General features: G+C 65.6%; 109 protein-coding genes and 1 riboswitch (2 of these 110 running past the window's edge). Of the genes, 56 read left to right on the top strand and 53 right to left on the bottom strand.

What is annotated here, in order from left to right; all coding sequences use genetic code 11:
- The 3 genes from ACYQ6W_RS09715 to ACYQ6W_RS09705 form a co-directional block, all read right to left on the bottom strand.
- Positions 1-350: the beginning of a DUF1989 domain-containing protein gene (locus ACYQ6W_RS09715; RefSeq protein ID WP_459675014.1), read on the bottom strand. It extends 1,906 nt beyond the left edge of the window; 350 of the gene's 2,256 nt are visible here — the first part of the coding sequence; it begins with the start codon at positions 348-350; the stop codon falls past the left edge of the window.
- 6 nt (positions 351-356) lie between these two features.
- Positions 357-1,706, bottom strand: coding sequence for an NAD(P)-binding domain-containing protein (locus ACYQ6W_RS09710; RefSeq protein WP_459675013.1), 1,350 nt, complete (start codon positions 1,704-1,706; stop codon positions 357-359).
- 96 nt (positions 1,707-1,802) lie between these two features.
- The gene (locus ACYQ6W_RS09705) at positions 1,803-3,521 is read right to left on the bottom strand and encodes an APC family permease (protein ID WP_459675012.1); all 1,719 of its coding nucleotides are present in this window, start codon (positions 3,519-3,521) and stop codon (positions 1,803-1,805) included.
- On the opposite strand from ACYQ6W_RS09705, the gene ACYQ6W_RS09700 reads away from it, so the two are divergent.
- From ACYQ6W_RS09700 to ACYQ6W_RS09680, 5 genes are all read left to right on the top strand, one after another.
- Positions 3,502-3,732, top strand: a complete 231-nt coding sequence (locus ACYQ6W_RS09700) for a hypothetical protein (protein WP_459675011.1) — start codon at positions 3,502-3,504, stop codon at positions 3,730-3,732. The two genes, ACYQ6W_RS09705 and ACYQ6W_RS09700, sit on opposite strands and share 20 nt — an antisense overlap.
- Before the next feature lie 75 nt (positions 3,733-3,807).
- On the top strand, positions 3,808-4,944 hold the full coding sequence (locus ACYQ6W_RS09695; protein WP_459675010.1) for an aminomethyltransferase family protein: 1,137 nt from the start codon (positions 3,808-3,810) through the stop codon (positions 4,942-4,944).
- 26 nt (positions 4,945-4,970) lie between these two features.
- On the top strand, positions 4,971-5,552 hold the full coding sequence (locus ACYQ6W_RS09690) for a dimethylamine monooxygenase subunit DmmA family protein (protein ID WP_459675009.1): 582 nt from the start codon (positions 4,971-4,973) through the stop codon (positions 5,550-5,552).
- Positions 5,549-6,514, top strand: a complete 966-nt coding sequence (locus tag ACYQ6W_RS09685) for a PDR/VanB family oxidoreductase (RefSeq protein WP_459675008.1) — start codon at positions 5,549-5,551, stop codon at positions 6,512-6,514. Before ACYQ6W_RS09690 ends, ACYQ6W_RS09685 begins: the two co-directional genes overlap by 4 nt.
- A 23-nt stretch (positions 6,515-6,537) precedes the next feature.
- Positions 6,538-7,578: a heme-dependent oxidative N-demethylase family protein gene (locus tag ACYQ6W_RS09680; protein ID WP_459675007.1), complete on the top strand. Its 1,041-nt coding sequence runs from the start codon at positions 6,538-6,540 to the stop codon at positions 7,576-7,578.
- Between the two features lie 69 nt (positions 7,579-7,647).
- Here the strand turns inward: ACYQ6W_RS09680 and purU are convergent, their stop codons facing one another.
- The 5 genes from purU to ACYQ6W_RS09655 are packed head-to-tail and all read right to left on the bottom strand — an operon-like array spanning position 7,648 to position 12,842.
- On the bottom strand, positions 7,648-8,502 hold the full coding sequence (gene purU, locus ACYQ6W_RS09675; RefSeq protein WP_459675006.1) for a formyltetrahydrofolate deformylase: 855 nt from the start codon (positions 8,500-8,502) through the stop codon (positions 7,648-7,650).
- A 7-nt stretch (positions 8,503-8,509) separates the two neighbouring features.
- Positions 8,510-9,817 (bottom strand): type III glutamate--ammonia ligase, encoded by a 1,308-nt coding sequence (gene glnT / locus ACYQ6W_RS09670; RefSeq protein ID WP_459675005.1) that lies wholly within the window; start codon positions 9,815-9,817, stop codon positions 8,510-8,512.
- 51 nt (positions 9,818-9,868) lie between these two features.
- Entirely contained in the window at positions 9,869-11,197 is a 1,329-nt protein-coding gene (locus ACYQ6W_RS09665; RefSeq protein WP_459675004.1) for an FMN-binding glutamate synthase family protein, read from the bottom strand.
- Positions 11,198-11,256: 59 nt separating this feature from the next.
- Positions 11,257-11,946, bottom strand: a complete 690-nt coding sequence (locus tag ACYQ6W_RS09660; RefSeq protein WP_459675002.1) for a protein glxC — start codon at positions 11,944-11,946, stop codon at positions 11,257-11,259.
- Positions 11,947-11,948: 2 nt separating this feature from the next.
- On the bottom strand, positions 11,949-12,842 hold the full coding sequence (locus tag ACYQ6W_RS09655; protein ID WP_459675001.1) for a class II glutamine amidotransferase: 894 nt from the start codon (positions 12,840-12,842) through the stop codon (positions 11,949-11,951).
- Between the two features lie 144 nt (positions 12,843-12,986).
- Here ACYQ6W_RS09655 and ACYQ6W_RS09650 point away from each other — a divergent pair, with 144 nt between their 5' ends.
- From ACYQ6W_RS09650 to ACYQ6W_RS09625, 6 genes are all read left to right on the top strand, one after another.
- Positions 12,987-14,228, top strand: coding sequence for an FAD-dependent oxidoreductase (locus tag ACYQ6W_RS09650; RefSeq protein ID WP_459675000.1), 1,242 nt, complete (start codon positions 12,987-12,989; stop codon positions 14,226-14,228).
- Positions 14,229-14,236: 8 nt separating this feature from the next.
- Entirely contained in the window at positions 14,237-14,509 is a 273-nt protein-coding gene (locus ACYQ6W_RS09645; RefSeq protein ID WP_459674999.1) for a sarcosine oxidase subunit delta, read from the top strand.
- The gene (locus ACYQ6W_RS09640; protein ID WP_459674998.1) at positions 14,506-17,364 is read left to right on the top strand and encodes a 2Fe-2S iron-sulfur cluster-binding protein; all 2,859 of its coding nucleotides are present in this window, start codon (positions 14,506-14,508) and stop codon (positions 17,362-17,364) included. The genes ACYQ6W_RS09645 and ACYQ6W_RS09640 overlap by 4 nt, the downstream gene beginning before the upstream one ends.
- A gap of 3 nt (positions 17,365-17,367) precedes the next feature.
- Positions 17,368-17,958: a hypothetical protein gene (locus ACYQ6W_RS09635; RefSeq protein ID WP_459674997.1), complete on the top strand. Its 591-nt coding sequence runs from the start codon at positions 17,368-17,370 to the stop codon at positions 17,956-17,958.
- A 136-nt stretch (positions 17,959-18,094) separates the two neighbouring features.
- The gene (locus ACYQ6W_RS09630) at positions 18,095-18,688 is read left to right on the top strand and encodes a helix-turn-helix domain-containing protein (RefSeq protein WP_459674996.1); all 594 of its coding nucleotides are present in this window, start codon (positions 18,095-18,097) and stop codon (positions 18,686-18,688) included.
- 2 nt (positions 18,689-18,690) lie between these two features.
- Positions 18,691-19,410: a type 1 glutamine amidotransferase gene (locus tag ACYQ6W_RS09625; protein ID WP_459674995.1), complete on the top strand. Its 720-nt coding sequence runs from the start codon at positions 18,691-18,693 to the stop codon at positions 19,408-19,410.
- A gap of 15 nt (positions 19,411-19,425) precedes the next feature.
- Here the strand turns inward: ACYQ6W_RS09625 and ACYQ6W_RS09620 are convergent, their stop codons facing one another.
- From ACYQ6W_RS09620 to ACYQ6W_RS09610, 3 genes are read right to left on the bottom strand one after another with little or no spacing between them, the layout of a single operon-like run.
- Positions 19,426-20,244, bottom strand: coding sequence for a carbohydrate ABC transporter permease (locus tag ACYQ6W_RS09620; RefSeq protein WP_459674994.1), 819 nt, complete (start codon positions 20,242-20,244; stop codon positions 19,426-19,428).
- Positions 20,244-21,200, bottom strand: a complete 957-nt coding sequence (locus ACYQ6W_RS09615) for a carbohydrate ABC transporter permease (protein ID WP_459674993.1) — start codon at positions 21,198-21,200, stop codon at positions 20,244-20,246. Before ACYQ6W_RS09615 ends, ACYQ6W_RS09620 begins: the two co-directional genes overlap by 1 nt.
- Positions 21,197-22,537 (bottom strand): extracellular solute-binding protein, encoded by a 1,341-nt coding sequence (locus ACYQ6W_RS09610; RefSeq protein WP_459674992.1) that lies wholly within the window; start codon positions 22,535-22,537, stop codon positions 21,197-21,199. The genes ACYQ6W_RS09615 and ACYQ6W_RS09610 overlap by 4 nt, the downstream gene beginning before the upstream one ends.
- Before the next feature lie 142 nt (positions 22,538-22,679).
- On the opposite strand from ACYQ6W_RS09610, the gene ACYQ6W_RS09605 reads away from it, so the two are divergent.
- The 4 genes from ACYQ6W_RS09605 (at position 22,680) to ACYQ6W_RS09590 (ending at position 26,374) form a co-directional block, all read left to right on the top strand.
- Entirely contained in the window at positions 22,680-23,297 is a 618-nt protein-coding gene (locus ACYQ6W_RS09605; protein WP_459674991.1) for a GNAT family N-acetyltransferase, read from the top strand.
- Positions 23,294-24,442 (top strand): Gfo/Idh/MocA family protein, encoded by a 1,149-nt coding sequence (locus tag ACYQ6W_RS09600; protein ID WP_459674990.1) that lies wholly within the window; start codon positions 23,294-23,296, stop codon positions 24,440-24,442. Before ACYQ6W_RS09605 ends, ACYQ6W_RS09600 begins: the two co-directional genes overlap by 4 nt.
- Positions 24,443-24,449: 7 nt before the next feature.
- Positions 24,450-25,553, top strand: a complete 1,104-nt coding sequence (locus ACYQ6W_RS09595; protein WP_459674989.1) for an ROK family protein — start codon at positions 24,450-24,452, stop codon at positions 25,551-25,553.
- Between the two features lie 110 nt (positions 25,554-25,663).
- Positions 25,664-26,374 (top strand): cytochrome b561 domain-containing protein, encoded by a 711-nt coding sequence (locus ACYQ6W_RS09590; RefSeq protein ID WP_459674988.1) that lies wholly within the window; start codon positions 25,664-25,666, stop codon positions 26,372-26,374.
- 22 nt (positions 26,375-26,396) lie between these two features.
- Here ACYQ6W_RS09590 and ACYQ6W_RS09585 read toward each other — a convergent pair whose 3' ends face one another.
- From ACYQ6W_RS09585 to ACYQ6W_RS09575, 3 genes are all read right to left on the bottom strand, one after another.
- Positions 26,397-27,314: an alpha/beta fold hydrolase gene (locus ACYQ6W_RS09585; protein WP_459674987.1), complete on the bottom strand. Its 918-nt coding sequence runs from the start codon at positions 27,312-27,314 to the stop codon at positions 26,397-26,399.
- 128 nt (positions 27,315-27,442) lie between these two features.
- Entirely contained in the window at positions 27,443-28,213 is a 771-nt protein-coding gene (locus tag ACYQ6W_RS09580) for an enoyl-CoA hydratase/isomerase family protein (protein WP_459674986.1), read from the bottom strand.
- Positions 28,214-28,312: 99 nt separating this feature from the next.
- Positions 28,313-29,209, bottom strand: coding sequence for a LysR family transcriptional regulator (locus tag ACYQ6W_RS09575; RefSeq protein WP_459674985.1), 897 nt, complete (start codon positions 29,207-29,209; stop codon positions 28,313-28,315).
- A 157-nt stretch (positions 29,210-29,366) separates the two neighbouring features.
- Here ACYQ6W_RS09575 and ACYQ6W_RS09570 point away from each other — a divergent pair, with 157 nt between their 5' ends.
- From ACYQ6W_RS09570 to ACYQ6W_RS09520, 11 genes are all read left to right on the top strand, one after another.
- Positions 29,367-29,987: a glutathione S-transferase family protein gene (locus tag ACYQ6W_RS09570; protein WP_459674984.1), complete on the top strand. Its 621-nt coding sequence runs from the start codon at positions 29,367-29,369 to the stop codon at positions 29,985-29,987.
- Between the two features lie 26 nt (positions 29,988-30,013).
- Positions 30,014-30,688 (top strand): peroxiredoxin-like family protein, encoded by a 675-nt coding sequence (locus ACYQ6W_RS09565; protein ID WP_459674983.1) that lies wholly within the window; start codon positions 30,014-30,016, stop codon positions 30,686-30,688.
- Between the two features lie 50 nt (positions 30,689-30,738).
- The gene (locus ACYQ6W_RS09560) at positions 30,739-31,455 is read left to right on the top strand and encodes an SDR family oxidoreductase (RefSeq protein ID WP_459674982.1); all 717 of its coding nucleotides are present in this window, start codon (positions 30,739-30,741) and stop codon (positions 31,453-31,455) included.
- A gap of 29 nt (positions 31,456-31,484) precedes the next feature.
- Positions 31,485-32,171, top strand: coding sequence for an SDR family NAD(P)-dependent oxidoreductase (locus tag ACYQ6W_RS09555; RefSeq protein WP_459674981.1), 687 nt, complete (start codon positions 31,485-31,487; stop codon positions 32,169-32,171).
- Between the two features lie 97 nt (positions 32,172-32,268).
- Entirely contained in the window at positions 32,269-32,901 is a 633-nt protein-coding gene (locus tag ACYQ6W_RS09550; protein ID WP_459674980.1) for a cytochrome b/b6 domain-containing protein, read from the top strand.
- Positions 32,898-33,674: a molybdopterin-dependent oxidoreductase gene (locus ACYQ6W_RS09545; protein WP_459674979.1), complete on the top strand. Its 777-nt coding sequence runs from the start codon at positions 32,898-32,900 to the stop codon at positions 33,672-33,674. The genes ACYQ6W_RS09550 and ACYQ6W_RS09545 overlap by 4 nt, the downstream gene beginning before the upstream one ends.
- A 5-nt stretch (positions 33,675-33,679) precedes the next feature.
- On the top strand, positions 33,680-34,141 hold the full coding sequence (locus ACYQ6W_RS09540; RefSeq protein ID WP_459674978.1) for a hypothetical protein: 462 nt from the start codon (positions 33,680-33,682) through the stop codon (positions 34,139-34,141).
- Positions 34,142-34,221: 80 nt separating this feature from the next.
- Entirely contained in the window at positions 34,222-34,974 is a 753-nt protein-coding gene (locus tag ACYQ6W_RS09535; protein WP_459674977.1) for a TIGR04282 family arsenosugar biosynthesis glycosyltransferase, read from the top strand.
- A complete protein-coding gene (locus tag ACYQ6W_RS09530; RefSeq protein ID WP_459674976.1) occupies positions 34,971-36,332 on the top strand; it encodes a hypothetical protein in 1,362 nt (453 codons plus the stop codon). Before ACYQ6W_RS09535 ends, ACYQ6W_RS09530 begins: the two co-directional genes overlap by 4 nt.
- Positions 36,311-37,363: a radical SAM protein gene (locus tag ACYQ6W_RS09525; protein ID WP_459674975.1), complete on the top strand. Its 1,053-nt coding sequence runs from the start codon at positions 36,311-36,313 to the stop codon at positions 37,361-37,363. Before ACYQ6W_RS09530 ends, ACYQ6W_RS09525 begins: the two co-directional genes overlap by 22 nt.
- Positions 37,351-38,040: a glycosyltransferase family 2 protein gene (locus ACYQ6W_RS09520; protein ID WP_459674974.1), complete on the top strand. Its 690-nt coding sequence runs from the start codon at positions 37,351-37,353 to the stop codon at positions 38,038-38,040. Before ACYQ6W_RS09525 ends, ACYQ6W_RS09520 begins: the two co-directional genes overlap by 13 nt.
- Positions 38,041-38,055: 15 nt before the next feature.
- Here ACYQ6W_RS09520 and ACYQ6W_RS09515 read toward each other — a convergent pair whose 3' ends face one another.
- From ACYQ6W_RS09515 to ACYQ6W_RS09505, 3 genes are read right to left on the bottom strand one after another with little or no spacing between them, the layout of a single operon-like run.
- Positions 38,056-38,451 (bottom strand): VOC family protein, encoded by a 396-nt coding sequence (locus ACYQ6W_RS09515; protein WP_459674973.1) that lies wholly within the window; start codon positions 38,449-38,451, stop codon positions 38,056-38,058.
- A gap of 21 nt (positions 38,452-38,472) precedes the next feature.
- On the bottom strand, positions 38,473-39,594 hold the full coding sequence (locus tag ACYQ6W_RS09510; RefSeq protein WP_459674971.1) for a WD40 repeat domain-containing protein: 1,122 nt from the start codon (positions 39,592-39,594) through the stop codon (positions 38,473-38,475).
- Positions 39,591-40,064: a hypothetical protein gene (locus tag ACYQ6W_RS09505; RefSeq protein WP_459674970.1), complete on the bottom strand. Its 474-nt coding sequence runs from the start codon at positions 40,062-40,064 to the stop codon at positions 39,591-39,593. The genes ACYQ6W_RS09510 and ACYQ6W_RS09505 overlap by 4 nt, the downstream gene beginning before the upstream one ends.
- A gap of 186 nt (positions 40,065-40,250) precedes the next feature.
- Here ACYQ6W_RS09505 and ACYQ6W_RS09500 point away from each other — a divergent pair, with 186 nt between their 5' ends.
- The 9 genes from ACYQ6W_RS09500 (at position 40,251) to ACYQ6W_RS09460 (ending at position 49,492) form a co-directional block, all read left to right on the top strand.
- Positions 40,251-40,412: a hypothetical protein gene (locus ACYQ6W_RS09500; protein ID WP_459674969.1), complete on the top strand. Its 162-nt coding sequence runs from the start codon at positions 40,251-40,253 to the stop codon at positions 40,410-40,412.
- Positions 40,413-40,510: 98 nt separating this feature from the next.
- Positions 40,511-42,175: an aromatic/alkene/methane monooxygenase hydroxylase/oxygenase subunit alpha gene (locus ACYQ6W_RS09495; RefSeq protein ID WP_459674968.1), complete on the top strand. Its 1,665-nt coding sequence runs from the start codon at positions 40,511-40,513 to the stop codon at positions 42,173-42,175.
- 64 nt (positions 42,176-42,239) lie between these two features.
- Positions 42,240-43,346 carry a 2Fe-2S iron-sulfur cluster-binding protein gene (locus ACYQ6W_RS09490; RefSeq protein WP_459674967.1) on the top strand — a complete coding sequence of 369 codons (1,107 nt, stop codon included), beginning with the start codon at positions 42,240-42,242 and terminating at the stop codon, positions 43,344-43,346.
- A 36-nt stretch (positions 43,347-43,382) separates the two neighbouring features.
- Entirely contained in the window at positions 43,383-44,441 is a 1,059-nt protein-coding gene (locus ACYQ6W_RS09485; RefSeq protein ID WP_459674966.1) for an aromatic/alkene monooxygenase hydroxylase subunit beta, read from the top strand.
- Positions 44,442-44,458: 17 nt separating this feature from the next.
- Positions 44,459-44,827 carry an MmoB/DmpM family protein gene (locus tag ACYQ6W_RS09480; RefSeq protein ID WP_459674965.1) on the top strand — a complete coding sequence of 123 codons (369 nt, stop codon included), beginning with the start codon at positions 44,459-44,461 and terminating at the stop codon, positions 44,825-44,827.
- Positions 44,828-44,905: 78 nt separating this feature from the next.
- The gene (locus ACYQ6W_RS09475; RefSeq protein ID WP_459674963.1) at positions 44,906-45,928 is read left to right on the top strand and encodes an amidohydrolase family protein; all 1,023 of its coding nucleotides are present in this window, start codon (positions 44,906-44,908) and stop codon (positions 45,926-45,928) included.
- A 4-nt stretch (positions 45,929-45,932) separates the two neighbouring features.
- Positions 45,933-46,739, top strand: a complete 807-nt coding sequence (locus ACYQ6W_RS09470; RefSeq protein ID WP_459674962.1) for an iron-sulfur cluster assembly protein — start codon at positions 45,933-45,935, stop codon at positions 46,737-46,739.
- 55 nt (positions 46,740-46,794) lie between these two features.
- A complete protein-coding gene (groEL, locus tag ACYQ6W_RS09465; protein ID WP_459674960.1) occupies positions 46,795-48,426 on the top strand; it encodes a chaperonin GroEL in 1,632 nt (543 codons plus the stop codon).
- A gap of 22 nt (positions 48,427-48,448) precedes the next feature.
- Positions 48,449-49,492: an NAD(P)-dependent alcohol dehydrogenase gene (locus ACYQ6W_RS09460; protein ID WP_459674959.1), complete on the top strand. Its 1,044-nt coding sequence runs from the start codon at positions 48,449-48,451 to the stop codon at positions 49,490-49,492.
- Between the two features lie 44 nt (positions 49,493-49,536).
- On the opposite strand, the gene ACYQ6W_RS09455 is transcribed toward ACYQ6W_RS09460, so the two are convergent.
- Both ACYQ6W_RS09455 and ACYQ6W_RS09450 read right to left on the bottom strand, forming a co-directional pair.
- On the bottom strand, positions 49,537-51,585 hold the full coding sequence (locus ACYQ6W_RS09455; protein WP_459674957.1) for a sigma-54-dependent Fis family transcriptional regulator: 2,049 nt from the start codon (positions 51,583-51,585) through the stop codon (positions 49,537-49,539).
- On the bottom strand, positions 51,572-52,045 hold the full coding sequence (locus ACYQ6W_RS09450; protein ID WP_459674955.1) for a hypothetical protein: 474 nt from the start codon (positions 52,043-52,045) through the stop codon (positions 51,572-51,574). Before ACYQ6W_RS09450 ends, ACYQ6W_RS09455 begins: the two co-directional genes overlap by 14 nt.
- Before the next feature lie 200 nt (positions 52,046-52,245).
- Between ACYQ6W_RS09450 and ACYQ6W_RS09445 the strand changes: the two genes are divergently transcribed.
- Positions 52,246-52,566 (top strand): ribbon-helix-helix domain-containing protein, encoded by a 321-nt coding sequence (locus tag ACYQ6W_RS09445; protein ID WP_459674953.1) that lies wholly within the window; start codon positions 52,246-52,248, stop codon positions 52,564-52,566.
- On the opposite strand, the gene ACYQ6W_RS09440 is transcribed toward ACYQ6W_RS09445, so the two are convergent.
- A complete protein-coding gene (locus tag ACYQ6W_RS09440) occupies positions 52,551-54,455 on the bottom strand; it encodes a potassium transporter Kup (protein ID WP_459674952.1) in 1,905 nt (634 codons plus the stop codon). The genes ACYQ6W_RS09445 and ACYQ6W_RS09440 overlap by 16 nt on opposite strands.
- 728 nt (positions 54,456-55,183) lie before the next feature.
- Entirely contained in the window at positions 55,184-55,642 is a 459-nt protein-coding gene (locus ACYQ6W_RS09435; RefSeq protein WP_459674951.1) for an Lrp/AsnC family transcriptional regulator, read from the bottom strand.
- Between the two features lie 133 nt (positions 55,643-55,775).
- Between ACYQ6W_RS09435 and ACYQ6W_RS09430 the strand changes: the two genes are divergently transcribed.
- Together ACYQ6W_RS09430 and ACYQ6W_RS09425 are read left to right on the top strand one after the other, a co-directional pair.
- Positions 55,776-56,462 (top strand): AzlC family ABC transporter permease, encoded by a 687-nt coding sequence (locus tag ACYQ6W_RS09430; RefSeq protein WP_459674949.1) that lies wholly within the window; start codon positions 55,776-55,778, stop codon positions 56,460-56,462.
- The gene (locus ACYQ6W_RS09425; RefSeq protein ID WP_459674948.1) at positions 56,459-56,758 is read left to right on the top strand and encodes an AzlD family protein; all 300 of its coding nucleotides are present in this window, start codon (positions 56,459-56,461) and stop codon (positions 56,756-56,758) included. The genes ACYQ6W_RS09430 and ACYQ6W_RS09425 overlap by 4 nt, the downstream gene beginning before the upstream one ends.
- 26 nt (positions 56,759-56,784) lie before the next feature.
- Here ACYQ6W_RS09425 and ACYQ6W_RS09420 read toward each other — a convergent pair whose 3' ends face one another.
- On the bottom strand, positions 56,785-58,212 hold the full coding sequence (locus ACYQ6W_RS09420; protein WP_459674946.1) for a short-chain fatty acid transporter: 1,428 nt from the start codon (positions 58,210-58,212) through the stop codon (positions 56,785-56,787).
- 184 nt (positions 58,213-58,396) lie between these two features.
- Between ACYQ6W_RS09420 and ACYQ6W_RS09415 the strand changes: the two genes are divergently transcribed.
- The 3 genes from ACYQ6W_RS09415 (at position 58,397) to ACYQ6W_RS09405 (ending at position 61,191) form a co-directional block, all read left to right on the top strand.
- Complete coding sequence (locus ACYQ6W_RS09415) at positions 58,397-59,026, top strand: TetR/AcrR family transcriptional regulator (protein ID WP_459674945.1); 630 nt, start codon at positions 58,397-58,399, stop codon at positions 59,024-59,026.
- 80 nt (positions 59,027-59,106) lie between these two features.
- Positions 59,107-59,601, top strand: coding sequence for a DUF2852 domain-containing protein (locus ACYQ6W_RS09410; protein WP_459674943.1), 495 nt, complete (start codon positions 59,107-59,109; stop codon positions 59,599-59,601).
- Positions 59,602-59,763: 162 nt separating this feature from the next.
- On the top strand, positions 59,764-61,191 hold the full coding sequence (locus tag ACYQ6W_RS09405; RefSeq protein WP_459674942.1) for an aldehyde dehydrogenase family protein: 1,428 nt from the start codon (positions 59,764-59,766) through the stop codon (positions 61,189-61,191).
- A gap of 44 nt (positions 61,192-61,235) precedes the next feature.
- Here the strand turns inward: ACYQ6W_RS09405 and ACYQ6W_RS09400 are convergent, their stop codons facing one another.
- From ACYQ6W_RS09400 to ACYQ6W_RS09385, 4 genes are read right to left on the bottom strand one after another with little or no spacing between them, the layout of a single operon-like run.
- Positions 61,236-62,363: an ABC transporter ATP-binding protein gene (locus ACYQ6W_RS09400; RefSeq protein ID WP_459674940.1), complete on the bottom strand. Its 1,128-nt coding sequence runs from the start codon at positions 62,361-62,363 to the stop codon at positions 61,236-61,238.
- Complete coding sequence (locus tag ACYQ6W_RS09395; protein ID WP_459674939.1) at positions 62,356-63,435, bottom strand: extracellular solute-binding protein; 1,080 nt, start codon at positions 63,433-63,435, stop codon at positions 62,356-62,358. Before ACYQ6W_RS09395 ends, ACYQ6W_RS09400 begins: the two co-directional genes overlap by 8 nt.
- A gap of 27 nt (positions 63,436-63,462) precedes the next feature.
- Complete coding sequence (locus ACYQ6W_RS09390; RefSeq protein WP_459674938.1) at positions 63,463-64,233, bottom strand: ABC transporter permease; 771 nt, start codon at positions 64,231-64,233, stop codon at positions 63,463-63,465.
- 17 nt (positions 64,234-64,250) lie between these two features.
- Complete coding sequence (locus ACYQ6W_RS09385; protein WP_459674937.1) at positions 64,251-65,102, bottom strand: ABC transporter permease; 852 nt, start codon at positions 65,100-65,102, stop codon at positions 64,251-64,253.
- 162 nt (positions 65,103-65,264) lie between these two features.
- Between ACYQ6W_RS09385 and ACYQ6W_RS09380 the strand changes: the two genes are divergently transcribed.
- Positions 65,265-65,879, top strand: coding sequence for a cupin domain-containing protein (locus ACYQ6W_RS09380; RefSeq protein WP_459674936.1), 615 nt, complete (start codon positions 65,265-65,267; stop codon positions 65,877-65,879).
- A gap of 14 nt (positions 65,880-65,893) precedes the next feature.
- On the opposite strand, the gene ACYQ6W_RS09375 is transcribed toward ACYQ6W_RS09380, so the two are convergent.
- The 6 genes from ACYQ6W_RS09375 to ACYQ6W_RS09350 form a co-directional block, all read right to left on the bottom strand.
- Complete coding sequence (locus ACYQ6W_RS09375; protein ID WP_459674935.1) at positions 65,894-66,661, bottom strand: SDR family NAD(P)-dependent oxidoreductase; 768 nt, start codon at positions 66,659-66,661, stop codon at positions 65,894-65,896.
- Between the two features lie 8 nt (positions 66,662-66,669).
- The gene (locus ACYQ6W_RS09370) at positions 66,670-67,443 is read right to left on the bottom strand and encodes an SDR family NAD(P)-dependent oxidoreductase (protein ID WP_459674934.1); all 774 of its coding nucleotides are present in this window, start codon (positions 67,441-67,443) and stop codon (positions 66,670-66,672) included.
- Between the two features lie 14 nt (positions 67,444-67,457).
- A complete protein-coding gene (locus ACYQ6W_RS09365) occupies positions 67,458-68,444 on the bottom strand; it encodes an ABC transporter permease (RefSeq protein WP_459674933.1) in 987 nt (328 codons plus the stop codon).
- A 25-nt stretch (positions 68,445-68,469) separates the two neighbouring features.
- Positions 68,470-69,957, bottom strand: a complete 1,488-nt coding sequence (locus ACYQ6W_RS09360; RefSeq protein ID WP_459674932.1) for a sugar ABC transporter ATP-binding protein — start codon at positions 69,955-69,957, stop codon at positions 68,470-68,472.
- Positions 69,958-70,034: 77 nt separating this feature from the next.
- On the bottom strand, positions 70,035-71,051 hold the full coding sequence (locus tag ACYQ6W_RS09355; protein ID WP_459674931.1) for a sugar ABC transporter substrate-binding protein: 1,017 nt from the start codon (positions 71,049-71,051) through the stop codon (positions 70,035-70,037).
- A 70-nt stretch (positions 71,052-71,121) separates the two neighbouring features.
- Positions 71,122-72,126 carry an SMP-30/gluconolactonase/LRE family protein gene (locus ACYQ6W_RS09350; RefSeq protein ID WP_459674930.1) on the bottom strand — a complete coding sequence of 335 codons (1,005 nt, stop codon included), beginning with the start codon at positions 72,124-72,126 and terminating at the stop codon, positions 71,122-71,124.
- A 265-nt stretch (positions 72,127-72,391) separates the two neighbouring features.
- Here ACYQ6W_RS09350 and ACYQ6W_RS09345 point away from each other — a divergent pair, with 265 nt between their 5' ends.
- Positions 72,392-73,177 (top strand): FadR/GntR family transcriptional regulator, encoded by a 786-nt coding sequence (locus tag ACYQ6W_RS09345; RefSeq protein ID WP_459674929.1) that lies wholly within the window; start codon positions 72,392-72,394, stop codon positions 73,175-73,177.
- Between the two features lie 10 nt (positions 73,178-73,187).
- Here the strand turns inward: ACYQ6W_RS09345 and ACYQ6W_RS09340 are convergent, their stop codons facing one another.
- Positions 73,188-74,072 (bottom strand): NAD(P)-dependent oxidoreductase, encoded by an 885-nt coding sequence (locus ACYQ6W_RS09340; protein ID WP_459674928.1) that lies wholly within the window; start codon positions 74,070-74,072, stop codon positions 73,188-73,190.
- A gap of 214 nt (positions 74,073-74,286) precedes the next feature.
- Between ACYQ6W_RS09340 and ACYQ6W_RS09335 the strand changes: the two genes are divergently transcribed.
- The gene (locus tag ACYQ6W_RS09335) at positions 74,287-75,738 is read left to right on the top strand and encodes an aldehyde dehydrogenase family protein (protein ID WP_459674927.1); all 1,452 of its coding nucleotides are present in this window, start codon (positions 74,287-74,289) and stop codon (positions 75,736-75,738) included.
- A gap of 71 nt (positions 75,739-75,809) precedes the next feature.
- On the opposite strand, the gene katG is transcribed toward ACYQ6W_RS09335, so the two are convergent.
- Positions 75,810-78,008: a catalase/peroxidase HPI gene (gene katG, locus ACYQ6W_RS09330; protein WP_459674926.1), complete on the bottom strand. Its 2,199-nt coding sequence runs from the start codon at positions 78,006-78,008 to the stop codon at positions 75,810-75,812.
- A 142-nt stretch (positions 78,009-78,150) separates the two neighbouring features.
- On the opposite strand from katG, the gene ACYQ6W_RS09325 reads away from it, so the two are divergent.
- Complete coding sequence (locus tag ACYQ6W_RS09325) at positions 78,151-79,095, top strand: hydrogen peroxide-inducible genes activator (RefSeq protein WP_459674925.1); 945 nt, start codon at positions 78,151-78,153, stop codon at positions 79,093-79,095.
- On the opposite strand, the gene ACYQ6W_RS09320 is transcribed toward ACYQ6W_RS09325, so the two are convergent.
- A complete protein-coding gene (locus tag ACYQ6W_RS09320; RefSeq protein ID WP_459674924.1) occupies positions 79,082-79,303 on the bottom strand; it encodes a hypothetical protein in 222 nt (73 codons plus the stop codon). The genes ACYQ6W_RS09325 and ACYQ6W_RS09320 overlap by 14 nt on opposite strands.
- 286 nt (positions 79,304-79,589) lie before the next feature.
- Positions 79,590-79,729: riboswitch (guanidine-I (ykkC/yxkD leader) on the top strand.
- 89 nt (positions 79,730-79,818) lie between these two features.
- On the opposite strand from ACYQ6W_RS09320, the gene ACYQ6W_RS09315 reads away from it, so the two are divergent.
- From ACYQ6W_RS09315 to ACYQ6W_RS09290, 6 genes are read left to right on the top strand one after another with little or no spacing between them, the layout of a single operon-like run.
- Entirely contained in the window at positions 79,819-80,895 is a 1,077-nt protein-coding gene (locus ACYQ6W_RS09315; protein WP_459674923.1) for a putative urea ABC transporter substrate-binding protein, read from the top strand.
- Between the two features lie 9 nt (positions 80,896-80,904).
- Entirely contained in the window at positions 80,905-81,723 is an 819-nt protein-coding gene (locus tag ACYQ6W_RS09310; protein WP_459674922.1) for an ABC transporter permease, read from the top strand.
- Positions 81,724-81,731: 8 nt separating this feature from the next.
- Positions 81,732-82,520 (top strand): ABC transporter ATP-binding protein, encoded by a 789-nt coding sequence (locus tag ACYQ6W_RS09305; RefSeq protein ID WP_459674921.1) that lies wholly within the window; start codon positions 81,732-81,734, stop codon positions 82,518-82,520.
- 10 nt (positions 82,521-82,530) lie between these two features.
- Positions 82,531-83,301: an urea amidolyase associated protein UAAP1 gene (locus ACYQ6W_RS09300; protein WP_459674920.1), complete on the top strand. Its 771-nt coding sequence runs from the start codon at positions 82,531-82,533 to the stop codon at positions 83,299-83,301.
- Between the two features lie 8 nt (positions 83,302-83,309).
- On the top strand, positions 83,310-83,942 hold the full coding sequence (locus tag ACYQ6W_RS09295; RefSeq protein WP_459674919.1) for an urea amidolyase associated protein UAAP2: 633 nt from the start codon (positions 83,310-83,312) through the stop codon (positions 83,940-83,942).
- Positions 83,942-87,403, top strand: coding sequence for a 5-oxoprolinase/urea amidolyase family protein (locus tag ACYQ6W_RS09290; RefSeq protein WP_459674918.1), 3,462 nt, complete (start codon positions 83,942-83,944; stop codon positions 87,401-87,403). Before ACYQ6W_RS09295 ends, ACYQ6W_RS09290 begins: the two co-directional genes overlap by 1 nt.
- Before the next feature lie 45 nt (positions 87,404-87,448).
- Here ACYQ6W_RS09290 and ACYQ6W_RS09285 read toward each other — a convergent pair whose 3' ends face one another.
- The 11 genes from ACYQ6W_RS09285 to ACYQ6W_RS09235 all read right to left on the bottom strand — a co-directional run bounded on the left by ACYQ6W_RS09285 (position 87,449) and on the right by ACYQ6W_RS09235 (position 99,620).
- Positions 87,449-88,543 carry a zinc-binding dehydrogenase gene (locus ACYQ6W_RS09285; protein WP_459674917.1) on the bottom strand — a complete coding sequence of 365 codons (1,095 nt, stop codon included), beginning with the start codon at positions 88,541-88,543 and terminating at the stop codon, positions 87,449-87,451.
- Entirely contained in the window at positions 88,540-89,649 is a 1,110-nt protein-coding gene (locus ACYQ6W_RS09280) for an ABC transporter ATP-binding protein (RefSeq protein ID WP_459674916.1), read from the bottom strand. The genes ACYQ6W_RS09285 and ACYQ6W_RS09280 overlap by 4 nt, the downstream gene beginning before the upstream one ends.
- Positions 89,649-90,767 (bottom strand): ABC transporter ATP-binding protein, encoded by a 1,119-nt coding sequence (locus ACYQ6W_RS09275; protein ID WP_459674915.1) that lies wholly within the window; start codon positions 90,765-90,767, stop codon positions 89,649-89,651. Before ACYQ6W_RS09275 ends, ACYQ6W_RS09280 begins: the two co-directional genes overlap by 1 nt.
- Before the next feature lie 5 nt (positions 90,768-90,772).
- On the bottom strand, positions 90,773-91,630 hold the full coding sequence (locus tag ACYQ6W_RS09270) for a carbohydrate ABC transporter permease (protein ID WP_459674914.1): 858 nt from the start codon (positions 91,628-91,630) through the stop codon (positions 90,773-90,775).
- Positions 91,617-92,540 (bottom strand): carbohydrate ABC transporter permease, encoded by a 924-nt coding sequence (locus ACYQ6W_RS09265; RefSeq protein ID WP_459674913.1) that lies wholly within the window; start codon positions 92,538-92,540, stop codon positions 91,617-91,619. The genes ACYQ6W_RS09270 and ACYQ6W_RS09265 overlap by 14 nt, the downstream gene beginning before the upstream one ends.
- A 52-nt stretch (positions 92,541-92,592) precedes the next feature.
- Positions 92,593-94,035 (bottom strand): ABC transporter substrate-binding protein, encoded by a 1,443-nt coding sequence (locus ACYQ6W_RS09260; protein ID WP_459674912.1) that lies wholly within the window; start codon positions 94,033-94,035, stop codon positions 92,593-92,595.
- 23 nt (positions 94,036-94,058) lie between these two features.
- A complete protein-coding gene (locus ACYQ6W_RS09255; protein WP_459674911.1) occupies positions 94,059-95,012 on the bottom strand; it encodes a helix-turn-helix domain-containing protein in 954 nt (317 codons plus the stop codon).
- A gap of 171 nt (positions 95,013-95,183) precedes the next feature.
- Entirely contained in the window at positions 95,184-96,134 is a 951-nt protein-coding gene (locus ACYQ6W_RS09250; RefSeq protein ID WP_459674910.1) for an ABC transporter permease, read from the bottom strand.
- The gene (locus ACYQ6W_RS09245; protein WP_459674909.1) at positions 96,131-97,105 is read right to left on the bottom strand and encodes an ABC transporter permease; all 975 of its coding nucleotides are present in this window, start codon (positions 97,103-97,105) and stop codon (positions 96,131-96,133) included. The genes ACYQ6W_RS09250 and ACYQ6W_RS09245 overlap by 4 nt, the downstream gene beginning before the upstream one ends.
- Position 97,106: 1 nt before the next feature.
- Positions 97,107-98,579 (bottom strand): sugar ABC transporter ATP-binding protein, encoded by a 1,473-nt coding sequence (locus tag ACYQ6W_RS09240; protein WP_459674908.1) that lies wholly within the window; start codon positions 98,577-98,579, stop codon positions 97,107-97,109.
- 21 nt (positions 98,580-98,600) lie between these two features.
- On the bottom strand, positions 98,601-99,620 hold the full coding sequence (locus tag ACYQ6W_RS09235) for a substrate-binding domain-containing protein (RefSeq protein WP_459674907.1): 1,020 nt from the start codon (positions 99,618-99,620) through the stop codon (positions 98,601-98,603).
- Positions 99,621-99,932: 312 nt separating this feature from the next.
- Between ACYQ6W_RS09235 and ACYQ6W_RS09230 the strand changes: the two genes are divergently transcribed.
- Both ACYQ6W_RS09230 and ACYQ6W_RS09225 read left to right on the top strand, forming a co-directional pair.
- A complete protein-coding gene (locus ACYQ6W_RS09230) occupies positions 99,933-102,236 on the top strand; it encodes an AsmA family protein (protein ID WP_459674906.1) in 2,304 nt (767 codons plus the stop codon).
- Between the two features lie 20 nt (positions 102,237-102,256).
- A complete protein-coding gene (locus ACYQ6W_RS09225; RefSeq protein WP_459674905.1) occupies positions 102,257-103,186 on the top strand; it encodes a DMT family transporter in 930 nt (309 codons plus the stop codon).
- A 2-nt stretch (positions 103,187-103,188) separates the two neighbouring features.
- Here ACYQ6W_RS09225 and ACYQ6W_RS09220 read toward each other — a convergent pair whose 3' ends face one another.
- Complete coding sequence (locus tag ACYQ6W_RS09220) at positions 103,189-104,580, bottom strand: MFS transporter (RefSeq protein WP_459674904.1); 1,392 nt, start codon at positions 104,578-104,580, stop codon at positions 103,189-103,191.
- A gap of 248 nt (positions 104,581-104,828) precedes the next feature.
- Entirely contained in the window at positions 104,829-105,404 is a 576-nt protein-coding gene (locus ACYQ6W_RS09215) for a fasciclin domain-containing protein (RefSeq protein ID WP_459674903.1), read from the bottom strand.
- A gap of 175 nt (positions 105,405-105,579) precedes the next feature.
- Here ACYQ6W_RS09215 and ACYQ6W_RS09210 point away from each other — a divergent pair, with 175 nt between their 5' ends.
- The gene (locus ACYQ6W_RS09210) at positions 105,580-106,233 is read left to right on the top strand and encodes a sigma-70 family RNA polymerase sigma factor (RefSeq protein ID WP_459674902.1); all 654 of its coding nucleotides are present in this window, start codon (positions 105,580-105,582) and stop codon (positions 106,231-106,233) included.
- The gene (locus ACYQ6W_RS09205; protein ID WP_459674901.1) at positions 106,230-106,934 is read left to right on the top strand and encodes an anti-sigma factor; all 705 of its coding nucleotides are present in this window, start codon (positions 106,230-106,232) and stop codon (positions 106,932-106,934) included. The genes ACYQ6W_RS09210 and ACYQ6W_RS09205 overlap by 4 nt, the downstream gene beginning before the upstream one ends.
- Positions 106,935-106,943: 9 nt before the next feature.
- On the opposite strand, the gene ACYQ6W_RS09200 is transcribed toward ACYQ6W_RS09205, so the two are convergent.
- From ACYQ6W_RS09200 to ACYQ6W_RS09180, 5 genes are all read right to left on the bottom strand, one after another.
- Positions 106,944-107,654, bottom strand: a complete 711-nt coding sequence (locus ACYQ6W_RS09200; protein WP_459674900.1) for an ABC transporter ATP-binding protein — start codon at positions 107,652-107,654, stop codon at positions 106,944-106,946.
- On the bottom strand, positions 107,651-108,415 hold the full coding sequence (locus ACYQ6W_RS09195) for an ABC transporter ATP-binding protein (protein ID WP_459674899.1): 765 nt from the start codon (positions 108,413-108,415) through the stop codon (positions 107,651-107,653). The genes ACYQ6W_RS09200 and ACYQ6W_RS09195 overlap by 4 nt, the downstream gene beginning before the upstream one ends.
- Positions 108,412-109,398, bottom strand: a complete 987-nt coding sequence (locus ACYQ6W_RS09190) for a branched-chain amino acid ABC transporter permease (protein WP_459674898.1) — start codon at positions 109,396-109,398, stop codon at positions 108,412-108,414. The genes ACYQ6W_RS09195 and ACYQ6W_RS09190 overlap by 4 nt, the downstream gene beginning before the upstream one ends.
- On the bottom strand, positions 109,395-110,255 hold the full coding sequence (locus ACYQ6W_RS09185; protein WP_459675189.1) for a branched-chain amino acid ABC transporter permease: 861 nt from the start codon (positions 110,253-110,255) through the stop codon (positions 109,395-109,397). The genes ACYQ6W_RS09190 and ACYQ6W_RS09185 overlap by 4 nt, the downstream gene beginning before the upstream one ends.
- Positions 110,256-110,327: 72 nt before the next feature.
- Positions 110,328-111,572, bottom strand: coding sequence for an ABC transporter substrate-binding protein (locus ACYQ6W_RS09180; protein WP_459674897.1), 1,245 nt, complete (start codon positions 111,570-111,572; stop codon positions 110,328-110,330).
- Between the two features lie 287 nt (positions 111,573-111,859).
- Between ACYQ6W_RS09180 and ACYQ6W_RS09175 the strand changes: the two genes are divergently transcribed.
- A protein-coding gene (locus ACYQ6W_RS09175; protein ID WP_459674896.1) for a DsbA family oxidoreductase crosses the window boundary here: on the top strand, positions 111,860-111,937 show its beginning. Its footprint extends 741 nt past the window's final position; 78 of the gene's 819 nt are visible here — the first part of the coding sequence; its start codon is at positions 111,860-111,862; its stop codon lies off the right edge, out of view.

Here is a 111,937-nt window from a genome sequence, read left to right as displayed (position 1 = left end):
GGTGCGGCGACGACGACCTGGAGCGCCTGGGGTGCCACGTAGCGGAAGCCAGTGCCGGCCGCCCCCGTGCCATCCAGCACCTGCCAGCCGCGGGCGCTGCGGCCATCAGGTAGGCCATCCAGCAGAGCCGTGCTTCCCCCGGCGCCCGGCAGCCTCGTCTCGCCCAGCCGCGTGCCGAGCGTCGTCTCCGTCTCGAACGCGGGCGCGGGCAGGACGGGCGCATCCGGGCCGAGCAGGAAGAGTTCGGCGCGCTGCAAGCCTTCGACATCGATGATCCGCAGCGCATCGCCAGCTGCGAGCGCGAAGGCGGCTGCGCTGCCGCCGAAGACGGTGCTGCGCTGCGTGCGCATGGGCGGCTACTCAGCGGCCTTCGGCACGGCGAGGAAGGCTTCGAGGGAATCATCCAGGGCCTGCATCCAGACCGTGTGATGCTTGGGGGCCATGGTACCGGTGAGGGTGGAGGGATAGCTTTGATCCCGATAGGTCAAGATGCCTTCCACCTTGTGATGCTCCCATTCCTTGAAGAGCTTGGCGACGTGATCGACGTCGAGCGCCGGGTAATCCGTGGCGCTCAGCAGATCCCGCACATACTCCGTCTGGAAGTCAATCGCCTCGAAGGGATCGGCGACCGTCTCTTCCCGAGCGCGCCAGGCCTGGATGTCCGCGGCAATGGCCGGGGCATCGGGCAGGGTGATGCGGCCCATGATCACGTCGCGCGCCAACCAGGCTTGGGCATCGAACATGTTGAAGGTGTAGTACTGGTCCTGCATGCCGAGATAGATGAGCTTCGGATTGTCCTGCCAGATCACGCCTTTGTAGAGGTGCAACGGATAGAGGCGGTTGTTGGTCGAAAGCCGCAGGCCGTCCGGCAGGAACGGGAAGTAGTGCTTGTAGCCGGTGCAGAGGACGATGGCGTCCACCTCTCGGCTCGTGCCGTCCTTGAAGGTCACGGTCCGGCCGCTGACCTTGGTGAGCAGCGGGACTTCGGCGAAGCCTTCCGGCCAGTCGAAGCCCATGGGCTTGGTGCGGTAGCTGAAGGTGATGGATCTGGCGCCGTATTTGTAGCACTGCACGCCGATGTCCTCGGCCGAGTAGCTGCTGCCGACAAGCAGGAGATCCTTGCCCTTGAATTCGTCCGCGCTGCGGAAATCATGCGCATGCAGGACGCGGCCGGGGAAGGTTTCGATGCCGTCGAAGGCGGGCACGTTCGGGGTGGAGAAATGCCCTGACGCCACCACCACGTAATCGAACCGGCTGCTCGAGGTGGTGTCAGCCAAGAGATCATGCACCGTGACGGTGAACTGGCCGCTCTCTACATCAAACTGCACATCGCGCACGGTGTGACAGAACTTGATGTATTTCCGCACGCCGCTGCGCTCCACGCGGCCTGCGATGTAATCATGCAGCACGGCGCGGGGCGGGTAGGAGGGGATGGGGCGGCCGAAATGCTCTTCGAAGGAGTAGTCGGCGAATTCCAGGCATTCCTTCGGGCCGTTGGACCAAAGATAGCGATACATGCTGCTGTGGACCGGCTCGCCATTAGCATCGAGGCCGGTGCGCCAGGTGTAGTTCCACTGGCCGCCCCAATTGTCCTGCCGCTCGTAGCAGACGAGCTCCGGGATCTCGGCCCCGGCGCGACGCGCCGATTCGAAGGCGCGTAGCTGGGCCAATCCGCTCGGGCCGGCACCGATGATGGCAATCCGCATAGCCTGTTCCTCAAGTCCAGAAATCGACGACGGAAGGGAGAGCGCTCTTCATGGCAAGGCGTGCCGGCAGGTGCCCCTGCCGGCGGAGGCGGGTGGTCAGCCGTGGAAGATCCAGTTGGCGAGGAGCATCACCACGATACCGGCGGCAAGCGTGAGATAGGGCAGGATGCCGGCCTTCCGGCGGGTGAGATCCTGCGCGTTCATGCCGAGATCCTCCAGCATATGGTCCGGGAAGCGACCCTTGTCCTGAACGTAGTGGCGGAAGCAGAAGACCGGCAGGATGAGGGCTGCGGCGATCAAGCCGGCCCAAAGCGCCATGGTGTTCCAGGTTTTTGCACCCGCGCCCATGAAGACGACGTTGACGAAGGAGAGCAGGGCGCCAGCGCCGATGAGCCAGGTGGGGGCTTTCCACGGCCGCTTGATGTGGCCGTTGTCGATCCGGTGGATCCAGCCCGCATTGAGGTTGAAGAAGTTGAAGATAATGTAGCCGACGTTCGACATCGCCAGGATGAAGAAGAAGCTGGTGGCATCGGCCGACGCAATGGCGAGTACGCAGAGATTGAAGCAGAGGTCGGTCCACATCGCCCGCGTCGGCGCGCCGTGCTCGTTCACATGGGTGAGGTAGCGCGGCAGCCAGCCATCCACCGAGCCCTGATAGAGCGTGCGGGAGGAGCCTGCCATGGCCGTCATGATGCTGAGGATCAGCGCCAGGATCATCAGCATGACCATGACGCTGTGCACGAGAGCGCCGCCGCCCACCATGCCGGCCAGCGCACTCGCGACGCCGGAGCCATCGACGATGGGGCCGGCGAGCATGCCATCGAGCCCGAGCACGCCCTGGAAGGTGAAGGGGACGAGGATGTAGAGCACCAGGCAGAGCAGGCCGGAGTAGAAGATCGCCTTGAAGGTGTCGGTGCCGGGGTTCTTGAATTCGCTCGTGTAGCAGACGGCGGTTTCGAACCCGTAGGTTGACCAGGCGGCGATGAACATGGCGCCGAGAATGAGCGTCCAGCTCGCGATGTTCCAATGCCCGGGCGCTGCGGCGCCGGCGCTCGCGAGCGGCACCAGATCACTGAAATTGGCGGTGTGCACCTGGCCTGTCAGAAGCGGGACGATGCCCACGATGAGCATCGGGATGATGACGAGGAGCCCGATGTATTTCTGCACGTTGGCGGTGCCGAGGATGCCGCGATGCTGGATGGCGAAGGTCACCAGCATGATGACGACGCCGATGAAGAAGGTGGCGTTGAGGGAGAAGCTGACCGGCCCGAGGGTATGGGTGAAGAGGGTCCAGTTGCGGATGGCGGGGGTGCCGGCGGCCGTCAGCGCTGCGATGGCGTCGGCCGCCGCCTTACCGGGATGGGCGCCGAGCCAGCTCACCACCTCGGGCGAGGTCGGGGTGAAGACCGGAATGGGCGCGAAGGCGTTGAGGATGTAGGCCGCCGCGATGGAGCAGCCGAGCGACAGGACCGGTGACCAGGCAATCCAGTTGCACCAGACCGACAGCGGAGCGATGAACTTGGAATAGGGAAGCCAGGCGGTTGCACCATAGACGGAGGCGCCACCCGACTTGTTGGGGAAAAGTCCGGCGATCTCGGCATAGGTGAAGGACTGGACGAAGCCCATGAACATGGACACCGCCCACACCAGGAAGGCGAGCTTTCCCGCCATCCCCGCGATTCCCCCGATGGAGAAGAGCACGAGGGCGGGCACGCCGCTCGCCACCCAGAAGGCACCGCGCCAGTCGATGCCGCGTTTGAGCTGAGGTGCCGGTGCCTGCAGGAGGGCATCCGATGTGGTCGTCGTCGCGGTCATAAAAGCTCCCCTCTGGAAAATCCAGCAATCGCAACGGCTTGGAAAAGGTGATTTCGAAGAAAGAAAATTTCTCCTGAGTGAAATGCAAAAAATATTCATGGCAGTCAACAGAAAGCCGCATGAGTCGCCTAATTTTTTCGCAACCGTCACGCTTGCTCAAAAAATGGGCGATCGGGAGATGTTTCCTACTAGACAAAAAACTTTCTTCTGACGAACATTGGCCATCCCTCTCCGGGCCGCTGGCGTTCCGGAGAGCTGCCCGTGCTGCGTTCTGAGGAGGTTCTCGATGACGGTGATGTCCTGGCGACGGTCGCCCCTGGCGGAGCGCCACCGCGCCCTTGGTTCGGCCCTCGAAGACTGGAACGGCATGGAGACGGCCTGGACCTACAGCACCAGCAGTCTGCCGGACCAGCATGAGGCGATCCGCACCCGCGCCGGCATCATGGACGTGTCCGGCTTGCGCAAGGTTCATCTGGTGGGGCCGCATTCGCATCACGTGCTGCAGCGGGCGACGACGCGCGACGTGCGCAAGATCTATCCGGGGCGTTCGGTCTACGCCTGCATGCTCAACGAGGCAGGAAAGTTCACGGACGACTGCATTCTGTATCGCACCGGCCCGAATTCCTGGCTTGTCGTTATCGGTTCGGGCACCGGCTACGAAGAGCTGTGCAAGGACATCATGGGCAAGAATGCTGCCCTGCTCTTCGATGATGACTTGCAGGACCTTTCCCTGCAGGGGCCCTTGGCGGTGGATTACCTCGCGCGCCACGTGCCGGGCATCCGCGAGCTGAAGTATTTCCACCACATGCAGACGACGCTCTTCGGCTGCGACGTGATGATTTCCCGCACCGGCTACACCGGCGAGCGCGGCTACGAGATTTTCTGCCGGGCGCAGGACGCCGTGGCGATCTGGGACCAGATCGTGGCCGAGGGGAAGGAGATGGGCATCATTCCCGTCTGCTTCACCACGCTCGACTGGCTGCGCGTCGAGAGCTATCTGCTGTTCTATCCGTACGACAATTCGCAGATGTATCCTTTCGCGGACGAGGCGCCGGGCGATACGCTGTGGGAGCTCGGTCTCGACTTCACCGTCTCCCCCGGCAAGACCGGTTTCCGCGGCGCGGAGGAGCATTACCGGCTGAAGGGCCGCGAGCGGTTCAAAATCTACGGCGTTCTGGCCGAGACCGATCAGGTCCTGGATGCCGGCGACGCGCTCTATGCGAACGGCGAAAAGGTAGGTGTCGTTACCTGCGGGATGTATTCGCGCTTGACGAAGCGCTCCATGGCGATCGCGCGCATGAGCGTCGCCGCCGCACGCGAAGGCACGCCGCTGGAGGTGCGTGGACAATCCGTCAGCTGTCCGGCGATTGCCCATCCTATCAATTTCGACGACCCGAAGAAGACCAAGCGCACCGCGCCCTGAGGACGGTTGCGATGCTGACGGGAACGATGAAGAGTCGGCCGGTCTATGGCACCTTGACCCCGCGGCCGGGCAATGCCCATCTGCTGGTCGCCGATGCCGAGGGGGCGGCCGCCATTCTCGACATGGCGCCGCGCGCGCCGGCTGGGTTCTTCGACAAGGCCCATATCATCTTCGTGCGAGGCCCTCGCGCCGATTTCCTCGCGCCGCTCGCAGCCCTGCGGCCTCACATCCTGTATGAAGGGGCGAGCGTCTCCGCCGTACTGCCGCGCCTGGCCCAGTCTCTCGCCACCGCACGCATGGGGCTGCAGCTGTATCTGGCCGGGACCGAAGGGCTGATCGGCCAGGCCATGAAAGTGGCGATGGAGCATGGCATCGATCACCATGCGATCGAGACCGAGCATCGCGGTTCGGCGGCGCGCCGCGTGCAATGCGTGCATTGCAAAGGCATCACCGAGGATGTCCGTACCCAGCCGGTGCGCTGTTCTCATTGTGGGGTCATGCTCTTCGTCCGCGATCACTACTCCCGCCGTATCGCCGCCTTTCAGGGCGTCTGCATCGATGCCGAGGAGCCGGGCGCCATCCCGCCGGTGCAGGAGGCCTTCCCATGAGCCTGCGCGCGCCGCTCATTCCCGTGCAGGTCACGGAGATTCTCAGCGTCACGCCGCTGGTCAAGCAGTTCCGGCTGGTGCGGCCGGATGGCCGGGATCTGCCGCGCTTTTCGGGTGGCGCGCATATCGTGGTGGCGATGCAGCACGAGGGCCGCACGCATCGCAACGCCTATTCCCTGATGAGCGACCCGCGGGAGACCGGCACCTATCGGGTGAGCGTGCGGCGTGAAGCCGAAGGCCGCGGCGGCTCGCGCTACCTGCACGATCATCTGAGGGAGGGCATGACCCTCCAGATCAGTCATCCGGTCAATCTCTTTCCGCTGGCGAAGCGCGCCGCGCGGCATCTCTTCATCGCCGGCGGGATCGGCATCACACCCTTTCTGGCCATGATGGCGGAACTGGAGGCAGGGGGGCCGCCCTTCGCCCTGCATTACGCCGCGCGCTCGCGGACGCTTGCGGCCTATGGCGCCGCCCTCGTGGCGCGATATGGCACACGCGTCCACCTCTATCATTCGGACGAGGGCGAAAGGCTTGACCTGCCTGGGGTGTTGTCTCATCAGCCGCTCGGCACCCATCTCTATGTCTGTGGGCCGCAGCGCATGATCGATGCCGTTCTGGCGGAGGCCCGTGCGTGCGGCTGGCCCGAGACGCAGCTGCACCGCGAGCACTTCCTCTCGCCGCCGAGCGGCGAGGCCTATCGCGTGGAACTCGCGCGCTCTGGGAAGGTGGTGGAGGTCGGGCCGCTCGAGAGCATGCTGGAAGCGCTGGAGGCAGCCGGGGTCGATGCGCCATCGCTCTGCCGTGGCGGCGCCTGCGGCCAGTGCGAGACCCGCGTGGTGCAGTGTGACGGCCATCTGCTGCATGCCGACAATTTCCTCAGCGCGGCCGACAAGGCGGCGGGTGCCAAGGTGATGCCGTGCGTGTCCCGTTTCACGGGTCAGCGCCTGGTTCTGGACCTTTAACGGACGGTGGAGACGCGACGACCATGGGCATCCAGTTTCGCCAAGAGACGTTCCGGGATGACTTCAGCTTTCGCAACTCGCCGACCGGGATCCGGCGCTTTCCCTTCCCCTTCGATCGTGACGACTACATGTATGCGGTCAACATCGAGCCGCATGTGAAGGGGCGGCCGGGTTCGGCCTTCGAGAATCTCATCGACGTCGACGAGCACTACATCGCGGAGATGGAAGACCGGGCGATCGTGCTGCGGGAAGATCCACTGCGCTGCCAATCGCTGCCGCATATGGAGACGGCCGGATGGGACTTGCTGGAACTGCTGATGGAGCAGATGGCGGAGGGCTACCCGGAGCATTTCACCCTCCATCGGGAGGGCGACCGTTGGCATTGGATCAACCGGCCTCTCGGCATCGAGGACCGGTTCACCTTCGGGGACGCCGCGACGCTGCCCTATGGCCCGATGGAATACATCACCCGCCAGTCCCAGGGCGATTTCGCGCTCCTCGATCAGCGGGACGACAATCTGTGGATGGATGCCGGGATCGTCACCACCCAGGCGGACTGGTCTCTCGACTTCGACATCGGCATGAACTTCATGGAATGGCATGCCCCCGTGCCGCGCGCGCATGAGATGGGCGTGTTCGACCGCGCCTTGAAGTTCATGCTGGCGCTGCGGCAAGGCCAGCCGATGCGCCGCTTCAACTGGACGATGACGATCAATCCCAGGCTGGATACGAGCCCGGAGAACTACCACAAATGGGGCATCGACCGGGCGAGCGTGACGCCGGAGAATGTCGGCAACAAGGTGCATCTGCGCGTCGAGCTGCAGAGCTTCTGGCGCCTGCCACGGTCCAACGCGATCGTCTTTCCCATCCGCTGCTATCTGCTCAAGCTCGAGGAGCTGGTGACCGTCCCGAAATGGGCGCGGCGCATGCACCGCGTCTTGCGCGATCTTCCGAGCGATCTTGCGGATTACAAGGGGCTTACGCGCTGGCGGCCCACCGCCGTCGCCTATCTCAGCCAGTTCGATGATGGGGCACCCACCAGCCCGGGCACTGCGCCGGACTAGCCGGCAGGGCCGGTGGCCACCAGAGCTGAGGTATCCGGCCAATCCGCTGGCCGGATACCAGTTCTGGGCTCAGTAGAAGACGACGGTCTTGAGACCGTTCAGAAGCACGCGCCGCTCCACGTGGTATTTGACGGCGCGGGAGAGGACGCGGGATTCCGTATCACGCCCGATCGCCACCAGATCATTCGCCGACAGAGCATGGGTAACGCGCTGCGTCTCCTGCTCGATGATCGGCCCCTCATCGAGATCCGGCGTCGCGTAATGCGCGGTGGCGCCGATCAGCTTCACCCCGCGCTCATGCGCCTGGTGATAGGGCTTGGCGCCCTTGAAGCTCGGTAGGAAGGAGTGGTGGATGTTGATCACATGACCATAGAGCTTGCTGGCCAGATCGTTCGACAGGATCTGCATGTAGCGGGCAAGTACGACGAGATCGGCCTTGCTCTCGATATAGAGCTCGTAGAGCTTCTGCTCCTGCTCCGCCTTGTTCTCCTTCGTCACCGGCCAAAGGTAGAAGGGGATGCCGAGCGCTTCAGCCGTGGCGCGTGAATCGTCATGATTGGAGACGATGGCAGCGACCTCGGCCTGCAGCCAGCCCAGCTTGATGTCGTAGAGCAGCTGCTGCAGGCAATGGTCGAACTTCGACACCATGATGATGAGGCGGGGTTTCCGCCCCGCATCGGTCAACACCGGCGTCATCTCGAAACGGGTGAAGACGGGGCTGAGGACGGTTTCCACCGTCGTCCGGTCGACGCTCTCCGGCGTCACGAAGGCAATGCGCATGAAGAAGCGGTTGGTCGACCGATCCCAGAATTGCGCGCTCTCTCCGATGTTGCCGCCGATATCGGCAATCGCCGTCGTCACCGTGGCCACGATGCGGGGCCGATCCTGGCAGTAGAGGGTCAGAACCCAGTTTGTCTCGCTCATCTTCGGCTCAGATGTCCAAGGTGGTGTCGCGTTCCCATTGCGTGAAATGGGCGGTGTAGCTGTTCCATTCCTGCATCTTCATCTTCGCGTAGGCCGTAGAGAAGGCGCAACCCAGGGCCGCCCGCAGGCTCTCGTCGGCCTCGAAGGCGCGTAGCGCATCGAGCAGGTTGAGCGGCAGTTTCGGCGCATCGGTGACCGTATGGCCGAGTTGATACATGTCGATGTCGTAGCGCTTGCCCGGATCGGCCTTGGAGGCGATGCCCTCGAGCCCGACGGCGATGATGACCGCTTGCAGCAGATAGGGATTGGCCGCGCCATCCGGCAGCCGCAGTTCGAAGCGGCCGCGGCCCGGCACGCGCACCATATGGGTGCGGTTGTTGCCCGTCCAGGTCACGGTGTTCGGAGACCAGGTGGCGCCGGAGACGGTCCGTGGTGCGTTGATTCGCTTGTAGCTGTTGACGGTGGGGTTGGTGATGGCGGCGAGCGCTTCGGCGTGCTTCATGATGCCGCCGAGGAAATGATAGCCCTGCGACGACAGGCCCATCTCGTCACTATCGTCGAAGAACATGTTGGTGGTACCGTCCATGTCCCAGACCGACATGTGGACGTGGCAGCCATTGCCCGTGAGGGTGGGGAAGGGCTTCGGCATGAAGGTTGCCCGCAGGCCGTGCTTCTCGGCCACCGAGCGCACCATGAACTTGAAAAAGGAGTGGCGGTCCGCGGTCACCAGGGCATCGTCGAAGGCCCAGTTCATCTCGAACTGGCCATTGGCGTCCTCATGGTCGTTCTGATAGGGCTGCCAGCCGAGTTCCAGCATGTAGTCGCAGATCTCGGAAATCACGTCGTAGCGTCGCATCAGGGCCTGCTGATCGTAGCAGGGCTTCGTTGCATTGTCCTTCAGGTCGGAAATTGCGAGGCCGTCTGCGTCGATCAGGAAGAACTCCGCTTCGACCCCGGTCTTGACACGCAGGCCGAGCGCCGCGGCATCACCGACCAGCTTCTTCAGCACCACGCGCGGCGCCTGCGGCACGGGTGCGTCGTCCATGACGCAGTCCGCCGCGACCCAGGCGACGTCCTTGCGCCAGGGCAGCTGGATGCAGGCGGCGGCATCGGGGAGGGCGAAGAGATCGGGATGTGCTGGCGTCATGTCCAGCCAGGTCGCGAAGCCTGCGAATCCGGCGCCGTCCTTCTGCATCTCGGCAATGGCGGAGGCTGGCACCAGCTTCGCCCGCTGCGCGCCGAACAAATCCGTATAGGAGATCATGAAGTAGCGGATACCGCGCTCTTTTGCGAAGCTGGCGAGATCAGTGGACACGGAAGCTCCTCTTTGGGGACGGGAAGGGGTGGGAAGCGGCAGCGGCAGGCGTCAGTATTGCGTCTGACCCGGAATCCAATCGGTGCCGGCGAGCGGCACGCGTGCCATCGCCGCGGCTTCGACGGTGAGCGCGCAAAGATCTTCGGGTTCCAGATTGTGCACGTGGTTCTTGCCGCAGGCGCGCGCGATGGTTTGCGCCTCCAGCGTCATCACCTTGAGATAATTGGCGAGCCGCCGCCCAGCCAGGACGGGATCCAGCCGCTTCATCAATTCCGGATCCTGGGTGGTGATGCCCGCGGGGTCGCGCCCCTCGTGCCAATCGTCATAGGCACCGGCAGTGCTGCCGAGCTTCTGGTATTCCTCTTCCCAGGTCGGATCGTTGTCACCGAGGGCCACGAGCGCTGCCGTGCCGATGGAGACGGCATCCGCGCCGAGCGCCAGCGCCTTGGCGACGTCCGCGCCATTGCGGATGCCACCTGAGACGATCAGCTGCACCTTCCTGTGCATGCCGAGATCCTGCAGGGCCTTCACCGCCGGGCGAATGCAGGCGAGCGTCGGCATGCCGACGTTTTCGATGAAGACTTCCTGCGTCGCGGCGGTGCCGCCCTGCATGCCGTCCACGACGACGACATCGGCGCCTGCCTTCACCGCGAGGGCGACGTCGTAGTACGGCCGGGCGCCCCCGACCTTCACGTAGATCGGTGTCTGCCAGTCGGTGATCTCGCGCAGCTCGATGATCTTGATTTCGAGATCATCGGGACCGGTCCAATCCGGATGGCGGGAGGGCGACCGCTGGTCGATGCCTTTGGGCAGCGTCCGCATGGCGGCGACGCGATCGGTGATCTTCTGGCCGAGCAGCATGCCACCGCCGCCGGGCTTGGCGCCCTGGCCGACGACGATTTCGATCGCATCCGCCTTCAGCAGATCTTCCGGATTCATGCCGTAACGGGACGGGAGATACTGATAGACCAGGGTCTGGGACTGGCTGCGCTCCTCCGTGGACATGCCACCGTCGCCGGTGGTGGTGGAGGTGCCGGCGGCGGTGGCGCCACGCCCGAGCGCTTCCTTGGCATTGGCGGAGAGGGACCCGAAACTCATGCCCGCGATGGTGATGGGAATCTTGAGGTGCAGCGGCTTCTTGGCGAAGCGATCACCGAGCACGACGTCGGTGCCGCAACGCTCGCGATATCCCTCCAACGGATAGCGGGACATCGAGGCGCCCAGAAACAGCAGATCATCAAAATGCGGCAGCTTGCGCTTCGCGCCGCCGCCGCGAATGTCGTAGATGCCGGTCGTCGCGGCGCGGCGGATCTCAGAGAGCGTGTAGTCGTCAAACGTCGCGGATTTGCGCGGTACGGTCGTCGGGTTTTTGAACGTCATGGGATCACAACTGCCTGTTTGACCGGGAGAGGAAGGGAGCAAGGTCCGCGTCAGCGCCGTCAGCCATAGGCATCCGCATGGTCAATGCTGAAGTTGTAGAGCTTGCGGGCCGATCCGTAGCGCGTGAATTCCTCCGGCCGCACGTCGGTGATGCCCGCCTTGGCCAGAAGCTCCTCCAGAAGGGTCAGATGCTCGGGCCGCATCTCCTTCGCGATACAGTCCGCGCCGAGGCTTTTGACGGCGCCCCGGACGAAGAGCCGGGCTTCGTAGATCGAATCGCCGAGGGCATCCCCCGCGTCGCCGCACACGACGAGATTGCCGGCCTGCGCCATGAAGGCAGACATGTGGCCGATATTGCCACGCACCACGATGTCGATCCCCTTCATCGAGATGCCGCAGCGCGAGGAGGCATTGCCTTCGATCACCAGGAGGCCGCCCTTGCCGGTGGCCCCGGCATATTGGCTGGCGTCGCCTTTGACGATGACGGCGCCCGACATCATGTTTTCGGCGACGCCCGGCCCCACGGATCCGTTGACGGTGATGCGCGCCTGCCGGTTCATGCCGGCGCAGTAATAGCCAACACTCCCTTGAACCGTGATGTCGACGGGCGCGTTCACCCCGACGGCGACCGCATGCGCCCCGCGCGGGTTGATGATCTCCCAATCGGTGTCGTTGCTGCCTGGCGCGATTGCGTGCAGCGCCTGGTTGAGGCTGCGCAGCCCGGTTTCGGCGAGGTCGACGATTGGCATGCTCAGCGCTCCCAGAAGTAGACGGTGGCGGGTTCCGGCTCCCACACACGGGCTTGCGCGATTTGGGGCAGGCCCGCGAGGGCGCGATATTCCGACCCGAAGGCGACGTAATCCTCGGTTTCGGCCAGCACGGCGGGCTTGCAGGCGATCGGGTCTCGCAACACGCCGAAGCCGTTCTTCGTGCCGACGACGAAGGTGTAGAACCCATCGAGATCGCCGAGGCTCCGCTCGAGCGCGCCACCGAGGCTCATGCCGCGATCCATCTGATGGGTGAGGTAGGCGGCGGCGACCTCCGTGTCGTTCGCGGTCTCGAAGCGCAGGCCTTCGCGCACCAGCTCCCGGCGCAGATTGGCGTGGTTGGACAAGGAGCCGTTGTGCACAAGGCACTGGTCGGCACCGGTGGAGAAAGGATGCGCGCCCATCGTGGTGACGGCGGATTCGGTTGCCATGCGCGTATGGCCGATGCCGTGGCTGCCCGTCATCTCGGAGAGCGCAAAGCGCCGCGCGACCTCGGTGGGGTAGCCGACTTCCTTGTAAATCTCGATACGTTCGCCGGCACCCATGACACGCAGCGTGGGGTAGCGGGTGTGCAGAACCTCCCGCGCGCGCGGCACCACTGTGCTCGCCATCTGCAGCACGGCATGGGTGTCCCGCATGCGCAGTTGCACCGGCGTGCCGAGCGCGCTGCTCAGGGCGTCAGCGAGGCCGTGAAAGACGGATGGATCGTCCGATTGCACGGTAACCTTGGTGAGGCCTGATTCACCCGCGCCATAGATCGCGAAGCCCGCACTGTCGGGGCCTCGGTCGCACATCGTCGCCAGCATGTCGGACAGAAGATGGCCAAGCTCGGGTTCCAAATCCCTGTCCTTGAGGAAGAGGCCGACGATTCCGCACATGGTTCACCCTTCGCACTGCAGCACGATGCCTCGAACCCGTAACACGGTGCCGGCGCGGTTTCAACATGAAGAAAGAAAAATTCCTATTGAGAAAGATGGCGGCCTGTAGCACCTTGGCGACCTCCTTCTCGGCTGTCGGATCTCATGCCTCTGGCTCTTCTGAAATTCGGGCTCAATCCCCGGCATCGCGATGCCCCGCATTTCCGCTGGCAGAGCGAGCTCAAGCCTCGCTACGACGTCGTCATCATCGGCGCGGGTGGCCACGGCCTGGCGACCGCCTATTACCTCGCCGCGCGGCACGGCATTCGCGATATCGCCGTGCTGGATCGGGCATGGCTTGCCGGCGGCAATACGGCGCGCAACACCACGATCATCCGGGCGAATTATCTGACGCCCGAAGGCGTCGCCTTCTACAAGGAATCGGTCGAGCTGTTCCGCGGCCTCTCCAGCGAACTCGACATCAACATCATGTATTCCGAGCGCGGGCATTTCACCCTGGCTCACACCGATGCCGCGATGCGCACGGCGCGCTGGCGGGCGGAGGTGAACAAACATCTCGGTGTCCATTCGGAAGTGATCGATGCGGCCGAGGTTGGGCGGCTTTGTCCGGTCATGAACATGTCCGACCAGGTGCGCTACCCGATCCTGGGCGCGCTCTACCATCCGCCGGGCGCCATCGCCCGGCACGATGCGGTGGCCTGGGGCTATGCGAAGGAGGCGATGCGGCGCGGCGTCGAGGTCCATCCGGCGACCGAGGTGACGGGCATCCTCACCGAAGGCGGCCGCGCCATTGGCGTGGAGACGAGCCGCGGCACCATTCATGCCGGCCGCGTGGTGCAGGCGGTGGCCGGCGCCTCCTCCCGCGTCGCGCGGCTCGCCGGGCTGAGGCTGCCGATCAAGACCATTCCGCTTCAGGCCTGTGTCTCAGAGCCTGTCAAACCGATCCTCGATCAGATCGTCGTCTCGGGATCACTCCATGTCTATATTTCGCAGAGTGCGCGTGGCGAGATGGTGATGGGGGGTGCGACAGACCCTTATGGTCTCTATTCCACGCGCTCTACGCTCGACTTCAAGGAAGGGTTGATGAGCCACATGCTCGAACTCTTTCCCTTCATGGCGGAGCTGAGAGTGCTGCGCCAATGGGCCGGGATGGCGGACATGACCCCCGATTTCTCCCCAGTGATGGGGCTCACGCCGCTCGAAAACTACTACATCGATTCCGGCTGGGGCACCTGGGGCTTCAAGGCCACGCCCGTCTGTGGCTTCCGCATGGCGGAATGCATTGCAACAGGCCGCCAACCCGATCTGCTCAAACCCTTCGCCCTCGATCGGTTCAAGACCTTCGATCTCGTGGGAGAGAAGGGCGCGGCCTCGGTCGGCCACTGAGACACATCATGAAGCTGATGACCTGCCCGCTCAACGGCCCGCGCAACATCTCGGAATTCGTCTGCGCCGGCGATGTCAAATCCATTCCGGATCCGGCGACGTGCGGCGACGATGCTTGGGTGGATTACCTCTTCCTCGAAGACAACATCGCCGGTGAGGTCGACGAGTGGTGGTTGCACGTGCCAAGCACAAATTGGTTCATCGCGCGGCGCAATACGGTGACCGACGAAATCCTATGGACCAAGACGGTGGGCGCCTATTTCGCGGAGAAGGCGCCATGAGCGGCGCGGCACGGCTGGGTGCCGGATGGGGGCTGCTGATCGACCAGCAGCGCCCGCTCTCCTTTTCCTTCGATGGCGAGACCTATCAAGCCTATGAGGGAGATGTCATTGCGTCCGCCCTCTGGGCTGCCGGCCGTTCCGTGATCTCCCGCTCCTTCAAATATCACCGCCCTCGCGGGCCGCTGACCATGGCCGGCCATGACGTCAACAGTCTCGTCCAAGTCGGGGTGGAGCCGAATGTGCGGGGCGACCGCCATCGCGTTTCCGCCCATATGGCGGTGAGGTCGATCAACCGGCTCGGGCGGCTCGATCATGATCTGCTGGCTGCGATCGGGCTCTTTTCGCGCTTCCTGCCGGTTGGCTTCTACTACAAAACTTTCTTCCGACCGCGCGGCGCCTGGGCCTTCTTCGAAAAGCCGATTCGCGCGCTTGCCGGTCTCGGCCGGCTCGATCCGAAGGCGCCGCATGGCTATTTCGACAAGGCCTATCTCTTCTGCGACGTGCTGGTGGTGGGCGGCGGTCCGGCGGGGTTGCATGCGGCCATCGCCGCGGCTGAAACAGGTGCCGATACGCTGCTGATCGAGGAATGGCCGGAAGCCGGTGGCTCGCTGCTCTTCGGCCGCGTCAATGGCAGCCGGGCGGAAGCGGAGGCGCGCCGTGCGCGCTTGCTGAAGCGCGCGGCGGCCTTGCCCAATCTCCGTTTGATGAAGGAGACGGTGGTGAGCGGGCTTTTCGCCGATCATTGGGCGGCGGCTTTGCGCGGCAACCGGCTCTACAAAATTCGCGCCGAACGCACGGTGCTCGCGACCGGCGCCTATGACCAGCCGCTGGTTTTCAAGAACAACGATCTGCCCGGGATCATCTTCGCCGATGCCGCGCAGCGGTTGATGCGGCTCTATGGCGTGCGACCAGGGACAAGAGCCGTGGTGGCGACTGCCAATCGCTTCGGTATCGATGCTGCGCTCGACCTACTCGATGCCGGGGTGGAGGTGGCGGCAGTCATCGATCTCCGCCCTGCGGCGCCGCCCGAGGAAACGGCCCCGCTCGCCGGGCGGGGCGTGCGCATCGTCGCGGGCGCGAGCCTGAAGGCCGCGCGGGGCAAGGCGCGGGTGCAGGCGGTGGCCGTGCAGCATGCGGTTGGCCGCACGGAATGGATTGCGTGCGATACGGTGGTGATGAGCGTGGGTTATACGCCGGCGCTCAATCTCGCCTGTCATGTCGGCGCACGCGCGGTCTATGATGACGCAACTGCCATGCACCGGGCGGTGGGGCTGCCGGCTGGGCTTGCCCTTGCCGGGTCCGTCGCCGGCATCTGGGCCGATGATCTCATCGCGGCGCAGGCAGACGCCGTCGGCCGGGGCAACGACGCGCCGACGCCCGCAAACCCAGGGCAGACCGTCACCCACGCCTGGCCGATCGCCGAGGCCGCCGAGCATCACGGCAAGGCCTTCGTCGATTTCGACGAGGATCTCGTGGTGGGAGACATCACTGGTTCGGTCGCCGATGGGTACGACGATATCCAGCTCGTCAAACGTTATTCGACCGTGGGCCTCGGTTCCAGCCAGGGGCGGCACGCCAATCTCAACACCATCCGGCTGGTCGCGCGTGCCACCGGCCGCAGCCTGGAAGCGGTCGGCACCACAACCTTCCGACCACCGCTGGTGCCCGAGAAGTTCGGCCATCTCGCGGGACGCAGCTTTGAGCCGACGCGGCTGACGCCGATGCATGCGCGGCATGTCGAAGCCGGCGCGCAGATGATGCCGGCCGGGCTTTGGCTGCGTCCGGCATATTATGGCGCGCGTGCCGATGCAGCCATGGCGATTGCGGCTGAGGTGCGCGCGGTGCGCGAGGCGGCCGGCATGATCGATGTCTCGACATTGGGTGGTCTCGAGATCAGGGGACCGGATGCCGCGGCCTTTCTCGACCGGGTCTACACCTTCTCTTTCGCCAAGCAGCCTGTCGGACGGGCGCGCTATGCGCTGATGGTGGATGAGACGGGCGTCATGATCGATGACGGTGTCGCCTGCCGGCTGCACGAGCGCCATTTCTACGTCACGGCCACCACCAGCGCGGTCGATCAGGTCTATCGGCTGATGACCTTGTGGAATCAGCGCTGGCGGTTGGACGTCGACATCGCCAACGTCACCTCTGCCTATGCCGGGCTCAACATCGCCGGCCCGCAATCCCGCGCGGTGCTGCAAAGCCTGGAGGCGGACATCGATCTTTCGGCTGCGGCTTTCCCCTTCATGGGCGTGCGCACCGGCCATGTCGCGGGCATTCCGGTGCGGGTGCTGCGCGTGGGCTTCGTCGGTGAACTGGGCTTCGAGATCCATTGCCCGGCCCGGTTCGGCCTCGCCCTCTGGGACAGGCTGGCAGAGGCTGGCAAGCCTTTCGGCCTCAAACCCTTCGGCGTGGAGGCGCAGCGTGTCCTGCGACTGGAAAAGGGACATATCATCATCGGCCAGGATACGGACGGGCTGACCAATCCGCTCGAGGCCGACATGGGCTGGGCCTTGTCCAAGACCAAGCCCTTCTATCTCGGCAAGCGCTCGATCGAGATGCAGGCGGCGAAGGGCATCACCCGCAAGCTCGTGGGCTTTGCGCTGGTGGACCCTGCGGCGCCCATGCCCAAGGAATGCCATCTCGTCATCGCAGGAGGCGAGATCGCCGGGAGAGTCACCTCCGTCACCCGTTCGGCAGCCTTGGGCAAGGTGATTGGTCTCGCCTATGTGCCGGCGGCGACCAGCAGCCCCGGCACGCGGTTCGAGATTCGGACCGACGGCGGCCACATGGTCATCGCCGAGATCGTTCCCCTGCCTTTCTACGACCCAGCGAACACGCGGCAGGAGATGTGACGCATGGCGGGTGAGCTGGCCATTGTCGATCTTTCTTCGTTGCCGCGGCTGGGTTTCAAAGGGCGGGACACGATCACCGCCATGCAGGCGCGGGGTGTGGCCGTGGAGCCGCAGCCCAACCACGCCTTCCGGCAAGCCGATGGCAGCCTCTGCCTCGTCCTCGGCGCCGGGGACGTCTTCCTGCTCGGGGCGCTTGCGGAAGAGAATGCGGTCCTCGCCGATCTGGAAGCGGGCTGGAGCATGGAGGATGAGACGCGGTGCTATCCGCTGCCGCGCCGAGATAGCCATGCCTGGTTCGCGATCGAGGGCGCGGCCGCGCCGGACGTCCTCGCGAAGCTATGCGCGGTGGATTGCCGGCTGCACCGCTTTGCCGATCTCACCATCGCCCAGACCTCGGTTGCCCGCCTCAGCACCGTCGTCTTGCGGGCCGACCGCGAGGGCCGGCCTTGCTTCCACCTCCTGTCCGATAGCAGTGCGGCTGCGTACATGCTAACCTGCCTGCTCGATGCGGCGGAGGAATTCGGAGGAGGCCTGGCTGGGTTTCAAACGCTCTTCCGCCCGGCTTCCCCGGGAGAGCGCGACGGCTATGGCTAGACAGAGAAAAACCGACAACGAGGCCTCTCTGGCGGATGCGCCCGCCCCGCCAATCCCCTCTGCGCATTCAACCGGCGTTTCAGCTCCGCTCAACCCCACCCTCGGCAAATTCAGTGGCCAGGACCCGCATGGGCTGGTGGGCGCCCGCGATGCGATCCTGGAAGTCGCGATTGGCCGGGAGGTGCGGGCCTGCCGGACACGGCTCGGCATCACGGTCGCCGACCTAGCGGCGGCGGCGGGACTGTCCTTGGGCATGTTGTCAAAGATCGAGAACGGCATGACCTCGCCGTCGCTCACCACGCTGCAGGCCCTGTCCAAAGCCCTGGGCGTTCCCATCACCTCCTTCTTCAAGCGCTATGAAGAACAGCGAGAGGTTATCTTCGTCAAAGCAGGCGAAGGGCTAGCGATCGAACGGCGCGGCACGCGCAACGGCCACCAATACCATCTGCTGGGCTATACAGGTGACCAGACGTCGGGCGTGGTTGTGGAACCTTATCTCATCACGCTCACCACCGAGTCGGACGTATTCCCGCTCTTCCAGCATGCCGGGAAGGAGTTCCTCTACATGCTGGAGGGTGAGGTGGTGTACCGCCATGCCGACAAGCGCTACACCATGACGCCGGGCGACAGCCTGTTCTTCGATGCGGATGCACCGCACGGTCCGGAGGAGATGGTGAAATTGCCGATCCGCTTTCTCTCCATCATCTCCTATCCGCGTGGCGAGGAGTAGCCGTGCGCATCCTCGTCTTTCAGCATCTGGACGTCGAGACACCGGGGGTCTTCGGTGAATTTTGGCGGGATGCCGGCCACGAGGTGAAGGTCGTTGCCCTCGATGCCGGCGAGCCCATCCCGGATCTGGCGCCCTTCGACATGATGGCGGTGATGGGCGGCCCGCAGGATGTCTGGCAGGAAGACATCTATCCCTGGCTCGGATCAGAGAAGGCGGCGATCCGGCAGTGGGTGCGCGCGATGGCGCGGCCCTATTTCGGAATCTGCCTGGGCCACCAACTTCTGGGCGCGGCGCTCGGCGGCCGCGTCGGCCCTATGGCGGAACCGGAGGTCGGGCTGGTTCCGGTGACACTGTCGCCGGACGGGGAGACGGATGCGGCCCTCGCGGGCTTTCCCGCGCGCTTCGACAGCCTGCAGTGGCATGGGGCGGAGGTCACGCAGTTGCCGGAGGGGGCTGCGGTGCTCGCCTCCAGCGGAGGCTGTGCGGTTCAGGCCATGCGCTGGGGCCGCCACGCCTATGGCATTCAGTATCACTGCGAGATTCTCGATCAGACGATCGCAGACTGGCAGCGTATTCCCGCCTACAAGGCGAGTCTGGAGCATGCCCTCGGTGCTGCCGGCGCGCGCGACCTCGCGACGCAGGTCGTTCCCAGACTGCCCGCGTTCCGGCGCATGGCGTGCCAGCTCAACGACAACCTCATGCGCCTGATTATGGCCGCCTGACGGCGTGCCGGCGGGTCACTTGACCGCGCCTGCCGTCAATCCGGTGATGAGCCGTCGCTGGAACAGGAAATAGACCAGCACGATGGGAACCAAGGTGATGACCGCACCGGCCGTCAGTACCGGGATGTTCACCGTATAGCGGCTCTGGAAGAAGAGCAGGCCCGTCGGCAGGGTGCGCACGGAATCATCCGTGACCAGCACCAGCGCCATCAGAAACTCGTTCCAGGTCCAGATGAAGAGGAAGAGCGCCAAGGTGGAGGCCGCGGGCATGACGAGCGGCACCAGCACGCGCCACAGCACGTCCCGCCGCTCCGCACCATCGAGCAGGGACGCTTCAACGAGCTCCAGCGGCACCTGGCGGAAGGCGCTTGCCATGAACAGAGTGCCGAAGGGAATGGATTGCGCAATCTGGGGAATGATCAAGGCCCAGTAGGTGTTGAGCAGATCAAGGGCGCGCAACTCGTACCACAGGGGGATGATGAAGGCTTCCGTCGGCAGAACCATGCCGAGGAGGAGGATGATCGTCAGGCCGCGGCGGGCCGGAACGCGCAGATAGGCGAAGGCGAAGCCGGACAGGATTGAGAGCAGCATGCTGGGCAGCAGAACGCCCACCACGACGATGAGGGAGTTGACGAAGTAGGTCGAAAACCGGCCCTGCTCCCAGGCTGTCACGTAGTTCTCGAAATGCAGATGAGCCGGAAAGGCGAAGGGGCCTGCGAAGACATCGGCCTCGCTCTTGAGCGAGGTCATGATGACGAGGGCGAAAGGCCCGATGGTGAGCAGCGCGAAAATCCCGAGCAGGAGCCGGGGGGTCAAAGCAGGACGTCGGGTCATCAGCGGTCTCGGAGCAGGACGAGGATGCCCTGGTTGACGATCAGCACCAGCACGGTGCCGATGACCGCGACGGCCGCGGAATAACCGAAGGCGCCGAGACGGAAGCCGTTCTCGTACATGTAGATGCTGGTGACCAGGGTGCTGGTGCCCGGGCCGCCGCGAGTCATGACGAAGATGAGATCGAAGGCCTTGATGCTGGCGATGACCGTGAGCAGCAGCGTGATGCGGATTTCCGGCACGAGGCCAGGCAAGGTGATGTAGCGCAAAACCCCGAGGCGCGTTGCGCCATCAAGCTCCGCCGCCTCGGCCAGGTGCGGGTCGAGGCGCTGCACGCCGGAGAGAAGCAGCACCATGCAGAAGCCGCAGAAGGACCAGGTCGCGACGAAGCCCACCGCCGGCAGCGCCGCATCGAAGCTACCCAGGAAGGGGATGGCCCAAGACCCGAGGCCGACTTGGCGCAGGCTTTGCGCGATCGGCCCGAAGGCAGGGTTGTAGAGCCACTGCCAGACGATCCCGACCAGCGCCATGGGAAGCACGTAGGGGAGGAACAGCAGGAAGCGGAAGGCCGTGCGCTCGGGCGGGGTGACGGCGCCGATCGCGGCCGTCAGCAGCAAGCCGAAGGCGAGCGGCAGGACGGCGTAGAACAGAACGAACACGGCATTGTTCTTCAGCGCGCTCCAGAACTGCGGGTCTTCGGCCAGACGCAGGTAATTGCCGAGTCCCACGAAATGCGGCCAGGACAAGCCATCCCAATTCGCGAGGCTGAGAAGGAGGGAGGCGAGGATCGGCAGGAAAATGAACAGGCCATAGATGAGCGCCGATGGCAGGATATAGGCGGCGCCGATACCGGTGGAGCCGCTCAGCAAGCGGATCGCTGCTTGATGCGTCTCGGTCGCCTCGCCTTTCCCCGGCCGGCGCTGGCGCCGACCGGGCGTCACGGATGCGGCCGAGGTCACTTCTTGGCCGTCTTCGCGAGATAGGCTTGGTAATCCGCATCGGCCCGATCGACGAAGGCGGCGGGGGTGATGCGGCCCGCGAGCACTTCAGGAAGTCCCTGGCTCAAGGTGTTGAACATGGTGGGCGTCGCCCAATCGAGATAATGCCCGAGGGCGTTGTCGCGGTTCAGTTGCCCCCAGGCCGCAAAGATGTCCGTCAGCAGGGGGTTGAGCTTCACTCGCTCGGGGTGGTCGAGCGGCTTGTCCGGCAGGAAGCCGGCATTCGCCCAGGTCTCTGCCGCCTGCTCCGACAGCATGAAGTCGATATATTTGGCAGCGAGATCCATCTCCGCTTGGGTTTTCGCGATGCTGGTGATGCTGTAGGCGAGATCGGTGCCGCCTTCGACCAGCGGGGTGGGCACGGCGGCGAGGTGCGGCACCTCGACGAAGCCGATGTCCGGATTGCCTTTGAGGAGACCGGCGTACCAGCTGCCGGAGATCATGAAGGCGGCCTGGCCCTGAAGGAACAGGGTTGCCGCATCATCGCGGGAAATGCCCTGATAGCCGGGGAAGAAGTAGCCCTTGTTCTGCCAGTCTAGCAGGGTATTGGCGGCCCAGAGGAAGCTCGGCCCCTTGAAGCTGCCGCGGCGGCCGTAGATGAGGTCATCCTCGACCATCCGATCGGAGGCCGGCACGTTGAGCTGCTGCAGGATGGCGAAGATCTGCATGGCGCCGACGCCATCGCCATCGCCGATCATGATGGGCACGAGGCCCTTCGCCTTCAGCTTTGCGAGATCGGCCGTGAACTCGTCATAGGTCTTGGGGACGGTCAGGCCGGCGTCCTTCAAAATCTTCGCATTGTAGTACAGCCCGACCAACTCGCCGAGCGGGGCGATGCCATAGGTTTCGCCCGTGCCGAACTCATGGGTCTTCGACCACTGGTTGCGTTGCAGGGAGCTGGTGGAGACGCGATGGTCCCAGCCATATTGCTTGAACCAAGGGTCCAGCGGCCGCAGCAGCCCGTTCGCCACGAGCACGCCCATGTCGCCGGGCCCTTGATTGGTCTGCATCACCATGGGCCCCTTGCCGGAGGAGAGCACGAGCTTCGCGGTGAGCGTGATGTCGTCATAGCTGCGGGCGGTCCGCTGAACGGTGACGCCCGGATTGGCCTTTTCGAATTCGGAGATCAAGGTCTGCACCACCGCGCTGCGCTCGGCCTCGGGGTAGTTGTCCCATACGCTGACGGTGGCGGCCGAGGTCGCGCCCAGGGGCAAGGCCGCCATCAGCAGGGCCGCGAGGCTGGTGGCCGCTAATCCGTGCCGCGAGCGGGATGTGCGGTTGGAGAGGCGCAGACGCATGAAGACCTCCGTTCTTGGTTGCGGCCCACGCTCTCAACCGGCGGGCGCTTGACTTACTTTATTCGATAGTCGAAGAAACTACGGACGCTTGTCAATGGAAATGCTCGGCGAAGCGCGGCAGAGAGAAGAAGGAGCCCCAGGGGTGGACATCCGGAAGGCACGACCAGACGATCGGCAGGCCCTGTTCGACATCTGCCTGAAAACCGCACGCGCCGGGCAGGACGGGACCGAGCTTTACACGCTGCCGGTGCTGCCGGGGCTGTTGTGGGCCGTTCCCTATCTCGAATTGGAGCCTGATCTCGCCTTCGTCCTGGCCGAAGGGGAGACGGTGTTCGGCTATGTGCTGGGAACGGCGGATAGCGAGCGCTTTCGCGCGCGACTGGACAGCGAATTTCTGCCACCCTGGCGGGAGAGGCTGCGCGATTTCGTGCCGGTGACACCGCAGGACGTGAGCGTGATGGAGCGCATCCGCGATGTCGAACGCACGCCTGCCGAGATCACGGCGGGTTACCCCGCGCATCTGCACATCAACCTTCTCCCGGCGGCTCAACGCAAGGGGTTTGGCCGGCGCATGATCCAAACCGAGCTTGCGGCGCTGGCCGAGGCGGGGGCGCCCCGCCTCCATCTCGGCGTCAGCCTCGGCAACGATGCCGGCCTTGCCTTCTATGGTTCGCTCGGCTTCACGGAGATCAGCCGCAGCCACTGCATCTATCTGGGACGGAACACGGGCACAGGCGCCCCGCGGGAGGCCACGCCATGAAAGTCGCCATCATCGGTCTTGGCTTCCGCATGGCGTCGGTCGCGCGCTGCTTCCTGGCCGCCGACCCCGATTTCAAGATCGTCGGCTATCATGACCCGTCTCCCTCGGGCTTGCCGGAACTGGCCGCCCTCGGCATCGATACGGGCGTCGCGCATGATGACGTCGACAGCCTGATCACGGCCGGTGGCTTCGATCTGTTGATGGTGGGCTCGCCCAATCATCTCCATCTCGAGCATATTCGTGCAGGGCTCGATTACGGTGTCCGCGTCTTTTCCGAAAAGCCGGTCGTCACCACCGAAGCGGACAGCCTGGAGCTTGCGTCCCTGCTGCGCCAGCATGGCGAAGACAGCGTCATGGTCGGCCTCGTGCTGCGCTACGCGCCGCTCTATGTCGATCTGCGCCGGGCGCAAGCCGCGGGCATGCTGGGGGAGGTCGTCTCCATCGAGGCTTGCGAGCACATCGCGACCTATCACGGCGCCTTCTTCATGCGCGACTGGCGCCGCTACCAGAAATATTCCGGCAACTACATGCTGGAGAAGTGCTGCCACGACCTCGACCTTTATCAGGGGCTCGTCGGGTGCCGGCCGATGCATGTCGCGAGCTTCGGCGGTCGGCGCAGTTTCATTCCGGAAAACGCGCCGCAGCGGCGCGGCGTCAATGATCTCGACGTCTACCACCGCAAGCCCGTCGGCTGGGAGGAGACGCGCAACGTCTTCGACAGCGACGCCGACATCGTGGACTATCAGACGGCGATCCTGGAATACGCCAACGGCGTCAGCATGGCCTTCCATTGCAATCTGAACGTGCCGGACGAGTTCCGCCGCTTCTGCGTGATCGGCAGACGGGGTCAGGCGGAGGGTGATTTCGTCCGCAACTATTTCCGCGTGACGGATTCGCATTCGGCCCGCCGCCTGATCGACACCTCCTACCAGCCTGCGGAAATCGGTAGCCATTACGGAGCGGACGAGCAGATGGCCCGTGACATCTTCCGCCACATGAACGGCGAGCTCTCTCTGCCGGTGGGGGTGATCGACGCGCTGGAGGCCGGGCTGACCGCAATCAAGATCGAGGAAGCGCGCGTCACCCGCCGCATGGTTGATCTGACGGATACCTGGGCACGCTTCGATGCGGCCTTAGGGCGCTGATGGGGCAATGAGCGTCACCGCGCGGCTGCTCAGGCTGATCTTCGAACAGCAGCCGCTCAGCCAATCCAATCTGCGCGATCGCACGGGCTTGTCGATGTCGACGATCTCGGCGTCGATCCGGCCGTTGCTGGAGGCGGGGCTGGTGGAGGAGCGTGGCGTGCGGCGGGAAGCCATGGGCCGGCCGCAGACCCTGCTCGGGATCGCCGCCCGCTACGCCCATGTGGTGGGTGTGCAGCTCAATGGTGACCACAACCTCATCGTTCTGACGGATCTCGCTGGCTCTCTGTTGCGCGAACATCCCTTGCCGTCCGGCCCGCTTTCGCCGGACGATCTGACGCGCGAGGTGCAGGCCTTCATGGCCGATTGCCGGGACCAGCCGGTTGCGGTGCTTGGCCTGGCGCTGGCTGGGCTGATCGAGCCGGAGACGGGCCTGTGCCGCCTCTCCTCCGTTCTCGATTGGACCGACGTGCCGATCGCCAATCTCATCTCCCGGCGGCTGAACCTGCCCGTGGTGGTCGAAAACGACGCCAATGCCTTTGCGCTAGCAACCATGCTGCTGACGCTGTTGCCGCCCGAGGTTTCCTCCGCCGTGGTGATGACCGTGGGGCGCGGCCTCGGCGTCGGGGTGCTGGAGGGACGGCGGCTCTATCGCGGGCGGAACGGCGCGGCCGGCGAGGTGGGGCACATTCCGGTCGCAGGCAAGGCGACCTTCGCCTGCCACTGTGGCCAGCCGGTGTGCCTGGAGAGTGTCGCCTCCGTCCGCGCGATCAAGCTCGCGGCAGGGCTCGGGGACCGGCGGCTCGCCGACCTCGACGTCGCCGGCAAGGCCGCGGCAAAAGTCATCACGGCGGCGGGAGATCACATCGGCCTCGCCCTGGCCCAGCTCGCAGCGGCCTTCGACCCGGATACGGTCTGCCTCGCGATGGAGCCGGACAATGCCGCCCCCCTGCTGCTGCAGGCGATCGAGCAGAGCTATGCCGCCCACCGCCTCCGCGTGTTGCGGAAGCCGACGCCGCTCACCTTCCTGACGGGCTGGGACAAGATGTGGGCCATGGGCGCGGCAAGTATCGCGCTGCAGCATTTCATCGACCGCGTCGGCGAAGAAAGCTGAACCATCGGCCTCCCGCATCTTGCAATCGGGGGGAGAGACCGGGACTATCGCAGCCGCGCAATATGCCGAAAACAGGCGCCGTCAGAAGCGCCGGGAGCGGAAGGGGCGGGATGCACGGTTTGACAGCCTGGCTGATGACGGGAATGACCGGACAATTGCACATTCCGCCGCCGCCGCTACTCGCCTGGCACGCCCGGCTGATGGTGCTGGGCTGGACGATCCTCATTCCGAGCGGTGTCTTCATCGCGCGGTTCGTCAAGATTACCGCGTGGCAGGACTGGCCGAATACGCTCGATTCGAAGCTATGGTGGTACAGCCACCGGCGCTTGATCGATGCCGCGCTGTTGGCGATCCTGGCCGCGCTTGCGCTCGCCTGGCTCGGTGCCGGCCCGGGCAACCGGCTGATGGCGCTTCATCGCTGGCTCGGCTGGGTGATCAGCGGTGGCCTGGCACTCCAGGTATTGGCAGGGCTCTTTCGCGGAACCAAGGGTGGCCCGACTGAAGCGACACTGCGCGGCGACCATTACGACATGACGCCGCGGCGCGTCGCTTTCGAGTATCTGCACAAATCGCTTGGCTGGCTGCTGCTGATGCTGGCGGTCGGGGAAGTCTTCCTCGGGCTGTGGATGGTCAACGCACCGCGGTGGATGGCTGTGGTCATCACCCTGTGGTGGTGCGTCTTCCTGGCCGTCTTCGTCTGGGCTCAGAGGCGTGGGCTCTGCATCGACACCTACCAGGCGATTTGGGGGCCGGCCACCGAGCATCCGGGCAATTTGCGCCGCCGGCCGATCGGTTGGGGCGTGAGGCGTCGCACGCCTTGATCGCCTTTCGGATGCGGCTGCCTCACCCGTCTGCCGCGGAGACGGTCTCCATGAAGCGGCGCACGAGACGCGCGATGTGCTCCGTCTTCTCGTCCAGTCCGAAATGGCCGGCGTCGATCACGTGAAGCTCCGCGCCAGGGACGTCCCGCTTGTAGCCTTCTGCGCCGGGCACGATGAAGGATGGATCATACAGCCCCCAGATCACCAGCATCTTCGGCTGATGCGCGCGCAGCCAGGCCTGCCAGCGCGGATAGGCGGCGACGTTCGTGCGGTAGTCGAAAAGGAGCGCGGCCTGGATGGCGCGCTGCCCCGGCCGGGATAGCATCGCGAACTCCTCGTTCCAGGCGTCCGGATCGTAACGTTCGGGATGAGGACTTACGCCCAAATGCCGCGCCTTCGTGGCCGCATGGCTGAGGAAGGCGTCGAGCTGATCGGCATGCGCCTCCGGGTCTTCCCAATACGCGGCGATCTTGGCCCATTTCGGGCCCAACCCCTCCGCATAGGCATTGGCGTTTTGAACGATCATCGCGGCCACTCTCTCGGGGGCCGAGAGCGCCATGCGGAAGCCCACTGGGCCACCATAATCCTGCATGAAGAGGCTGTAGCGGGTGAGGCCCAGATGATCCAGCAATTGGCCAGTGGTGCGGGCGAGACTGTCGAAGGTATAGGCGTAGAGATCCGGCGGCGGCGCGGCGCTGTACCCAAAGCCTGGATAGTCCGGGGCGATGAGGTGGTAGCGATCGGCAAGCAGCGGAATCAGCCGCTCCCACATACGAGACGACGACGGGAAGCCGTGCAACAGCACGATCGCAGGCGCATCACGCGGGCCCGCTTCCCGATAGAACAGTCTCACCCCACCGACCTCGACCGTGTTGTAGGTCGTCGTCGCCGTCGTATAGGGGATGGGTTCAACGGAAGACGGTTTCGTCGGCTCGGACATAGAGGCCTCCCGGAAGATGCGAGGCGTGAGGAAAGCGGGATGCTGCCTCATCCGCGGGGTTTGAGAAAGGGCGCGCGATTCGGCAGCGCAAGGATGCCGCCCGATGAAGACCGGGCGGCACAGCGAGATCAGCCCTGAGACGCCATGCTGCGCGCGACGTCGGCCGCGCTGATGCCTTCGAGGGCAAGGCCGTAAGCGGTTCCTTCGTCGATCAGGCGGCGGAGCGGCTGGGTCATCGCCATGCGGGTGTAGCGGCCTGTCAATGGCGGCAGGGCGGCAATGCCGTCCGCGATCTCATGCGCCCGGGCCAGCAGGCGGTCGGCCGGCACGATCTCGTTGACCACGCCCCAATCCTTCGCCGTCTCGGCATCGAGCACCTGACGCGTGAGGAGGAAGTAGCGGCCGCGGATCGAGCCGATGACATGCGGCCAGACGAGGTGCATGCCGTCACCGGGCACGATGCCGAATTCGAAATGCGGCTTGTCCTGGAAGACAGTCTGCGGCGTCGCCAGGATGATGTCGGTCAGCAGCGCATATTCGCTGTGCAGCAGCACGGGCCCGTTCAGCGCGGTGATCATCGGCACCTCGATGTCGAGAATGTTCGACAGCACCTTGCGGCCCTCGCGCAGGATCTTGTCGTAGCCGCGGGGGGTGAAGAAATCGAAGCCCTCGGGGTCGATCGTGTCCATGAAGGCGTCACCGCTTCCGGTGAGGATCACCGCGCGATTGTCGGAATCTTCGCCGATCTGGTGAAACAGGTCGACGAACTGCTCGTGCGTATGTCCGTTGAAGACGAGCTTGCCACCATTGGTGTGGAGCGCCACTTCCAGCACGCCGTTCTCCTTGCGGGTCAGGCGAGCATTGGGGAAGGCGTCGCGGTAGGTGCTGAAGGTTGCCATGATGCGGATCCTCGATCTCAGGGCCGGCCAGAAGCGGCGGCGTGTCCTTGAGCTACACGCGGCCGACCCAGGGCGGACGAGGGCACGTGGCGATAAAGATCATTCCCCGCCGGAATAGCGGCGGCCAAGGGCGGTTTCGACGAAGCGGGCGAAGGCGCGCGCCTTGGCGCTGGCCATGCGCCCGCCGGGAAACACCGCCCAAAGATCGAGGGGCGGCAGCGCCCAGTCCGTCAGCACGCGGCGCACCGCGCCACTCTCTAGTTCCGGGCTGAACATCCAGTCGGAGGCGATGGTCAGCCCCATATCGGCCAGCACGGCGGCGCGTAGCCCTTCGGCGGCGCTGACCCGCACGCGACCGCGCACGGAAACCGAGGCTTCCGCGCCATCCCGCGTGAAGGACCAGACGTTGGGAAGCTGGCTGTAGATCACCGCTTCATGCTCCGCGAGATCGGCCGGGCTCTGCGGCGCGCCTTGGCGTGCCAGATAGGCCGGGGTCGCCAGGACCGAGCGGCCGCCCGTCGCCAGCTTGCGCGCAAGCGCCGAGGAATCGGGCAGCGCGCCCATGCGCAATGACACGTCCACGCCCTCTGCCACGAGATCGATCACCCGGTCATCGAGGATCACGTCAATCTCGAGATCGGGATGGTCTTCGAGGAAGCGGGACAGCAGCGGCACGATGTGCAGGCGGGCGAAGGTTGTGGCGGCCGAGATGCGCAGGCAGCCGGAGAGGCCGGCCCCTGCGCCACGCGCGGCGAGTTCCGCCTCGTCCGCCTCCTGGATCGCGGCCTTTGCCCGCTCATAGAAGCGTTGACCGGCTTCCGTCGGGCTCAGCCCATGGGTCGACCGGATCAGCAGGTTGACCTGCAGCCGGCCTTCCAACTGGGCGATTGTCTTCGACACCGCCGGCTGCCCGACGTTGAGCTGCCGCGCCGCGGCTGAGAAGGAGCCCGTCTCCACGACCCGCACGAAGGTCGCCATCGCCTGATATCGGTCCAACGCCATTCCCCTCTGGAATGAACGTTATCTCTTAGAGCCGGCTGCCATGTCGAGCCGCACAGAGGCATCTGATGGTGACGCCTCCAGACCCATCGGAGGACCGAGGAAGAGGGGCGCCGGTACCAGCATCGCGCGCCGGAGCCCAAGGGATAGGATCATGCTCGAGGTTTTCGCCTTCGCCACGCCCAACAGCATCAAGGTGCCGATCGCGCTGGAGGAGCTTGGGCTCGACTATGCGCTGCGCGCCGTCAACGTCCGCAAGGGTGAGCAGAAGGCAACCGCTTTCGTCGCCCTCAACCCCAACGCCAAGGTGCCGGTTCTGGTCGACGGCGGCCTGGTGCTGACGGAGTCCGCGGCCATCCTGGTCTATCTCGCCGAGAAGACCGGCCGACTGCTGCCTCAGTCGGGCGAGGGCCGAGCCCGCGTCTTCGAGCAGCTCTTCTTCCATGCCTCCGGCCTTGGCCCTGCCTTCGGCCAGTCCGGCTTTTTTCAGCGCTTCGCGGCCGAGCCGCAGCCGCTCGCGATCGACCGTTTCCTGACCGAAGCGAAGCGCACTGCCTCCGTGCTGGATGCGATCCTTGCGAAGCATCGCTTCGTTGCCGGCGCGGCGTTCACCATCGCCGATATCGCCCATTTTGGTTGGCTCTGGCGTCGCGAGTTCGCGGGCGTCGGGCTGGAAGACACCCCAAATCTTGCCCGTTGGTACGCCGAGATCGAGGCCCGCCCCGCCGTGCAGCGCGCCATGGACCGCGTCACCGCACTCGTGCCGGCCGCCTGAACCCCTTTCGCTCAAGGAGCAGACTCATGACCCTTCAAGCCAAGCTCGACGCCTTCAAGGCCGATTTCGAAGCCGGCAAGCCGCCCTACAACGTGCCGCCCGCCGTCATCGAGATCATGCACCGCGCGACGGCCGCGTTGATCGCGAGCGGGGCCGCCACGCGTGCGCTCAAGGCGGGTGACCGTGCACCCCGCTTCACCCTGAACGACCCGGACGGCAAGCCCGTCTCTTCTGCCAAGCTGCTAGCGCAGGGGCCGCTCGTGGTGAGCTTTTATCGCGGGGTGTGGTGCCCCTACTGTAACATGGAACTGCAAGCCCTTCAGGCGGCCTTGCCCGAATTCGAGAAGCTGGGCGCCAGCCTCGTCGCCATCTCGCCCCAGACGCCGGTGAACAGCCGCAAATCCGTTCGGCAGAACGCGCTCGGCTTCCCGATCCTTTCGGACACACAGAACGACGTGGCCGATGCCTTCGGCCTGCGGTTCCAATTGCCCGATTATCTCGTCGATCTCTACAAGAGTCTGAAGAACGATCTGCCGGCCTTCAATGGAGATGAGAGCTGGACCCTGCCGATGCCGGCGCGCTACGTCATCGCCCAAGACGGGACGATCCTCTATGCCGAGGTGAATCCGGATTACACGCGCCGCCCCGAGCCCGAAGACATGCTGCCGGCGCTGCGCCGCGCGACCTCCGTCAACGCCTGAGCCCATGATCCGGCCGCATCAGCGGCCGGCCATCTTCGACGAGGCTTGCCATGTCCCGGACTTTTCTCATCACCGGCGCCAGCAAGGGCATCGGCCTGGCGCTCGCGGAACGCCTGACCCGAAACGGTCATCGGGTCGTTGGTCTCGCGCGGGGTCCGGCGCCGCATTTCCCTGGCGGGCTGCTGTCCGTCGATCTTGCGGATCCGCGTGCGACGGATGATGCACTTGCCGATCTCACGGCCCGGTTCCGCTTCGATGGCGTGGTCAACAATGTCGGGCTGGTCCGCCCGCAGCGGCTGGGCGAGGTGGACCTCCCGGTGCTGGAGGAGGTGCTGCGGGTCAACCTGCATCCTGCTCTGCAGAGCGTGCAGGCCGCATTGCCCGGCATGCGGGAGCGGGGATGGGGGCGGATCGTCAATATCTCCAGCCTCACCGTGCTCGGCGCGGTCGAACGCACGGCCTATGCGGCGGCAAAAGCTGCCCTGGTCAGCTTCAGCCGAAGCTGGGCGCTGGAACTCGCGACCTCCGGCATCACGGTCAATGCGGTCTCTCCGGGCCCCACCGAGACCGCGCTGTTCCGCGCCAATAATCCACCCGGCAGCGAGGGTGAGCGCCGCTATCTCTCCCAGGTGCCGATGGGCCGCTTCGGGACGCCCGATGACATCGCGGCGGCCATCGCCTTCCTGCTGTCCGATGAAGCAGGTTTCATCACCGGCCAGACACTGCATGTCGATGGCGGCGCCTCGGTCGGCAAGGCCGCCTTTTGACCAACGCCCTTTTCGATGCGGAGATCACAATGTCACAGAAAGTCGTCCTCATCCTTGGCGCATCGCGCGGACTGGGGCTTGCCCTGACCGAGACGTTCCTGGGGCGAGGCTGGCAGGTCATCGCGACCCAGCGGACGCCCTCCCGAGACCTGGACGCCTTGGCGGGGCGATACCCGGCCCGTCTCGAGATTGAAACAGTGGACATCGCTGAGGCCGAGGCGGTGCAGGCCCTCCACGGCAGGCTGGAAGGGCGGCGCCTGGACGTGCTCTTCGTCAATGCCGGCATCGCGCGGGCGATTGAAGCGACGCCTCAGAGCATCGACGAGCGGGATTTCCTCGACATGATGCTGGTGAATGCGCTGTCCCCGGTCCGTGCCGCGGAAATCCTGCGTGACCTTCTGCCGCAGGACGGAACGATCGCGATCATGACGAGCGAACTCGGCAGCATCGCCCAGGCGGGAGACGGCTGGCAGCTCTATTCCTCCAGCAAAGCCGCGCTCAACATGCTCATGAAGAAATACGCGAGCCGCTACCGTGCCGATGGCCATGCGCTGCTGCTGCTGGCTCCGGGCTGGGTGCGGACCGAAATGGGAGGCAGCGACGCCGCCTTGTCGATCGAAGAAAGCATTCCCTTCGTCGTCGACACCGTGGAGGCCAACCGCGGAAAACCGGGGCTGCGCTACCTCGACCGCTTCAACAAGCCGATTCCATGGTAACCATGAGCGCGCCCACCGCGAAATGGCCATGTAACGGATGAAGTCGATCCGAGCCAAAGGAGGAGTCGTGCGTCCACCTCATGTGAGCCAAAGGCCGGTGCGACCGCGCCGCCTCCATCCATTGCCCATTCGCATCATGCATTGGGTCAATGCCGGGGTGATGCTGGTGATGATCACCTCGGGCTGGGGCATCTATGATGACGACGTCATCATCCACGGGCTTCATTTCAGTGGCTTCTGGCGGCTCGGAGAGTGGGCGGCGCCAAGCCTGCAGTGGCATTTCGCCGGCATGTGGATCTTTGGTCTCAACGGCCTCGCCTATGTGATCTACGGCGTCGCCACCGGCCGGCTGCGCGAGCGGCTGCTGCCGATCCGGCTGCGGGACCTGGTGCACACGGTCCGGGACACGCTGCGCTTCAAAATCGCGCATGAGGATCTGACCGTCTACAACGCGGTTCAGAAGCTTCTCTACATCGTCGCCATCCTCGCCGGCGTCTCGCAGGTCGTGACGGGGCTTGCGATCTGGAAGCCCGTGCAATTCGCGCCGCTCGTCAGTCTGCTTGGGGGCTTCCAATCCGCTCGCGTGCTGCACTTCGCCGGCATGGCCGTGATCGTCGGCTTTCTTCTGGTCCATACCCTGTTGGCCCTTCTCGTTCCCAGGACGATCGGAGCGATGGTCCTGGGCGGCCCTACGCTGAAGCCAGCCGCGCGACAGGAGGCAGGCGAATGACATCCTCTCCCTTTCGTCCCAAGGATGCGCCAGGTGCGGAGGTTCTCGAGACACACCGGCCGCTCATTCGCAGCCTGGAGCGGCGCGGTCTGATCCGCGGAGGTCTCTCGCTCGGGGCGCTCGTGATGCTCACCGGATGCGATGTCAAGCGCCCGGAATCCGTCGAGGCCGCGCTGCTCGCCGTCTCCCGTTTCAACGATCGGGTGCAGGCATGGCTTTTCGATCCTGACCGGCTGGCGCCGACCTATCCCGCATCCCGAATCCTGCGGCCGCCGAAGTTCAACGCCTATTACGACGTGACGCAGGTCAAGCCCGTAGATGGTCAAACCTGGCGGCTCGACGTTTCCGGCCTAGTCTCGGACCGCCGGCCCTGGACGCTCGCCCAACTGCAGGCCCTGCCGCAGCAGTCCATGGTCATCAAGCACATCTGCGTCGAAGGCTGGAGCTATATCGGCGGCTGGGGCGGCGTGCCGCTGAAGACCTTCCTGGAGCGGGTGGGTGCCGATACCCGGGCGAAATATGTCGCTTTCAAGACGGCCGATAATTATCCGAGCAGCATCGACATGGCGACGGCGCTGCATCCGCAGACGCTTCTCGCCCTCGATTACGGCGGTGATCCGCTCGCCGACCCCTTTGGCTTCCCGCTGCGTCTGCGCATGGCGACCAAGCTCGGCTACAAGAATCCGAAATGGGTCACGGCGATCGAAGTGACCAATACCTACCCCGGCGGCTATTGGGAATCGCGCGGCTTTTCCTGGTTTGCGGGGATTTGACGCCGATGCACCGCTCTCTTCCCGCGGCGCTCCTGATATTCGGCCTCTGCGTGCCGGCTGCCTGGGCGCAAAGCCCGATGCCGGGCGGCATGCCCCCGCCCACGGGGATGAGCCTCGCGCAGTCGGCGGCGATGCGCTTTCCCCAGCCCGTGCGCGTCGGCGACCTGCGGCAGCGCCTCGTGCTGCGTCCAGTGGAAGCGCAGACCATTCTCGGCCGCGTGCGCAGCGTCGTGCGTGCGGCGGACGGAGATATTCTCGTCGTCATGACCTATGGCGGGTTCATGGGCTTCGGCGGCCGCCCGATCGCCGTCCCGGTGGATGCCATGGTGCTGCTCGGCGAGGATATGGAGGTGGTGGCCTTCACCCCTGCGCAGCTTGCGACCTTTCCACGGTTCACCGATACCGGAACGACGCCGCTTCCAGATGATGCGACAATCAAGGTGGGCCTCGCGAAGCCGTCTCACTGAAGGGTGCTCACGTTCCCGTGCACGTGCAACCGGACACCGTGCTGCATCGTATAACCACGAAACAATCCGGGGACCGGATCATGGACGAGCGAGATGCAGGCAAGCAGGGCGGCTGTGGCATCGCCATGATGGCGAAGTCGCCCCGGCCCGGCCACTCCAAGACGCGCCTTTGTCCGCCGCTGCAGCCCGCTCAGGCGGCGAGCCTGAGTGCCGCCTTCCTGCGCGATACCACGGAGAATCTGCGGCTGGCGGCGGAGACCATTCCGATTGCGCGATATGCCGCCTATGCGCCGGCGGGCACCGAGGCTGGGATCGCACCGCATCTCGCTGCGGAGACGCCGCTAATCCTCGCGCACGGCCAAGCCGGGGCGCCGCCCGGCATAGAGGGTTTCGGGCGCTGCCTGCTGGATGCCATTCTGGGCCAATTCGCCCGCGGCCATGCCAGCGCCTGCGTGCTGAGCTCGGACACGCCCAATCTGCCGACTGCGGCTCTCATTGCGGCGGCGCGGAGTCTTGCGGAGGGGGACGAACGCCGCGTGGTCCTCGGCGCCTGTGATGATGGCGGCTACTACCTGCTCGGGATGACGGTGCCGCATGCTGGGCTCTTCGCCGATATCGCTTGGAGTACGGAGACGGTCGCGGAGGCGACACGGCAACGCGCCCGGGCCCTCGGCCTCGATGTCGTCGAACTCGAACCCTGGTACGACATCGATGATGCCACCGCCTTGCACCGGCTGCTCGGTGACACGAGCGGCTATGCCGCGCCTTTCACGCGGCGGGCGCTGGCCGCGCTGGACGTGGCCACGCTGATGCAGGCCGAGCCCGCGGCGTGAGGCGGCCGGTTCTCCGCCTCGGTGCGCTCGGTGTGCTGCTTCTGGCCCTCACCATCGCCGGGATTCTGATCGACCCACCGGCAGTACCGGGGGTTCCGCATGTCGCGCGACTGGGCTGGCTGGTGATCCTGCTCTGCGTCAGTGCCGGCACCTATTTTGCGGCCGTGCGCCTGGTGCTGCGTGAGGACGGCCCGAGGCACATGCTGTGGCTCGTCCTCGGCGTCGCCGCCCTGCTGCGGGTCGCGCTGCTCACCGTGCCGCCCATGCTCTCGACCGACATCTACCGCTATGTGTGGGATGGCCGGGTGCAGGCACAGGGCATCAATCCCTATCGCTACATCCCCGCCGATCCGGCGCTTTCGGCGCTGCGGGACGCGACGGTCTATCCGCACATCAATCGCAAGGAATATGCCCGCACCATCTATCCGCCGGTGGCGGAAATGGCCTTCGCCGCAGCCGGACGGCTGTGGGACAGCGTGACAGGCTTCCGCCTCATGGCGCTCGGCTTCGAGGGGCTGGGGATCGGCGCGATGCTGCTGCTGCTGCCGCTCGCGGGCCTGCCACGCAGCCGCATCCTCATCTATGCCTGGAATCCGCTGGCCCTCTGGTCCTTCGCGAGCGACGGCCATGTCGATGCCATCGCCGTCGGCTTTCTTGGACTCGCGCTGCTGTTGCGCGCGCGGCATCGCGACGGCTGGGCCGGCGCCGCCTTGGGAGCGGCCGTCATGGCGAAGTTCCTGCCGGTCGTCGTCGCCCCCGCCTTGCTGCGCGGCGGACGCTTTTGGCGGCCGGCCGCGGCGGGGCTTCTCGTCATTCTCCTCGGCTACGCCCTCTATAGCGGCGCCGGCCGGCACGTGCTGGGCTTCCTGCCGACCTATGGCAGCGAGGAGGGGCTGGAGAGCGGCCAGGGCTTCTGGTTGCTCGCGGGTCTCGGCGGCCTTGTGCCGCTGCCGCCTGTCGCGAGCGCGCTCTATGCCGGTGCCGCGGCCATTCTCTATGGGCTCCTGTCTTTGGTTCTGCTGCACCGCCCGGCGCCGGCGAACGATGCCTATAGGCTGTGCCAGGACACGGGGCTGCTGATTGGCGTCACGCTCGTGCTGCTGAGCCCGCATTACCACTGGTATTTCGCCTGGGCCGCGCTGCCCGCCGTGGTCGCGCCCTCGGCTGCCCTCATCTGGCTCGCGACCGCGCCACTGCTGCTGATCATCGACCCGATCGGCCACAGCCGGTTCCTCTGGCCCTCCCTCATCTACCTGCCCGCGGCGGCCCTGCTGCTGCGGGATCTTCGCCGCAGCGCGCAGAGGCGCGCCGTGGCCCCCGTTCCTGGAGAGTTGTCATGTCCACTGCCGCCGCGCTGAAAGACCCGCGCCGCTATTTCGAAGAGGTCGGCGCCAGCCGTGCTTCGGTGGCGACAAAGCCGCCCGTCTGCCTCTACCTGGAGGTAACGAACCGCTGCAACCTGCTGTGCGAAACCTGCCCGCGGACTTTCGAGACGCTGGAACCCCCGGCAGACATGAGCTGGGAGCTGTTCACCAAGATCGTCGACCAGGTGCCGGACGTCGCGCGCGTGGTGTTGCATGGCGTGGGCGAGCCGATGCTGGTCAAGCAACTGCCGGAGATGATCCGCTACCTCAAGGCGCGGGGCACCTATGTGCTCTTCAATACCAACGGCACGCTGCTGCAGCCGAAGCGCTTTCAGGCGCTGATCGACACGGGGCTCGACGAACTCCGTGTCTCTCTCGATGCGGCGGACCGTGAGTCTTACCTGAAGGTGCGCGGCAAGGACTATTTCAATCGCATCGTGCGCGATGTGGGCAAGTTCGTCGCCTATCAGAAGCAGGTGGGTGCGACCACGCCGCGCGTTTCGCTGTGGCTCACAGGATTGAAGGAGACGGTGGATCAACTGCCCGCCTTCGTTCGGCTGGCGGCCGATATGGGCATCCGCGAGGTGCATCTGCAGCGCCTGGTCTTCGACGAGCAAGGCTACGGCATGGCGCAGGCCGAGCAGTCGCTGTTCGAGAATACCCAGGCCGAAGAGTTGCGCGCCATCGAAGCGGCACAGGCCGTGGCCGCGCCCTTGGGCGTGACCTTGGACGCGTCCGGCGCGACGGAGCCGGGCCTCAGCCTCAAGCGGCAGGAGGATCGCGCCTGGTCCACCTGCCGCAGGCCGTGGTCGCTGATGTATTTCACCGCCCACGGCCGGGCACTGCCGTGCTGTATCGCTCCCTTCTCCGTGCGGGGATACAGCAACTACACGCTGGGGGATGCGACGCAGCAGGACCTGCGCGAGATCTGGAACGGCGACGCCTACCGGGCGTTCCGTGACAGCCTGCTGTCCGACACGCCGCCCGCTCCGTGCCAGAATTGCGGTATGCGATGGAGCCTCTGAGCCTCGTCATCCCGACCTTCAACGAGGCCGGGACGATTGCCGACGTCATCCGGGAGATTCCTGCGGCCTTCGCCCGGGACGTCATCGTCGCGGATGGCGGCAGCACGGATGGCACCCAGGCGGCCGCAGGTGCGGCGGGCGCCCGTGTGATCGATGCGGGGCGGGGCTATGGCCGCGCCTGTGCCCTGGGTGCCGCAGCGGCCTTGCCGGATAGCCGCGTGATTGCCTTCATGGACGGAGACGGCGCCGACCGCGGCGACCTCATCGACAGGATCGCCGGCCCGGTACTGGCAGGCACGCAGGATTTCGTTCTGGCTTCCCGTACGCGGGGAGAGCGAGAGCCAGGCGCGATGCTCTGGCACCAGGTGCTCGCCGGCCGGATGGCCGGGCTCGGCATGGGGGCGCTGTACGGTGTGCGCTATTCCGACATGTGCGCCTTTCGCGCCATCGACCGTGCAGCTCTGGCACGCCTGAACCTCCGCGAAATGACCTATGGCTGGAACATCGAGATGCAGATGCGGGCGGCACGCGCGGGTCTGCGCATTCTCGAGGTGCCGATGCCCTATCGCTGCCGGGCGGCCGGCAGCTCAAAGGTTGCCGGCTCTCTGCCCGGCACGCTGCGTGCAGGCACCAAGATCGTCAGTACCTTTCTACGGGTGGCGACGGCCAGGGGCTAGCACGATGAGGCCGCCTCAACCGAAGCGGCCTCCACGCTCGATCACTTCGATCTTGTAGCCGTCGGGATCGGTCACGAAGAAGAAGCGAGCGAGGGGCTTGCCCGCATGCGCGAGGCTGCGCGGATCGGTGCAGACGGCGCCGAGGGCCTTGATGCGGTCGTGCGCGGCATCGAGATCTTCGACGACGACGGCGAGGTGACCGTAGCCGTCACCGAGCGCGTAAGGCTCCGTCCGCCCGTGATTGACGGTGAGCTCGAGTTCGAAGCTCACCTCCTCGCCGCGCAGGTAGATGAGCGTGAAGCTCTCGAAGGCGAAGCGTTCGGCGATGCGCAGACCAAACGCGGCTTCGTAGAAGGCGACCGCGCGTGCTTCGTCCAACACGCGGATCATGGAATGGACCATCTTGCTCATGCGTCGTTCCCTGCGGCCTGGCTATTTGAACAATCTGCTTGGAAAATCGAGAATCGCAAGGCCACCGGCGGCATCGGCGAGGAGCAGCGCGCCGCCTGGTGACCAGCCGAGCAGGGTGAGCGAGGCGCCGACCGGCTTCACGGGCAGTTCTTCCGCGGCGCCCACGGGTGCTACGATGACCTGGCCGTTGACCAGCCCCCCCGCGACGATCGGCCGCGTCGGGTGCGCTGACACCCATTCGACGGGGACGAGGCTGGGGCGGCCGCTCTGGAGCGCGCCGGCACGGCTGTCGCGGAACGGACGTTCCTGCGCGGCCGCGCCCCATGCGGTGATGCGAAAGGCGCCTGCGGCGAGGACGGCCTGGGCTGGCTCGCTCCAATCTATGGAGGCGACGGGCGTCGGGAAGTCGCCGAAACGCGTCGCCTCACCGCGGGCGAGATCGACGATGGCAAGGCCCGCCTCACCGAGCGCACAGGCGAGATAGGCCCCGTCCCGGCGCCAGCGGAGGGCGGACACCACACCCCCTGGCAGGATCACCCGCGGCGCGCCGCCGCCGGGTGTGAGCACCAGCACCTGATCGCTGCAGGCCAGGGCAAGACGCTCCCGGTCCGGTGCGGCGGCAAGACTGGTAACGGGCCCGGGGAGGCCGGCGATGCGCTCGATGAGCGCGCCGCTTTCCGACACATACAGGACTTCCTCGCCACAAGCCGCAGCGAAGCCGCGGGCGAGTGCCGACAGTGCCGCGACGGGGCCGTCGAGCCGCGGCCCGAAGGGCGTGTGTGAGCCGTCCGCCGCGATGTGGACGAGACACCCATCCTCGTTGCCGGCGAGGAAACCGGCCTGGCCGTGGGGTAGCAGGCGGGGCGCGCCTTTGCCGAGAGGCTCGGTCGTGATCAGCGGGGGAGGCGGGGCGCGGCGGCTCTGGATGGTGGCGCGCCCGGTATCGCCGCTCACGCGTAGCCGCGCCTCGGCGGGCTCGGGGTCCGCGAGGGGCGCGAGCGCGACCGCGCCATCCGCGCGGGCGAAAGAAACCCACCGGCCATCGCGGCTGCAACTCCATGCAGTCGCGACCGCAGGCAACTGCCAGCTGCGCGCGATCGCGTCGAACAGACCCTGGCTCGGAGACGTGGCGTGATGGTTCATCGGTGTCGATCCTCGTTGGCCTCATGCGGGCCGGGCGCCAGCTGCACGATATTGTCGGCGAGCTGTGGCAGCTCAGCGCGAAACTTCGCTTCCGCGGCGATGATGTGGCATTTCAGCTGATCCCAAAGATCGACCCGCAGCAGCCCGCTGTGATCACCCCGCAGCCGCTCCACATCCGCGATGCGCAGCTGATAGGGCAGAGCGACGCCGGTGAAGACGAAGTCACACAGCACGGCTGCATGTTGATCGGCGAAGGCCGCCAGCAGAGGATGCGCGTCAACCGTCAAGCCGCTGCGCGTCATTTCCGAAACTGCGAAATCCCGAAAATGGCGCCGTAGCCGCTCCTGGCTCTCGCCGAGAAATCGCGGCACGAATACAAGATCCTGGCCCATGAGTGCAACGAGATCGGCGGCAACGCGCGCAGAGTCCGAACTGCCGGGGATATCGCCGTCTCCCGTCTCGGCTGCCATTGATGTCTCTCCCAGATAGGGCAACGAAGAATAGAAGCTGCCCGTCTCATTGCAACAGAGATTCGCGCGAACAGTACAGACGATCATGCTGCACTGCAGTCGTTACACCCGTCCGTTACAGCTGTAACGCTGCTTTACGTCTGTAAAGCGCGCGCCTGGCGAAGACTGCAAGAAATACTTGAAAGTATGGTCGCTCCGATTGGCACGCCATTTGCGTATGAGCAGATCAACAGAAAAAGACATCGCTTTCGACGCGATGACAAAAGAACGAAGGGCCGGAAAACAAAAGTGCAAGGCACGCATCCGGAAACCTTTGCCGTGATCGACGTCGCCGGTATGCGCGGCTGAAACCGCCGCGCATCGGCATTGCAACCTCAACCCGGGCGGCATGCGCCGCCTGATCCCGGGCTATGCCCGTCGCAAGAAACGAGTGGAGGATTTGTCTGATGTCGTTAACGCTCAACAAGATCACAGCGCAAAGAGGCATTCCCGTGGGGGAAGCCGCCAAGAAGATCGCCGATCTCGGCTGGAACCCGAGCTACGTTCAGGAGGCGATGACCTTCCCGACGGACTACAAGATTGCCAAGGCCCCGCGCGATCCGATGAAGCAGGTGCTGCGCTCCTACTTCCCGATGCAGGAAGAGAAGGACAATCGCGTGTACGGCGCGCTCGACGCAGCGCTCCGCGGCGACATGTTCCGCAATGTCGAGCCGCGGTGGGTGGAGTGGATGAAGCTCTTCCTTGCCATCATTCCCTTCCCGGAAATCTCGGCGGCCCGCTCCATGGCCATGGTGGCGCGCCTTGCGCCGGGTGAAGACCTGCGCACGGGCTTCACCATGCAGATGGTGGACGAGTTCCGGCACTCCACCATCCAGATGAACCTCAAGAAATGGTACATGGAGAACTATATCGACCCGGCCGGGTTCGACATCACCGAGGAAGCCTTCGGCAAGTGCTACGCGACGACGATCGGCCGCCAGTTCGGTGAAGGTTTCATCACCGGCGACACGATGACCGCGGCCTGCATGTATCTGACGGTGGTCGCCGAGACGGCCTTCACCAATACGCTCTTCGTCGCCATGCCCTCGGAAGCGGCGCGCAACGGCGATTATGCGCTGCCGACCGTCTTCCTCTCCGTCCAGTCGGACGAGAGCCGGCACATCGGCAACGGGCATTCGATGCTGATGGCGGCCCTCAAGGAGCCGGACAATCATCTGCTGCTGGAGCGCGACCTGCGCTACGCCTTCTGGCAGAACCACGCGATCGTCGACGCCGCGATCGGCACCTTCATCGAATACGGCACCACCGACCGCAACAAGAACAAGGAATCCTACGCGGAGATGTGGCACCGCTGGATCTTCGAGGATTACTACCGGACCTATATGCTGCCGCTCGAGAAATACGGCATCAAGGTTCACCACGACGACGTGCAGGAGGCGTGGAACCGCATCACCAAGAAGAACTACGTGCACAAGGTGGCGCAGTTCTTCTCCGTCGGCTGGCCGGTCAACTTCTGGCGCATCGAGGCACAGACCGAGAAGGACTTCGAGTGGTTCGAGACCAAGTATCCCGGCTGGTATGCCGAGTTCGGCGAATACTGGAAGTGGTACGAGAAGCTCAGCCATCGCGGCGAGACGGTGCTGATGTTCAACTCGGACGTCGGCTACGTCTATCCACACCGCTGCTGGAGTTGCCTGGTCCCCTGTCTCATCCGCGAGGATATGGTGACGGACGAGATCGACGGTGAGATCTACACCTTCGCGCACGAACTCGACCGCTGGACGGCGGTGGAGGCCTTCGCCGAGGAATATCAGGGCCGGCCAACCCCTGCCATGGGCCGCTTCAGCGGCAAGCGGCAGTGGGAGACGCTGTATCACGACTGGGATCTCGCCGACATTCTGAAGGATCTCAACTTCGTCCGTTCGGACGGCAAGACGCTGATCCCGCAGCCGCATCTGCGCTTCGACGACAAGGAGATGTGGACGCTTGACGATCTGCGCGGCCACACCGTGAAGGCGCCGCTCGTGGTGCTGCGCGGAATGGACGCTGCCGAGCGCGAAAAGCACCTCGCCGAATACCGCGCGGGCTTCACCATCAACCCCTGCCACTGACGAGGTTCCGAGACGCGGAGGCGGCTACATGGCCGCCTCCGCAACCCGGGCGAGAGGAGGGACGATGTCCACGGTAACGATACAGAAACAGGGTGGTGGCGAGCCCGTGGCGGGGGAGACCTATACCGTGCGGCTCGAACCCGTCGGTGTGGAGTTCGAGGTGGGTTCGGGGGAGAGCGTGCTCAACGCCGCTTTCCGGCAGGGGATTTCTCTGCCGCATGGCTGCAAGGAAGGTCAATGCTCCGCCTGCAAATGCGTGCTTCTGAGCGGCGAGGTGGAGATGATGAAATACTCGACCTTCGCCCTCAACGATTTCGAGAAGGAGAGCGGCCACGTCCTGCTGTGTCGGACGCTCGCCTATTCGGACATCGAAGTCGAGCTGCTCAACTATGACGAAGAGGTTCTGGCGAAGTCGATCCCGGTCAAGAGCTACCAGGGGCGGATCACCGCGGTGGAAAGACTGACCCACGATATTCGGGGACTGCAGATCGAACTCGCATCAACGATCCGCTTCTGGGCCGGGCAATATGCCGACATCACGGTCACCACGAAAGAAGGGGAGACGATTACGCGCTCGTTTTCCATGGCAAATACGCCGGACGAAACCAAAACCCTCAGCTTCATCATCAAAAAATACCCCAACGGAAAATTCTCCAGCGAGCTCGACGCCGGAGGCATCGCCGTCGGCGCCGAGGTCCAACTCACCGGCCCCTATGGCTCCTGCTTCCGGCGGGAAGGACGAGACGGAGCGCTAGTGCTGGTGGCGGCCGGCTCTGGGATGTCACCGATCTGGGCGATCCTCAACGATCACCTGAACAGCGGGGAGAAGCGGCCGGTCTACTTCTTCTACGGCGCCCGCACCCAGGCCGACCTCTTCTATCTTGATCGGATCGCGGCGCTCACCGCCATCCATCCCGCGCTGCGCTTCATCCCGGTCCTGTCCCATGCCGCGGAGGATGCAGACTGGCGCGGCGAGCGCGGCTTCGTGCACGACCGGGTGAACGCTCTTCTCAAGGAGTTCGGGATCGCGGGCAATGGCGATGTCTATGCCTGCGGGCCGCCGCCGATGATCGACGCGCTGCAGCCCGTGCTGTTCATGAACGGCTTCGAGCCCGAACGCGTCTTCTTCGACCGCTTCACAACGGCTGCTCCCTCGGCGCCTGGGCACTGACCCTGCGCCGCAAAGACAAACATGAAGGAGTGAAACATGCCTGCAACTTCCAGCTCGGTCGGATCGGGTGCCGCCGGCGCCGCGGCCTTCGTCGACTCGACAAGTCGCAAATACCGCTACTTCGAACCGCGCGGCCAAAGGGCGACGCATTACGAGGATGTCACGGTCGACGTACAGCCCGATCCGGAACGCTATTTGATTCAGGATTGGATCATCTCCTTCGCGGACGGCCGCGGCGCCTATGGCAAGGACGCGACGGCGGCGCGCAGCTCCAACTGGCATGCCTTCCGCGCGCCCGACCAGGAATGGGAGCGCACGCATTATCAACGCCAGTCTCGCATCGAGACCATGGTGCAGAGCGTCATCGCCAACGGTCGGAAGGCCGGCGCCCCGCAGCACTTCGATCGCGCCTGGGTGAAGATTTTGCAGAGCCATCTCGGCGCCTGGAAGCATGCGGAGTTCGGCCTCGGCACTTCGCTGATGCAGGCGCAGCGCTACGGCTATACGCAGATGATCAACAACGCGACCTTGACCAACTCCTCCTACAAGCTGCGGCTCGCCCAGGACATCACCCTGTATCTCGCCGAAATCGGCATGGATCTCGAGGGTTGGGACGACGAGGCCGGCAAAAAGGTCTGGCTCGAAGACCCAGTCTGGCAGGGCACGCGGGAGGCGGTGGAGACCATCATGGGCTCGACTGACTACCTGGAGCAGTATTTCGCCATCAACGTCGTCTTCGAGCCGCTGGTGGGAGAGCTGTTCCGCTCGGGCTTCCTCATGCAGGTGGCGGCGGCGAACAACGACTTCATCACGCCCTCCGTCATCTCGGCGGCGGAAGCGGATTACGAGCGCAACCTCGCGAACACCGTCGACCTCATCTACCTGCTCGCGCATGACAATCAGTTCGCCGTACACAACCGTGGCCTGTTCCATGCCTGGCTCGCCAAGCATGGCGCGCTCGCGGAGAAGGCGGCGCACGGCTTGCAGCCAATCTGGTCCATGCCGCACTCGAAGCCCGTTTCCTTCAGCGACATCATGGCGAAGGCGCAGGAGCGGCTCGGCAAGATCATCGGCGAACTCGGCCTCGAACAGTAAGCACAAGGGAGACCACCATGTCCGTCAGCACACGCGGCTCCTCGGGGTCGAACATCTTCAAGTCGATGCACGACATCACCTTCGAGCAGACGATTTCGCACCAATGCGGCGTCACTATGAACGATTCGGTGGAGGCCCGCGCCATCGCCGAGTTCATGGCGCAGAAGGAGGGTGTCATCGTTACCTACCAGCCCGCGCTCATCCGGATCGACGGCGAGGGCAAGCTGATCTTCAAGATGGACGAGATCAGCGAGTTTCTTGGCCGAGAGATGACGGCGGAGATTTTCGAGGTGAATACCTCGACTCATTACGGCCGCATGGTGCGGGTCGATGACAATACCGTCATCCTCTTCGGCAACATGGACGAGGTGATGGAATACATCTGACACCGATCAACGGTGCGGCCGATGGAGGCGCCGCCTGGCGCGGCGCCTCCCAAAGAAGACGACAGAGAGGGGACGAGCATGTTCAAGACGCCGGACGGCAAGGAAATCTTCGTGGTCGATGGGCACACCCATTTCTGGGATGGCAGCCCGGAGAACCAAAAGAATATTCACGGCAAGCAGTTCATCGAGTGCTTCTATGGCTATCACACTGCGCTGAGCCCGAAGGAACAGCTCTGGGCCAAGGAGAAGTTCGAGAAGTACACGGCGGACGATCTCTATCGGGATCTCTTCATCGATGGGCCGGACGATGTGGCGATCGTACAGTCCACCTATCTGAAGGATTTCTACAAGAACGGCTTCAACACGATCGAACGGAACTTCGAGGTGGCGCAGCGCTACCCGGAACGCTTCATCGTCAACGGCTCCTTCGATCCGCGGGATGGCGAGAAGGCCATCGAATACATCCACTTCATGAAGGAGACGTACGACATCAAGGGCGTGAAGATGTACACGGCCGAGTGGAACGGAGCCTCGCGCGGGTGGAAGCTCACCGATCCGGCCGCGTATAAATGCTTCGAACTCTGCGAGAAGCTCGGAATCCGCAACATCCACGTCCACAAGGGCCCGACGATCACGCCGCTGACGCGTGACGCCTTCGATGTCGCCGACGTCGACGACGCAGCGACCGATTTTCAAGGGTTGAATTGGATCGTCGAACATTGCGGCCTGCCGCGGCTGGACGATTTCTGCTGGATCGCAGTGCAGGAGAGCAACGTCTATGGTGGCCTGGCCGTGGCGCTGCCCTTCATCCATTCCCGCCCGCGCTACTTTGCCGAGGTCATCTCCGAACTGCTCTTCTGGCTTGGGCCCGATCGTATCCTCTTCGGTTCGGATTATGCCATCTGGACGCCGCGCTGGCTGGTGGAGCGCTTCTGGTCCTTCGAGTTGCCCGAGGATATCGCCAAGGAGCGCGGCGTGCAGCTGACGTCCGAGATCAAGGAAAAGATTCTCGGTCTCAACGCGGCGCGTCTCTACGACATCGACATCGCGGCGAAGCGGGCAAATCTCGCCCGCGCGCCGCTCAGCATCGCCGCGGAGTAGGCGCGTGGCCGCCGCTGGGATGAACGAGGACCGCCAGAGGGAACTCTGGCGGCGCCTCAAGGCGGTGACCGATCCGGAACTCGACGAATCCGTGGTTTCCATGGGATTCGTCGAGAGCGCCACGGTTGCCGAGGATGGTGCGGTCGCCGTCGCGTTCCGGCTGCCGACCTATTGGTGTTCTCCCAACTTCGCCTTCCTGATGCTCGAGGATTTGCGCGGTGCCCTGGTGGCACTGTCCTGGCGTCCGCGCTTTTCGATCACGCTGCTCGATCATCTCATGGGAGAGGAGATCAACGCCGCCTTGGCGGCGGGGCACAGCTTCGACGAGATCGTGGGGCGGCTCGCGCCCGATGCGGATATCCGCGCCTTGCGCGCGATCTTCACGAAAAAGGCGTTTCAACGGCGGCAGGAGACGGTGCTGCTCGCGCTGCGGGAGAGCGGCCTCAGCAACGTGGCGATGTCGGGCCTCACCTGGGCCGGGCTGCAACGCGAGAGCGGGGAGGCCGCGGCCGTCGCTCTTTACCGCGCGGCCTTCACCAGTCGCTTTCCGGACTCGGAGAAGGATGGCCCGGCCTTTCTCACCTGGGAGGGCGAGCCGCTCCGCCCGGATGAGCTATCGCAGCACCTCGCAGCCCTGCGCGCGGTCAGGATCAACATGGAGTTCAACGGCGCGCTGTGCCGGGGGTTGAAGGAGAGCCGCTACCGGGAGGTGGACGTCTCGACCGGAGAGCCGGACCTTCCCGGGCCAGGTCTCGCCGATTTCATCCTCGGCCGTGTGACGAGGGACGGGATGCAGAGTCACCGAAATTGAACCATGGGCCGAGGGCGCGGCAAGACGCCCCGGCCAATCTTTGGGGAAACAGCCAATGCCGAAAAGGCTCATTCACAGCAAGGATGCGCGGCGGCTGCTGGCGCGCGGCGTCCAGCAGCTTGCCGCCGCGGTCGAACCGACGCTTGGCCCCAAGGGGATGAACGCGATGATCGACCGGCCGATCGGCACGCCGATCGTGACACGGGACGGGGTAAGCATCGCGACCGAGATCGAGCTGCCAGACCGCTTCGAGAATATGGGGGCGCAGGTGGTGCGCGAGGTCTCCATGCAGACCAACGCCATCGCGGGCGATGGCACGACGACAGCGATCGTGCTGGCCAATGCGCTCATCCAGAAGGGTGTCGATGCAATCGAGCAGGGGGCACGCACGGTCGATCTCTGCCGCGGTATCGATCGCGCGGTGGAATGCGTCACCACCGCTCTGCGGCGACAGGCTCGTCCGGCGGCCGACGACGCGGCGCTCGCCGCCGTCGCGACGATCGCCGCGACCGAGCCGCGTCTCGGCGCTCTGGTGGCGGAGGCCTTCCGCCGTGTCGGTGCGGATGGCGTGATCTCGACAGAATTCAGCGTGACGACCGAGACGACGTTGGAGGTCGCGGAAGGGATGTCCTTCGATCGCGGCTATCTGTCGCACCACATGGTGACGGACCAGGACCGCATGGAAGCGGTGCTGGAGCGTCCGCTGATCCTGATGACGGATCTCAAGATCCGCGCGGCGGAGGAGCTTTCGGCAGCGCGGCGGATGGCCGAGGCCGAGCGGCGGCCGCTCCTCATCGTCGCCGAGGAGGTGGCGCCGGAGGTCGTGGTCGCGCTGCTCGGCCGGGACGGCCCGGGCCGCTATCTCATCGTGCATCCGCCGGAATATGGCCATTGGCGCAAGGCGATGATGGAGGATCTGGCCATTCTCACAGGTGGCCGGGTGATCGCACGCGACCTCGGCGGCCGGCTGGACGAGGTGACGCGCGAGGATCTCGGCACCGCGGAACGGGTGCGGAGCGCGAGCGCGCAGACGGCCATCATCGGCGGGGGCGGAAGTGCGGCCGCCATTGCTGCCCGGCGCGCCCAGGTTCAGCGGCAGTATGAGGTGGCGCCCCCCAATGTCGAGCAGGACAAGCTGCGCGAGCGGCTCGCGAAGCTTTCGGGCGGCGCCGCCGTGATCCTCGCCGGAGGGGCGACCCCGGTGGAGCAGCGGCGCACAGCGCAACTGATCGAGGACTCGCTGCATGCCGTGCGGGCGGCGGTGGAGGAGGGTATTCTCGCCGGCGGCGGCACTGCCCTCGCGCAGATTGCTCCCGTGCTGAACCCGCTGCTCGACGCGGCGGAGGGGGATGAGGCTGCCGGCATCCGCTTGCTGCGCTCCGTGCTCACCCGGCCGCTGGCCCGCATCGTCACCAATGCCGGAGGGGATCCGGAGGCGGTGGTAGCCGAGGTCGTCCACGCCCGTGCGGGCTTCGGCTATGACGCCGCCGCGGGCCGCTTCCAGGACATGTTCGAGGCCGGCGTGGTGGACCCTGCACGGGTGACCTGCACGGCCCTCACCAACGCGGCCTCCGTCGCCAAGCTCATCCTGTCCACCGAAACGCTGGTCGCAGACCTGCCGGAGGGCGAAGACCCCACCGAAGGGCCTGCGCGGGGCGGCGGGGCGGAGCGGCTCGGCCGCGCATGAACATCGAAGAAGGAGAAACGCCATGAAGGCGGCAAGGCTCTACGAATACGATCCGGCGATGAACGTGCAGCTCAAGATCGACGAGGTGCCGGAACCCAAGATCTCCTCGCCGGACGAGGTCATCGTGCGGGTCGGGGCCGCCGGTCTCTGCCGCACCGATCTGCATATCATCGAGGGGGTCTGGCGCTCGGTGATGGACCCGGAGGGCCGGCTTCTGCCGTACATCATGGGCCATGAGAATGCGGGCTGGGTGGAGGAGGTGGGCAGCAGCGTCACCACGGTGAAGCGCGGGGACGCGGTGATCTGTCACCCCTTCCGGTCCTGCGGCATCTGCCTGAACTGCCGGCACGGCGAAGACATGTATTGCGACAACGGCCTCTTTCCTGGTCTTGGCCTCAACGGCGGCTTTGCGCAATACATGGTGACGAGCGAGCGGTCCCTCATCAAACTCAAATCCAATGTCATGCCGATCGATGTCGCGCCGCTGGCGGACGCCGGCATCACCGCCTATCGCGCGGCGAAGCGAGCGGCCAAGCTGCTGCGCCCAGGCGCCTATTGCGTGCTGCTCGGCATCGGCGGCCTCGGCCACATTGCCCTGCAATCCTTGCGGGCGCTTTCGGGGTGCCGGATCGTCGCGGTAGACCGCGAGGCGTCTGCCCTGCGCCTGGCGAAGGAACTGGGCGCCGACATCACCATCGAGGGCAGTGGGGACGTGGTGGCGGCGGTGCGCGAGGCAACGGGCGGCGGCGCCCAGGTGGTGATCGATTTCGTGGGCGAACTCGGCATCGAGAATCTGTGCTGGCAGATGGTGCGCAAAGGGGGCCAGCTGCTCGTGGTGGGCTATGGCGGGATGATCAAGATCCCGACGCTGCATTTCGTGACCGAAGAGATCAACATCGGCGGCAGCCTCGTCGGCAATTTCACCGAGCTCGTGGAACTCATGGAGCTCAACGCCGACGGCCGCGTGCGCATGCACTACACGAAATACAATTTGGAGAACATCAACACGGCGATTGCCGACTTCAAGGCGCGGCGGTTCTCCGGCCGTGGGGTGATCGTGCCGTGAGATGAGGAAGACCCCCTCCCGGTCGGGCCTGCCCGCTCGGGGGGTTATCGCTGCACGAAACTGCGGCGGATGCCGTGCTGATCGAGCCGGCGATACAGCGTCGGGCGTGAGATGCCAAGCAGATGCGCAGCCTGGCTGAGATTTCCACCCGCGGCCTCCAGCGCGGCGCGGAGCGCCTGGCTTTCCGGGTTGGCAGTGGCGTCCGCCAGCGGTGCGAGGGCGCCTGAGTCGGCCGCCGCCTCGCGGAGCATATCGGGCGGCAGGTCCCGCTCCGTCACGACCCCGTCGCGACAGGTGAGGTGCAGCCGCTCGACGAGGTTGCGCAGTTCCCGCACATTGCCTGGCCATGCATAGGCGCGCATCGCGCGTTCCACCTCGTCCGAGAACTGCAGCGGCTCCCCGCCGGTTTGCCGCGCCAGGCGATGGCTGAAGAAGTCGGCGAGCAGCAGCGCGTCGTCTTCGCGGTCCCGCAACGGCGGAATGCGGATGAGAATGGCGCTGATGCGGTAGTAGAGATCCCAGCGGAACCGGCCCTCGCTCGCCTCTTGCCGCAAGTCGCGGTTGGTGGAAGCGACGACGCGGACATTCACCGGCCGCTCCCGGCTATCGCCGATGCGGCGGATGGTCCGCTCCTCCAGCGTGCGCAGCAGGAAGGGCTGGATATCGAGCGGCATCTCGCCGATTTCGTCGAGGCTGAGCAGTCCGCCATGCGCCCGCTCCAAGACGCCTGCCTTGCCCTCGCGCGTCGCCCCCGTGAAGGCGCCCCCGACATGGCCGAAGAGCTCGCTGCCGAAGAGCTCGCGCGTGATGGCGCCGCAATTGAGTGCGACGAAGGGCGCGTCCGCGCTGGTTTTGCCATGCGCGTGAATGAGCCTGACGATGAGTTCCTTGCCTGTTCCCGTTTCCCCCTCGATGAGGAGAGAGGAGACATTCGGTGATTCGGCGGCAAGTTGCGCGAGCTCCACCGCTTCACGAAGAGCGCGGCTGTGGCCGATGATCTCCGGCCCATCCTCCCCCGCTCCCACCCGGCGCTGGACGGCGGCGCCAAAGGCGACGCTGGTGGAGCGTGGGCTGCGCGCTTCGGGGAAAATGAGAGCCACGCCTTGCAGATCGCCGTCGAGACGCAGCGGGCTGAGATCGCATTCGCCGAAATGCGGGGAGAGATTGGCGGTGATGTCGGCCAGCAGGTCTATCTCCGGCCGACGACGCATCCGGGTTGGCGCCTTGGTGGCGTTGCCTGCTTCGTGCGGGAGCAGCGCCCCCAACCGTTCGGCGCTGACATTGTTCATGTAGAGCGGCCGGCCCTGCCGGTCGATGATCATGACGCCATCCTGCCGTCGATAGCGCGGTGCGCTATCGACGAAGGCTTCGAGCAGGCGGATGCGCTCGCTGTTCTGGTGCTCCGCGATGCGGCGCGTCACCTCTTCCGCGATGCTCGCGACCAAGGCGATGTTGTGCGGCCTGAAGATGTCGGGATGGCCCGACAGGTCGATCACGCCGACAACCTTGCCGTCAAAGGGGTCGTGCACCGGCGCCGCAGCGCAGGTCCAGGATTTGATGCCGGCGCAGAAATGCTCGGCCGCATGCACGAAAACCGGCCGGTCTGACCAGAGCGCGGTGCCGATCCCGTTGGTGCCGGCAACATCCTCCGTCCAGCGGCCGCCGATGCCGAGATGGATGTCCATGCCGTCATGGATCGTCTTCTTATCGCCGATCACGTCGAGCAGCACGCCGTCGCCATCGGCGAGCACCAGCATCGCCCCCGCGTCGTGCAGCAGGTGCCCGACCGTGAGGAAGGACGGCCGCGCCGCGAGCAGGAGCTCGTCATTCCGCTCGTGCAGCCAAGCGAGCGTCGCTTTGTCATTATCGATCGGGGCTTCGCATTGGCGGCAGTCGACACCGATGGAAGCGCAGCGCCCCCAGGAATCCTGGATGTCACGCCGCACGGGAAAGCTGGCCTGCCCGGGGTCGGGGGTTCCTGAGAGGAAGCGTTCCCAAGCCCGCATCACCCGCCGCTCGTCATAATCGGCGAGGACGGCAGGGGGAGGAGGGGCGGGACCGTGCCCCGTCTCTGGATGCTTAAGCGAGGCCAAGGGCAGCCTCGACCCTGGCGGCGAACCGTGCGTCGGATTCACCAGGCTCGAGCGCCTTGCCATCCAGAGCGGCGAGCGCGCTCGCCAGTGCGCCGTCGAGCGGGGCGATATAGCCATTGCCGCTCGTCGCCAAGCGGAAGCAGGTGCGGCCTTCGACCCCCCGCAGATCTCCCAGATGATGCAGCTGGCGGCCCGTATTCCCATCCATCACGACGACGCGGCCATTGGGGCTTACACGGACGTAGGGCGAGGGCGGTGCATCCGAGGCGGTCGCCGGGCCGTGGACGATCACCAGATTGCGTGGCTGAGGTTGTTGTTTGGGCTTCCTGCTGGCGGAGTAGGCGCCGCTGCTGAGATGATCCGCGAGGCGCGTGATCGTCCCCTGATTTTCGGAAATAATCCGCTTTATCTGCGCATCTTCCCTGCGGGGACCGGAGCGCTTGGAAAGAATATCCACCACGACCGATTTCCTCTCAATCCAGCCTGCTGCTTCGCACAAATCAGTGCGTGCTGACCTGCGGCAGCTATTTTGGGATACTCTACTACACCGGAGAGATATCCACGGGTAGTATTTGGCTATGACGCGTCCTCTCCAATACAGGACCGTCCGCTCAGCCCGCAGAGGCCAATATCAACGATAAAAATTGCCAGTGGTGGAATATGTGCAAGATTTTTCGGAGCCAGCCCGCTGCGGCCTATGCAGGGGAAACCCGCGCCGTACGGCTGGATGGTTATGCAACCTCGGTTCGTCTTGAATCAGCCTTCTGGAAGACGCTTGAAGAAATTTCAGAACATGAAGGAATGACGGTTAACCGATTTGTTTCGGTTCTACATAGAGAAATCATGGAAGAGCAAGGAGAGGTGCGCAACTTTGCCTCTCTTCTTCGGGTCATCTGTCTGCGCTGGAGCCAGAATGCGCTCCACGCAGGCGAGCACTCTGTGGATAGGGCACCGGTTGCGCATCCTCAAAGCTCCACTTGACGTCCAACCTCCAGGAAGCGGTCAGCCGGCAGGTCGAAGCGATCGGAGGAGCGGACGGCATTGCGATACATGAAGCTGAAAACGCTGCGCTGCCAGGCCGGCATCCGCGGCGCCGATTTGGCGCGGATGACCTGGTCTCGCGCTGCAAAGAAGACGGCGTCGTCCAGCGTTACCGGGCAGCCTTCCGCCTTCGCGCTGGAGAGCGCGACGATCACATTCGGCACTTCGACGAAGCCGAAATGCACCCGCACGTGCCAGAAGTTGGGTGCGATTTCCTCCACCATCGCGCGATCCGCCGGGGCGATGCGCGGCACTTCGTCGAAGAGGAGCGTGAGGGTGACCACCTTCTCCTGAAGCGCGCCCATCTGCGCGACGTGGCGCATCAGCATGACGGGCACCGTGGTGTCGGTCCGGCTGAGAAACACGGCGGTGCCCGGCACGCGCGGAATGCGGTGGGCGGCGAGATCGGCCAGAAATTCGACGGGTCCCTTTTCCAGGGCGAGCAGACGGGTTTTCACGGCCAGGGTGCCCGTGCGCCAAACGCGCATCGCGGTGAAGATGGCCGCGCCGAGCACGAGGGGGATCCAACCGCCTTCCGCGATCTTCATCAGATTGGCCGAGAAGAAGGCGAGGTCGACCACCAGGAAGAGAGCGCTGACGCCGAGGGCGAGCCAGAGCGGCCAGCGCCACACGTCCCGCATGGCGTTGAAGAGCAAGGCGGTGGTGAGCAGCATCGTGGTGGAGACCGCGGTGCCGTAGGCGCCGGCGAGCTTCGCGGAGCTGCCGAACCCCCAGGCGAGGGCCAGGGTTCCGGCCATCATCAGCCAGTTCACGCAGGGCACGTAGATCTGCCCATACTCCTCGTCCGAGGTCTGCCGGATGTTGACGCCCGGCAGCCAGCCCAGCTGCATGGCCTGGCGGGTGAGGGAAAAGGCGCCGGTGATGATCGCCTGGCTCGCGATGATGGTGGCAAGTGTCGCCAGCACCACGAGCGGAACCACCGCCCAGCCGGGCGCCAGGGTGAAGAAGGGATTGCCCGCCAGGTTCGGGTTCTGGATGAGAAGCGCCGTCTGCCCCGCATAGCTCAGCAGCAGGGCGGGCAGCACGATGAAGGACCAGGCGACCCGGATGGGGGCCCGCCCGATGTGCCCCATATCGGCGTAGAGCGCCTCGCCGCCGGTGATTGCCAGGAACACGCCGCCCAGCACGAAGAGGCTCTGCGCGCCATGATGGAGGAGGAAGCCCAGGGCGTAGCCGGGGTTGACCGCGGCGATGACGGCCGGATGACGGGCGATGCCGGTGAGACCGAGCAGGGCGATGACGATGAACCAGAGGAGCATCACCGGCCCGAACAGCTTGCCGATGCGTGCGGTGCCGAAGGACTGCGCCGTGAAAAGCGCAAGCAGGATGGCAATCGCCGCGGGCAAGACATAGGGCGTGAGGCTGGGCGTCACGATTTCTAGCCCCTCGAGTGCACTGAGCACGGAAATCGCTGGGGTGATGATACCGTCGCCATAGATCAGCGCGGCGCCGAACAGGCCCATGGCTACGAGGATGGCCGTAGTGCCGCCCCGCGCTTCGCCGAGCCGCCGCGTGACCAGGGACATCAAAGCGAGGATGCCGCCCTCGCCATTGTTGTCCGCCCGCATCACGAAGCCACAATATTTGACCGAGACGGTAACCACGAGCGCCCAGACGACGAGAGATAGAAGGCCGAGTGCGGCGGTCGCCGAGGGGTGACCGCCGACATCGGCGACGATCGTCTGATAGGTGTAGAGGGGGCTGGTGCCGAGATCGCCATAGACAATGCCCAGGGCCGTGAGGGCGCCCAATGCCGTGACCGGCCGATCCGCCGGGTTGTCGCTGGTTGCCGCTCTCTCTCCGCCCATACTCTCTTCCTCTCCGCCTGGCGGCTCGGGACAAACCCGGCCCTGCTGCCCCGTCGTCTGACGAAAATCAGACGGAGCCCGGGTTCGGCAAGATGGGCCGGTGAAGTTTATATGGCTTGAAGGGTCAGGAGGGCGGCCGGTTTCGCCGGGCTGGCGCGATGCCCGGCCTGAAGCGCGGGTGGTGGGCGCCGGCCAAATTGGGCTGCCGGAACCCTGGCCACGACCATGTCTCCTGCGGATCCCGCGCGCAGGGACAGGGGCGACTGTCAGTTGTTCGATCAATTAACAGCAAACAAACGCTTGCGGGATGCATGTGCGACCATCGCGGAGAGAAACGCGAAGCGGGACGCCACGGCACGGGGGTGCAAGTTTGCTCTCGTCTGTCCGCCGCCAAACCGTTAAGCTTCCGTTAAGCTTGCGGGGGCGCGCAGGAAGCGCTTGCTTGATCCCGCAGGGGTGTGATTTGTTTCGAAACGTTGTACTGGAACGAAAAGGACTACGAGAATGATCCGTGCTGCCGCCGTGCTTCTGTCCATGATGGTTGCGTTGGCTGCTTGTGCAGAGAAGCCTTTCCCTCACAAGCTTGAAAACTCGAATTCCGGCTCTAACTCGGCGCCGACCTCGGGCAGCTGGTAACGTTCGGACGAAGGTCCAACGTGTTTGTTACGGGTCGGTATTTCAGCCGGCCCGTGACAAACGGCCGTCGCCAGAGGCGTGACGATGATCCATCATAGCGGCAGCGGACTCGCCTCCTTCACCCGCTGCAGAGGAATCTCGGTTTTCAGGCTCTGCACGCCCACGATGCGCGCAAGCTTCTCCGCCTGGAAGCGGCGATAAGCGTCCAAATCGCGCGCGACCACCCGCAACAGGAAATCACAGTCGCCGGCCATCATGTGACATTCCACCACATGGGGCAGCGCGAGGATGCTCTCGCTGAAGCGCCGCACCGTCTCCTCATCCTGGCCCTTGAGCCAGACGCGAACGAAGACGCTGGTGCCGAGCCCGAGGCGCGCCGAGTCGAGAAGCGCCGTATAGCCCTTGATGATTCCGGCGGCCTCCAGCGCCCGGACCCGGCGCAGACAGGGCGAAGGGGAAAGGCCGATCCGCTCAGCCAGGTCATTGTTGCTGATCCGCCCGTCCGCCTGAAGGACGGCGAGGATGCGGCGGTCGATCGCATCAAGGTCCATGGCAGATAACGCCCTCGTTGGCCCAAATGTGAGCAGAAACTGCCTCAATTTCGGAAAAATTCCACTCATTTCGCATACACCTGCGGGTGCATCGGGGATAGATCGGGAACCAGACCATAGAGCGGGGCGCCTCATGCGGGACTTTCGTCGCGGATTGCGTGGGGTGGTCCCCATCCTCATCGGCTTGGTGCCGGCCGCCCTCGTTCTCGGGGCGCAGGCATCCGCCAAGGGGATCCCGCCGCTGGCCGTCGCGCTCATGGCGGGCCTGAACTTCGCCGGTGGCTCCGAATTTGCGGCCGTCGGCCTATGGACCAGGCCGCCGCATGTTCTGCTGATCGCGGGCGTCACCCTGCTCGTCAATAGCCGGCATTTGGTAATGGGTGCGGCTTTGGCGCCGGTGATGCGCCATCTGCCCCGCCGCCGTGCTTTGCCATCCCTCTTCTTCATGGTGGATGAGAGCTGGGCCATGGCGCTCGCCGATGTGAAGAGGCGGGATGGGGCGATCCCCGCGCGCTTCAACACCGCCTATTTCCTGGGGGTATCGGCCGGTCTCTTCGTCAGTTGGGTCTTCTTTACGACCACTGGTGCCCTTGTCGGCCCGGTTCTGGGGGATCTCGATCGCTGGGGATTGGACATGGCCTTTCCCGCGATCTTTCTGGTTCTGATGCGTGGCATGTGGAAGGGTATGGCTGCGGCCGTGCCATGGCTCGTCAGCTTCCTCGCGGCAGGCTGTGCCTATCTCTTTCTGCCTGGTGCTTGGTATGTGCCTGCGGGCGCGGCAGCCGGCCTGCTCGCCGCCTGGATCGGTGCGCGGTCATGATCGATCATCGGACCCTGGTCGCCATCCTGGCGATGGCCAGCGTGACCTATATGACGCGCATCGGCGGCTATCTGCTACTCGGCAACCGCCATTTGTCGCCGCGAACGATGGCGACGCTGGAGAGGGCGCCGGGCTGCGTGCTCATCGCAGTGATCACGCCCGCCTTCCTCTCCGGACGGCTCGCCGATCTGCTGGCGCTCGGCGTCACCCTGGTCGCCGCAGCCCGCTTGCCGTTGCTCCCGACCGTCCTGCTCGGCGTGGCGACCGCCGGCCTCGCCCGCTACGCGCTGGGTTGAGGGCGCAGCGGGCCTGCATCCGTTCGTCAGGGGTGGATGGGCGGCACGAAGCTCAGCGTCTGCGCGAAGAGCCACAGCATGAACAGGACGAGGGGCACATGCACGATGAGCTGCAGGAAGGTGAACCCCACGATGTCCTTCGCCTTCAGGGACAAGACCCCGAGCAGCGGCAGCATCCAGAACGGGTTGATGAGGTTCGGCAGCGCCTCCGCGGCGTTGTAGACCTGCACTGCCCAGCCGAGATGCACCTTCAAATCCGCCGCGGCTTTCATGACGTAGGGCGCTTCGATGATCCACTTTCCGCCGCCAGAGGGCACGAAAAAGCCGAGCACGGCGGAATAGGCGCCCATCACAACCGGAAAGCTGCCCGTTGCGCTGACACTGACGAAGGCATGGGCGATCGCATCCGCCAGGGAGTGTCCGCTCGCGCCATGAACCGTCGTCATGATCGCGGCGATCGAACCGTAGATTGGGAATTGGATGAGCACGCCGGTCGTGGCCGGCACCGCCCGCGCCACGGCGTTGAGGAAGGAGCGCGGCCGCCAGTGCAGCAGCAGACCGATCATCAGGAAGATGAGGTTGTAGGTGTTGAGGTTGGCGATGGCGTTCGCGCCGTGCGCGGCGAACTGCCGGATGGCCCATCCGGCACCCATCGCGACGATGATGAGCGTGATCAGTGGCGAATATTCCAGCCATTCGCCCGGGCGGGTGCGCGGTGGCAGTTCGGTGGACCGCAGTTCGGTCTCGATACCCAGGCTTTCCGCGGTGACGACGCGCCCCCCGGTCGGGGTGGAGAAGCGGCAGATCAGGATGGAGACCACCATCAGCACCAGCGCCATGACGATGGATTGCCACAGGAAGATGGTTTGGCTGAAGGGCAGCACGCCGGTGATGGCCAGCAACGGCTTCGGCAGGCTCGCCGGGTTGGCCTGAAGCTGCGCGGCGGAGGAGGTGAGACCGAGCGCCCAAGTGGCACCAAGGCCGAGATAGGCGGCGGCGCCGGCGGCCCGATAATCCATCCGCAGGTCCGCACGTGCGGCCATGGCGCGCACCAGCAGGCCGCTAAAGATCAGGCTCATGCCCCAGTTCACGAAGGAGGTCGCCATGCTGACGAAGGCGATGGAGGCAACGGCGGAAGGCCCGGTGCTTGGCAGGCTGGCGATCCAGGTGATGAGCCGCGCCGCAGGCTTGGAGGTTGCGACGACATAGCCGGTGATGACGATGAAGGCCATCTGCAGGCTGAAGACGATGAAGCTCCAGAAGCCGTTGCCGAAGGCGTCCACCACCTCTGTCGGCCGGGCTCCGATCGCAAGCGCCGCGACCGCGGTGACGATCAGCGCCAAGGCGGCGAAGATATAGGCATCTGGAAACCAGGTTTCTGCCCAGGTGGTGAAGCGCAAGCCAAGAGCCACCGCCCAGCCAGACTGCGTCGTCTCGCCTTTGTCCCGATTCACTCTCTTCCTCCCTGACCTGAGTGTTCCAGGCGGCCGCTGGTGCCTGCCTGCTCAACGGAGGTCAGCCGGACCGGTCCGGCCCGTCAAGCGTTGGCGGATGGGACGTGATGTTCGCGCTGCCGTGGTGGCGCGCGAGGTCACGAAAGGGGGTGCGAAACCGCGGCCCTTGGCGTAAGGGGCGAGCATGAGCTGGTCGGGACAAAGACGGGGCTATCATCACGGCAATCTGCGAGAGGCCTTGATCGAGGCTGCGCAGGTCTTGATTGCCGAAGGGGGTCCTGCGGCTTTCACCATTGCCGAAGCGGCACGGCGCGCGGGCGTCAGCCCGGCCGCACCCTATCGCCATTTCCGCGACGCCGAGGCGCTGATCGCCGAGGTAGCGCTGCGCGGCTTCGACCATCTGGCCGAGGTGCTGGCGCGCGCCTGGGCGGAAGGCCAGCCGACGCCCCTGCGCGCTCTGGAAGCGATTGGGCGAGCCTATCTCGCTTTCGCCCGGAACGAGCCCGCCTTCTATGCCGCCATGTTCGAGGCCCGTCTCGACGCGGAGCAGCATCCGGGCCTGCTTTCGGCCAGCGAGCGCGCCTTCGCCGTGATCCGCGAAGCAGCCGAGGCCGTGACCCTCTCGGTTCCGAAGCCTCAACGGCCACCGGCCTTGATGGTAGCTCTGCACATCTGGTCGATGGCGCATGGTGTCGGCGCCCTGTTCGGACGCGGCGGAAGTGGCCGGCGCAAGCTGCCGATGTCTGCTGAAGAACTGCTGGAGGCGGGTATCCTTGTCTATCTGCAAGGATTGGGGCTGGTAGGAGGGCGATGAGGAGCCGCTTCTGTTTTTCTTGACGGCGTGACGGGCTGCTGCCAATGTAAATGTGCCTTACATTCACATGGAGCCACATCATGTCTGCGGCGAACCCGGGCGTTTACGGTCAGGGACCAAGCTGGCTGCACGACGACCGAACCTTTGCCCTCTGGTCCATCTCCCGCCCCTTGCTGATCGCGGGCACCATTCTCGGCTTCGTCTTCTGGTGGCCGCTTGGCATCGTCCTGCTCTGTCTCGCGATCTGGAATAGGCGGCTCGGGCGCGTTCTGTTTTCCCAAGGTCCCGCCGGACCGCGCGCTTTTGGCTGTGCCGGTTGGGCGGGCCCCTGGAGCGGTGGCCGCGGCCGCATGGGCGGATTCGGCGGCGGCGCCGGCCGTTCCAGCGGCAATCAGGCCTTCGACGAATACAAGGCTGAGACGCTGCGCCGCTTGGAGGATGAGCAGGCCGAGTTCGCGAGCTTCCTCGACCGCTTGCGCTTTGCCAAGGACAAGGCGGAGTTCGACCAGTTCATGGCTGAACGTCGCAGACCGGCCGCGGAGCGCCCCGAAGGCGGCGACCAGCCGGCCGCCTGAGGACCCTGGGAGGAACCGCGGTCGGCTGGCGGCCGTCGTTCCTCCCCCGTGCTGAATTTCTGAAAATCACCTCGTCATTTTCAGTTTTCCCATATAGAAATCGTCCATCTTCAATGCCGGGCGGCGCCGGCCTCACGGGCCGCGGCCGAGAGAGGGATGGGCATGACCGATTACACGACATTCTACATCGACGGCGCCTTCGTCGCGCCGGCTGAATCGCGGCCACTCGGCGTGGTGAACCCGGCAACCGAAGAGGTGTTTGCCACCATCTCGCTCGGCACCACCGCCGATGTGGACCGTGCGGTCGCGGCTGCCCGGGCCGCCTTCGACGGCTTCTCCCAGACCACGCGGGAAGAGCGGCTCGCCCTTCTCGAACGGATCCTCGACATCTACAAGCGCCGCTACGAGGACATGGCGCAGGCCATCAGCCGCGAGATGGGCTCCCCCATCGCCCGGGCCCGGGACTCCCAGGCCTATGCGGGCCAGGGCCATCTCGAAGCGCTGATCGAGGCCTTCAAGAATTTCGTCTACGACGAGCAGCGGGGCACAACGGTCGTGACGCACGAGCCGGTCGGCGTCGTGGCCCTCATCACGCCGTGGAACTGGCCGATGAACCAGATCATGTGCAAGGTCGCCCCGGCGCTTGCCGCCGGTTGCACCATGGTTCTGAAGCCTTCGGAGATCGCGCCAATCTCCGGCATGGTCTTCGCCGAGATCCTGCATGAAGCGGGCGTGCCGAAGGGCGTGTTCAACCTCGTCAACGGCACTGGGCCGGAAGTGGGGGCCGCGCTTTCCTCGCACCCCGATATCGACATGGTGTCCTTCACCGGCTCTACCCGCGCGGGCACCGACGTCGCCCGCAACGCGGCCGCCACGGTCAAGCGCGTGGCGCAGGAACTGGGCGGAAAGTCGGCCAACATCATCCTACCCGACGCCGATCTGGAGAGTGCGGTTTCTCAAGGCGTGCTCGGTTGCTTCGGCAATACCGGCCAGTCCTGCGATGCGCCGACGCGCATGTTGGTGCCGGCTGGCAAGCATGACGCGGCGCTCGAGATTGCGCGCCGGACGGCGCTGGCCGTCGTTACTGGCGATCCGCAGGACGAGGCGACGGAGCTTGGGCCGCTCGTCAGCGAGGTTCAGTTCAACAAGGTGCAGGCGCTGATCCAGTCCGGCATCGACGAAGGCGCCACACTCGTCGTCGGCGGCACCGGCAAGCCGGACGGCATCAATGCCGGCTATTTCGTCAAGCCGACCGTCTTCGGCAACGTGAAGCCCGGCATGCGCATCGAGCGCGAGGAGATTTTCGGCCCCGTGCTTTCCATCATTCCGTACGAGACGGTGGAGCAGGCGATCGCCATCGCCAATGACACACCCTACGGTTTGGCGGCCTATGTCCAGGGCACGGACATGACGGAAGCCCGCCGCGTGGCGCGCCGGCTGCGCGCCGGGTCTGTCTATCTCAACTATCCGGACTGGGACCTCTTCGCGCCCTTCGGCGGCTACAAGCAGTCCGGCAATGGGCGCGAATATGCCGATTTCGGCCTGCGCGACTTCATGGAGATCAAGGGCATCGTCGGCCACGGTGCCTGATCATCGCGGGCGGGGTCTCGGCCCCGCCCTCGAGTGGCTGGTGATCAGGCCGCTTCGGCAGGGAAGAGCCGCGTGGTGCCGGGCTCGAAGCCGAGATGCACCACTTCCCCGATCGCGGGGGGAACCGCGTCGCGATGGGCGAGATCGAGCATCACCACCGTTGCATCGGCAAGACGGAGCTGCACGCGCTCCACGAGCCCCAGAAACATCCGGCTCTCGACCCGCGCGGTGACCGAGCGCCCCGGCACAGCCTCGGGCAGCACCAGAAGACGTTCGGGACGGACGCAGAGCTGCAGGTCGGGCCCGGGCGGAAGCGCTTGGCCGTCATGCGGCAGCGTCACCGCCGTGCCGGCGAGATCGAGCGTGACGGTCGCCGCATCCTGCCGCAGCAAGCGGGCAGGCAGCAGATTGGCGGCCCCCAGAAAGCGGGCGACGAAAGGGGAAGCCGGGCCGTCATAGAGTGCTGCCGGCGTGCCGACCTGCGCGATGACGCCGTGATTCATCACCACGATACGGTCCGCGAGGGTCAGCGCCTCCGCCTGGTCATGCGTCACGATGATGAAGGTGAGACCGAGACGCGCCTGGATCTGCTTCAGCTCGATCTGCATCTGCTGGCGGAGATGGGCATCAAGCGCGGACAGCGGCTCGTCCAGAAGCAGGACGTCGGGCGCGCGGGCCAGGGCGCGGGCAAGCGCCACGCGTTGCCGCTGGCCGCCCGAAAGCGCCCCCGGCTTTCGCTCGGCCTTGTCGGCGAGGCCCACCATGCTGAGAAGTTCTGCGACACGGCTGCGGATTTCGGCCTTGGGGCGATGCGCGACCGAGAGGCCGAAGCCGACATTCTCCTCCACAGACATATGGGGGAAGAGCGCATAGTCCTGAAAGACGGTGTTGACCGGGCGACGATACGGCGGTTCGTCGGTGATGGCACGGCCATGCATGAGAATGTCGCCCTGGCTCGGCCGTTCGAAGCCCGCGATCATGCGCAGTGTCGTCGTCTTGCCGCAACCGGAAGGGCCGAGCAGGGCGAGGAACTCGCCCTGGCGGACCTGCAGATCCATGCGCTGCACCGCGAGCGCCGCGCCATAGTATTTCTCGACGCCGCGCAATTCGACGACCGGCGCGGCCTGTGGGGCGGCGCCGGTGTGGTTCGAGAGGATCGCCGCCTCAGCCACCTTCCTTCACCCGGGCATAGGCTGCGGCGATCGCCTGCGGGTTCTTCATGGCCGAGGTGAAGACGGTGTTCTTCAGCTCGGTTGCCGGATCTGCGGGAAGTGCGAACTTTGCCTTTACATCTGCCGGCACCTTTGCATAGGCTTCGGCATTGGCGGTGCCATAAGCGTAGTTGGTGACGAGTGCCTCGCCCGCGTCGTCTGCGAGGCGCGCGTTGATGAAGTCATAGACCTTGTCCAGGTCATGGGCGCCTTTCAGCACCACCATGCCGCAAGCCCAGGTCAGCATCTTCTCCTTCGGATGCATGAACGCGACCGGCACGTGCTGCTTGGTGAGATCGACATAGGACGCGTTCCAGGTCATGGCGGCGACGAGTTCGCCAGAGGCCAACGCCTGCTCGACCGAGGTCATGTCCGTCGTATACATGCGGATGAGCGGCCGCTGCTCCCGCAGCTTGGCGGCGACCTTCTTGATGTCGTCGGCATTTTCATCGAAGGGATCGACGCCTGCCATGATGGCGCCGACGATCCAGGTGTCATGGATCGCGTCGATCACCGCGAGCTTGCCGGCATATTGCTTGTCCCACAGCAGGTTCCAGCTCGCCTCCGGGTTCTTCACGAGATCCGTGCGGTAGAGGATGGAGGTATTGCCCCAGTCCCAGGGCACCATCCAGACCTTGCCGTCGGCCATCACGCCCGGCATCTGGCGGAAGATCGGGTAGATCTTGTCCCAATTGGGAATGCGCTTGGTGTCGATCGGCTGAAGTAGCCCCGCCTTCCGCCATTGCGGCAGTTTGTCCACGCACGGATGGGCGATATCGGGATGGAAGCCGGCGCGCACCTTGGCGAAAGCCTCGTCATCATCGCCAAAGACGCTGATGTTCAGACCCTCCGGATGCTCCTTGAGATAGGCCTGATGGAAGGCCGGAAGCTCATAGCCGTCCCAGGTGTAGTAGGTAATCTTGTCCTGCGCCTGGGCCGCGCGCGGGCCGAGGAAGGCGGCGGCCGAAAGGCCGGCGAGGGCCAGCGCGCGCAGCGCCCCGCGGCGGAAGGATCGGGCGAACATCTGTCTCATACGCAATCTCCTTGCATGGGTCTCGGATCAGGCGGATTGCGCCGCGCCGCGGCGGCGGAGGAATTCGGCACAGAGAACGAGCACGCCCGAGCCGAGCAGGATGAGCGTGCCGAGGCCGAGAAGCTGCGGCAGCTGCTCGGGGAAGCGAAGATGGTCCCAGATGTAGAGGGGCAGGGTTTCCTGCGTGCCGACCAGAAAGAAGCTGACGATGAATTCGTCGATCGACGTCGTGAAACTCAGGATCAGGCACGAGACGAAACCGGGAAGGGCAAGCGGCAGGGAGACCCGGCGGAAGGTCGTCCAGGGCGTGGCGCCGAGGTCCATCGCCGCCTCGTCGATCGAGCGGCTGAGGGCTTCGAACCGTCCGCGCATGATGACGATGGTGAGCGGCAGACAGACGGCGACGTGACCGATGGTGACGGCCGTCAGAGAGGGGCCGATACCGATGAGGTTGACCACCATCAGCAGCGCGATGCCGAGGATGATGCCCGGAATAAAGAGCGGCAGGATGGCAAGGCCCGCGACGGGACGCGTCAGCACCCCGAGACCGCGGGTCAGCGCATAGGCGGTCAGCGTGCCGGCGACGGTCGCGGCGAGAGAGGCGATGACCGCGACCTGCAGGCTGTGCCGCAAAGCGGCGTGCAGGCTCTGATCCTGGAACAGCCGCGCGTACCAATGCAGGGTGAAGCCGTGCAAGGGAAAGGCGACGGCCACGGCATCGTTTAGTGAAAACAGCGGCAGCATGACGATGGGGCCGTAGAGGAAGCAGAGGTAGAGAAGCGCATAGGCTTTGAGCAAGCGCGGTTCCTGGCCCATCATGCGCGGGCCCCCCGGAATCGTCGGCCGAGCCGCGCCGCACCATAGGCGAGACCGAGCGTCGTCATCACGATGACCGCCATGGCAGCGCCCCCTGGCCAATTCGCGGCTTCACCGAACTGGTCCTTGATGAGATTGCCGAGCATGAGGCTGGAGGGCCCGCCCACCAGAATGGGCGTTGCGTAGTCTCCGAGCGTGGGTACGAAGACCAGGACGAAGGCGGCAAAGACCCCGGGCAGCGACAGCGGCAGGATGATGCGGCGAAAGACGGTGAAGGGCGCCGCACCGAGATCGAGCCCAGCTTCCGCGAGTTTCCGGTCGATCGCCGAGAGGCTCACATAGATCGGCAGGATGGCGAAGGCCGCATAGGCGTGCGCGAGGGTGATGACGACGGCCTGCGGGTTATAGAGCAGGCCGCTGAAGGGGGCGCCCGGCACGTGCAGTGCCATCAGCCCCGAATTGAGGATGCCATGATAGCCGAGGATGACACGCCAAGCAAAAATCCGCAGTAAATAGCTCGTCCAGAAGGGCAGCGTGATCAAGGTCAGCCACAGGTTGCGATGGGCGCCGCCGTAGAAGGTGATGAAATAGGCCGTGGGATAGGCGAGGGCGACGGTGGCGAGAGCGGCCAGCCCCGCAATCACCACCGAGCGCACGGCGATGCGCAGGAACAGCGGGTCGGTCAATGCATCGGTGAAATTGTCCGAGGTGAAGGCCAAGGTGAGGAAATCGCCGTCGTTCACGCGGATGCTCATCACCAGGACGAGTGCCAGGGCGAAGAGCACGCCCGTCAGCGCGATCAGCCCCGCGGGCAGGTTCACCCAATAATCGAAGGCACTGCGACGGCGCATGCGGCTTTCCTCGAGCGAGCCTTCCGGCTGTCTCCCACCGCGCCAAGCTAGGTTCAATGTTTTGAAAATGTCAAAGAAATTTTAGTCGATTAGGTGTTTTTACCGAAATGGCTTCATCTAGAGTGAATATTTGACAGCGTTTTCAATCTGACCCAGAGTGACATGGCTCTCCATCGCACCCATCACGGCAGGAACGGTAATCGAGTGACGGAAGCGGCTGATCTCTGGCTCGGCATGCAAGTGCGCGATCTGCGCAAGACCAACCGGTTCTCGCTTCAGCAACTGGCGGAGAAATCCGGCCTGTCGGTGGGCCTTCTCAGCCAGATCGAACGCGGGCTGACTTCGCCCTCCATTCGCTCCCTTCGGCAGTTGAGCGAAGCCCTGGGCGTGACGCCGGCGCGCTTCTTCCATGAAGAGAGCCCACCACCGCCGAACGAGATCGGCCGCATCGTGCGGCGCGGCAAGGGACGGCAGCTGCGCCTCTCCGGCAACGGCGTTTCGAAATGGCTGCTGACGCCCGATCTATCGGGCGAGCTCGAGATGCTGCTGCTCGAGATCGCGCCGGGCGGACGCTCCGGTACCGAACTTTACACCCACAAGGGCGAGGAGTGTGGATACATCATCTGCGGCGCCATGCGGCTGTGGGTGGAGGAGGAAAGCTTCCTGCTGCGCGAGGGGGATAGCTTCCGCTTCAAGAGCACGACGCCGCATCGCTTCGAAAGCGCCTCCGACGGCATGACCAACGTCCTCTGGATCATCACCCCGCCCCTGTATTGAGGCGGCATGGGTGGCTACTGCGCGAGGAAGCCGCCATCCACGGCGAGGGTGTGGCCGGTGATCATGCTCGCGGCGGGGCTCGCGAGGAAGGCGATGGCATGGGCCACCTCTTCGGGTTCCGCCAGTCGCCCGAGGGGGGTCACCGCCCGGATGCGGGCCATCAGCGCTTCGTTCTCCTCCAACTGGCCGATGAAGCCCGTGCGCGTCCAGGTCGGCGCCACCGCATTCACGCGGATGCCATGTGCTGCCCATTCAACCGCCAGCGCCCGCGTCATGTTGACGATGGCGCCCTTCGTCGTCTGATAGGAGATGTTGGGGTAGAGGCCGCCGCCGGAGAGACCCATGATCGAGGCGGTGTTGACGATGGCGCCGCCGCGGCCAGCCGCGATCATCAGGGCCGCCGCCGCCCGTGCGCAGAGAAAGGCGCCGGTCATGTTGACGGCCACCACCGCATCCCAATCCGCCAGCGCCAGATCCAACGAGGCGCGGCGGATGGCGCGCCCCGCATTGTTGACCAGGATGTCGAGCCGGCCTTCCGCCTCGCCGATGTCGGCGAAAGCCGCCTGCACGCTGTGCTCGGCACTGACATCGAGCGCGATCCCACGGCCGCCTGTGGCCGCTGCAGCCTCGCTGGCAGCCGCGCCGTCGAGATCGCCGATGATGACGCGACAGCCAAGTGCTGCGAGCGTCTGCGCCGTCGCAAGGCCAATACCCTGGGCACCGCCGGTGACGAGCGCCACCTGGCCTTCCAAGCGGTACGGCGGCAGGGCCGTGTTCTTCATCTCCATGCCTATTGCGCGAGGTAGCCGCCATCGACCGGCAGGACGGCGCCGGTAATGAAGGAGGCGTCGTCGGAGGCGAGAAACAGGATCGCCTTCGCGACTTCTGCAGGCTGACCCACCCGGCCGATCGGGTGGCGGGAGGTGACGCCCGCAATATACTCCTTGGACATCTTCATCAGGCCGGCAGTCGCGATGGTGCCGGGGGCAACTGCATTGACGCGCACGCCCTGCGGCGCGAGTTCCACCGCCAGATGCTTGGTGATGCCGGAGGCGACGAATTTTGCCGGGCCGTAGACCGCCTGGCTTGCTTGGCCAGCTTCGCCGGAGATGGAGGAGAGGCAGACGATGGCGCCGCCCCCGGTCTTCAGCATCTCGCGCGCCGCATATTTGCAGGTGAGGAACATGCCGCGCCCGTCGATTGCCATGACATGGTCGAAATCCTCGGCGGTGGCGCTCGCCAGATCCTTCTCGGGAATGATGCCGGCATTGGCGACGGCGGCGTCGATGCGGCCGTAGGTGCGGACGGCGGCCATGACCATCGCCTCCGATGCCGCGGCATCGGCGACGTCACCCACCTGCACCACCACCTCGCCGCCCGCGCTGGTGATGACGGCCGCCAGGCTTTCGAGGCCCGCAGCATCGACGTCACTCACGACGAGGCGCGCGCCTTCCCCGGCGAAGACCAACGCGGTCGCCCGGCCGATACCGCTGGCTGCGCCGGTGATGAGGACGGACTTGCCGGCCATGCGGCCGAGGCCGCGTTCGATCGTCTCACTGCTCATGGCTCGTTTCCTTGTCAGGCGGATTTGCGGCGCTTCTGGTTGAGGCTGTCGATGAGAACGGCGCCGAAGATGACGGCACCTTGAATGAATTGCACCCAGAAAGGCTGCACGTTCTTCAAGGTGAGCCCATTGTTGATGAGGCCGATGATGAGCACGCCCAGCAGCGTGCCGAGCATGCTGCCCTTGCCGCCGAAGAGCGAGGCGCCGCCGATGACGACGGCGGCGATGGCGTTGAGCTCCAAGCCGACCGCGGCGATCGGCTGGGCGCTGTCCAACCGCCCGGCCAGGATGACGCCGCCGAGGCCCGCGAGCGCGCCCGAGATGATGTAGACGATGGCGAGCGTGCGGTTGACCGGGATACCAGCGAGCCGTGCCGCCTCCCGGTTGCCGCCTACCGCATAGATCTCTGCGCCGAAGACCGTGCGCGCCAGCACCAATCCGGCGACGAGAAAGACGAGAAGCGTGATGAGCGCCGCGACCGGGAAGGGGCCGAGATTGCCGCCGCCGATATTGTCGAAGGCATCGGGGAAGGAGAAGAGCGTGTTGCCGTTGGTCACGATGAAGGCGAGGCCACGCGCCATGGCGAGCACAGCCAGGCTGACGATGAAGGGGCTCATGTTGAGCACGGTCACGGCAAAGCCGATGAAGGCGCCGGACAGTGCCCCGATGCCGACGCCGATGACGACGCCCGCGACCGGCCCCCAATGCGCGTTGAGGGCGAGACCCGCCATGACGCCGGTGAAGGCGACGACGGAGCCGACCGAAAGATCGATGCCGCCAGTGACGATGACGAAGGTCTCGCCCACCGCCACGATGCCGATGAGGGAACTCGCGAGCAGGATGGAGAGCAGATTGGCGGAGGTCAGAAAATCCCGGGTGGTGAGGGCGAGATAGAGCGAGATCAGCACGAAGCCGACGATGATCGTCAGTTCGTTGACCGCCCGGGTGAGGGAGGTGAGGCCGAAGTCGCGGCGCGCCGGGGGATTTGAAGCGGAGGACATCGCAGGCCCTTTATCTGAAGTTCGGTCAGCCGAGTGCCGCGAGCTGCATGATGCGCTCCTGGCTGAAGGCTTCGCGCGGTACGCCGCCGACGAGGCGGCCGCCGCGCATGACGAGGATGCGGTCGCACAGCCCCAGCAGCTCGATCATGTCCGAGGAGACGACGAGCACGGCGCCGCCTGCCTCGGCGAGCTGGTTGATGAGGCGATAGACTTCCACCTTGGCACCAACGTCGATGCCGCGGGTGGGTTCATCGAGCAGGAAGATACGCGGATGGGTGGTGAGCGCCCGCCCCAGCACCACCTTCTGCTGATTGCCGCCCGAGAGCGACTGCACGGCCTGGCGGATGTGGGGCGTGCGGATGCGCAACTCCCGCACCGTCTGCTCGGCCAGACGGTCGATCCGGCGGGGCGCCAGGATGCTGCGGAACCAGGACAGCCGGCCGAGGGTGGAGAGAGCCAGATTGTTGCGGATGGAAAAGGGCAATACCAGCCCTTCCGCCTTGCGATCCTCCGGCACCAGCGCGAGGCCCGCTCGGATGGCGTCCCGCGGCGCGCGGATCGGCCGCTCCTCCGCCGCGATGCGCACGCGGCCGGCCGAGCGGCGCAAGGCGCCATAGAGCGTCTTCAGCACCTCCGTACGTCCGGCGCCGATGAGGCCGCCGAGCCCCACCACCTCGCCGGCGCGCAGCGTGAAGGAGACGTCTTGAAAGGCGCCCGGCGTGGTCAGCCCCTCGACTTCGAGCAGCACCTCGCCGAGCGTCGCCTGGCGCGGCGGAAATAGCGCGTCGATCGGCCGATTGACCATGGCCTGGATGAGACCATCCTGCGTCCAATCGGCGACGGCGCGGGTTTCGATCGCCGCACCGTCGCGCAGCACCGTGACCCGGTCGCAGATTTCAAAGACCTCTTCGAGATGATGGCTGATGAAGACGAGGCCGACGCCGTGGTCGCGCAAATTGCGCATGGTGTTGAAGAGAATCTGCTGCTCGGTGGTGGTGAGCGTCGCCGTTGGTTCGTCGAGGACAATGACGCGGGCGGCGCGCGACAGGGCGCGGGCGATTTCGACCAGCTGCTGCTGCGCGATGCCGAGATCGCGCACGCGCCGCGTCGGGGATACCGAAAGCCCGACCCGGGTCAGGAGATCGCGCGCCCGGCGGTTGAGTTCGGCGCGCCGCACGCGGCCCAGGGCGCCGCGCGGCAGATTGCCGAGGAAGATGTTCTCGGCGACCGAGCGATCCGGCACCAGGCTCAATTCCTGATGGATGACGATGATGCCGGCGTCGAGGGAGTCGCGCGGGCTATGCGGCGCGAAAGGGGCACCCTCCAGCAAGAGGCTGCCGCCGTCGGGCGGGAAGACGCCGGCGAGAATCTTCATCAGGGTCGATTTGCCGGCCCCGTTCTCGCCCACGATGCCGAGAACCTCTCCCCGGCTCAGCTGGATGCTGACGTCGGAGAGCGCCTTGACGCCGGGAAATCCCTTGGAGATGGCCTGCATCTCCAGCAGCCGTGTCATGCCTGCGCTTCCTGTATCGATCGTCGGAGCGGCTGCATCCGGCACCTGTGGGCGCCGGATGCAGCCCAGAGCGGCGTCTACTTCGTCACTTCGTCACCCCAGAGCCCGTAGGCCTTCACCTCGGCGCTGTCGATATTATCCTTGGTGATGAGGATGTGCGGCCAATACTGGTGGGCCGGGACGAGATCCTTCTTGCCGTTCAGATAGTCCTCCACGTAGGCGACGGATTGCTTCGCCATGGTCACCGGGTTCTGCGACAGCGTCGCGTCCATCTGCCCCTTGCGGATGGCGGCCAGGCCCTGCTCGGTGCCGTCGATGCCGATGATGATGATGTGCTTCGGATTGCCGATGGGGTAGAAGCGGTTGGCTTGGCGGATGGCGCGCATCGCGCCCACCGCATTGTCATCGTTCGCATTGAAGATGGCGTCGATATCCTTGTTCGCCGCCAAGAGCTGCGTCGTGATGTTGAAGCCCTTCGCCGCGTCGAAATCGGCCGCCTGGCGGGCGACGAGCTTCAGATCCGGATTGTCCTTCTGAAGTGCCGCGAATTCCTGCGAGAAGCCTTGCTCGCGCTCATCACCCGCCGTGGTGCCCAGCAGGCCTTCGAGATCGATGACGTTGCCCTTGATCGAGCCGTAGCGCGCCTTGAGCTTCTGCGCGATGAAGTCCGCCGCTTCCTTGCCGAGTTCGACGTTGTTCGTCTCAAGGAAGTTGACCTGGCAGTTACCGCAGGCGGCGCCGCGATCCAGCGTGAAGACCGGAATGCCCTTCTTGTTGGCTTCTTTCACCACAGGCACGATGGAGTTGGCATTGATCGGGTTGAGGATCAGCGCCGCCACATGCTGGTTGATGAGGTCGGTCACTTGATTGGTCTGAGTATTGGCATCACCATTGGCGCTGGTGTTGATGAGCTTGAGGTCGGGGTGCTCGGCGATGCCTTCCTGAACGCCCTTCGTCATACCCTGGAAGAAGGGATTGGCGAGGGTCGCCACGCTCAGGCCGACGACGTACTCCGCGGCCTGGCTGGGCGATGCGGCGAAGGCGAGACAGGAGGCCGCGACGGCGGCGGCCATGGTCCGGTTCAGGGTCTTCACGGAAGTTCCTCCGATTATTGTTTTTATCGGCAAGAGGGGCAAGGAAGACGCGGCGGCGACGCTGTACGTGTCACCGCCAGACCGCGCCGACGGTGTTGAGATAGACGGCGTAGATCGAGGTGCTGGCCGCCATGAAGAGACGGTGCCCCCGCTTGCCGCCGAAGCAGAGATTGGCGCAGCATTCGGGCAGATGGATTTTTCCGATGAGATCGCCATCCGGGGCGTAGCAGCGCACGCCATCTTCGGCGGGGTCCGCCCAGCCCATGCTGCACCAGATGTTGCCTTGCGCATCGACACGCATGCCGTCGGTGAAGCCAGGGCGGAAATCATCCGCGAAGACACGGCCGCCGGACAGCTTTCCCCCCGTGACGTCGAAGACCCGGATATGCGCGGGGCCGCCATGGGTGATGCCGCTATCGACCACGTAGAGCTTCGTCTCGTCCGGTGAGAAGGCAAGGCCGTTGGGCCGCACGAAGTCGTCGACAACGACCCGCGCCTCCCCGGTCGCAGGGTCCAGCCGGTAGACGTGGCAAGGCAATTCTGCCTCAGCCGTGTGCCCCTCATAGGGGCCGTCGATGCCGTAGCCGGGATCCGTGAACCAGATCGCGCCGTCCGAGGCGACGACCAGATCGTTCGGACCATTGAGGCGCTTGCCCTGGAACCGGTCCATCAGCACGGTGATGCGCCCGTCGACCTCGGTGCGCGTCACGCGGCGGCTGTCATGCTCGCAGGTGACGAGGCGGCCTTCGCGGTCCACGGTATTGCCGTTCGAGAAATTGCTGTCGCTGCGGAAGACGCTGACATGACCGTCATCTTCCAGCCACCGCATCATGCGGTTGTTCGGAATGTCGCTCCAGACGAGATAGCCCCCGGCTGCGAAATAGGCCGGTCCTTCGGCCCACCGGAAGCCGGTCGCGATGCGTTCGATGCCGGCATTGCCTTGCCGGGCGGTGAATCGTGCATCGAGGCTCTCGATCCGGGGATCGGGGTAGCGCGTGCCTTCGAGCGGCCCGAGCGGCAGGCGCGCATAGGCGCCAAAGCCCTGGGCGCCGCCGCTGGGAATATGTGCTGTCATCGCTGCGGCTCCGCCGCCGTGGAGGGCTTGCGGTCCGTCACAGGCGCGACCGTGGACACGATCCGTTTCATGCGTTTCTCCCGTCCTGCTCTTCGTCAGGTACAAGCTGTATGACAGCTTTGCGCGCTTTCGGACGATGTGCAAGCCCCTATTTCCGGGAGGCGTGGCGCGTCCGACGCAGGCCGCATGCTCACTTTCCTGTGGTGCTTTGGCGGTGATTGACCGAAGCTTTCGCCAAGCCGCAGCCGCGAGGACCGATCACGCCATGCCTGCCGCAACCCGGACGGATCAGTTGACGGAGGCATTGCGGGCGCGGATCAGCCGCGGGATTTTCCCCGTCGGCGGTAAACTGCCTTCGGAGCAGGCGCTGGCCCTCAAGTTCCAGGTCAGCCGGACCGTGGTGCGTGAAGCGGTCACCCGGCTGAAGACCGAGGGTCTGATCGAAACACGCAAGGGTTCGGCGGCGCGGGTGACGGCGGCCAAGGCGCCGCCGCCGCGCGAACTCATCCTGCCGCGCTCGATCGAGGGGCTGGTCGGCTTTCTCGAGGTGCGCCGGGTGTTGGAGGCGGAGGTTGCGGCCTTGGCGGCCGAGCGGCGGACCGCCGCGCAATGCGCCGAAATCGAGAGCGCCGTGCACGCGATCGAAGTCGCGCAATCAACGGGATCGAGCGGTGTCGATGAAGACTTCGCCTTTCATCTCGCCATCGGGCGCGCGACCGCCAACGTCTACTGGACCCAGTTCATCGGCCTCTTCGCCGAACCCATGCGCGCCGCGATCAGATTGACGCGGGCGAACGAGGCGCGGCGGGCGGATTTCGCGCGCGCCGTGCGGGCGGAGCACCGCACGATCTTCCGCGCGATCGCCGATCAGGACCCCGATGCGGCGCGGATTGCGGCCCATCGCCATGTCGAGAATGCCGCGACGCGAGTTCTGCTGGCGGACCAGGCCTTCTGGCAGCAGGAGGGCGAGATTCTGGCCCAAGGCTGGGCGAAATCAGCGCGCCCGCCGATCGATGGGTCGGGCGATGGGGCTGGGACGCCCGAAGGCTGACCGGCGCCGGTCAGCCCGCGACGCGCGGGAAGAGGCTGGCGGCTTCCGGTACGAAGGACTGCGCGAATCCCGCCTCGGTGAGCCGGGTGAGCGCCGCGAGCGTGCCAGAGGCGATGCTGTGCGCGCTGCCCAAATCCTCCGCCATGCGCACGTAATAGGCGAGATCCTTTTGTGCATTGGCAATGGAGAAGCGCATGCGGCTGACATCCCCTTCCAGCAGATAGGGGGCGACGCGGTCCAGCGCGGCGCCACTGCCGCCGCCCTTCTGCAGTGCATCCACTAGGATGGCAGGCTCTATGCCCCCGGCGGCGGCGCAGGCCGCGGCCTCGCCCAACAGCGTGGTGAAGCCGAGGGAGACGAAGTTGTGCAACAGCTTCAGCGTATGGCCCGCGCCCACCGGGCCGGCATGGAACCGGTTCTCGGAAAACGCCGACAGCAGCGGGGTTACCTCCTCATAGAGCGCGGCGTCGGCGCCGATCAGCAGGTTGAGCCGGCCTTGGGCGGCTTCCAGCGGCGTGCGCGTCATCGCCGCATCCATCATGCGGGCGCCGGCGGCGGCCGCCAGCCCTGCCAGGCGGATGGTGCTGCTGGGCACGGCCGTCGAGCAATCGATGATGATGGTGCCGGGCCGGACGGAGGCGAGCAGGCCGTCTTCCCCGAGGAGGATCGCCTCGACCTGCGGCGTGCCGTTGACACAGAGAATGAGAATGTCGCTTTGCCGGGCGAAGGTCGCCCGGTCGGTCATGCCCTGGCCGTGCAGCGCCTCCAGCTCCCCGGTCGGTTGATTGCCGGGATGCTCCAGAAAGGAGAGGGGCCAGCCGTGCTTGAGGATGTTGAGCGCGATGCCATGGCCCATCAGGCCGACGCCCACCATGCCGATGTGTGGTTTGCTCATGCGCTCCTCCTACGGCGTGCCCGGTGCGGCTCCGGGACGTGCGGGCTGATTCCGTCGTCTCTACGGAGAATGAGGCCGCACCCTGCTTAGGCAGCCGGCCGATCGAAGGTCAAGCCCGGCGGTCAGGCCAGGGTTGAACCGGCAGGGCTGACCGTCTAGGCCGGAATGGAGGAAGCTCCGGCGCGTGATGCGCGAGACGCGAAGGGATAGGCTCATGTTGCCCACACTCTGGTTCGATACGCGCCAGGTCTTCATCGGGGGCGCCTGGCGTAAGCCGGCGAGCGGCGAGACCATCGCCATCCTCAATCCTTCCACGGGCGAGGAGATCGGCCGGCTTGGGCGCGGCACTGCAGCCGACGTCGATGCCGCCGTGACCGCGGCGCAAGAGGCCTTCGATGGTGGCTGGGGGCAGGTTGATGCAGCAAGCCGTGGCCGCCTGCTCGCGCGATTGGCCAACCTCGTCCGCGCGCATGGGGATACGCTCGCGATGCTCGAATGCCTCGACGTTGGCAAGCCGATCAGCCAGTGCCATGCCGATGTGGCCGTGCTCGGGCGCTATCTCGACTTCTATGCCGGTGCCGCCGACAAGCTGCATGGGGAGACCATTCCCTATCAGAACGGCCATACCGTCCTCACCTTGCGTGAGCCTCATGGGGTGACCGGTCACATCGTGCCCTGGAACTATCCCATGCAGATCGTCGGCCGGTCCGTGGGTGCGGCGCTCGCCGCGGGCAATGCCTGCGTGCTGAAGCCTGCCGAAGAAGCGTCGCTGAGCTCGCTCGCCCTTGCCGGGCTGATGGAGGAGGCGGGCTTTCCGGCAGGCACGCTCAACGTCGTCACGGGCCTTGGCGCCGAAGCGGGCGCGGCGCTCGCCGCCCATCCGGATGTGCATCACATCTCTTTCACCGGCTCCGTCGGCATCGGCAAGCGCATCCAGGCCATGGCGGCGGAAAACGTGGTCCCGGTCACGCTCGAACTCGGCGGCAAATCTCCGCACATCGTCTTCGACGACGTCGACCTGGAGATGGCGTTGCCGACCCTCGTCGGCGCCTGCATGCAGGGGGCAGGGCAGACCTGTTCGGCAGCCTCCCGCGTGCTTATCCAGCGCGGTATCTACGAGGAGGTATTGCGCCGCATGGGCTCGATCTACGAGACCATGATCTGCGGCCCGGCCGAGCAGGATTTCAAGGTCGGCCCACTGGTTTCCGCCAAGCAGCAGAAGACGGTTGAGGGCTTCCTGGCGCAAGGCGCCGACCTCACCGTCGCGGCCCGAGGCGGGATTGATCCAGTGGCGCCTGCTGGCGGCTACTATGTCACGCCGACGCTGTTCCGGGACGTGCCGCCGAGCCACGTGCTGGCGCAGGAGGAAATCTTCGGCCCGGTGCAGGTCGCCATTCCCTTCACCGATGAGGCGGAGGCGATCGCCATTGCCAACGGCACCAAGTTCGGCCTCGTCGCCGGTGTCTGGACGCAGGATGGCGGGCGCCAGATGCGCCTGGCCCGCCGCCTCAAAGCCGGCCAGGTCTTCGTCAACAACTACGGTGCGGGCGGCGGTGTGGAACTGCCCTTCGGGGGCATGGGTCAGTCGGGCCATGGTCGAGAGAAGGGCTTCGAGGCTCTGGCCGGCTTCACCCGGTTGAAGACGGTCGTTCTCAAGCACGGTTGACGCGGCGGGGGCACCTCCCCGCCGGTCTGTCTGGTCACCGCAGCTGCGGTGACCAGACAATCAAGGCGCGCTCAGTAGCGGCCCGCGTTCATCACCTTGGTCCAGGCTGCGGCGAAGTCGTGCACGAACTTCTCGCCAGCGTCGCTCGCGCCATAGACTTCGGAGAAGGCACGGAGCTGGGAGTTCGATCCAAAGACGAGGTCGACCCGCGTCGCCGTCCAGCGGGTGGCGCCCGTCTTGCGGTCCCGCCCTTCGAAGACATCCCCTTCAACCGGCGCCCATTCCGTGGCCATGTCGAGCAGGTTGACAAAGAAATCATTCGTCAGCGCACCCGGGTTTTCCGTGAAGACGCCGTGGCGCGTACCGCCGACATTGGTTTCGAGCACGCGCATGCCGCCGAGCAGCACGGTCATCTCCGGCCCTGTGAGGGTGAGGAGCTGTGCCTTGTCGACGAGCAGTGCTTCGGGCGCGACCGGCGGGCGGCCGCGCACGTAGTTCCGGAAGCCATCGGCGGCCGGCTCCAGATAGGCCACGGATTGAACGTCCGTCTGCTCCTGCGTTGCATCCATGCGGCCGGGCGTGAACGGCAGGGCGAGGGAGACACCGGCTTTCGCCGCCGCCTGCTCCACGCCCACATTGCCGGCGAGGACGATGAGATCGGCGAGCGAGATCTTCTTGCCGGTCGTCTGAGCCGCGTTGAAGCGGCTCTGGATGTCCTCGTAGACGCTCAACACCTTGGCGAGCTTGTCCGGCTGGTTGACCTCCCAATTCTTCTGGGGCGCGAGACGGATGCGCGCGCCATCGGCACCGCCGCGCTTGTCCGAACCGCGGAAGGTGGAGGCCGAGGCCCAGGCGGTGGTGACCAGATCAGAGACCGAGAGGCCGGAGGCCAGAATCTGCTGCTTCAGCTCGGCAGTGTCCGCCGCTTCGACCAGCGCGTGGTCGACGGGCGGAATTGGATCCTGCCACAGCAGCTCTTCCGCCGGCACTTCCGGGCCGAGGTAGCGGGCGCGGGGCCCCATGTCGCGATGGGTGAGCTTGAACCAGGCGCGGGCGAAGGCGTCCGCAAACTGGTCGGGATTTTCGAGGAAGCGACGGGAAATCTTCTCGTAGGCGGGATCGAATCGGAGGGCGAGGTCCGTCGTCAGCATCGTGGGCAGGCGCTTCTTCTCGGGATCGAAAGGATCCGGAATAGTCGCGCCGGCGCCCTTGGCGACCCATTGATGGGCACCGGCCGGGCTCTTGGTCAGCTCCCACTCATAGCCGAAGAGGTTCCAGAAGAAATTGTTGCTCCAGCGCGTCGGCGTCGTCGTCCAGATGACTTCGAGGCCGCTGGTGATGGCGTCACCCGCCTTGCCGCTGCCGTAGCTGCTGTGCCAGCCGAAGCCCTGCTGCTCCACCGTCGCACCTTCGGGGTCGGCGCCCACCGCCGTAGCAGGCCCGGCGCCATGGGTCTTGCCGAAGGTATGGCCGCCGGCGATGAGGGCCACCGTCTCTTCGTCGTTCATCGCCATACGGGCGAAGGTCTCGCGAATGTCGCGCGCGGCGGCCACGGGATCGGGGTTGCCGTCCGGCCCTTCGGGGTTGACGTAGATGAGGCCCATCTGCACGGCCGCCAGCGGGTTTTCGAGCTCGCGATCACCTGAATAGCGGCTGTATTTGTTGTTGGGATCGTTGCTCAGCGCCAGCCACTCGGTCTCCGACCCCCAGTAGATGTCCTGATCGGGCTCCCACACGTCGGCGCGTCCACCGGCGAAGCCGAAGGTCTTGAAGCCCATGGATTCGAGGGCGACATTGCCGGTGAGGACAAGTAGATCGGCCCAGGAAATCTTGTTGCCGTATTTCTGCTTGATCGGCCACAGCAGGCGGCGGGCCTTATCGAGGTTGACGTTATCCGGCCAGCTGTTGAGCGGTGCGAAGCGCTGCTGACCGCGCCCGGCGCCACCGCGGCCATCGGCCACGCGGTAGGTGCCGGCGGCGTGCCAGGCCATGCGGATGAACAGCCCGCCGTAATGCCCGAAATCGGCCGGCCACCAATCCTGGCTGTCAGTCATCAGGGCGCGGAGATCCGCCTTCAGCCCCTCATAATCGAGCGTCTTGAATGCTTCCCGATAGTCGAACTCCGCCCCCATCGGATCGGAGAGCGCGGAATGCTGGTGCAGCACGTCCAAACGCAACTGGTTGGGCCACCAGTCCCGGTTGGTTCGGGCGGTGCCCCGGGAATGGGCGACCGGGCACTTTCCGGCCTGCGGATCGGCATGCGTATCCATGGATCGTGTTCCTCCGTTCTGTGCGCGCCCAAGCACGCTCTTGCGGTGCGACGGGGGACGACCGTCCCTCACGGCTCACCGGTAGCAGAGATCGACCATCAGTTTAATTTCGAACTTCTGATGGATGCAATAAGCTCGTCTTATGAAGAATCTCACCCTGCGCCAGTTCCGCTATTTCGAGGCACTTGCGCGTCATGGCCATTTTGGCCGTGCCGCAGCCGTCAGCGCCATCTCGCAACCGGCGCTCTCGATGCAGATCAGGGAGCTCGAGGAATCGCTCGGCGTCGCCCTGTTCGAGCGCGACGCCAGACGGGTCCGTTTGACTGGCACCGGCGAGGAGGTGGCGCTTCGCGTGCGCACCATTCTGGACGCGGTGGATGAGCTGCAAAACGTCGCGCGGCTGTCACGCAGCGGGCTCGTCGGGCATCTGCGCATCGGGATCATCCCGACCGTCGGGCCCTATCTTCTGCCGCAGCTCGTGCCGCGGCTCGCCAGCCAGTATGGCGGCGTGGAACTGCAGATACGAGAAACGGTGACGCCGCGGCTCATTCAGGAGCTGGAGGCCGGCCAACTGGATGCGGCCATCGTGGCGCTACCCGTCTCCGAACCCTCGCTGACCGAGATCGCGCTCTTCGCGGAGAATTTTGTGCTGGTGCGCCCGTGGAAGGACGCGAAGAAACCGGTGCCGGATGTCGAGGCGCTGCGCGAGATGAAGCTGCTGCTGCTGGAGGAAGGGCATTGCTTCCGCGACCAGGCGCTCGCTTTCTGCAATCTGCAGCCGCATCTGCGCCCGGCACGCCGCACTCTCGATGCCAATTCGCTCGCGACCCTGGTGCAGATGGTGGCGGCCGGCCTCGGCGTGACGCTCCTGCCTGAGATGGCGGTGCCGGTAGAGACGCGGGCGGCGCGCGTCTCGATCGCGCGTTTCGGCCGGCCGCAGCCGGCGCGGACGCTCGGCATGGTCTGGCGCAAATCCTCGCCGCTCGCCGACCATCTCGTGCATGTCGCGGAGGTGGTGCGTGCAGCGGGGATGGAGGTGCGTCCGGCGAAGACGTTGCGCTCGCGCGCGGCGCTTAGCGCGAGGTGACGGCGCCGACCACGGCGCCTGCGCCCGCACCCACGGCCGCGCCAAGCAGGATCGGACCGCCGACGATCGCCTCAAGGCCTGCGCCGGCGGCCGCACCGATCGCTCCGCCGGAAAGCGTGCGCTGCTGGGTACGGGTCATGCCCGAGCAGCCGGCGAGCGCGGTGACGCAAAGCAAAAGGGTGAGAATCCGGAGCGGCACGGCGATCATTCGTCTTTCCTCGTAGTGGATGGAGCTCCTTTCCAAAGCTCCGGGGCAAGATTGCGGCACCATCGGGCCAGAATCCGGCCCGGAAAGCCTTGGGGAAGGAAGGACGTTCAAGTTTCCTTGAGGGCGCGCAAAGCGCGGCTGATCGCCGCTGCCTCGAGAAGCATCATGATGATGGTCAAGATGTAATCAACATGAGCAAAAAACCGTCAAAACCTTAACTTCCTAAGAATCCCGAGGCTATTCTGCACAATCAACTTGCGCCAAACGCTCGTCTATGCTGATTAGCCGCTCAGGCGGCTAGGGTTCCGGCCTGCAGGATGCGTGGAGAGCATACAGATCTCCCGCGGAGCAGGTGGCTGGTCCGAGAGTCGCGGCCCGCCGGGAGACATCCGGCGTGGTGCACGGCGGGACAAAAGCCCGGGAGAGCGATCGGTGCGGAAACGCGTCGGCTGCTCTCGTGGCCGCCGAAACCTCCCCATCGGTCGAGTGGTGAAATCGACTGAGGAGGCTCTTGAATGCTGACACGCAAAAAGTTCCTGACCGGAGGCGCAGCCGCCATGGGCCTGGCCGCGACCGGCCTCGCGCGGCCGGCCATCGCCAAGGCCAAGAAGAAATTTTCGCTTGCCTGGACCATCTATGTCGGGTGGATGCCCTGGCCCTATGCGGCGCAAACCGGCATCATCAAGAAATGGGCCGACAAATACGGAATCGAAATTTCCGTGGTCGAGGTGAATGACTACTCCACCTCCATCAACCAGTATACTGCCGGCGCCTTCGACGCGCTGACCATCACGAACATGGACACGCTCGCCGTGCCCGCCATCGGGGGTGTCGACTCCACCTCGATCATCACCGGCGACTATTCCAACGGCAACGATGCCGTCATCCTCAAGGACAAGACGGCTTTCGCCGACATCAAGGGCCAGAAGGTCAACATCGTTCAGTATTCGGTCTCGCAGTATCTTCTGGCGCGCGGACTGGAACTGCATGGCATGACCGAGCGCGATGTCACCATCGTCAATACCTCGGACGCCGACATGGCGGCCGCCTATCTGACGCCGCAGGTGACGGCGGTGACCACCTGGAACCCGATCGTCGAGCAGATCCTCGGCAACAAGAACGCCCACGAGGTTTTCTCCTCCGCGCAGATTCCGGGCGAAATCCTCGATCTCGTCATCGTCAACACGAAGACGCTCAAGGCGCACCCCGAATTCGCCAAGGCGCTGACCGGCGCCTGGTACGAAACCCTCGGCCTGATGCTTGCCGACACGCCGGCGGCCGCCGCTGCGCGGACCGAGATGGGCAAGTTGTCCGGCACAGATCTGGCGGGTTTCGATTCGCAGCTCAAGACGACGCATCTCTTCGCCGATCCGGCCGGGGCGGCAGACTTTACGCGCTCGGGCCAGCTCGTCACCACCATGGAGCATGTGCGTCAGTTCCTCTTCTCCCATGGGCTGATGGGTCAGGGCGCCGCGTCTGCGGACGTCGTGGGCATCCAGTTCCCCGACGGCAAAGTACTGGGCGACGCGCAGAACATCACCTTCCGCTTCACCGACAGCTTCATGCAGCAGGCCGCGGCCAAGACGCTCTGAGGACGCTTCATGCGGATCATCAATCGCCATCCGGGTGCTGGCGCTGCACGTCTGCTGACGGCGCTACCCTTCGTTGCCGTCGTCGTGCTGTATCTTGCCGCCTCCACGGCACGGCACGCGGCGAACCCGGCCGACAAGCTTCTGCCCACGCTCGGGCAGATGGGCGACGCGATGATCCGCATGGCCTTCACCCAGGACCTCGCCAGCGGCACCTATCTGATGCTGGACGATACGGTGGTGAGCTTGGAGCGGCTGGCGATGGGCCTTGCCATCGCAACCGCGATCGCCTTCGTGCTCGGCATCGCCGTGGGAATGGTCCCCTATCTCAAGAAGCCGGCCGTGCCCTTCATCGCCGCCTTCTCCATGGTGCCGCCGCTCGCCGTGCTGCCCATCCTCTTCATCGTCGCCGGCATTGGTGAGGCCGCCAAGGTCGCGCTCATCGTCATCGGCACCGCGCCCATGATGATCCGTGATCTCATCGGCCGGGTGGAGGAGCTGCCCAAGCCGCAGATCATCAAGGCGCAGACGCTCGGCGGATCCTCCTGGCAGATCGCGCTTCGCGTCGTCGTGCCGCAGATGCTGCCGCGGCTGATCGACGGGCTGCGTCTCTCGCTCGGCCCTGCTTGGCTCTATCTGATTTCTGCGGAGGCGATCGCGGCACAGGACGGACTCGGCTACCGCATCTTCCTCGTCCGCCGCTATTTCGCGATGGATATCATCCTGCCCTATGTCGCCTGGATCACCCTGCTCGCCTTTGCCGCCGACATGGCGCTGCGCCTGCTGCAGCGCCGCGCCTTCCCCTGGTTCGCGGGGGCGCGTGCGCAATGAGCGAGAACGTGGCTGCGACCGCTCCCCTCCTGCTCGTCCAGGATCTTTGGCAGATCTACGACGAGCGGCCGGTGCTTGAGCGAATTTCGATGGAGATCGCCGAAGGGTCCTTCGTCGCCATCGTCGGCCCCTCCGGCTGCGGCAAGACGACGTTTCTGCGCATGCTGATGAGCGAGGAGAAGCCTTCGCGCGGCAGCATCCTGTTGGGCGGCGCGGCCCTGCCGGACGAGCCGACGGCCGAGCGTGGTGTGGTCTTTCAGCGCTATTCGGTGTTTCCGCATCTGACGGTGCTCGGCAACGTCATCCTCGGCATCGAATTCCGCGAGGCGCCGCTGCTCGGCCGTCTGTTTGGCGCCGCGCGCAAAAGGGCGCAGGCGGAAGCGCAGGGCCTGCTCGAAGAGGTGGGTTTGGGCGCGGCGGCCGCGCTGTATCCCGCGCAGCTTTCGGGCGGCATGCAGCAGCGCCTGGCGCTTGCGCAGGCGCTCATCCTGCGACCGCGCCTGCTGCTGCTGGACGAGCCCTTCAGCGCGCTCGACCCGGGCACGCGCGCCGACATCCACGTGCTGATGCGCCGGCTCTGGACCGAGCATCGCATGACGGTGGTGATGGTGACGCACGACATCAGCGAGGCCTTCCGTCTGGGCACGCGCGTGCTCGTCTTCGAGCGTTCTGCGACCGCTCCCGCCCGCGGCGCCCGCATTACCTATGACATTCCCGTCCGGCCGCGCAGGCCGGCAGCGCACCGGGACGACCCGGCGCGTCATCTGCAACGCCAGGACGACCTGGCGCCGATGTGAGGAGAGAGGGATGCTCGATCTCGACCAGCAGACCCCCGAACAGCACCGTGCGCGCTACGAGGCGCTGCGCCAGGCCGCGCGCGGCAACCAGGCGCGCTTCGCGCCGGCCAGCGCCCTGCCGCCGCTCGATGCGAGCAGCGTGATTGCCGAGGAAACCGTGCCCGCCGGCTGGTATCTCGCCTGGCGCATGCGTCGGGGCGAGGCTCTGCGCATCGTCAATACGAGCGGCACGCCGGGTGTGGCGCTCTTCCTCTGGAATGCCGAGGATACAGCCGAGCGCTACAACGCGGGCGATACGGTGAAGCTGCAATGGACGGCTCGGCTGACCGCCGGGCGCCTGCTCTTCTCCGACATGGGCCGTGTGATGGCGGCCATCACCGCCGATACCGCCCCTGGGCATGACACGATCCTCGGGCCGGGCAGTGAAGGCCCGCGTAACGGGCGCGACCTGCTGCGCCTGGCCGCCGGCAAGTTCGGCCTGACGCGGCGCGACCTCGGGCCGGCCCTCTCGCTTTTCTCCGCCGTCGCGACCGACGCGGAGGGCCACTTTTCCTGGACCGGCAATCCGCCGGCGGGCGCGGGCGTCGATCTTCGCGCCGAAATGCCGCTCTACGTCGCCCTCGCCAATGCGCCGCATGCGCTGGCGCCCGTCGCGGCGGCCACGGGGACCATCGCGGTCACGCGCTATCGTGCATCTCCGGTGACAGCCGACGACGCCTGCCGCACCGCGACCGAGGAAGCGGCGCGGGGCTACGCCAATACCGACGCGCTTTTCGCCTGAGGCCCGCCATGTCAGACCGTACCCAGACCCCCTTGAGCGACATCACCATCCCCGCCCGCGCGCCCTATTCGGTGACGCTGGAACCCGGCGACATCCTGCGCCTGATCGATCTCGAAGGGCAGCAGGCGCTGGACGCGCTTTTCTACAATGCCGATGACATGACCGAGCGCTATTGCGCCCACACCACGCTCGCGCATCAGGCCAAGGCCGGCGGCAGCGCCTATCTCGGCAGCGGCAGCCGGCTTTTCTCCAACGAGAGCAGGGTTCTGCTCACCGTCATCGCCGATACCTCCGGCTTGCACGACACCTCGGCCGGCGCCTGTTCCTGCGAAGCCAATACCGTGCGCTTCGGCCACCACACACGCTTCATGCATGCGTGCCGGGAAAACTTCCTGCTGGAGCTTGGCAAATACGGCATGGGCAAGCGCGATCTCGTCTCCAACGTCAATTTTTTCATGAATGTGCCGATCAGCCCGGACGGCGAACTGGCGATCGCTGACGGTGTTTCCGCGCCTGGCGCCTATGTCGAGCTACGGGCGGAAACCCGCGTGCTGTGCCTCTTCTCCAACTGCCCGCAGGTCAACAACCCCTGCAACGGCTTCAACCCGACGCCGGTCCGCGCCATCCGGTGGGCCGGATAATGTTCCGCCGTATCCTGGTCGCCAATCGCGGCGAAATCCTCGGCCGCGTGATGCGCAGCGCACGCGGCCTCGGCATCGAGACGGTCGCCGTCTATTCCGACGCTGACCGTTTTGCGCCCCCCGTGCTCGCTGCCGACCACGCGGTGCATATCGGTCCGGCGTCGGCGGCCGAGAGCTACCTCAACCTCGACGCCATTCTTGCTGCCTGCGCCGAGAGCGGGGCCGAGGCCGTTCATCCCGGCTACGGCTTTCTTTCTGAGAAACCGGCCTTTGCCGAAGCCTTGGCGGCGGCCGGCATCACCTTCATCGGCCCTCGGGCCGAGCATCTGCGGGCCTTCGGCCTCAAGCACACGGCGCGCGCCCTGGCGCGCGCCGCCGGCGTGCCGCTGCTGCCCGGCACCGAGGTCCTGGCCTCGGCCGACGAGGCGGCGGCCGAGGCGGCCGTGATCGGCTATCCGGTGATGCTCAAGTCGAGTGCCGGTGGCGGTGGTATCGGCATGGCACTCTGCGCGGATGAAGCCGAGTTGCGGGACCGCTACGCCACGATCGCGCGGCTTGCCGCCAACAATTTTGGCGACGCCGCGCTCTTCCTTGAGAAATTCGTGGCGCGTGCGCGGCATGTCGAGGTGCAGGTCTTTGGTGACGGGAAGGGTGGTGTCGTCTCCCTCGGCACGCGCGATTGCTCCCTTCAGCGGCGCAATCAGAAAGTCGTCGAGGAAACGCCCGCCCCCGGCATCGGCCCCGCCATTCTGGCGGCGATGGAAGAGGCGGCCCGCGCGCTTTGCGCCAGCATCGCCTATGCCTCCGCCGGCACCGTCGAATTCGTCTATGATGCGGCAACAGAAGCGTTCTACTTCCTGGAGGTGAATACGCGCCTGCAGGTCGAGCATGGCGTGACGGAGGCCGTCTACGGTATCGACCTCGTGGATTGGATGATCCGGCTCGCCGCTGGCGATTTCAGACTGCCCGCACAGGAAAGCCTGGTCGCGCACGGCGCTGCGATCGAAGCCCGGCTCTATGCGGAAGATCCGGCGGCCGATTTCCGTCCGGCCTCCGGCCTGCTCACAGATTTCGCGGTGCCGGAGGATATCCGCGTGGACCGGTGGGTGGAGCGCGGTACCGAGGTCAGCCCCTTCTACGATCCCATGCTCGCGAAGCTGATCGCCACCGGTGCCACACGGGACGAGGCGATCGCCCGGCTGCGCACGGCGCTCGCACACAGCCGCGTGGCCGGTATCGCCACCAACCTGGATTATCTGCACGCCATTCTGGACCTGCCGGATTTTCGCGCCGGCACCATGACGACGCGCACCCTCGGTGCCTTCGACTACCGCCCGCGCGCCGTCGCGGTGCTGGAAGGCGGCGCACAGACCACGCTGCAATCTCTGCCGGGCCGTCTCGGCTTCTGGGAGGTCGGCATTCCGCCGAGCGGGCCGATGGATGCGCGTTCCTTCGCCCGCGCCAACGGCCTCGTCGGCAATGCGGCGGAGGTGACGGCGCTGGAACTCACCCTCACCGGCCCCACGCTGCGCTTCGACGCGCCGGCGCGGATCGCGCTGACCGGCGCCGCCATGGAAGCGCTTCTCGACGGCGTTCCTCTGCCGCATGACACGGCGGTTGAGGTGGCAGCGGGTCAGGTGCTGATGCTGGGCGCGATCGAGGGGCCTGGTCAACGCAGCTACCTCGCCGTGCGCGGTGGCTTCGCTGTGCCCGAATTTCTCGGCAGCACCGCGACCTTCACGCTCGGCGGCTTCGGCGGCCTCACCGGCGCTGCGCTCCAGGCAGGCGATTCGCTGCCGCTCGGCGATGCGCCGGAAGGGGTGGGCGAGATCCCGGAACGGGCGCCGCTGACGCGGGACTGGACTTTGGCCGTCCGCTACGGCCCGCACGGATCGCCCGATTTCTTCACGGATGCCGACATCCAAACTCTCTTTTTCGCGGCCTATGAAGTGCACCACAATTCGGCCCGCACCGGCGTCCGGCTGGTCGGACCGAAGCCTGCCTGGGCGCGGGCCGATGGCGGTGAAGCGGGGCTTCACCCTTCCAACATCCACGACAATGCCTATGCCGTGGGTGCGATCGATTTCACCGGCGACATGCCGATCCTGCTTGGGCCGGATGGCCCCTCGCTCGGCGGCTTCGTCTGCCCCGCGGTCGTGACGGCGGAGGATCGCTGGAAGCTCGGCCAGCTCGCCCCCGGTGATACCGTCCGTTTCCAGCGCGCGGACGCGGCGCCGGCCATTCTGACCACGCATCGTGACGTCGTGGTGCGCCGTGCGGGGGATGAGCATGTGCTGGTCGAATTTGGCCCCATGCAGCTCGACCTCGGCCTGCGCCTGCGGGCGCAGATGCTGCGGGATGGGCTCGCCGCACGCCAGCTTCCCGGCATCATCGATCTCACTCCGGGCATCCGGTCGCTGCAGGTCCATTTCGATCCGCACGTGATTGCACGCTCGACCGTTTTGGACGCGATTGCCGTGATCGACACCGCGGACGCGCATGCCAAGCCGATGCCGAGCCGGACGGTTTATCTGCCGCTGAGCTGGCGCGACCCGGACATCATGCTGGCGATGCGCAAATACCAGGAGACCGTGCGCCCCAACGCGCCCTGGTGCCCGGACAACATCGAGTTCATCCGCCGTATCAACGGCCTTGCGTCGGAGGAGGAGGTCAAGCGTATCGTCTTCGAGGCCGAGTATCTGGTGATGGGCCTGGGGGACGTCTATCTCGGCGCGCCGGTCGCGACCCCGGTCGATCCGCGCCACCGGCTGGTGACGACGAAATACAATCCAGCCCGCACCTGGACGCCGCAGAACGCCGTCGGCATCGGTGGCGCCTATCTCTGCGTCTATGGCATGGAAGGGCCAGGCGGCTACCAGCTCTTCGGCCGCACCATCCAGATGTGGAACTCCTGGAAGACGACGGAGGCTTTTCCGCCCGGTAGCCCCTGGCTTTTGCGGCATTTCGACCGCATCCGCTTCTATCCGGTCGACCATGCCGAGCTGCAGGAGATGCGCGCTGCCTTCCCGCATGGCCGCTTCAAGCCGCGCATCGAGGAGGGGCAGTTCTCGCTTGCCGCCTATGAGCGCTTCTGCGCCGAACAGGCCGAGGGCATTACGGCGTTCAAGGCCCGGCAGCACGCCGCCTTCGAAGCCGAGCGGGCCTATTGGGCAGCCGAGGGGCTCGATACCTTCGACGCGCCGGACGCGCCGCCGGCTGCTGCCGAAGCGGCGCTCGCACCAGGGGAACGCGGTGTCACCGCGCCCGTCCCGGGTAGCGTCTGGCAGGTTCTGATCGAGCCGGGTGCGGCGGTCGCGGCGGGCGACACCATTGCGATCCTGGAATCGATGAAGATGGAGGTGCGGGTGCGCGCGGCCTTCGGCGGCACAGTCCGCCAGATCACAGCGGCACCCGGCCAAGTGGTGCGCGCGGGCCAGCGCCTGGCCGTCATCGGCGCGTAATGTGGCTCTGCCGCACGGCCCGATCCGGCCGTGCGGCAGATTGTCTTAAGCCTGCGGCTCGGCACCGCCACCGATCATCAGCACCTTGATCGAGTTCAGCGAATTGGCGAGCTTGATCGCCTCGTCCCATTCCGTGAAGCCATAGGCGTGGGTCACGATGCCTTCAGAGGTGACGAGGCCACGGCTCAGCAGGTCGATCGCGATGGGGTAGCAATAGGGGCCGAGATGGGCGCCCCGCACGTCGAGCTCCTTACGGTCGCCGATGATAGACCAGTCAACCGATGTCTCCTTCCCGAAGACGGAGAACTCGACGAACCGGCCGAGCTTGCGGATGAGCTGGAGACCCTGCGTCACGCCCGAGGGCGAACCCGTCGCCTCGATATAGACGTCGCAGCCATAGCCGTCGGTCGCGGCGCGGACGATGGCATCGGCATCCTCTTCGGCCGGGTTGATGACGATGTCCGCGCCAAAGCGGCGGGCGAGCTCCAGCCGCTCGGGCACCATGTCGATGACGATGAGCTTTTTCGGCGTCTTGAGCTTAGCCACCTGAACCATCATCAGCCCGATAGGCCCGGCTCCGGCGATGACGACCACGTCATCGAGCTGCACGTCGCCGCGCTGCACGGTGTGGATGGCGCAGGCCAGCGGCTCGATGATCGCCGCATCGTTGAGGGAGAGCTCTGGTGGAATGACATGCACGCGGGCGGTGCGCGGGATGAGCATGTAGTCCGACATGCCGCCATCGGCGACGTCGCGCTGGAAGCCGAAGATGTGATGCACCTCGCACATCCAGTAGCTACCGGAGCGGCAATAGCGGCAGCGGTCGCAAGGCACGATCTGCTCGGCGATGATGCGATCGCCCGCCTTCACCCCGAAATGCGCCGCAGCGTCCGGCCCGAATTCATCGACCACGCCGAAGAATTCATGACCCGGCACGACGGGCGCCTTCACCCAGGGGTCCGCACCCCAGAACATCTTCGCACCCGACCAGCACTTGCAGTCGCTCGCGCAGATGCCGCAGGCCGAGATGCGGATGACCATTTCCCCCGCGCCGGGCACGGGGCGCGTCTTCTGCTCCACCCGGTAGTCTTCCGGGCCGTGGCAGACGATGGCAGTCATCTGGTTGTTGGGTCGCGTCATGATGCAGTTTCCTGAGCCAGGGATGGAAGGCGGCCCGCGACCTCGGCGCCATGCAGGATGGCGCGGCCGCTTGCGGCGTCAAAGAGGTGAAGGTCCCGCGGTGAGAAGCCGAGGGCGATGCTGCTGCCGCTGCGCACTGGCACACGCGCATGGGCGACCGCGATGAGGAGCTGGCCATCCATGTCGAGCGCGACATGGGCCTCGTCCCCCAGCCAGTGATTGGAGATGACGGTCGCCTGCCACTCCCCCTGGCCAAGCGTCACGGCATAGGGCCGCAGGCCGAGGACGACGGCTGTGCCAGGGGGCGGCAGGGGCATGCCGGGCAGGGCGACGCGCAGAGCACCGCGCCCCTCCAGCCGCAGTCCGTCGCCCTCGATGACCGCGGGGAGGGCGTTCATCGGCGGTTCACCGAAAAAGGTTGCGACGAAGAGATTGGCCGGGCGTTCGCGCAACTCGTCTGGCCGGCCGAACTGCTGAAGCACCCCACCTTCCATGATGGCGATGCGGTCCGCCATGGCATTGGCTTCGGTCTGATCGTGTGTAACGAGGACGGAGGTGAGACCGCGCGCCTTGGTGAGCGCTTTGACGCGCCCGCGCAGCACGGCGCGCAGCTGCGGTTCGAGCTGGCCCATCGGCTCGTCGAGCAGATGGAGATCGGCATCGCGGGCCAGCGCCCGGGCGAGCGAGGCACGCTGCTGCTGACCGCCCGAAAGCCCGGCGGGCTTGCGGCCCAGGATCGGCGTGATCTCCAGCAGCTCGGCCAATTCCCGCACGCGTGCCCGGTTGTCCACGCCCGCGCGACTGGTGAGGCCGAAGCCGATATTGTCTTCGACGGAGAGTGGCGGATAGAGGGCATAGCCTTCGAAGGCCATCGCCACTCGGCGCTCGGCCGGCGGCAGGCCGTCGATCCGGCGTCCGCCCAGGGTGATCCGGCCTTCGCTCACGCCTTCGAAGCCCCCGATCATGCGCAGCGTGGAGGTTTTGCCGCAGCCTGAGGAGCCGAGGAGCGCCACGAACTCACCCTTCTCGATCCCGAGGGTGAGGTCGTTGACCGCGCGAGTGGTGGCGCGGCCGTAGGTCTTGCTCACATGGTCAAGCTCGAGCATCAGGCGGCCTCCTCGGCTGGGGCCGCGGGTGCGCTGAGCAAGCCCCCGTTCGCGGCGTCATAGAGAAGGGCAGTGGCCGCCTCCGGCCGGAACCAGACCGTGCTTCCGGTCTCGGGCGGTTTGCCGACGAGGCTTGCGAGGATCTCGTCGTTCGCCTGCGTGCGCAGCAGCAGGACGACTTTGCCGTGCAGCGGCGTTGTCGCGGCCACCGTGGCTTGCACGGCGCCAGGGGCGCGGGCGCCGAGAATGGTGATGCTTTCCGGGCGCAGCCCGAGCAGCGCCTCCCGCCCCGCGATGCCGGGGGCGGCCGGCAGGGTGAGTTCGAGACCGAGTACTTGCACGGCGAGTCCGGCGGGCGTCGCCTGCGGCCTGCAGGGGAGCAGGTTGAGCGGCGGATCGCCGAAGAGCCGTGCCACCGCGACCGATGCCGGCGCGGCATAGATCTGCTCGGGTGTCGCGAGCTGCACGATCTCCCCGCCGATGAGGACCGCGACGCGATCGCCGAGTGCCATCGCCTCTCGATAATCCTGCGTCACGTAGATCGAGGCGGCACCGGCGCGGCGCAGCAGGCGAGGCAGCTCCATCCGCATCTCGTAACGGAGCTTCGCATCCACGTTGCGCAAAGGGTCGTCCATCAGCAGTACGCGGGGGGCGCCGACGAGGGCACGGGCGAGGGCGGTGCGCTGCTTCTGTCCGTTGGAGAGGGCCCGCGGCTGCTGGCCCAGTACATGGTCGATCTTCAGCAGCTTGGCGACGGCCGCGACCTTTTCGGTGATCTCCTTTGCCGGCAGTTTGCGCGCCTCCAACGGGCTGCGGATGTTCTCGGCGGCACTCATATGCGGGTAGAGCGCGAAGTTCTGGAAAGCGACGCCGATGCCGCGCCGCTCCGGCCCGACCATCGAGACGTCACGCCCGCCGATGAAAACGCGACCGATGGCGTTCGGATCGAGGCCGGCAATGGCGCGGAGCAGCACCGTCTTCCCGGCGCCGGAGGGGCCGAAGAGCACCAGCGTCTCACCTGGTGCGACGCTGAGGGAGACGCCACGCAGCACTTCCGTCTTGCCGAAGGCAGTGCGCATCGTCTCGATGCGGAGCCCGTCCGTTGCAGTGGGGATCATGCCGCTCATCCCTTCACCGCGCCCAGGCTGAGACCTTCGACCAGCCAGCGCTGCGCGTAGAGCGCGAGTGCCAAAGTCGGCAGGATGGAGAGCACGATCGCGGCGGCGATGATGCCATATTGGATGCCCGAGGCCGTGACGAAGGCGAGGGCGCCGACGGTGACCGGCTGCTTATCCGCAGAGGCCAGGACGAGCGCGAAGACGAAGTTGTTCCAGGCGAAGATGAAGGAGAGCAGGCCGGCTGCGGCGATGCCGGGGCCGGCAAGCGGGATCGCGATGCGCGTGAAGGCTCGCCACCAGGAATGACCGTCCACCCGATAGGCATATTCGATGTCGGGGCTGGCATCCTCGAAATAGCCGCGCACGATCCAGAGAATGAGCGGCAGGCAGATGAGCTGATAGATCCAGATCAGCCCGACATAGGTATTGCTGAGATGAATCGCCTGGAAATAGAGCGAGAGCGGCAGCAGCACCAGCAACGGCGGTGCGAAGCGGAAGGAAAGCAGGGTGAAGGCGATATCCTCCCGCCCACGGAAGCGGAAGCGCGCGAAAGCATAGGCCGCCGGCACGCCGAGGATGAGGGAGAGCGCGACAGAGCAGGTCGAGAGCAGCACAGAATTCCACAGATTGTGCAGGAACGTGATGTTCATGATGCCGGTCGCGGTGACGAGTTGGCCCGACAGCAGCGCCACGTAGTTCTGCAAGGTGAGATGCGGGGTCAGCGTTGGTGGCACCTGCAGCACCGTCTCGTTCGTTTCGAACGACATCAGCAGGATCCAGAAGATCGGAAATAGGAAGAAGATGACGACGAGGGTGAGCGCGAGCGCGCGCAACCCCCGAAGAACGGCGTTACGCGGCGCCATGGGCGCGCTCCCTCAGCTTGGACCACTGCCGCACGAAGACCTGGCTCAGCACATAGGTGATGGCCCAGAGCACCATCAGGATGGCGGCGGATCGCCCGACATTGGTGTAGGAAAAAAACTCGAGATAAGACCGCACCTGGAAGACCAGCAGGCTGTTGCCGGGTCCCCCCTGGGTCATCGCATAGATGATGTCGAACTGCTGAATGCTGTCCAGCGTGCGGAACAGCACGGCGGTGAACAGGAAGGGTGTCAACATCGGCAGGGTGATGCGCAGGAAGACGAAGCCGGCGTGAACACCGTCGAGCTTGGCCGCTTCGAAGGGTTGCTGCGGCAGAGAGCGCAGGCCCGCGAGCAGCAGGATCATCATGAAGGGCGTGTAGACCCAGATATCGACCAGCACGACGGTGAACATGGCCGTATGCGGGCTGGAGGCCCATTTGAAGTCTGTCAGCCCGACCAGGGAAATCAGCCAGCTCAGCACGCCGAAGCCGGGATTGGTCATCAGCTTCCACATCAGCGCGGCGATAGCGGGCGCCGTCATCAGCGGCATCAGCAGCGCGATCGAGATGATGTTGTTGAGCCGGCTCCGCTCGCGCAGCAGAAGGGCGATACCCAGACCCAGCAGCAGCTCCAGCACCACGGTCGAGACCGTGTAGATCAGCGAGACCTTGATGGTGTTCCAGAAGTCAGGATCAGTGAAGAGGCTGACGTAGTTCTTGAGACCCACGAAGCCGCGCAGATAGGGCATGGAGAGATTGTAGCGCTCCAGGCTGTACCAGACGGCGGTGAAGAAGGGGATGAGGATGCCGATGCAAACCAGCAGCGCCGGCAGGCTCAGCAGATAGGGCAGGGCGCGCGGCAGGAAGGGCCGCCGTGGTGGTGAGGAGGATGCGGCGGGGGTTTGGGACATGCTCTGCTCCAAGGCATGGGCAGCCGGCGCGCGCCGGCTGCCCTGAAGACGATCAGCCGAGGCCGGCGTCGCTCATCTGGCGGTTGGTGGCTTCCGCCAACTGGTCCAGTCCTTCATCGACCGGAATTTGCTTCGCGACCATCCGCTGCAGGGCGGCCGCCCAGTCCGTCGTCACGTTGAAGAAGAGCGGCTGCGGCGTGAAGTAGATCTTCGCGTCCGGCGAGGTGACCTGATAGGTCTCCAAGTAACCGGGCACCTTCTTGTTCATGACCTCCTGGAATTCCGGGTCCTTCCAGATGCTGGAGCGGACCGGATCCACCATGTCATGGCCGCGCGCACCGAAGAGCAGGTGATCCGTGCCGGTCGCCCATTGCATGAAGAGCCAGGCCGCATCCTTCCGCTGCGAGAAGTTGGACATGGCGAGCGACCAGATCCAGACATTCGAGGTCGGGTGGTTCATGTCCGGATTGGGCGCGATCGGCGCGAAGCCGAGCTGACCCTTCATCTTGGTGTTTCCGGTATCGGTAAAATAGCCCAGGCAGTCGGCGTCGAAGATCATGCCCGAGGTGCCGGCACCAAGGTCCGCGCCCACTTCATACCACGTATAGGTCGCCCAGTTCTTCGGCCCGCTGTCCTGCACCATCTTGACGAACTGCGCGGTGAATTCTTTCGACTCCTTGGAGTTGACCGCAGATTTTAGCTTGCCGTCGGTGACGTCGAAATCGCGCGCGCCAAAATTCGCGTAGCCCGAAAGGAAGCCGGGATGGATGGTGGCCCAGGAGCGGCTGCCACGTACACCCACGCCATACATGCCGTTGCCGCCCTGCTGGGTGATGGTCGCGGCCGTCGTCATCAGCTCCTGCATGTTCTTGGGCGGCGTCAGCTTGAGCTTGTCGAAGACGGGCTTGTTGTAGGTCAGCATATAGACCTCGAAGCCCCAGGGCAGCGCCCACTGCTTCGCACCGGGCCCACCGAGCGCATCACCCGGCTTGCCGGACCAGCTGTCGGAGGCGCGCAGATTGGGCAGAATATCGTCCCAGTTGTAGTTGGGCGCGACCTTGGACTTGTCCTGCAGAAACTCATTCATGTCGACAAGCCAGCCGGCCGGGCCGTACTGCCAGGTCTGGTAGGCGCCGGTCATGAAGGCGTCGTATTCCGTGGAGCGCGAGGAGAGAGCGGCCGTGACTTTGTCGAAGTAAACATCTTCGGGGAAGATGTCATAGGTGACGTTCATGCCGGTGAGCTGCTTGAAAGCCTCGAGATCGGCAATCATCGAGTCGGCGTAGGGGTGCTTGTTCAACAGCAGCTTGAGCGTGGTACCCTTGTAGGCCTGCCAATCGAAATCGGCGGCCAGCGCCTTCGTCGCCGCGGCGTTGACCATCATGTCGGCCATACCGGCGGTGACGCCGAGTGCCGCGAGGCGGCGCATCAGGTCGCGCCGGCCGATGCCACGCGCCATGAAGGCATCGCAAAGATCTTTGGCTTTTTCGTGCATGGTATCCCCCCAGTTTGCTCTTGTTATGGATAGGCGGAAACGTCCGCACCGCCGTATCTGTGCGGCTTGGCAGCCGGTGGCGGCGCGGGAATGGCGGTGGCTTCGGCAAGCCGTGCAACGGCACGGTGATGGGCGCGGAATGCCCGCGGCGACATGCCCTTATGTGCCAGGAACTGCCGGTTGAAGTTGGAGAGGTTGTTGAAGCCGACCCGGAAGCAGATGTCGGCGACACGCATATCCTCGTCCCCGGCCAACATCTCGCAAGCCCGCTTGATGCGCATGCCGTTAACGTAGCTCACGAAGCTGACGCCGGCGTGGCGGCGGAACGCGCGCGAGAAAGCGGCGGGCGTATAGCCGCTGAGTTCTGCCATTTCCGCCTCGCGCAGGTCACTGTGAAAGTTCGAGGCGATATGGTCGAGCACGATGTTCAGCGGCTGAGCCATGTAGGTTGCAGGATCCGGCCGGTAAGCGCGGCTGGACAGGACGCGCTTGGCGGTCGAACGGTGCATCAGGTCGAGGAGCGCGAAGAACAGCGCCAGACGGCGCACCCCTTGTGCGCTCAACAGCTCGCGTAGCAGCGGTTCGGCGGCGCGGCCATCCTCGACGGAAAACTCGATGCCCCGTGTCGAATCCCGCAGCAGGTCGTCGACGAAGGCCATCTCCGGAAAGGCATCCTTGCACCGTTTCACGAAATCCGCGCCGAACTGAACGATGAGGCCGCGTTCCGGCACGCTGGTGCCGGGCGGCAGATCGCTGATCCAGTTATGCGGCAGATTCGGCCCGGTGAGAATCAGATTGCCCGGCCCGAAGGTGCCGACATGGTCGCCTACGAACGCCCGGCCGCTGGTCGTGGTGACAAGGTGAATCTCGTATTCCGGGTGAAAATGCCAACGAACCGTACGGAAGGGATAACCATGCGCCCAGGCGGCGAAGGAAACGTCCGTGTGAACGCTGACAACTTCGAGGTCAGGCTGCATGTGATGCGCGACCTGAGCGTGCCGAGACGAGAGTCATGACCTCCTCCGACTGATGAGGGCGTCTGATCGTCGCGCCCTTCTTCTTGAGACGCAGGCTATCGCGCGTCCGGAGGGTCAGTCTACATCACGCGGCTTGGGCAAACCGATACTATTTTGCTCGTCTCGGGGCGGTCAGCGCAGGCGGCGCCTGCCGCCCGCGATGGTAATGACCGCGATGATGATCAGCCCGGTCATCACGTCGCGCAGGCCCGCGCCGAAGCCCGCGGTGTTAAGCAGCGTCACCACCATGAAGAGAAAGAGCGAGGCGCCCCAGATGCCGGGCAAGTTGGCGGCACCGCCGGCGACCGAGGTGCCGCCGATGACGACGACGGCGATGGAGCTGAGCAGATACTCCGCTCCCATGTCGAGCGAGGAACCACCCGTGAAGCCGGCGAGCAGGGCCCCGGTGAGGCCGCCGAGCGCTCCGCAGAGCAGGTAGGTGAGCAGCCGCACCCGCTCCACGCGAAGGCCGGCCAGTCGCGCGGCGCGCATGTTCTGCCCCGTTGCCAGGACCGCGCGACCGTAGAGCGTGCGGTGCAGCAGCACCGCGGCGAGCAGCGTGAGCACCAGCGCGGCCAGGGCCAGAACGGGCAGGCCGGCTACCCGCAACACCGTGAAATGGCCAAAGGCGGGCGGCGGCGTGATCTGCAGCCCGCGCCCGTAGCTGATCCCGGCCGAGACCAGGATGAAGCTCGCGGCCAGCGTTGCGATGATCGGCGGGATGCGCAGCAGGCGGATGAGCGCGTAGTTGAAGGCGCCGACCAGGAGGCCAACTGCCACGGCACAGGCGAGGCCCAGGGCAATGCGGCCGTCCTGCTCGGCCATCACCTGCATGGCGACGGCACCGGACAGCCCGATATTGGCGGGCAGCGAAAGGTCGATGTTGCCGGGCCCGAGGGTGATGACGAACATCTGGCCCATGCCGACGAGCACGGTGAAGACCGAGAAGGCGAGGGCCGCGGAAAGCATACCGCCAGCACCCTGGCCATGGGCTACGGCGATCGCGAGCAGCCAGACGGCCGCGGCGCCCAGGAAGGACCACAGCCAGGGCTTGCGGCCGAGCCAGCGGAGAGACGCGCTCATGCCTCGCTCCTGTTGATCAGGGCGCGGGCGGCCAGGATGACGATGAGGATGATTCCCTGTGCCCCCACCTGCCATTCCTGAGGGATGCGCAAGGAGGGCAGCGCCGCGATGTGGAAGAAGTTCAAGGCGACCGCGGCCAGCTGAAGCGTGAGCGCACCGATGACGGCGCCGATGGGCGACACCCGCCCGCCGACGAACTCCGCCCCGCCTAGAATGGCGCCTGCGATCGAAAGCAGGGTGTAGCCGTTCGCCATATTGGCGTCGCCGGAGGTCGAAATGCCCACCAGGGCCAGGCCCGACAGCACGCCAAAGAAGCCGGCGCAGCCATAAGCCGTCATCCTCGCTCGCAAGAGCGACCAGCCGGCGCGCTGAATGGCGTGGGCATTGCCGCCGACGCCGCGCAGCATCGTGCCGTAGGTCGTGCGCATCAGGCCGAAATGCACGACGAGAGCGATGACGACGGCGGCCACCACGGGGAAGGGCACCACGGGAATGCGCTGGCCCACGAAGCTCTGCAGCCAGTCCGGCGCGGTGCCGCCCGGCGTCGGGCGGATGAGAATGGCAAGGCCGAGCCATACGAAGCTCATGCCGAGGGTCACCACGATCGAGGGCAGCTGCCGCAGATGGATGAGCGCGCCGAGGCCGGCATAGAGCGCAATGGCGGCGATGAGCACGAGGCTGGCGAGCCAGGGCTGCTGTGGCATCCAGGTGGCGATGACGCAGCCGCAAAAGCCGACGAAGGCGCCGATGGACAGATCGAGGTCGTTGACCGTGATGACGAAGAGCTGGGCGATGGTGGCGAGCGCCACCGGCACCGCGAGGTTCAGCATCAGGGTGAAGCCCATGTAGCTGATGGCGCGCGGGTTGAAGCTCGCGATGGCGAGCAGAACCAGCGCGAGAGAGATGGCGGGCAGCAGCGTGCGCAGCAGGCGCGCGGGAGAGAAGCCGGGTCGGGTGGCGAGGGCGCTCATGTCACGCGGCCTCCTGGAAGGAGGCTTGGATGAGCGTCTGCTCCGTCAGGTCCGCGCGTTCCAGTTCGGCGACGATCCGGCCATGCCGGAAGACGTAGACATGGTCGCAGTTGCGCAACTCCTCGAGTTCCGTCGTGTACCACAGGAAGGTCCGCCCGGCCGCAGCTTCGGCGCGGATGAGGTCATAGACGTCGAGCTTGGTACCGATGTCGACACCCCTCATCGGGTCGTCCATCACCAGGATGCGTGCATCCGATCCAAGGGCGCGGGCGAAGAGCGCCTTCTGCTGATTGCCGCCGGAGAGCGAGAGGATGGGGTTCCCCATGTCGGGCGTGCGGATGCCGATCCGCGTCCGCCACTCTTCGGCCATCGCGCGTTCTTTGGCCGGGGACAGCAGCAGGCTTTGGCGCAGACGTTTGAGGGAGCGGACCGTGATGTTCTCGGCGATCGACCACAAGGGGAAGACGCCGTCTACCTGGCGGTCCCCCGCGACCAGGGCGACACCCGCCTGGGCGCTGACACGGGCGCCGCGCGGACCGGCTTCCAGCACGTCCATGAGGAGCTCGGTTTGGCCATGGCCGGAAAACCCTGCGAGACCGACGATCTCGCCCTCATGGGCGAGCAGGTCGAGGCCACCTGCCTGGGCGCGGGGCCGGGCGCGCACCATCAGCGGCGTCTGGCCGCGGCTTTGGCTCCGGGTGGCTGGCGGCTCCTCCGCATCGAGGGCGCGGGCGCCGCCCATGGTCTCCACGAGGCGATGGCGGTCGAATTGTGCAGCCGCGTCCTCCGCCACCACCCGGCCGTCGCGCATCACCACGATACGGTCGCAGGTGCTGAGGATTTCACCCAGAATGTGGGAGATGAGAATGACGCTGCCGCCCCCGGCGACGAACCGTCGGGTGAAGGCGAGAAGCTGTTCGGCGGTGGCGGCATCCAGGGAGGAGGTCGGCTCGTCCAGGATGACGAGCCGCGGCGCCGCGTCTGAGACGCTGAAGGCGCGGGCGATCTCCACCATCTGTCGGCGGCTGAGCGACAGGTCCGCGACCAGGCTGTCCATGGCGAGACCGTGCCCGGGGAAGATCTCGTCGAGCTGCGCGCGGATCAGGGCGCCCGCGCGGCGGCGCCAGCCTGGGCCGCGGATCGTCGGATGCATGATGCGGGCATTCTCGGCGATCGTCAGGTTGGGGCAGAGCGAAAGCTCCTGGAAGACGCAGCGGATACCGAGCCGCTGCGCGGCCGTGATCGTGTAGCGCGCGCCCTCCTCCAGGCCCGAGACATGGAAGCGGCCCGTGCTGGGCGCGAGCGCCCCTGCGAGGACATGCATCAAGGTGGATTTGCCGGCGCCATTGTGGCCGACGAGGCCAAGCGCCTGGCCTTGAGGGATCGAGAGATCGACGCCGCGCAAAGCCTGCACGGCGCCGAAACTCTTCGTGACGTCGACGAGCCCGATGATGGGCGGGGGAGTGTCCAGCATGAGCCGTCTAGGTCGCCATCGTTACTTGGACTGGCTGGCGGCGATGGCCTTGATCGCGTCCGCCTGACTGTACTCGGTGTTGTAGACGCCGCCGACGGGCGCCGCCTTCAATGCTTCGTCCAGATGCGCCTGATCGACGGTGAGCGCCGGGAAAGTGATGTCATGCGGCACCTTCTTCCCGTCGAGGATCTGCTGCGCTACCCAGAAGGCGAGCGTCACGCCGCCCGGCGCGATGGAGGCGGACCAGGTGGTGTAGCCGTTCTTGTCGTGCTGTTGCTTCCACCAGGCCAGCTCATCCTGACGGTTGCCCATGATGATGATCGGCACGGGGCGCCCGGCGCCGATGAAGGCCTGGGCCGCACCGTAGCCATCGCCGCCCTGATCGACCACGCCGACGACCTGGGGCAGGGAGGGCAGAACGGTCGCGACCGCCTTCTGCGCCGTCGCTTCGTCCCAGTTGCCGGTGACGGAGCTGACGATCTTGAAGTTTGGATGGGCCTTCACGCCCTCCTCGATGCCCTGGTGGATCAGATTGTCGATGGAGGTGCCGGCGAGGCCGCGGATTTCGAGAAGGTTTCCGCCCTGGGGCAGACGCGTGGCGAGATAATCCACCTGCTGTCGGCCCATGCCGACGTAATCGATGCCGACGCGATACGCGCAAGGCGCGGACACCGTGCCGTCGAAGGAGACGACGGTGATGCCCGCATCGCAGGCCGCCTTGACGGCGCCGTTGAGCGCTTCCGGCGAGGCCGCGTCGATCACAATGGCGTTGTAGCCCTGCAGGATGAGGTTCTGGAGCTGCGCCGCCTGGGTCGGCACTTCCTTATCCGCGGTGGTGAAGGCGTCCGCCGCGGCAACCGTATGGTCTGCAACCGCAGCCTTCGTTACCTTCGCCCAGGATTGCAGCATGGCCTGGCGCCAGGAATTGCCGGCGTAATTGTTCGAGAGCGCGATGCGGGCGTCCGCGGTTCCTGCGAAGGCGGCGCCGGTGGTAAGACAGGCTGCGCCAAGCATGGCGCTGGCGAGCAAAGCTTTCTTCACGATGTCCTCCCATGCCCTGTTCATCGGGCTTTGTGCGGTCCCCAGCCTCGGGTGAAGCGGGCGCGTCACTTTTAGTCTGAAGATTGTCATTTGTCGCGATCGGCCTGTCAACATGCCGGACAAGCTGCGTCTCACGGGCGTCTGCGTTCCCCGTGGCGCGCCGCGACCACGGCCCCGCACGCCGCCTACCAAGGTTGCCCTGACACCTTTGTGATCGCCCGTTTCCCGCATGATCCGTCCAGGAAACGGTTGCGCCCATGCCGTCCGGGCGGCACACGGGACCGGCTGCTTCGATGGAAGAGAGGAAGGCCATTGTCTCGCCGTGCCTGGGTGCTGTCCGCCCTTGGCGTGATCGTTCTGCTGCCGGCGCTCGCGCTTGGCCTTGCGGTTGCGCTCGTCGATCCGAATGAGTTCAAGCCCGAGATCGAGGCGGCGGTTCAGCGCGCGACCGGGCGTGCTCTGACGCTTGCGGGGCCGATCACCCTTACTCCCGGCTTCGAACCCTGGATCGAGGTCAGCCAGGTCAGGCTCGCCAATCTTTCCGGCGGTTCCCGCTCCTACATGGCGCGCGTTGACAAGATCCGCGCCCAAATCTCCCTCCTCGCCCTGCTGCATCAGCGCATCGAGATCACCCAGCTCGACCTGACGGGGCCGAACATCCTCTTCGAGGAGGTCAAAGGCGAGCCGAACTGGTTCTTCCACGCGCAGGGGGGAAGCGCCGCAGGCACCGGCGCGGCCGACATTCCGCGCTGGTTTCACCCGACGCTGCGGATCCGGCACCTGCACATCGTCAACGGCATGGTCACCTCCCGCCTGCCCGCGCGCACCAACGTCATCGGCATTCGGAACCTGGAGGCGGCGCATCCGACCGACCGCGGCGCTTTCACGCTGGCCTCCACGCTGGTCTATCAGGACAATGCGCCCTTTGACCTCGGCATGACGATCCAGCCGACGGGCCAGGTTGCCGACCCCTGGCAGGCGGCGCTCCATTTCCGCGCCTTCGGTGCAAAGGCCGATGCCTCCGGTACGGTAACGCTGGCCGGCGACTATGATCTCGCCGTCAGCGGGGATGCGCCGAAGCTTGAGGCGCTCAACGCCCTCCTGCCGCCGATGCAGCTGCCGCCGCTGCATGATCTCACGTTCGAGACGCATATCACCAACGGACCTGTGCGGGGCGATTTGCCGGTGATTGGCGCGACGACGCTGCATTGGAGCGGCGTCGATCTATCGGCGCGCATCCCCGGCCTGAGTTTTGGCGCGGTGGATGCCGCGCTCGACAAGCCCGGCGGCACGGCGCGAGTGAAAGGGCAGGGGCATTACGCCGGTGCGCCCTTCACCCTCGCTGCGTCCCTCGGCGTTCCGCTCCATCTCGACGGCCGCAACACCGTGCCGGTGACGCTGGACGCAACGGCGCTTGCGGGCGATCCGGCCAAGCTGCATCTCGCAGGCAAGCTCTCGGCCGATACGACCACCTTCGCCGGCCTGACGGCCCAAGTGGTTCTAGACACGCCGCGTCTGTCCCGCCTGCGGCCGCTCGTCTCTCCGGCGCTGCCGGATCTCACGCAAGTGCATTTTGTCGGAGGCGTGAGCCTGCCTGCCGACCTCAAGAGCCTGTCTCTGAGCGGGGCCAAGCTCACGGCCTCGGCCGGCGATCTCTCTGGCAGCGCACGCTTCGGTCTTGGCGGCGGCGTAGCGGTGGCCGCCAAGCTCACCTCCAACCGGCTGGATCTCGACGCCCTGCTCAAGGCTCTCGGCCTCGGGGTCAAACCTGCGGCGCCGGCGGGCACCGCAGGTCCCGTGTTTTCGCGCACCGACTTGCCTTTCTGGGCGGCCTTGCGCGGACCGGACATCGATGTGGCGGGCACCATTGGCCGGCTCACCTTCCAGGGTCAGTCATGGGACAAGATCGGCCTCGCCGTGCGTCTGAAAGACGGCCGGCTGACGCTGGACCGCATGCAGTCGGCGCTTGCCGGTGGAGCGGTCGACGGATCCTTCACCGCCGATGCCACGCGCAACCCGCCCAGCCTGCATCTCGTTCTGCACGCCCCGGGCGTGCCCTTGGCGCTTCTGATCCAGCGGTTCGGGCTGCCTGGGCCAGCGAATGGCGGTCTTCGTGTGGATGCGGATCTTTCGGCCAACGGTGCCAGCCCGCATGCGATCGCCGCATCCCTCGCCGGCAGCCTTTCCGCGACGATGGGGGCGGGCAGCATCCGCAACCAGGCGCTGATCGATCTCGCCGCCGCGTCCCTCAAAGCGTTGAACATCGTGGTGCCGCGCGATGGGATGACGCAGATTCGCTGTTTCGGACTGGCCGGCACGATCGACAGGGGCGTCGCCTCCGTCAGTACGCTGGCGCTGAACAGCACCTACCTGCAGCTCGACGGGCAGGGCCAGATCGATCTCGGTCGGGAGAGCCTGGCCCTGAAACTCACCCCACTCGCCCGGGTTTCGGGCTCGTCCGTCGCTGTACCGGTGGTGGTGGATGGCCCGTTCCGCACGGCGCAGGGGCGCCTCGATGCCGGGGCGCTGCAGAAAGTGGGCATTCTGCTCGATGCCCTGTTCGGGGGCGACAGGCCGCGGACCTGCGCCGAAAGTGGCCTTGGGGCGCCGAGCTGAGGCCGAGGAAGGATAGATCCATGCAAGGTATCGCGTTGAGCGCCGATGAGACGCATCGGAGAACCGTGCGCGGGTTGGTGATCTCCTTCCTGGGATACGTGGCCTATGCGCTCAGCGATGCCTCGGTGCGGGCCCTACATGGCACCGTGCCGCCCTTTGAACTGATGTTCTTCGGTGCCTTGATCGGCTTCGCCGCGATTCCGCTTGTGCGACAGGCAGGGGAAGGGTGGCGCGATCTTGTCACCTGCCGCAATGGCCGCATGTGGCTGATCCGTGCCGGCGCTGCCGCCCTCGGCGCCCTCTCCTCGGTCGTCGCCTTCACCGAGCTGCCGATGGCGGAGGCCTTCGCGCTGATCTTCCTGCTGCCGAGCTTCGTCACGATCCTCTCGGTCATTTTTCTCAAGGAGACGGTAGGTTGGCGCCGATGGTCAGCCGTCATCCTCGGCTTCATCGGCGTGTTGATCGTCCTGCGGCCAGGCTTCCACGCGCTCAAGCTCGGCCATGTCGCGGCGCTGAGCAGCGGTTTCGCCGGCGCGGTCACCATCGTGGTGCTGCGTCATCTGGGCCACTCGGAAAAGCGCATCTCGCTCTATGGCGCCGGGCTCATCGGTCCGCTCGCCGCGGGGCTCGCGGTCAGCCTGCCGCACTTCGCCTGGCCCCCGCCGCACGACCTCGCCTTCATCCTCTCCTATGGGCTGATGGGTGCCGCCGGCAACGTGCTGATGATGGTCTCGTCTCGGCTGGCGCCCGCGAGCATTCTGGCTCCCACCCAATACAGCCAGATGCTCTGGGGGATTGGTCTCGGCTACGGGCTATTCGGGGACCATGCCGACGGCATCATGATCATCGGTGCGGCCATCATCATCGCTGCGGGACTGATCACCTTCACCCGCGAAAAGGCGAAGCTGCCGCAGCTCGTGGCGGAGCACCCGCCCGTCCATCCGCAATAGGATCAGGCGGCGTCGGCGGTCTTGGCGAGGACGCGGGATGCGCTCAGCCCGGCGCCGAGCAGAGCCGCGAGCACCGCGAAGGTCAGGCAGGTCTTGGTGGGCGCCACGTGGGCGAGGCCCAGAGTGAGGGCGACCAGCATGCCGCCCGTGGTCTGCCCCAGCAGGCGGGAGACGGAGATCATGCCGCTTGCGCCGGAGATGCGGTGCCGGGGTGCGGCCATCAGCATCGCTTTGTTGTTGGGCGGCTGGACCATGGAGAAGCCGCAGCCGGCCACCGCGATGCGCCAGGCGACGTCGAGGTTGCCGGGGTCGGCCGGCAGAAGCCGCAGCAGCAGGAAGCCGGTGCCGCAGATTACGAGACCGAGCGAGGTGAGGAGCGCCGCCGGATAGCGATCGGCCAGCCGGCCGACGAGCGGCGCCGTCAGCACGATCGCCACCGGCCAGGCGGTGATGATGAGCCCCGTCTCCACCGGGCTGCGATGCAGCACGTCCGTCAGGTTGAAGGGCATGGAGATGATGAAGAAATTGGAGGCGACGAAGGCGAGGAAGCCGGCTGCGAAGGCGATGGAGAAGGCAGGCCGCGCCAGGAGATCGACCGGCAGCAGCGGATGCGTCCGCCGCAGTTGCAGGCGCACCAGCACGATCATGCTGACGAGGCCGAGGGCAAGCAGGATGCCGCCGCGCAGCGCGCCGTCGCCTTGGGCGAAGCTATCGCCCCCGGTGATGAGGCAGCCGAGACCGAGCGCCAGCAGCGCCGTGCTCAAGCCGTCGAAGGGCACCGGCGTGCGCGGTGTTTGCGGAAGGGCTGCGGCGGCGAAAAAGAGCGCGACGGCACCAAGTGGAAGGTTGATGAGGAACAGCCATTTCCAACTCGCGAAGGAGAGAACGGCGGCTGCGACGGAGGGCCCGAGGGCGACCCCGAGCGCGATGACTAGGCCATTGAATGCGATGCCGCGGCCGAGGATGTTCGCGGGATAGATGAAGCGGATCAGCGCGGCATTGACGCCGAGAATGCACGCGCCGCCCAGTCCTTGGATCGCCCGCGCGGCCGCGAGTTCGGGAAGCGTCTGGGATGCCGCGCAGAGCAGGGAGGCACCGACGAAGGTGACGAGGCCGATGCGGCACATGCGGGCATGGCCGAACTTCTCGCCGAGCGTCGCGACCGGCAGCAGTGCGATGACGTTGGCGAGCTGGTAGGCATTGATCACCCAGATGGAAGCGGAACTGCTCGTATGCACGTCCCGCGCGATGTCGGGCATGGCGATGTTGACGACGGTGTAGTCCAGCACGGACAGCAGCACGGCGAGGGCGACCGCCGTCATCGCCTTCAGGCGCGCGGCACGCGGCAGGCCGTCTGGCACGGAGCGGGGGGCAGGCGCGGGAAGGGCGGACATAGCCCTTCCCTAAGCCGTTATCGCGACATGGGGCAGGTTGGCTGCCGAAAATCAGCCATGCCCTCGCTTCCTGGGGCATGAGCCCTTGGCAGGTGCCGAAGTCGGGCAGCACGACCATCCCCGTCAAAGGGGGCGGGCATCGGCCGTCAGGTTGATTTATCCTCCTACCGCGACAGAGCGCCGCCGTGGCCGTCGTGGAGGGGGACGCGCGCGATTATGGCCGGGCGCGTGGCGCCCGGCGTGCCCGATCAGCCCGGCAGGAGGACGGCATCCACCACCTGGATCACGCCATTCGACTGCATGACGTTTGGAATGGTGATCTCGGCCTTTCCGGCTTTTTCACCTTCGACGTAGAGATGGCCGTTGTCTTCGCTGATCATCAGCGGCGCACCTTCGACGGTGGTGAGCGTTGCCGTGCCACCCGCCTTCTGCACCATCGCCATCAGATCCGCGGCCGTGTAGCGCCCGGGAACGACGTGATAGGTCAGGATCTTGACGAGCATCGCCTTGTTCTCAGGCTTCAGCAGGGTGTCCACGGTGCCCGGCGGCAGCTTGTCGAAAGCCGCATTGGTCGGCGCGAAGACCGTGAAAGGGCCTGCGCCTTCCAGCGTTCCCACCAAGCCCGCGGCTTTCACCGCCGCCACGAGCGTTGTGTGGTCCTTCGAGTTGACGGCGTTCTCAACGATGTTCTTGGACGGATACATCGGTGCCCCGCCAACCATGACGGTCGTCTCCGCACTGGATTGGGCGAGTGCAGGCAGAGGCGCCAAGATCGGCAGAACCAAACCCGCGAGCAGAAATGTGGAGGTGCGGGCAAGTCGCATGGTGATCTCCTTTCTATATCGCGTCGTTCTCTGACGCGTCTGGTTTACGGAGCACCGCACGGCGCGGATGCATGATGCTGCGAAAACTTTCCTTCTCAGCTCTGCGCATCCAGGCAGCCGTCGCGGCCGTAACGCCGATGATCCGCATCCGCGGTGTGAAGGAGCGGCGGACACCATGTCCGATCAGGCTTTTCCCTTCGCGCCGGTCTTGCTAGGCTTCTCTCACCCGCGCTGGACGTGGCGGGCGCATGGGAAGGAATGGCTTGGCCGCGTGACAGACCAAGGCTCACAGCCCGAACGGGAGACGGCCGCAGCTTTGCTGTACCGCACGGCCGAAGGCGATGCTGCTGCCTTTCGTGTCCTGTATGAGCAGCAATCGCCGCGCCTCTACGCTTTGGCTCTGCGGATGACGCGGCAGCCACCATTGGCCTCCGATGCGCTGCAGGACACCTTCGTGCAGGTCTGGCGGCAGGCGGCGCGGTTCGATCCACAACGGGGATCGGCCGAGGCCTGGCTGATCGGCCTGCTGCGCTTTCGCGCGATCGACATCTTGCGCAGCCGTCAACGAGAGGAGCCCGGCTACGAACCGCCGGAGAGCGCGGACCCCGCCCCCGATCCCTTCGAGCAGGTGAGGGCGAGCCGTGATACGGCGGCGCTCTATGACTGCCTCGGCACGCTGGATGAGGCGCAACAGCGCATCATCCGTCTGGCCTTCCTCGACGGGCTGTCCCATGCGGAGCTTGCGAGCCGGCTGTCGGCGCCGCTCGGCACCGTGAAGTCCTGGATTCGCCGGGCTCTGATCGGCTTGAAACGGTGCCTCGAACCATGAGCGGCACGGGCATGACACCGGAGGAAGACCGCACGCTGCGCGCCGGCGAATACGTGCTGGGCACGCTGTCGCCGGCAGAGGCAGCGGCTGTCGCCGCGGCTGCGGCGCGCGATCCGGCGCTGGCGGCGGAGATTGCGGCTTGGCAGGCGCGGCTCGCCCCTCTCGCGGCCGAGGTTCCGCCGATCACGCCGCCAGCCGCGGTCTGGGCCGCCATCGCGGCGGCGACCGGGCTTGCCGCGCGGGCCTCGGCCCGAGGCGTGGCGCCTCGGCGCCGGCTATGGGACAGCGTCGCGCTCTGGCGCTGGACGACCGGGGCTGGCTTCGCGGCGGCCGCGGCGCTGCTGGCACTGACGGTGCTGCGGCCGCCGGCGCCGCACCAGGCGGCGGCCCTGTTGCCCGCGGGCGGCGCGAAGATCGCCTTCCTGGCGGACGAACTTCCCGCCGGGGGATTGCGCGTCAGCGCCGTCAATCCCGCGTCCGTGGCGACCGGCAAGGATCTCGAACTCTGGGCCTTGCCGCCCGGAGGCACGAAGCCAGTCTCCCTTGGCGTGCTCCCGCCCACGCAGACCCTCGTGGTGCAGCGCCCCCCGGTCCGCCTCGTGCCGCATACTCAGCTGATGGTGAGCTTGGAACCCAAGGGCGGTTCGCCCACGGGTCTGCCGACCGGGCCCGTCCTCTTCGCCGGCAGCCTGACGGATTAGCGCGCCGCGTCAGGCGTGATGGCTGACGCCCGCGAGCTTCTCCATCCGCTCGGTATCGGCGGCGAGCTCAGCCGCGCCGCCCTCATAAACCACTTCCCCATCCGACAGCACATAGGCGCGGTCGGCGAGTTGCAGGGCGAGGAAGGCGTTCTGCTCGACCAGCAGTACCGAGGTGCCTTCGCGCTTGATGCGGGCGACGGTCCGCATCACCTCCTGCACGATCACCGGGGCGAGGCCTTGGGAGGGCTCGTCCAGGATCAGCACGCGCGGATTGAGCAGAAGGGCGCGGGCAATGGCGAGCATTTCCTGCTCACCACCTGAAAGCTTTCCGCCTTTGCTCGTGCGGCGTTCTTCCAGACGCGGGAAGAGCTTGTAGATCGTCTCGATCGTCCAGTGCCCCGGCCGATCCGGCGGCACGAGGAGATTTTCATGCACCGTCATATGGCCGAAGATCTTGCGGCCCTCCGGCACGTAGCCGACGCCGGCAGCCGCGATCCGGTAGGGTGGCAGGCGCGTCATCTCCGCGCCGAACACCTTCACGCTGCCGGCACGGGGCGGGGTGAGGCCCATGATGCTGCGCATGGTGGTCGTCTTGCCGGCGCCGTTGCGGCCGAGCAGGGCCACGAGTTCGCCTTCGCCGAGCCGCAGCGAAACGCCGTGAAGGATGTGGCTCTTGCCGTAGTAGGTCTGCAGGCCCTCGGCCTCGAGCGCGACCGTCATGCCGCCTGCTCCGCGATGGCGGTGCCGAGATAGGCCGATTGCACCGCCGGGTTGGTGGCGATCTCCGCAGCCGTTCCTTCGGCGAGGAAGGCGCCGTTGTCGAGCACGGTGATGCGGTCGGCAATGCCGAAGACGATTGCCATGTCATGCTCGACGAAAAGCATGGTGATGCCGCGCTCGCGGTTCAGGCGCCGGATGAGGTCGGTCATGTGATGCGTCTCCTCGTCCCCCATGCCGGCGGTCGGCTCGTCGAGCAGCAGCAGCTTCGGTGCCCGCGAAAGCGCAATGCCGATTTCCACGACACGCTGATCCCCATGGCTGAGTTCCCCGGCGATGCGGTCCAGCTTGCTTCCCAGCCGCGTGGTCTCGATCAGCTCATCCACCTTGTCCTCGACCTGCGCGCGCGTCGCGCGCGAGATGAACGGCCGCAGTTGCAAGCCCATTGCGCTCTCCACCGCGACCCGCAGATTTTCGTAGACGGTGAGGGAGAGGAAGATCTGGGTGATCTGGAAGGTGCGGATGATGCCGCGCCGCACGAGGGTGTTGGGGCTGACGGCGGTGATCGGCGCGCCGGCGAAGCGAATGCTGCCGGAGGAGGGCGGAAAGTAGCCGCTGATGAGGTTGAAGAGCGTCGTCTTCCCCGCGCCGTTGGGCCCGATGATGGCGCGCAACTCCCCAGGTTCGACCGAGAGGGAGATACCCTTCAGAGCCTGCAGCGCGCCGAAGCGGCGGGTGACGTTGTCGAGGACCAGCAGGCTCATGCCCGGCTCCTCGTCCGGATGAAGCCGAGCAGCCCGTTCGGGAAGAAGAGGACGGCGAGGACGAAGATCAGGCCGATGAAGGTCATCCAATTCCCGGTGACGCTGCTGAGATAATCCTGTGCCGCAATGAAGATGAGGGCGCCAAGGCAGGGCCCCCAGAAGCTGCGCATGCCACCGAGCACGCACATGACGACGAATTCGCCCGAAAGCTGCCACTGGAGATTGGCGGGTGACGTGAAACTCACCAGCAGCGATTCGAGGCTGCCGGCCAAAGCGACGATGAAGCCGGAGATGGCGAAGGAGACCCAGATCTGGCGCTCCACAGAAACGCCCAGGAAGCGCAGCCGGGTGGCGTTCTCGCGCGCGGCGACGAAGCCATGGCCGAGGGGGGACCGCAGGATCTGCCAGACCAGCAGCATGACGGCGGCAAAGAGCAGCAGGACGAGATAGTAGAAGCGGACCGGCCCGAGCTTCAGCGCGACGCCGCCGAGATGCAGCGGCACGCGGGAAAAGCCAGTGAGCCCGTCCTCTCCGCCCGTCAGCCCGTTCCAGCGCACGGCGACGAAATAGAACATCTGCCCGAAGGCGATGGTGATCATCGAGAAGTAGATGCCGCGCCGCTTCATCACCATGGGGCCGACGAGGATGGCGGCGATGCCGCCGAGCAGGGTGCCGGCGAGGATGGCGAGCGGAAGGGAGGGCAGGCCGTGGATGAGGAAGAGCCCCGTGCCGTAGGTGCCCAGGCCAAAATAGGCGGCATGGCCGAATGAGAGACCGCCGGTTTGGCCGAGCAGCAGGTTGAGGCCCGTCGCTGCCATGCCGAAGATCAGCACGCGGGTCGCGAGATCGGTATAGCCGCCGATCACCGGCAACCAGAGCGGAACCGCCAGAAGCAGAAGCCAGATGATGAGGGAGGAGGCTTCCCGGCCGCCGAAGGCAGGTCGCGCCGGCAGGCTCGGGCTGCTGCGGGTTAAGGTGGTCATTCGAAAAGGCCCTCCTGCCCGAGCAGGCCGCGCGGCCGGATGATGAGGACAACGGCCATGATGACGTAGATGACGACCTCCTGGGCGACGGGGAAGAAGGCGGCGGTGACGCCGGAGGCAACGCCGATGATCAGCCCCCCGAGCACGCTGCCGATGAGGCTGCCGACGCCGCCCACGATGATGGCGACGAAGGAGGGCATGATGAGGTCGCTGCCGATGCTGGGCGAAAGGCCCAGTTGCCCGGCGGCGAGAATGCCGGCGAGGCCGGCGAGAAAAATGCCAATACCGAAGTTCGCCGCACGCAGAAAGAAGATGTTCACTCCGAGAGACGAGATGGTTTCGAGATCGGCATTGCCGGCGCGGATGCGGATGCCGATCCGCGTATAGCGCAGCGCCGCAAAGAGCGCTGCGGTTGCGACCACGGTGATCGCGATCAGCACCAGGCGATAGCCCGTGAGGAAGAACATCGTGGTGCTGAGCGGGGCGTTGAGGTAGCCGGGCAGGGTGAAGGGGACCCCCACCGACCCCCAGATCGTCCGCACCAGATCCTCGATGATCATGGCCAGCCCGAAGGTCAGAAGCAGGGAGAAGAGCGGATCGCGGCCATAGAGCGGGCGGATCAGAATGCGCTCCGTCGCGAGGCCGAGCACCACCGCCGCAAAGGGCGCCAGTACCAGAGCGCCCCAGAAGCCGACATAAGGCTCGACGGTATAGGCCAGGTAGCCGCCGAGGGCCATGAAGGTGCCCTGGGCGAAGTTGATGACGCCATTCAAACCGAGGATCAATGACAGGCCGAGCGCCATGAGCGCGTAGAAGATGCCCACAATGAACCCGTTGAAGACGCTGTAGAGAAGCATCAGTTCCACGGCCGCACTCCAAAGGCCGCACCCAATCGGGTGCGGCGCGCCGGTTCAGTTTCCGTCAGCGGATCAGCTTGGATAGGTGATCTTGCAACCGGTTTCGGCGGGCGATTTCGCGATGGTGCCGCCGGGCACGACCTCCGAGACCTTGAAGAGGTTCGGATAGGTCGCCCCCTTCGGCACGTAGCCGGGATACATGTTGGCGATCATCTGATGGTCTTCAGCCCGATAGTAGCACTTGCCGGGTTGCAGGGCGACTTCTGGGGGCAGTTCCAGACCTTCGAGAGCCTTGACCACCTTCAGCGTCTCGATCGACTGCGCCTTCGTGGCCGCGAGCGCGATGGCGTGGACCGAGACGTAGCCGAACCAGGTGCGCGCCGTCGGGACCTTGCCGCCATAGGCCTTCTTATGGGCGTCGACGAACTCCGCCACATGCGGAACGCCCGGCTGGTCCCAGTACCATTCCATCGTCCACCAGCCGAGCAGGGCCTGCGGCGGAAGGGCCTCGAGCACTTCCATCTCCTGCATGGCACCGGCGATGGTGGTTGTCTTGTCGATGCCGAACTGCACCGCTTGCTTGAGGCAGTTGACGAGATCGTTGCCGGCAGAGAGGCAGATGAGCACGTCGGGGTTCGCGGCGCGCGCTCGGATCAGGTAGGAGGAGAAGTCGGTGGTGCCAAGCGGCGCCAGCGCGCTGCCGAGCGAGGTGCCGCCGGCCTTCTTCAGCTGCGCCTCGTAGTCGGTCTGCAGGGCATGGCCAAAGGAATAGTCCGGCGTGATGAAATACCACTTCTTGCCGAATTTCTTGAACAAGGTGCCAAAGTCACCCGCCGTTAGCATCCAGGTGGTGGAGCAGGTGCGGAAGGTGGTCCAGGCGCATTTGCTGCCGGTCACGTCGTCTGCATGGCCGCCGGTGTCGATATAGAGAAGCTGGTTCTGCTGCGCGAACTGGCTGAGCGCTTCCGCGACCGCGGAGCTGACCGCGCCGATAAGGAAGTTCACCTTGTCCTGGTTCATCAGCTTCTGCGCTTTGGCCACCGCCGGACCCGGCAAGCCTTGCGAATCTTCGACGATGAGCTGCAGTTTCTGGCCCAGGATGCCGCCCTTGGCATTGATCGCGTCCGTCGCCATTTGGGCGCCGTGCACCTCATCGCTGCCCAGACCGGCGTAGGTGCCGGTGCGAGGGTCGAGCATTCCGATTTTCACCGGCCCGTCCGCGGCCGCAAAAACGCGGCCCGGCGCCGTCACCACGCCGGCCGCACCCGCTGCGGCGCCGATCTTCATCAGATCCCGTCGACCGATCACACCGGACATTTCCAACTCTTTCGACATCTTCTCCACCCCATCCCGCTTTTATTTGGCACGCCGCGTTTTTCTGGTCGGTCTATGAACCCGAAGCTTGTCTCATGTCTTGGTCGTATCGTTCGTGACGCTTTGGAGGCGTCACGCGCAGGCATCCTCCCACTCTAACCCACAAGACGCGCTTGCGCGTTTGTGCATTCTCGCCTCATTTGTTGCGTAGCCCACGGTAATGCAGCAAATGACTGACTGAATTACTAGGATGATCGCACCCGTGACGCAACCAAGGCGCGTGGCGGTTGATGCCTCTCGACGCCAGGTTCATACTGCGCGCCGTGGCCGAGGGACGATTGATGACGCAGCAGATGAAGATTGACTTC

The organism is Acidisoma sp. 7E03 (assembly GCF_054665075.1).
The sequence above is the reverse complement of the archived record's forward strand: the minus strand, read 5'-3'. Positions and strand labels throughout refer to the sequence as shown.

Excerpts from the sequence above, each read along its gene's own strand:
- ACYQ6W_RS09710 (WP_459675013.1), bottom strand. The coding sequence starts at position 1,706 with ATGCGGATTGCCATCATCGGTGCCGGCCCGAGCGGATTGGCCCAGCTA.
- ACYQ6W_RS09705 (WP_459675012.1), bottom strand. The coding sequence starts at position 3,521 with ATGACCGCGACGACGACCACATCGGATGCCCTCCTGCAGGCACCGGCA.
- ACYQ6W_RS09695 (WP_459675010.1), top strand. The coding sequence starts at position 3,808 with ATGACGGTGATGTCCTGGCGACGGTCGCCCCTGGCGGAGCGCCACCGC.
- ACYQ6W_RS09690 (WP_459675009.1), top strand. The coding sequence starts at position 4,971 with ATGAAGAGTCGGCCGGTCTATGGCACCTTGACCCCGCGGCCGGGCAAT.
- ACYQ6W_RS09685 (WP_459675008.1), top strand. The coding sequence starts at position 5,549 with ATGAGCCTGCGCGCGCCGCTCATTCCCGTGCAGGTCACGGAGATTCTC.
- ACYQ6W_RS09680 (WP_459675007.1), top strand. The coding sequence starts at position 6,538 with ATGGGCATCCAGTTTCGCCAAGAGACGTTCCGGGATGACTTCAGCTTT.
- purU (WP_459675006.1), bottom strand. The coding sequence starts at position 8,502 with ATGAGCGAGACAAACTGGGTTCTGACCCTCTACTGCCAGGATCGGCCC.
- ACYQ6W_RS09665 (WP_459675004.1), bottom strand. The coding sequence starts at position 11,197 with ATGACGTTCAAAAACCCGACGACCGTACCGCGCAAATCCGCGACGTTT.
- ACYQ6W_RS09660 (WP_459675002.1), bottom strand. The coding sequence starts at position 11,946 with ATGCCAATCGTCGACCTCGCCGAAACCGGGCTGCGCAGCCTCAACCAG.
- ACYQ6W_RS09655 (WP_459675001.1), bottom strand. The coding sequence starts at position 12,842 with ATGTGCGGAATCGTCGGCCTCTTCCTCAAGGACAGGGATTTGGAACCC.
- ACYQ6W_RS09650 (WP_459675000.1), top strand. The coding sequence starts at position 12,987 with ATGCCTCTGGCTCTTCTGAAATTCGGGCTCAATCCCCGGCATCGCGAT.
- ACYQ6W_RS09645 (WP_459674999.1), top strand. The coding sequence starts at position 14,237 with ATGAAGCTGATGACCTGCCCGCTCAACGGCCCGCGCAACATCTCGGAA.
- ACYQ6W_RS09640 (WP_459674998.1), top strand. The coding sequence starts at position 14,506 with ATGAGCGGCGCGGCACGGCTGGGTGCCGGATGGGGGCTGCTGATCGAC.
- ACYQ6W_RS09635 (WP_459674997.1), top strand. The coding sequence starts at position 17,368 with ATGGCGGGTGAGCTGGCCATTGTCGATCTTTCTTCGTTGCCGCGGCTG.
- ACYQ6W_RS09620 (WP_459674994.1), bottom strand. The coding sequence starts at position 20,244 with ATGACCCGACGTCCTGCTTTGACCCCCCGGCTCCTGCTCGGGATTTTC.
- ACYQ6W_RS09610 (WP_459674992.1), bottom strand. The coding sequence starts at position 22,537 with ATGCGTCTGCGCCTCTCCAACCGCACATCCCGCTCGCGGCACGGATTA.
- ACYQ6W_RS09600 (WP_459674990.1), top strand. The coding sequence starts at position 23,294 with ATGAAAGTCGCCATCATCGGTCTTGGCTTCCGCATGGCGTCGGTCGCG.
- ACYQ6W_RS09595 (WP_459674989.1), top strand. The coding sequence starts at position 24,450 with ATGAGCGTCACCGCGCGGCTGCTCAGGCTGATCTTCGAACAGCAGCCG.
- ACYQ6W_RS09590 (WP_459674988.1), top strand. The coding sequence starts at position 25,664 with ATGCACGGTTTGACAGCCTGGCTGATGACGGGAATGACCGGACAATTG.
- ACYQ6W_RS09585 (WP_459674987.1), bottom strand. The coding sequence starts at position 27,314 with ATGTCCGAGCCGACGAAACCGTCTTCCGTTGAACCCATCCCCTATACG.
- ACYQ6W_RS09580 (WP_459674986.1), bottom strand. The coding sequence starts at position 28,213 with ATGGCAACCTTCAGCACCTACCGCGACGCCTTCCCCAATGCTCGCCTG.
- ACYQ6W_RS09570 (WP_459674984.1), top strand. The coding sequence starts at position 29,367 with ATGCTCGAGGTTTTCGCCTTCGCCACGCCCAACAGCATCAAGGTGCCG.
- ACYQ6W_RS09565 (WP_459674983.1), top strand. The coding sequence starts at position 30,014 with ATGACCCTTCAAGCCAAGCTCGACGCCTTCAAGGCCGATTTCGAAGCC.
- ACYQ6W_RS09560 (WP_459674982.1), top strand. The coding sequence starts at position 30,739 with ATGTCCCGGACTTTTCTCATCACCGGCGCCAGCAAGGGCATCGGCCTG.
- ACYQ6W_RS09555 (WP_459674981.1), top strand. The coding sequence starts at position 31,485 with ATGTCACAGAAAGTCGTCCTCATCCTTGGCGCATCGCGCGGACTGGGG.
- ACYQ6W_RS09545 (WP_459674979.1), top strand. The coding sequence starts at position 32,898 with ATGACATCCTCTCCCTTTCGTCCCAAGGATGCGCCAGGTGCGGAGGTT.
- ACYQ6W_RS09540 (WP_459674978.1), top strand. The coding sequence starts at position 33,680 with ATGCACCGCTCTCTTCCCGCGGCGCTCCTGATATTCGGCCTCTGCGTG.
- ACYQ6W_RS09535 (WP_459674977.1), top strand. The coding sequence starts at position 34,222 with ATGGACGAGCGAGATGCAGGCAAGCAGGGCGGCTGTGGCATCGCCATG.
- ACYQ6W_RS09525 (WP_459674975.1), top strand. The coding sequence starts at position 36,311 with ATGTCCACTGCCGCCGCGCTGAAAGACCCGCGCCGCTATTTCGAAGAG.
- ACYQ6W_RS09520 (WP_459674974.1), top strand. The coding sequence starts at position 37,351 with ATGGAGCCTCTGAGCCTCGTCATCCCGACCTTCAACGAGGCCGGGACG.
- ACYQ6W_RS09515 (WP_459674973.1), bottom strand. The coding sequence starts at position 38,451 with ATGAGCAAGATGGTCCATTCCATGATCCGCGTGTTGGACGAAGCACGC.
- ACYQ6W_RS09510 (WP_459674971.1), bottom strand. The coding sequence starts at position 39,594 with ATGAACCATCACGCCACGTCTCCGAGCCAGGGTCTGTTCGACGCGATC.
- ACYQ6W_RS09505 (WP_459674970.1), bottom strand. The coding sequence starts at position 40,064 with ATGGCAGCCGAGACGGGAGACGGCGATATCCCCGGCAGTTCGGACTCT.
- ACYQ6W_RS09500 (WP_459674969.1), top strand. The coding sequence starts at position 40,251 with ATGGTCGCTCCGATTGGCACGCCATTTGCGTATGAGCAGATCAACAGA.
- ACYQ6W_RS09495 (WP_459674968.1), top strand. The coding sequence starts at position 40,511 with ATGTCGTTAACGCTCAACAAGATCACAGCGCAAAGAGGCATTCCCGTG.
- ACYQ6W_RS09490 (WP_459674967.1), top strand. The coding sequence starts at position 42,240 with ATGTCCACGGTAACGATACAGAAACAGGGTGGTGGCGAGCCCGTGGCG.
- ACYQ6W_RS09485 (WP_459674966.1), top strand. The coding sequence starts at position 43,383 with ATGCCTGCAACTTCCAGCTCGGTCGGATCGGGTGCCGCCGGCGCCGCG.
- ACYQ6W_RS09480 (WP_459674965.1), top strand. The coding sequence starts at position 44,459 with ATGTCCGTCAGCACACGCGGCTCCTCGGGGTCGAACATCTTCAAGTCG.
- ACYQ6W_RS09475 (WP_459674963.1), top strand. The coding sequence starts at position 44,906 with ATGTTCAAGACGCCGGACGGCAAGGAAATCTTCGTGGTCGATGGGCAC.
- groEL (WP_459674960.1), top strand. The coding sequence starts at position 46,795 with ATGCCGAAAAGGCTCATTCACAGCAAGGATGCGCGGCGGCTGCTGGCG.
- ACYQ6W_RS09460 (WP_459674959.1), top strand. The coding sequence starts at position 48,449 with ATGAAGGCGGCAAGGCTCTACGAATACGATCCGGCGATGAACGTGCAG.
- ACYQ6W_RS09445 (WP_459674953.1), top strand. The coding sequence starts at position 52,246 with ATGTGCAAGATTTTTCGGAGCCAGCCCGCTGCGGCCTATGCAGGGGAA.
- ACYQ6W_RS09440 (WP_459674952.1), bottom strand. The coding sequence starts at position 54,455 with ATGGGCGGAGAGAGAGCGGCAACCAGCGACAACCCGGCGGATCGGCCG.
- ACYQ6W_RS09435 (WP_459674951.1), bottom strand. The coding sequence starts at position 55,642 with ATGGACCTTGATGCGATCGACCGCCGCATCCTCGCCGTCCTTCAGGCG.
- ACYQ6W_RS09430 (WP_459674949.1), top strand. The coding sequence starts at position 55,776 with ATGCGGGACTTTCGTCGCGGATTGCGTGGGGTGGTCCCCATCCTCATC.
- ACYQ6W_RS09425 (WP_459674948.1), top strand. The coding sequence starts at position 56,459 with ATGATCGATCATCGGACCCTGGTCGCCATCCTGGCGATGGCCAGCGTG.
- ACYQ6W_RS09415 (WP_459674945.1), top strand. The coding sequence starts at position 58,397 with ATGAGCTGGTCGGGACAAAGACGGGGCTATCATCACGGCAATCTGCGA.
- ACYQ6W_RS09410 (WP_459674943.1), top strand. The coding sequence starts at position 59,107 with ATGTCTGCGGCGAACCCGGGCGTTTACGGTCAGGGACCAAGCTGGCTG.
- ACYQ6W_RS09405 (WP_459674942.1), top strand. The coding sequence starts at position 59,764 with ATGACCGATTACACGACATTCTACATCGACGGCGCCTTCGTCGCGCCG.
- ACYQ6W_RS09395 (WP_459674939.1), bottom strand. The coding sequence starts at position 63,435 with ATGAGACAGATGTTCGCCCGATCCTTCCGCCGCGGGGCGCTGCGCGCG.
- ACYQ6W_RS09385 (WP_459674937.1), bottom strand. The coding sequence starts at position 65,102 with ATGCGCCGTCGCAGTGCCTTCGATTATTGGGTGAACCTGCCCGCGGGG.
- ACYQ6W_RS09380 (WP_459674936.1), top strand. The coding sequence starts at position 65,265 with ATGGCTCTCCATCGCACCCATCACGGCAGGAACGGTAATCGAGTGACG.
- ACYQ6W_RS09375 (WP_459674935.1), bottom strand. The coding sequence starts at position 66,661 with ATGAAGAACACGGCCCTGCCGCCGTACCGCTTGGAAGGCCAGGTGGCG.
- ACYQ6W_RS09370 (WP_459674934.1), bottom strand. The coding sequence starts at position 67,443 with ATGAGCAGTGAGACGATCGAACGCGGCCTCGGCCGCATGGCCGGCAAG.
- ACYQ6W_RS09365 (WP_459674933.1), bottom strand. The coding sequence starts at position 68,444 with ATGTCCTCCGCTTCAAATCCCCCGGCGCGCCGCGACTTCGGCCTCACC.
- ACYQ6W_RS09360 (WP_459674932.1), bottom strand. The coding sequence starts at position 69,957 with ATGACACGGCTGCTGGAGATGCAGGCCATCTCCAAGGGATTTCCCGGC.
- ACYQ6W_RS09350 (WP_459674930.1), bottom strand. The coding sequence starts at position 72,126 with ATGACAGCACATATTCCCAGCGGCGGCGCCCAGGGCTTTGGCGCCTAT.
- ACYQ6W_RS09345 (WP_459674929.1), top strand. The coding sequence starts at position 72,392 with ATGCCTGCCGCAACCCGGACGGATCAGTTGACGGAGGCATTGCGGGCG.
- ACYQ6W_RS09340 (WP_459674928.1), bottom strand. The coding sequence starts at position 74,072 with ATGAGCAAACCACACATCGGCATGGTGGGCGTCGGCCTGATGGGCCAT.
- ACYQ6W_RS09335 (WP_459674927.1), top strand. The coding sequence starts at position 74,287 with ATGTTGCCCACACTCTGGTTCGATACGCGCCAGGTCTTCATCGGGGGC.
- katG (WP_459674926.1), bottom strand. The coding sequence starts at position 78,008 with ATGGATACGCATGCCGATCCGCAGGCCGGAAAGTGCCCGGTCGCCCAT.
- ACYQ6W_RS09325 (WP_459674925.1), top strand. The coding sequence starts at position 78,151 with ATGAAGAATCTCACCCTGCGCCAGTTCCGCTATTTCGAGGCACTTGCG.
- ACYQ6W_RS09320 (WP_459674924.1), bottom strand. The coding sequence starts at position 79,303 with ATGATCGCCGTGCCGCTCCGGATTCTCACCCTTTTGCTTTGCGTCACC.
- ACYQ6W_RS09315 (WP_459674923.1), top strand. The coding sequence starts at position 79,819 with ATGCTGACACGCAAAAAGTTCCTGACCGGAGGCGCAGCCGCCATGGGC.
- ACYQ6W_RS09310 (WP_459674922.1), top strand. The coding sequence starts at position 80,905 with ATGCGGATCATCAATCGCCATCCGGGTGCTGGCGCTGCACGTCTGCTG.
- ACYQ6W_RS09300 (WP_459674920.1), top strand. The coding sequence starts at position 82,531 with ATGCTCGATCTCGACCAGCAGACCCCCGAACAGCACCGTGCGCGCTAC.
- ACYQ6W_RS09295 (WP_459674919.1), top strand. The coding sequence starts at position 83,310 with ATGTCAGACCGTACCCAGACCCCCTTGAGCGACATCACCATCCCCGCC.
- ACYQ6W_RS09290 (WP_459674918.1), top strand. The coding sequence starts at position 83,942 with ATGTTCCGCCGTATCCTGGTCGCCAATCGCGGCGAAATCCTCGGCCGC.
- ACYQ6W_RS09285 (WP_459674917.1), bottom strand. The coding sequence starts at position 88,543 with ATGACGCGACCCAACAACCAGATGACTGCCATCGTCTGCCACGGCCCG.
- ACYQ6W_RS09280 (WP_459674916.1), bottom strand. The coding sequence starts at position 89,649 with ATGCTCGAGCTTGACCATGTGAGCAAGACCTACGGCCGCGCCACCACT.
- ACYQ6W_RS09275 (WP_459674915.1), bottom strand. The coding sequence starts at position 90,767 with ATGATCCCCACTGCAACGGACGGGCTCCGCATCGAGACGATGCGCACT.
- ACYQ6W_RS09270 (WP_459674914.1), bottom strand. The coding sequence starts at position 91,630 with ATGGCGCCGCGTAACGCCGTTCTTCGGGGGTTGCGCGCGCTCGCGCTC.
- ACYQ6W_RS09265 (WP_459674913.1), bottom strand. The coding sequence starts at position 92,540 with ATGTCCCAAACCCCCGCCGCATCCTCCTCACCACCACGGCGGCCCTTC.
- ACYQ6W_RS09260 (WP_459674912.1), bottom strand. The coding sequence starts at position 94,035 with ATGCACGAAAAAGCCAAAGATCTTTGCGATGCCTTCATGGCGCGTGGC.
- ACYQ6W_RS09255 (WP_459674911.1), bottom strand. The coding sequence starts at position 95,012 with ATGCAGCCTGACCTCGAAGTTGTCAGCGTTCACACGGACGTTTCCTTC.
- ACYQ6W_RS09250 (WP_459674910.1), bottom strand. The coding sequence starts at position 96,134 with ATGAGCGCGTCTCTCCGCTGGCTCGGCCGCAAGCCCTGGCTGTGGTCC.
- ACYQ6W_RS09245 (WP_459674909.1), bottom strand. The coding sequence starts at position 97,105 with ATGAGCGCCCTCGCCACCCGACCCGGCTTCTCTCCCGCGCGCCTGCTG.
- ACYQ6W_RS09240 (WP_459674908.1), bottom strand. The coding sequence starts at position 98,579 with ATGCTGGACACTCCCCCGCCCATCATCGGGCTCGTCGACGTCACGAAG.
- ACYQ6W_RS09225 (WP_459674905.1), top strand. The coding sequence starts at position 102,257 with ATGCAAGGTATCGCGTTGAGCGCCGATGAGACGCATCGGAGAACCGTG.
- ACYQ6W_RS09220 (WP_459674904.1), bottom strand. The coding sequence starts at position 104,580 with ATGTCCGCCCTTCCCGCGCCTGCCCCCCGCTCCGTGCCAGACGGCCTG.
- ACYQ6W_RS09215 (WP_459674903.1), bottom strand. The coding sequence starts at position 105,404 with ATGCGACTTGCCCGCACCTCCACATTTCTGCTCGCGGGTTTGGTTCTG.
- ACYQ6W_RS09210 (WP_459674902.1), top strand. The coding sequence starts at position 105,580 with ATGTCCGATCAGGCTTTTCCCTTCGCGCCGGTCTTGCTAGGCTTCTCT.
- ACYQ6W_RS09205 (WP_459674901.1), top strand. The coding sequence starts at position 106,230 with ATGAGCGGCACGGGCATGACACCGGAGGAAGACCGCACGCTGCGCGCC.
- ACYQ6W_RS09200 (WP_459674900.1), bottom strand. The coding sequence starts at position 107,654 with ATGACGGTCGCGCTCGAGGCCGAGGGCCTGCAGACCTACTACGGCAAG.
- ACYQ6W_RS09195 (WP_459674899.1), bottom strand. The coding sequence starts at position 108,415 with ATGAGCCTGCTGGTCCTCGACAACGTCACCCGCCGCTTCGGCGCGCTG.
- ACYQ6W_RS09190 (WP_459674898.1), bottom strand. The coding sequence starts at position 109,398 with ATGACCACCTTAACCCGCAGCAGCCCGAGCCTGCCGGCGCGACCTGCC.
- ACYQ6W_RS09185 (WP_459675189.1), bottom strand. The coding sequence starts at position 110,255 with ATGCTTCTCTACAGCGTCTTCAACGGGTTCATTGTGGGCATCTTCTAC.
- ACYQ6W_RS09180 (WP_459674897.1), bottom strand. The coding sequence starts at position 111,572 with ATGTCCGGTGTGATCGGTCGACGGGATCTGATGAAGATCGGCGCCGCA.